The organism is Massilibacterium senegalense (assembly GCF_001375675.1).
GTDB classification, from domain to species: domain Bacteria; phylum Bacillota; class Bacilli; order Bacillales; family Massilibacteriaceae; genus Massilibacterium; species Massilibacterium senegalense.
Genome location: NZ_LN831785.1, coordinates 57,672 through 173,014 on the forward strand (window position 1 = coordinate 57,672; position 115,343 = coordinate 173,014).

Consider the following 115,343-nt stretch of genomic DNA (forward strand, 5'->3'; position numbering starts at 1 on the left):
TAGGCAACTGTACGTGTTAGCGGTCGATTTCAATCCACGCACTCATGAAGAGTGCGACAGGGAAATGTAGACGGTAACATAACCCCCGGATTAAATTTCAATCCACGCACTCATGAAGAGTGCGACATCAAAGTAGGCTTGTTCGATTTGATCTAAAGTATTTCAATCCACGCACTCATGAAGAGTGCGACTAAAACCTTTTTCACTTAATCATCTCCATTCTTTCATTTCAATCCACGCACTCATGAAGAGTGCGACATTACACTAGTTACGTATAAATCGTGCAAATGCACATTTCAATCCACGCACTCATGAAGAGTGCGACGACGTCCTCGCCTTCGTGCCATCATGCCGCTTAGCAATTTCAATCCACGCACTCATGAAGAGTGCGACAAAAAGTAGCTATGTTTATTATGGTTATTATTGCATTTCAATCCACGCACTCATGAAGAGTGCGACTCTGGTCTAAAAATTAAAGTGTTGTCACTCCTATAATTTCAATCCACGCACTCATGAAGAGTGCGACCTAAAAACAGTAGCGGATTTTAAAGAGTACTTACTTATTTCAATCCACGCACTCATGAAGAGTGCGACCGCGAGATATAGTTAAAATAATGTTATCTCGACTAGATATTGTAGTGTAATATAATCTGTAGATTTATTTAAAATCTAATCTATCAAAAAAATTTAAATACAGTGCTTTTTTTGCGCGAACCTCCCAAATATTTTATGACCACTTGGGGTTCGCACATTAAAAAATAAGGGGTTTATCAACCTCTAATGAGTGCTTAGCACCAATATGTTTTACTTTATTATCATGATTGTTTCCAAGACGATAAAAACGAAGACTATCTACTTTTGGATCAATAAGCTTCTCTAGTTCTAGTTCAAGTTGTCTCATTTGCGCACTGTCTACAATACATTCAAAAACAGAATTTTGGACACGTACCCCATATTGTTCACATTTTTTAGCAACTTTGCGTAAACGTTTAGTGCCACTTAATGTTGTCGTTTGTACATCATATGTGACAAGCATTAACATATATATTTTACACCTACCTTATGAGTAGTGGTGGATAGCCATCTAAATCACCACGTAAAAAACGTGCGAGTAATAAAGCTTGTACATGTGGTATAAGTCCCCACTGTATTTTTTCTTTTAAATACGGATGAGTAATATTTTCTACTTTTGCTTCTTGCCATAATTTCAAAAAGTTACGCCGTGCATCTTCTTTTAATAAAACAGCATTATTCTCTTTTACAATAAAGTCATTAGCTTGAACTTGCTTACGATTAATGAGCTTTAATACAAAACGCTCGGCAATTACAGGACGTAGTTCTTCCATTATATCTAATGCTAGAGATATTCTTCCTGGACGATCACGATGTAAAAATCCGACATAAGCATCTAAACCAACACCTTCTAAAGCTGCGGCTACTTCTGAGGCTAATAGAGAATAAGAAAATGATAACAACGCATTAACATAATCTTTTGGTGGCCTACGGCTACGTGTTTGAAATGAAAACACTTCTTTTTGTTGTAAAATACATTCATTAAATACGCTAAAATACGCACTTGCCGCATTACCTTCTATTCCTCTTAATTCCTCCAAACCTGTGCTATCTAATGCAGATTGGCGTGCTACTTTTAATTGTCCAATAACATTCTCTAATTTATTAACATCTACACGAAGTGCATGATCACGTATAGTACGTTTAAGTAATTGTTCACTATTATAAATTTTTCCAATAATCATATGTTTAGCTACATCTGTACTTTGTTGTTCGCAATCCGACATACGATATTGAGTTCTTCTTAATATTACATTACCGTTTGTCATACCAATAACTCGTCCACGTAAACGTCCGCTACTTGTAAAAAATGTCATACTAATATTTTGATTCATGCACGCAGCCATTAATGCAGGACTTGCTCCTTGATAACCAAACGTACAAATACCTTCTAAATTATGCAGTGGTACGCGCGCAATTGATTCACCATCTTTTAATAAATTTAAGTTTTGTCCTTTAAGAGACAAATACATATCTGGTTGTGATATATAGACAACATTTAATAAACGTTTCATTCTACTAACATCCTATTCATATAAATCGACACTTTTTCCCGTTGCATTAACTCAGGTAAACAAATATGCTGTAAAGAACAACTTTTACAATGCTTTCCTGTTTTTACACGTGGAGTATATCTCCTAGCATAATAATGATGCATTTCTTTTAATATAGATTTTACTTTTTCTTTCAAGTTTTCTGTAATAGGTACAATATGTCTTCGCTTTATCTCGTGATAAAAAATCGCTGCTTCCTCAATTATTGTACCTAACATTTCTTCCAAACACATAACTTGTGCTATCAGTTGCAATATATCAGCTTCATGTGTTTTAGGTTTACCCCTCTTATATTCAATTGGTCTTACTTTATAAAGTCCATTTTCACCATGTAATGAAATTCCATCTTCATCTTGCATAAACTCCACCATATCACAAATACCACTAATCCCTAGTACAGTAGAATGAACTGGCAATGCTCGTACATAAAGCAACTTGCCACGTTTTTCCCGAATAAAAGTATTGTCTACTTTTTCATGTAATGCATTACCCTCAACTGTTAAAATATTTTCTTCCCATTCTTTTTCAATATGGATAAGCGACCATTGTCTACGACAAAAAACAAAATGCTGGATACCAGCTAACTGCAGAAAGTCTTCTTCCTTATAATCCGTCATATTCCTCGACCTCTAAATTTTCTAAAGGTTCTACCGTGATGCTATAATTAACAATAGAATTTGGAAAATCTTCTTTTATTCTCTTTACTTTTACCGTACGATGAACTTTTGCTGAAGAATATTGTCCTAACTTCGAATTATGTTCCCACCAAAAAAGCTTATTCACTTCCATACTACCATCAGGTCGAGCAGATGAAGCATCATTTGCAAATAATGTTTTTAATGCGTCTTTTAATTTTTCGGCATCTTCATATGTAAAACCTGTACGTTCTGCAAGTTGCGGGTTAATACTCCCAAAAAAAACGTACACACCAAAATCTACACGGTGCTTCATACCCATAGTATCAGATGTTTTTTGACTTGGATCTTTAGTATTTGTTACTGAGTTAACACTTTTTGTTATTTGCATACTCGTAATATCAATCGGCTCCACACTTGTTGCTGTATGAATGGATACAGGACCACGTACACCAAGCGATAACTTATCATTTTTAAAGGCAAATACTTGACCAAAGGCACGAACATCATACCAAGTATCACAAGCAATTTTTTCAGCAACTTGTGCATCACCCTTATTATCTTTCAATATTTTTGCCAAATCCTTAACAGAATCCACACGATCTTTAATACTCCGATACTCATCTACACGAAGTTCATCAGACTGTACTAAAATTTCTTCACCTAGGTCTTGTAATCGATTACGAATCTTTCGTTTGATTGCAACATCAGACATTTCACCATGTCCATTAAAATCTTGACGCGGACGGTTCCCGTTTAATGGATCACCATTGGGATTTGCTTTATTTACTGTAAATACCACTGCAAAATCAATTTTATGTTGTAGCGTTGTCATTTTATTTTTCCTCCTTCTTTTTATACATATCTTGTACTTGACTACTATATCCGAGTAAAAATACTGGTCCTAACGGCTTATTTGTCATATTTTCTATTGTTAAATGATCTTCAATAGATTGAATAAGCTTATTGTAAGATGTTGCATCAGCACCTAGACGCTCAAAATATGGCGTTAATTGTCGACGAATGACCATCCAAGTTCGTGCTGGATGCTGAGAGAAAGCATTAAAATAACGAGTTGCATTCGTTGCACGTTTTTCATCACGATTTTTTAAAATTCTACGTTCCATCACCTCTGCTACTCCTAGGAGGCGACCAAATAAATAATCACGTGATAAATTGTCTTCTTGTAGTGCCAATGAATATCCCTCACCTTCATATTGTTTATTAATAAGTGCACAAGCAATATTTAAAGTTGCTTCCCATGACTCCTTCAAACCTTTAAAACTCGCTGGATTTTTAACACGACTATAAATTAAACGCACAATATCTTTTGGTATCTCTTTTCTTTCCACAATACATGGAAGTAAACGTGTATACAGTTCTTTTTTAATTCGAGAATCTGCTTTACTTCCATAAACTGCTTCCACAATGTGATAGGTTGAAGGCGTTCCAACAAAACGTCTAATTTTTTTTGTGTCTTTTTCTTTAACCACTTGTAACCATCGACAAGTCTGATGCCAATGCTTAATTCCTTGTAAAAACGAATCAGTATGTAAATGTTGATAATATACAATAGCTAAACGCCCTGATGTAGCAGCATCTACCGCCATCACAATAATATTTTCAACATCTTCTTTTGCAATTTCAATTTTATATCCTTGTATTGCTCGATTTAATGCTTCAGCAATAAACTCTTCTGTAAAAATTTCTGTCTCCTTATCTGGAGCACTTTCTTTTAAAAAGTCAAAAGAACTTCCAAATGGATCTACTACTTTAGGTTTTTCAACTCCAAATGTCACAAAATAACGAGAATCAACATTCATGCCTTGACGCTGAAATAACCATCGTAACGCATGGTGAGATTTCTGAGAAATTCCATACCCTATTTGCACCGCTTCAGTTGATTTAGAAAAGCGCCCTCGATAAGTGTATCCACTATTATCGTTTGAAGAAATAAGTTTAGACATATCACCTGCATTCCGAACTCTTGAACCATGTTTAGTTGTTAAAATTGTTTTTTCACCTGTTACATAACAATATCCTTCTTTACCATCGTACGTCTTTTGAAGGTATTGAATAAATGCATCAAATAATTGCTTATCTTCCCATACAACAGGTTCTTTAGTAGTTTTATGGACTACATCAAAACGTACAAAAGCATCAAGCACTTCTCCGGTAATTACATTATAAATATCAGGTTTTGTTTTACCGTGGGAAGTTGTCCATTTTTGAACAACCATACCAGTCCCATCCGTAGGTAAAATTTGGTATTTTATTAAATCTTCTATAATAGTACCCTTTTTAATATACTTATAAATAGATATAATACGATCTGGTATTTCTTCATCTTGTACCCAACTTCTCATTTGTTGGAGATAATCGTTAAAGTACCCTTGTCTGTTCGTAGCTCCTCCATATTTTACATAGTCACCTGCAACATAACATAATTTATCATGGACATAATGAGGAACACTTGTACTTGTGCGATTAGCAGAAGCTAAAGTTACAGGAACAATCGTACGGGCATTTTCTTTATCTACTACCTTTGCACTCACAAAATCTCCATTTCTACTTACTAAGATTTCAATTTGGGCACTTTGCATAACATGTGATACAGGCAATAGAGTAATACGCTGATTATGTCTTTGCTCAAACTCACCGACTTGCATGATGTTATTATCATAAACTTTACCTAATTGTTGCATCCAACTCACCGTTTTACCTCCTTAAATATCACCTCGTATTCTTTATCAACATCTGTGAAATTAACATCTTGTTTAAAAGACTTTAATTTTCCTTTTTTAATTGTACGGATAACATCGCAAAGTTCAGGGCGAATAAATTTAATCACTCCATCCTTCATCGTTGGCACCCAGATTCTTGCTTGTAATTCACCATTTTCATTTTCATCAGGATACGAAAACCCGTGAAACATCGGACCAAAACTAACTTCACCATAATCGTCATAAAAACCCTTACCTTCACCAAATGTACACGCTTCTACATAACCTTGACATTCTCGCGTACCTAAATAAATATCCCGGCGTCCACCACGCTCAACAGAACGTTTGGCAATATTATGGTGTTTATTCTCGTTTCGATCAAATGCTAAATCTGGACGATGTTCATTAAATTCAAAATGAGCACGTACTTGATAAACTGGCTCACGTAAATATGTGTAGTACGCTAAGTCATTTGAGCTATTTTGATATTTTATAGGGCGTATACCTTTGACTTCAGTTTGAATTGACTTCATGACACGCACTTCATCGATATACCATAAAATAGTAGGTTTCCAATAAATGGACTCAGCAATTCCTTTTAATGCTTGATAAGTAGGAATTTGATATGTGAATTTTTCACCACCAATACGCGTTACAGGATCTGTAAATAAAGCATATTTTCCATATACCATGAATTCAATCTGATTTCTCATACTCTCACTCTCACCTCCTTAATATGAGTAAAAACTCTGAGTTTGATTACCATCAAATGAGACACCAAAACTATCACTATAGGCAGATTCTTGTATGTAATATAGTGTGTTATTATAAAGTGGTGCTAATAGTCCAGCGTTATTTAATTCACGCAACTCATTCTCGTACAAATTTACGCTATATTGTTGAGCATGTTTTAATAAAGTATTAAATTCTTTTAGATCATGTAATTCCTCATTTAAAGATGCAATAATCTCCTTTCCTTTTCCATACGGAACAAGAACAGCTGTTGTTTTATTATCGATAGCTTCAAAATGTTGTTCCAGTGTTTTAAACATTGAATTAGACTGGTTTTGCTTTTTTATTTTTTGATCAAAAAAGCCATCAATAAAATGGATTAATTCATATGTTAATCCTTTTGGGACACGATTAATTTCACGTTTTGCTTGCTGATCAAAATGCTGAAAATATGTATTAATAGCTTCGGGACAAAGCATCGCATTTTTATATAATTCTTCTCGTAAAATATAATTTGAAGTCACCTCAGCACCAATACGAATTTCAGGAATTTTTGTTAATTTTTCATCAACAGCACGAATCACATAAACATCACCCTTTTCTCTCTCGCTATTACGATTACAACGTCCTGCTGCTTGTGCAATTGAATCAAGTCCTGCTAACGAACGAATCACGACTTCGAAACTAATATCTACCCCTGCTTCAATAAGTTGAGTACTAATACAAACGACTGGCACCTTACCTAATTTCTCTTTAATGTCATCTAACTTTTTTGTACGGTGAGCTGGACACATAGCAGTACTCAAATGATAAATATTTGAGTGATTATATCTTTCTAAAGCTTCATATACTTTTTTTACAGCTTTTTTTGTATTTAATATAATTAATACAGACTGACGCGTTATCATTAATTCATTAACAAATTTTGCAATTTCTTCAGAATCATATCCTTGAGGAATCACATGATTATGAATTTGAACTCTTTCAAAAGCCTTCACTACATGTTCTAGTTCAGGTACTATTTCCGAACACTCTGTTAATTCAATTGGATAGTCCATCTCAGCTACGGCAGGTTGGGTTGCGGTACAAAGTAAAATACTACTATTTCCAATCGTATTTAAAAAATTCACAGCAGTATTGAATAATGCAAAATGTTTATAAGGAACGGATTGAACTTCGTCAAACACAATAACAGAATTTGCTAAATTATGAAGTCGACGACTTTTACGAGTACCTTTCTGAAAAAAGGTATCTAAAAACTGTACCATTGTTGTGAAAATAATGGGATAATCCCAATTATCACGTCCTAATTGTAATTGTTTATGGTGCTTTATACGGTAATAATCTTGCTCGGCATCTAGTGACGTATCATCAATTATATTTGCATGATGCTCTAACACACCATCTGGTTGCTGAATAATTTTGCGTACCGCTTGTGCATTTTGTTCTAAAATTGTCGTGTAGGGCACAACATAAAATATACGCGACTTGTTATATAATTTTGCATGTTTCAACGCATACCGTAAACTAGCGTACGTCTTACCACCACCTGTCGGGATAGATAATGTGTAAATTGACGATTGCTTTTCTGCTATAGTATCGCAATTTTCAGACATTCTTGTTCGTAGTTGATTGATTTTTTTTTCATTTCCTTTCCATCTATTTATTTGCTCCATTAAATAGATATAACCTTGTTCAAACACAGATGAATAATCATCAAAAGGAAGAGACTCTTTTTCTTCAAAACATCGTGTATTTGTACGATCTGCATCAATTAAACAGCTAAAAACTAGCTTTTGCATATAACTAAAATATGTAATAGGATGCTTTTTTCTCTTTATTTTTTTAAAAAAAGCATTCATTTCTTGATTGGCCTCTTGTATTAACTCTGCAACACGCTGTGCATTCCCTTCAATTCTTTCAAAATTTTTTACCACCTCATCATAATAAGGAAGTTCTTCATTACTTACACGACGAAAATAGTCAGAGGGGGTTAGATCAAGTTGGATAAAATCTTGCATGCCAGCATGATGTGATAAAATTGCCATACCAATTGTTTCCACAACGAAATTTTGCAATTGATTTTTACCATAGTACCTTTCATATAAATATTTAGCCCCAGCAGTCGAATGGTCAATTTTTTTCGTATCAATTTGATTATGTAAAACTGCATTTTCTATATATCTTGTAAACTCTTTGGTAAATTTACCCATATCATGTAAAAATCCAGCTAACTCTGCATGTGCTCCGAAACCAACAAAAGTCCCATACTTCCTAGCCAATACTGCAACTTCATCTAAGTGATCTTGTACATACTGCCTTTCAAAATCACCTTGACGAATATGAGCAATTAACATAATCCCCCTCCTCAAAAATTGAATTCTTTATTAATACAAATTTCATATGTTTCTTTATCTCTTTAAATACAGTAGATTACTAAAATAATTATTGATATTCTTTAGTTCTTACACGTCATACATGTGAATAAACAAAAATCACGAAACCCTCTTTATATCCATTAAATAAATTATAATTGTGAAAAAAGAATGTAAATTATTTCAACAACTTCTTCAACAATTTAAAAATATCAAACGTTGTTTTCTGGTACACTTTGTTGTACACATACTTCTTCGGATTTCGGACCCAACCATATCCCCGCGGCATCTTCCATCCAGCTCGATGAATGATTTGCCGTTTAAGACTTGTGCTAGCACTTATTCTTTTCTTTAAGCTTGGTTTTCTCATACCGAATTTCACAACATCATCTCCATTTATTTTTACAATTATGGAAAAGTATCTTTATTTCTATCATACAAACTTAGATGGACATATAATGTACACTTACCATTTTTCTAAGTATTATCTTTAATTTTTATTAAAATATAAATATTAACAATAGTTATCTTCCCTATTTTTATATTTTTATTTACGTAAAGTGATGATTCTATCCACCTATTCAAAACAAAAACACTCTTTTCTCCGATAGAAGCCATACCATACATCTGTTCTCGTCATATTCCTTTATTTCCCGCATTTACTATGTATAAGAACCACTCACCATGAAAAGAAAGGATGTTGGTCAACATGTCAGATCAAGATCAACCAAAAAAAACGCTTACCGATAAAGAAACGAATGTTGAAATTATTCAAGATGCTACTACAAACATTTCTTTTGTCCATCAAAACGTTAGGATTGAAGCTATTATCACCATTAAACTTCATGTTTCTCTAGGAAAAGAAGTGATCATTCAATCGAAAAATATAAATTTTGAAACCATGAAAAGAAATCCTCAATTCATGAAATCTATTCCAATTATTCATAACTTTATAAAAAATAGTTTCTTCAACATGATGAAGATTCATTTAGTTTTGTCGTGACACTAGATTTTTACTTAAAATACCATTTTTTAGTGCAGATGCATCTATCACATCCAAGAAAGTGATTTTATCTAATTCTGACTCAAATTCTTAAAAGAAGAAGAACCTCCTGAACCACATGCTCCCCGGAGGAAATAGCAGAAACATCCATCGCAAATTCAAGTGGATAGTAGCACAAAGAACTTAAGCAACAACGAACAAGCTCCATTATTCGGAAGTGGAGTAAAACCAGATAACGTATCACATTCCGTATTAATAGCGGGGCCATTTACGCAAGAAACAATAGGAGTGCGGTTGGTTACATACGGAGTGATTGTTACATTTGCTTGCGAACATACTTCTGCCGTTATGTTTTGTGTACAAGCAACTAGATCCACTGGTAATGTTGGATCACAACAAGAAGCTGCGTTCCCCCAAATCAATCCATTTTGTTTTTGCATACAAAATCCTCCTTATAATTTTGTGTAATACATAATATGAAACAACGTTTTGATAGGAATAGACAGATTCATCTGTTTAGCATGAATTGTGCTTTTATTAAGAAATTAAAAAGCATCTTTTCTCTTATCTTTATATTGATAGCGAAAAGATACTCTTTTTTGCATTCCTTATTTACCATTAAAGATATAATAATCAATATTCCATCTTTATAATCCATTCATTTACAATTGATATTATTATTACAATATATATTTATAATAGAGGATAGCATGGATGACTCATTAACAGGTAGTAACCCCCACACTATTGAGTTGTCAAACCTTATATTCACACACATATATAGCCTCCTAACTCTTTTTTCATTACTTATTTAACACTATAGTTAATCGTTCCTTTCGCATCTTTTCCTACGATTTTGATTTTATTTTCTCCGTTTTTTAATTTGATTGTTTCACTACCTTTTTCTGAACCTTCGACTAACGTTACAACTTTTTTCTCAGGTGTAACTAATACGATTTTAAAGTCACCCTTCTGAATCGTTACATCATACTCAAAAATAACACTTTTTGCGTCCTTTTCTCGATAAATAGTTTCCATACCTGCAAACGACTGAAAACGCATCTTCGTTTCATTGTTTCTTGTAGTTGAAATTCTTTTCGTGTAAGTATAAGAATCTGCTTGTTGTATTATTTTTTCATCGTTATTATAGATGCTTTTTTGCTTTTCTGTTATGTCACTACAACCAATTACCCCCATCATCATAGCCATGATTAATAAAAAAATAAATAGTTTCCTTCTCATAAAAATGCGTTCCTCCTTCTTTTCCATTCTCAAATAATGAATTTCACCAATAAATAGAACTATTTTACCCAAGTCTTTATATGTACATATTTCTGTTGCTGCCCTAATCTACACGATTAATTGTAGACAATCTATGCACAATGACAAGAGTCATTTGACCTTTCATTAAATGATTTGGGGATGTTTGTACCAATAATTTTGGAGTCATACTTAGTTTTGAATTTATTTTAGTAATCAAACTAGTAACCAACAATTTCTTCATGAGCGTAGTAAAAATACAAAAAATCTGAACAACATGGATTTGGATATTAAATAAAATCCATGCTACTCAGATAAAAATAAATAGTGAGTATCTGAAATAACTGTATCAGTCCTGAATGTAAAGGCTGTGAGTTACCAAAAATAAAATGGCCACCAAACCAAGGATTAAGGAGAAATGAGTAAGGACTGTTCGCTCTTTCCTAACTGCCAAAATACTTAAAACAAAGGCTACCAACTCTACAGAAACAGCGATTCCTATCGTTATGTCCCACCAATGCCCTGTATCAAAATCTACTAAACTCAAAGCCATAAACAGAAAAAAAGTCATCAGTAACAATAAACATACTAATGTCATTCCTACTGCCCATTTCCCCAGAGGGACTTCTGGAAATACCTTCATCATGCTCTCCCTCCTTCTTTAAAGTCAAGCATGTCTTCCCATTAATACATCCCCACTCGTCCTGTATATCTATCACCATTCTGAAATTTTTATTTTCCTTTAAAATGGTTGAAGCAAAAGGATCAGACAATACCATGATAGCACTTATACTATCCAAATAATGGTGCGATTGTTCTTCAAAGTTTTCAATATATTGCAGTATTAAGTCCTTGTCTTGATCCATACCATTTTGTATCAATAAATATCTAAATATAATGTCAGTAGCTAAATTTTTTCCAACAACGTGAACAACCTCACCTTTCAAGTTGAAAAAGCTAGTAATCGTTTCATCATTAGCAACTATATAAAGGTATGCTTCTGTATTGACTGCCACAAGCTGATAAACAGCGCCATCGTTATAAAGTCTTGCTGCCATTCTGTCGGAACAACAGCCACATCCAACAAACGAACATAAAGAGCATCTTCGTCTTCTTTAAACTTGTATTAAACTGAATCCCTCAATCTTACTGGCTCCAACGCTTTCATGAACCCCAAAGCACTTGACCCATCGATAGAAGCGACTTTATAAGAAGTTGAATTCACCTTACTCATAAGCATAATCCTACGCATTACATGCGCTTAATACTAGGATGACCAATATTAATCAGACCGTCGCTTTCTTTTTCATCCTCTTCACACCGTTTTATCAATTGAGAATTTAAGATCTCACTTACCAGATTTTAATAAAAGAAGCAGATAATCTGCGATATTCTTTATTTTAAACACGCCTAACCATTGGAATGATAATCACAATTACCTAAATTTTCACAATAGATTTTGCTCTAGCAAACACACTGCCTCCACCTGGCTCGAGAGGACAGAACGAATGTGATTCGAATCGATGGTTGTAGGAAACATATCCGCAGCATTTTGGCAGTAAGTAAGACATACCGATAGGAGCCTTCATGAGTATAGCCTATAAAATCATATGAAAGGTAAGGAATGGAACGGCAATGCCGCACCATTTCTTTATCATAGTCCTTTTCCGAAATAAATATCTGGTTTTCCTATTCCGTTTGCATTAGGCATGACCCCGATAATCTTATATCCGAGCTTTAAATAAAAACTAGATTGATGAGTACCAGCAGTAAAATTGTCTATTTTTCTTGGTAAATCATCAAATAAATCAACATTTGCAAAGGATGTTTCGCCGTCGTCTATTTCATCATCAGCACCCAAATATATTGTCAAGCCGCCTTGCTTTCTTGCTTCATCCTCAAGCGCTGTTACGATTGCTCTACCAATACCTTGATTTCGCTTATTGCTTTGAACAACCAAGGGATGTAATTCGAAGACATTTCCATTATACACTGGAGCAAGTATGCCCCCCCAACCGATCACAATATCATTTTCAACAGCAACGAGCAAGGTGTTTTCTGGAATCAAGCGCTCCTTTATTTCATCCATAGCGTCTTGTATTGTTGGCCAACCAATCGGAAGACTATCAGTTAATATTTGTGCTGCTTGTATTATCTGTGTTTTATTTACTTGAGTCATATTTATAATTTGCATTTAATCTCCTCCAAATTTTTGATTTTATTATTAAATCAAATAAAACTGGAGGACTTCGTGCCTTCGCATTAATCGCAAATTAACAAGGATATCTGATATGAATCATCATTTTTCACCTCGAATAATTAGTTCTCTACCGCTTTGGGTACTCCAAAGCACTGTTTAAAAACATCCTTCCTATCTTCACAACTCTGTTAATACTATCTATGCTGTCTACCTAACCCTATGTGCATTTTTTACCACTCAATATGTTTCTTCAAACGCAAAACACACTTACACTTTAGGCTGAGTAGCCAATTTAGATGTAATTCGTCAAACCCAGCAAATTTAAGACCTACATCCTCGACATCAACACAACGGTCTCAACGTGCCTTGAGTAGACAAAAATGATGTCGTCGTTAACTGGCGGTTCCTTGGTGGAAAAGCAATGTTCAGGAGCAAATGGCAGCGAAAATCTGTTAAATATTTAACTGTGTTATATATTAATAAACCAATTGGTACACTCTTTTAACACTTTCATCAGATTATATTTAGCAAGTATTCTTTCATTTTTTCTTTATGTACATAGTTTAAGTCACATCCGCATAAATGACATTCTTTACTTAAAAAATCTATGTATTCATTAATAGATATATTTCTTGCTATATATGCTTTTCTAATCAATTCTTTTAAAATAATATTTTCCTGTTTTGTTTCTGGTAATTTAATTAACGCATACTCGCCAATACTATTATAGTAAGCGTATCGAGGCTCTACTGATAAAAATTCCAGTGTTATACTTATATTTGTAAGCAATAAATTTTTAAGAGAAATATTTAATTTCTGAGGAATCTGTTCTAATTTTGTAAAATATCTATACTGCATATTCAGAACCATTTCTTTCACCTTATCATACTTTATTAATTCATTATGATTTGAAAGTTCATTGATAAAGTAAATTTGTTTATAATCATTAGCCTTATTCTCATAATCATTGTAGCTTTGTTCAAGAACACATAGTTTTATGATTGTAACATAAAACATATTAACAATATCTTCTTCATATATAGAATTCAACAATGAACCAGTCAATGGTTTTTGAATATATTCGATAAGTTTATAATACATGATCTCTGAAAATCGATGTCCTATATTAGATTCCTTAAATTCTTTTATTACTTTCTCTGAATTTTCATTCATATTTCCATGGTTATCCCATAATGCTTTCATTACGGCTATATTGATATACTCCCAATCAAACCTGAATTTATATATTGAATAGCAAATTATTATATACAAAAATACATATGTACAATTTTCTTTATTAAGTAATTTAACCATTTCTACTGCATCTCTGTCATTATATGAAATTAGCTCATCGCGTATTATGTTTGCATAATAATCATTGAATTCCTTTGTTCTTATCAATTCACCAAATATCTGGGCAAATTCATTCTGCGACTTATTTTTAGAAAATATCTCATCTATGTTCATACGAATTAGATCAAAAATACACTGATTGCAATACTCTTGGAACATAATTTCAGCACTACAATATCCCTTATGTAAACTATTTATTAGCCGTTTTTTGATCTCTACATCTGAATTTTTAAAAATGTTGATAGTAAGTTCTTTCCAATCTTTACAATCTAATAAACTATTTTTTTCACCAAACACAAATAGTTCCTGAGGATAAAGTTCTTGGTTAATATATTCACGTCCTTCTACACTGGCTCTTATCATAAGTAATTTTATTAAGTTTAGATGTAATACGCATATATATTTTTTAAATTCTTCATCAATAATAAAATAGTTCCCATTAAAAATTTCTTTTAATAAAGCACATTCCATTTGGGTATTGTAAACCCATCCTACTTGATTTTTTACAATTTTCTTCTTTTCAATTATTATATTTATCTCTTTCTTTTTGTTACTAATATACGAATCAAAGATCTCAATTATTAAATCATTATATTTACTTTGCAATCTTGGATTATTATCATCTATAATCGCTTGTCTTAAGCATTTTATGTCAAAAATCAACAAATCTATACTTCTAATCATCATGCGTTCTCTTATTGATTTTTTCATAAAATTTTTATTAATATCACGAATTACTGTTCCATTTCTTTTTGGGTCAGACATTCTTTTCAATATTAGAATGTTTTGTGTACATTGCCAAAATAAAATTATAAATATTACAAAATAAAAAATCACAAATGAATACCATAAAAAATTCAAAATACGTATAAGATTCTCTGGAAAGTAATTGCCATATATATTGAGTATTGGTTTGTATAAAGCTTCCAATATAAATAAAATATAAAAATAAGGTTTGGAAACAATTAAATTAAACGTTGACACTTTCTTTTTCATAAAATATTCTGTTAAATTGACTCCCAAATACTTTGTTACGGAATCCGAGTTGCCTTGAAACGAGGCTACAAACTGATAAAAAGTCAATAAAATACCGTATATTGCTATTTGTCCTACTACTGTCGTTATATAGGTTTCCTTATCAATATTCAACTGATTATTAATTATATAATCTATTATCAAAAAGTGCCTCCTCCTACTAATGTTCACAGTTAACCGTACTGGTTGTACTGGAGACTTTCGTCTCTTTTAAATTTCCGTATAAATTTTGGGCTTGTGTCAAATTTTCAATAGTTATTGCTAATGAGTATTGTATTCAATTCTAATCTCTCAAAGCCCTGATATATCAGTCTTGTAGCCTCTGCAACAGACATACAACCTCGCAATGCGCTGTTTGTGGAAACATATCCACAGGTTGTACGGATTTCAATTCAAATCCGCGTTCCACCAAATAATCGACGTCTTTTGCCAATGTAGATGGGTTACACGAAACATACACAAATCGTTTTGGGTTCATGTCGATAACAGTTTGTAAAAAAGTTTTATCACATCCTGTTCGTGGTGGGTCAACAACGATAACGTCTGGATCAAAGCCTTCTTTTTTCCACTTTGGTAACCATGTTTCTGCTTTTCCAACAACATATGTAGCGTGCGCAACGCCGTGTTTTTTCATATTTTCCTGTGCGTCCATGACGCTTTCTTTGATCACATCCATGCCGCGAACTTCTTTTGCACCATCTGCTAACCATAATCCGATTGTTCCAACGCCGCAATAGGCATCGACGACTTTTTCGTTTCCTGTGAGTTGCGCTGCTTTTTTTGCTTCATTATATAATGTCACCGTTTGGACTGGATTTAATTGAAAGAAGGCGCGTGCAGATAAATCAAATGAAAAAGATCCTAATTTTTCAGTAATGGTTTCATTTCCCGCCAAGACAATCGTTTCATTCCCAAAAATCACACTTGTTTTTTCCGTATTTATATTTTGAACAATCGATGTCACGTTCGGTAATTGTCGTGTTATTTCTGTGATGATTTGTTCTTTTTTCGGTAATATTTTAGTTGCTGTTACGATGACGACTTGTACTTCTTTTGTATAAAAGCTTGTTCGAACAACTACCGTGCGAACGATACCTGAATGAGTGCGTTCTTTGTATACTGGAATTCGTAACTGTTGTAAAATCCGTTTTACTTTTTCCGTTACTTTATTCGTATCAGGGTGTTGCACTGGACAATTCGTTAATTCAATTAATTGATGCGATTTTGCTGCATATAATCCTGCCATATAGTTGCCCTTTTTTTCCCCGATTTGCAATTGGCTTTTATTTCGATAATTCCATGGTTCGTCCATGCCGATTGTATCGTGAATAGGAAGATTTTTAATCGATGTATATCGCTCAAACGCTTGCTTTACAATATCTTTTTTTGCTTTTAATTGCGCAGCGTACGTCATATGTTGCAATTGACAGCCACCACATTTTTCATAAATAGCACACGCTGGTTTTATTCGTTCGTTTGATTTCGTTTTAACTCGAACTAATTCTCCTTCTAAAAACTTTGGGTGCTCTTTTGTAATCCGAACAAATACTTCTTCATTTGGTAAAGCTCCCGGAATAAAAATAATTTTCTTTTTATAAAATCCGACGCCTTCCCCGTTGATTCCTAATCGTTTAATTGTTACTAATACGGTTTTTTTACTTTGTTGTTGTTTCATCATATCCACCTTTTACTCGTAGTTTCTATGTTCAGTATACAAAACTTTTCACAAAAAAAGCTACCATCATTATGGTAGCTTTTTCCTTTTTGTTAATTGATCTAAATCACCAAATGTATATCCTTGTTTTTTTAATGATTGAATAACACTTTGCAATGCTTCAGCATTATCTTTTGAAACACTGTGTAAAAGCAATACTGCGCCTGGATGAATTTGTTTCATTATTTTATCATACGCATAATCTGGTCCCCGTTGGACATGTGTTTCCCAATCTTTATAAGCAAGCGACCAAAATACATTCGTATATCCTGCTTCATTCGTAATGGCTAACGTTCGTTCTGAAAACACACCCCTAGGTGCTCGTAAATAAGTGAATTTTTCTTTTCCCGTTAACGCTGTAAATGCTTGTTCTAATTGTTCTAAATCTTCTTTGATTGCTGCATCCGATAATGTTGGATAGTCTGGGTGCTTGTACGAATGACTGCCGACAATGTGTCCTTCTTTTAGCATTTGTTTCACTAATTCAGGCTCTTCTTTTAAATAATGACCGGTAATAAAAAAGGCAGCTGGTACTTTTTCTTTTTTTAATACATGTAAAATGTCTTTCGTATAACCATTTTCATATCCATTATCAAAAGTTAAATAGACGACTTTCTTTTTCCGGTCCCCGATGTAATATCCATTATATTTTTTTAATAATGCTTCGTACTCTGGTTCTGTCGTGACTTTTCCTTCTTCTCGTTTAAAATACCAGTTGTACGATTGATTACTTGCTGCTTTTGCTTCTAATGTAATCCCAATTAAACATAACATGCAAAACATAAGAAACATAATAAGTGCACGTTTCATTACCACACCTCCATTTATAGCGTGGCATAAAACGTGTTTTTTATACGTTATAATGTAGCAATTAATGGTGTTTGTTTTTGTTTGCTAGCTTTTTTCTTGGTACGTAAACGCCACATAATGACACCTGTCACACCTAAAATAGTTGGAATAAATCCACCAATAAAGAATAATACTTGTGTAGATAGTCCACCGAATCTTCCAGTATGAAGCGGGAATAACTATGTTTGATAAACGGATGCAAAGCTTTTATCCTTCGTAGAATCGACTACTTTTATCACCGTTCCTTCATATGGATTCACCCAAACACGTACATTTCCGGTACTTTGTTGCGAAAGATCATATTTGTAAGATAATCGAAATTCTATCGGTTGTTTATCTTCTCGTGGCATACGAATTTGTGTAATGGTTGCTTCTGGATAGTCTTTTGTTAATTGTGTAAATGGTAAAAATGTTTCTTTTTTCGTCTCTATCATTAGTTGTTCTAGCGTTGGACCTTTTCTCGTTTCTAATCCAAGTGGCGTAAATACTTTTTCACCAAATGGGAATAGCGCCCCTGTGATAGCAATCAAAAGTAAAAATGGAATAGAGTAAATCCCTATTAAACGATGCCATTCGTAATTCTTTTTATACGGATGGCTTGCTTGTTGTTTTTGAAAGGAAAATCGTTTCATTTTTCCTTTTGTCCACCATAGCATGATACCTGAAATACTAATAATAAGCAGTGCAACACCGGTATATCCGACAAAGTCCGTTCCTCTTATTGTTTCCGATTGAATAAAAAAAGTATGATGAAAATCTGTAATAAACTGTTAAAATATTCCGGAATCTTTTGTTCCTAAAGTAGAACCTGTACTCGGATCAACATACACATTCATGCGCTCATCTTGATTTAATACGATAAAATTGTATATCCCATTTACACTTCGTTCATCTGGTGTATAAATGCGATGAATCTTCCCTTTTGGATAAGCTGTTTTTACCAATTGTTCTAATTCTTCCACTGCTAGTGCTTCCCTTTACTTGGCGCAAACATCTTACTGTGGAGCGTACGATTGATTTCATTTTCAAACACTAACACACTTCCTGAAATCCTTAATAAACAAATAAAAGCCCCTACTACTAACGATAACCATAAATGAATACTGCGAATAATTGTACGATTTTTTCATAGCGACTCCTTTTTATGAATAATATTGATAATCATCTAAATATGACAAAGTTTTATCAACACTTTTTTAGGATCATAAAAAAAAACTTCGTATCTTTTCGATACGAAGTTTCTCCTCATTGAATCGCCATAGATCCTTCTTCAAAATGACCATTCATCATTGCTTCATCGTCGTAAATATGTTTTTTATACGATAACGTGTTACCAGACACACTTAATTCCGTCATTTCTTGACCAACTGGAAGTTTTTCATGCATCATTTTTAACGTATTGTCGCCAACTTCTATGCTAAAAATATTTCCACCTTTTGTAACGGTTCCGTATGCTTGGCCAACTACGACATAAAGTGTATCATTATTACCCCACTCTACTTCTTTTAACGTAATATTATGAGAATCGGTATTATATAAATCACTTGGAATCGAGTCTTTGTTTAATTCATATTTCGTTAATTTTCCTGTTGCTTTTTCTTTCACAACGAGCGTTCCTTGACCTTCTTCGATTCCATTTTCTCCTTTTCCATCTATTGTCGCTTCATATTTTCCATCCTTTGATGCTTCCCAAGGCATATGGAACGTTACATCATTTTCTGCTACTGAACTAGAAGTAACCGATAACATTACCGCTGACTTTTGTGCTTCTTCCTTCCGCTCTGCTTCTTTTTCTACTGGTGCTTCCGGTTCTTCCGTTTTTTCTTCTTTTTCAACGTCTTCATTTTTTACGTTTTCCGTTTTTTGTTCTGTATTTTTCTTTTCTTCTTCGTTATCTTTCGAACACCCACTTACAATTGCTGTAAATGACAAGAGCAATAAAATGGAAACGAACAGCATCCATCTTTTTTTCATCTGCATACCCTCTCCTTTTTTCTATGATATAAAAGGTTTACCCTATTTTTTAAAAAGAGAACCGTGCCTAAAGAAAGAAAGCGAAGGACCTAGTCCTCCGCCGTTTTATTAAAATACTTTATCTGCAAATTGAGCTAGTTTTTCTAATGACGATTTTTCTACATCTTCATGTAAGCTATTTCCGTGAGAATCCATTGTTACAACTGCTGTAAAGCCTTCTACACGTAAATGCCACATTGCTTCAGGAATACCGAATTCCATTAAGTCTACGCCTTCTACTTCTTTAATACAATCTGCATAATATTGTGCTGCACCACCGATTGCATTTAAGTATACACCGCCATGCTCTTGTAATGCTTTTAAAGTTTTTGGTCCCATACCACCTTTACCGATAACAGCGCGGATACCAAATTTTTTCATGATATCGCCTTGATAAGGTTCTTCACGAATAGATGTTGTTGGTCCTGCAGCTTTTACGTGCCATTTGCCATTTTCGTCTTTTAACATTACGGGACCACAGTGGTAAATGATTTGGCCATTTAAATCGATTGGTGCATCGTTATCCATTAAGTATTTATGGATTGCGTCACGCCCTGTATGCATAGCACCTGAAATTTTTACAACATCCCCCATTTTTAAAGAACGAATTTGTTCTTCTGTAACAGGAGCGCGTAATTCTACTACTTTTTTACCTTCTGTAGCTTGTTGTTGTGCTTCTTCTAATAATTTATTGAAGTCAACGTCTTCCCCTTCTTGGTAGTACCATTCTTTGATTTCACCTGTTTCAGGATCAATCACTACACCTTGACGACGGTATGCCCAACAGTTGTACGCAACAGATACGTAGAAACTTGCTGGAATACGGTGGCCGACGCCGATTTTACAGCCTAATAATGTTGTTTCTCCACCAAATCCCATTGTTCCTATACCTAATTTGTTGGCATTTTCCATTACGTACTCTTCTAATTTATGAAGGTCTTCGTTTGGATTGACATCGTCTAATGGACGGAATAATTGTGCTTTTGCTAAATCATAGCCAGATGTACGATCTCCACCAATTCCAACACCGATGAAACCTGCAGAACAACCTTGGCCTTGTGCTTGGTAAACTGAGTGCATAATACATTTACGAATTCCGTCTAAGTCACGACCAGCACGACCTAATCCTTCAATTTCACATGGTAAGCTGTATTGAATGTTTTTGTTTTCACAGCCACCACCTTTTAGGATTAAACGAACTTCTATGTAATCGTTTTCCCATTGTTCAAACTTAATAACTGGTACACCTTCACCTAGGTTATCTCCGCTATTTTCACCTGTTAAAGAATCTACAGCGTTCGGACGAAGTTTTCCATCTTTTGTCGCTTGAACGATCGCTTCACGAATTACTTTTTTCATTTCGATTTGGTTTGTGCCAACCGGTGTTTTAATCTTAAATGTTGGTAAACCTGTATCCTGACAAATTGGTGATACATTTTCATCTGCCATAATAATATTTTCTGTAATAGTGTCTAAACTCATTGCTGCACGAGTACCGATATTTTCGCGAATTTTTGCTTCACGAATAGCACGGCGAACATCTTTTGGTAGTTTTGTAGATGTTTCAACGATCAGTTGATACATGCTATCACGTAATTGATTTAGATTCATGTTTCATAACCCCTTTTTTCAAAATAGTCAAAAATCCCACTATACTATTATAACGCTTTCTTCTAGGAAGATTAAAGTAAAATTCCATAAAAAAAGAGAATCCTCGTTTATTTCGAAGATTCCCAGTCTTTTTGAAACCGTCTTAATTTTATTTCTACATCTTCTACTACCGCAATCAAACGTTCAATTTCATCAAGGCCCGCTAAATCTGGGTTCATTCCTTCAAGCATCGTATCAATCATTGCTAGTCTTTCTTGTAAATAGTGAATTTGTTTTTCTTTTTCTGATGTCGCTTTTCCCAAGAAGAGCGCTCCCTTCTATAACTAATGTATTTGTATCTTACACGAAAGCTTTTATAAAACGCAATCATTTCGTCACTTTTTCTTTCCGAACGAATGCGGTATCATTATTTTTAGACTACAATTGTTTAAAGGAGTTTTTCATTATGTTAAAACAAACAGAACATCCACAAATGACGCCTTCTTTTGATCCATGGGAGGCGTATGAAGATGTTCGTTCATTTGGAAACATGACACTATCTAATATTGAAGTAACGACGACTTCGCTTTGTAACATGCGCTGCGAACATTGCGCTGTCGGGTACACGTTACAGTCAAAAGACCCAGATCCGCTCCCGCTAGAATTATTAATCAAACGTTTAGATGAAGTAGAACACCTTCGTGCTTTCAGTATTACGGGTGGCGAGCCGATGCTTTCGAAAAAAATGGTGCAAAACTACGTTGTACCGTTATTACAATATGCAAAAAAACGTGGTGCTTCCACACAAATTAATTCTAACTTAACATTAGATTTAGAACGATATGAAGCGATTATCCCGTACTTAGATGTTCTTCATATTTCCTATAATTATGAAAGTGTCGATGATTTTTCGGAAATTGGCTTTGCAATGATGGAAACAAAACCAAGTTTTGCACAACAAGAAGCGTTATATACACGGATGATTGAAAATGCCCAAGCATTATCCAAACGAGGAGTTTTCGTTAGTGCCGAAACGATGTTAAATAAACGAACATTTCCTCATTTAGAAAAGATTCATCAAGCAGTAAAAGACATGGGATGTCGTCGTCATGAAGTGCATCCGATGTATCCAAGTGATTTTGCAAGTGCATTGGAAGTTCTTTCTTTAGAAGAAATACGTCAAGCGATTCATCATTTACTAGACATTCGCGACAAACATACTTGGATGCTCTTCGGTACATTGCCTTTTTATGCATGTAGCACGAAAGAAGAAGACCTTGCGTTATTAAAACGTTTATATACAGCAAAAAATGTAACCGTACGAAATGATCCAGACGGACGTTCGCGGTTAAACTGTAATATCTTTGATGGAAATATTATCGTCACTGACTTTGGCGATATCGAACCGCTCGGAAACATTCACACCACTTCATTCGAAGAAGCATATCGCACTTGGATGCAATCTGATGTGGCCAAACAATTAAGTTGTCATTGCGAAAGCGTCCAATGTCTTGGTCCAAACGTGCTAGTCAAAAACACGTATTATGAAAACGAAAACTTTTTAGCGAAAAAAGCAAAATTTTAATAATCAACCTTTATTAAAAAAAACAGTAGGAGAAATGCGCCTACTGTTTTTTTCATTTTGCTTGATATTGAAAAGATAAGTGATCTTGAACCGGGAATTGTGCGCTAATTCCTTTTTTCGTGACATTTTTTACTTCAATCATTTTTTTGCTTCCTTTTAACACTAAAAAGACTTCCCCGTAAATGACCGTTCCTTTTTCACTAACAGCTGGAATATAGCTAATTAACTGTCCGTATTTTCCTGGAGCTACGTGATAAATTTGTTCTTTCTTCGTTCCTAATCCAATGACAGTTTCACTTGCTAACGGTAACTTCGTTTTCTCAATCCCTTTTTGCAACATCATTTGTTTCACTGCTTCACTATCTGCTACTTTCGACGTTAATCCCCCTTCGACCCGCTGTTGCTTCATTTGTTTGTACGTTAAAATTTGTTCTAATTCCTGTCCACGATTATCAAGCACATTTTCATTCACCACATAATAATTCCAGTTCACCGTTGTATCTTGCGATTGATACGAAAGTGGCCATTCTCCTAAAAAAATTTGTGCTCGGTATCCTACTGCTAATGGCGTTGTTTTTAACACGGATTCATTTAACATTTTAATTAAGCGCGGATTCTCAATCGGAATAGTAGCCGATTCCATCAACTCTTTCGACAAGGCACTAGGCTCAAGCCGTTGTGCTTCCTCAGAAGGATTTGGGTACGTATTTTCTTTTGCAATAGAAACAACCGAATTAGGAATCTCCACACCCTTACCCTTCGCCGCAACCTCCGCCAACGGAAATACAAAAAGAAAAAAAATCAATCCTATTAGTACAGACTTATTAATCATCAACACATCCTTTCCTTCATCATCCATACCAATAGCTTTTCCTTTCACAAAAAAAGTATGTAGGAAAAATAAAAAGTGGAGATGGGCTCGTTTAACGACGGAGCTATAAGGCGAAGACTGGAAGAGACGTCTCTTTGCCTCTGGAGGGCTTTGTCTCATAGCGAAAGGCGTTAGCCCATCGGAACTAGATTATCCAAAAAGTGGAGATGGGCTCGTTTAACGACGGAGCTATAAGGCGAAGACTGGAAGAGGCGTCTCTTTGCCTCTGGAGGGCTTTGTCTTATAGCGGAAGGCGTTAGCCCATCGGAACTAGATTATTCAAAAAGTGGAGATGGGCTCGATTTGGGGCGACAAGTATAAAATGGACGGCGTAATGAGGCGCCTCTGAAATCGAGTGACTTATTACGGCAGACGCTTGCCTATCACAGCTGGATTAAACAAAAAATGCTACTTCAAAAGTAGCATACATATTTCTTATTTTTCTCTTTCTATCAGCTGACATCGTTCATTAAAAAATGTTCGATATCCTAGAATTGTAAATAACAATACCGTTAGAGCGACACTTCCAGAAATGCCAAGCATGATGGCGATTTGGTATTCAATCGAAACGAGCGGATCGACACCAGCTAAAATTTGTCCCGTCATCATCCCTGGTAAAAAAATGATCCCCATGCCGACCATTGAGTTAATAGTTGGTAAAATCGCTGCATCAAATGCTTGATTTACTAATGGTTTTGTTGCTTGCTTCGGTGTTGCACCAAGCATTAATGCTCCTTCTATCATGTGGCGTTTACTTTGCATGCCTTCCACTAACGTATTAACTCCTAATGCGATACCGGTCATAGAATTCCCGATAATCATTCCTCCAATTGGAATAAAATAACGTGGGTCATACCACGGGCTAAAGTGCACGACAATCGTATTAAAATAAACAATACTTAAAATTGTGCCTGCTAACATGGAAATAGCAATCATCTTTTTCGTACTAGAAAGCAGTGGATACTTCGAACGTTTATATATATTACGAATCGCAAATCCTTCCATCATAAAAATAATGAGTAACGTCCATAACGGATGGGGGTGCTTAAAAAGGTACATTAATACATAACCGACCAATAACAATTGAATCGACATTCGAATGGTGCCAATTAAAATTTCTTTTTCCCGATTAATTCCCTTTATTTTTACAATAATATATAACAAGACGATAAATAAATATGCGGTTAGGAGGCGCCAAATAGGAATTTCAACAAGTTCATTCATATGCGTGATCTCCTTTCCGTTTTTCTACTACAAACGTGTAATCCGCAAATGTTTGAGCAATCTGTTTAGAATGGGTCACCATAACGATTGTTTTCTCGTTGTTTTTTGCCCATTTAATAAACGCACCCATAATTTCCAGTGCATTTTCTTCATCTAAGGCAGAAGTCGGTTCATCTAATACATAACAACCGACCCCGTCCATTGCCATTACCCGCGCCCATGCTAATCGTTGCTTTTCACCGCCAGATAATTCTTCTGCTTGCTTATCTAAAGAATATGTGAGCTTCATCATCGCTAACATCACTTTTATTTCTTCTATTGGTGCTTTCGTTTGTCCAGCAAATAATCGTCCCATTTGTACGTTTTCTTCGATTGTCCCTGGAAAAATAACTGGTTGTTGTGGCAACATGACGACTTCGCGACGTAACGCAATAGGGTTCCATTGCTCCAACGGTATTCCTTTATATAAAATCGTTCCCTTGTCACAACAAATTAAATGATTCAACAGACGAAGTAATGTTGATTTCCCACTTCCACTCTCTCCTACAATAACCGTTACTTTCCCTTCTTCTATGTCAAGCGCATCAATATGTAAAATCTGTTTATACACAACATGACGAAGTTCAAACAAAGCAGCCACTTATTTAACCTCAAACGATTCCGTTATTTGAATGGCTTCTTCGACGCTACGTACCATCGGGCAATTTTTAAATGCTAATGCAACAGATTTTTGCGCAATCGTTTCAGATACATTCGCTTCAATCATGAAATGAAGGTGGATGGATACAATCCGATTTTCTTCTTCCTTAAAAACAGGGTTCGCTTGAACCGTAATATCTTCAACCGATATGCGACGTTTTTCTAAAATCTTTTTCAACACACTACCACTACAAACAGAAATACTGGAAACCATCAGTTCAAAAGGAGAATATCCTAATGTAGGTTGTCCAGAAACAGGCAACGCTCCAAAAGAAAACTCTCCAACAAAATGATCCTCTTTCCATTTAAATTCCATTTCACATGCAACTCCTATTCTTCTTTTCTTTAATAACACCTTCACTAATGACCATTTTTTTTATTATAACATTCCCCTTTTCAAAGCAGATGTTTTCATGGCATACTAGGATTTTGAAAGGAGAAATTATTGTGGAAAAATATCGGTTTGCTATCTTAACATTCATTGTGTCTATTTCTGGTTTTTCTCAAGGAATGCTTTTAACCCTTTCATCCATTATGCTTGAGAAAAATGGGGTTTCTCCTTCTTTAAATGGATTGAACGCTTCTAGTTTATATTTAGGGCTATTACTCGCTTCTCCTTTTATGGAAAAACCGTTGCGAAAATTCGGATATAAGCCATTAATTATCGTTGGATTAGCTAGTGTTCTACTCGCTGTTACGATTATGCCATTCTGGCAAGCCTTTTGGGTTTGGTTTGTTCTTCGCTTTATCGTTGGTGTCGGGGATCATATGTTACATTTTTCTACCCAAACATGGATTACATCTACCGCTCCGCGTGGAAAAATGGGAAGAACGTTATCGTTATATGGATTGTCGTTTGGTGCTGGGTTTGCACTCGGACCACTTACGTTAAATTTAACGCCTATTCATGAAGCACTTCCGTTTTTCCTTTCCGGTCTGTTAACCATTTTGGCAGGAATTTTTATGATTCGAATTAAAAATGAATTCCCGGAAGAAACGACCATTCCTGAAGTAGAAAACAATTCCTTACAACGTTTTAAACGAACGATCCAAATTGGTGGAATTGCTCTTTTACCTGGATTTACATATGGATTTTTAGAATCTAGTTTAAATGGTAGTTTTCCTATCTATGCGTTGCGTAATGGATTAAATATTCAACATGTTTCTTTCCTTTTACCAACGTTTGTGGCAGGAAGTTTAATTTCACAAGTTCCACTTGGTATGTTAAGCGATAGATTCGGACGAAAACAAATTTTATCCATTCTTTTATTCGGTGGTACTGCTTCCTTTTTTGCATCCATTTTTGTCACGTCCCCTATTTTATTAGGACTTTGTTTTCTAGTTACTGGTATGCTGGTTGGTTCTTTATTTTCTCTCGGAATTTCGTATATGGTCGATTTATTACCGAAATATTTACTTCCTGCTGGAAATATTTTAGCAGGAATGGCTTTTGGAATCGGAAGTATGTCTGGACCACTTATTAGTGGGACATCCATTGATTTTCTCGGGAAAGGTAGTTTATTTATCGTATTAAGTACGATGCTTTTCATCGTCGCACTTCTGATTACATGTACGAAATCAACAAAACACCACCACTCTTCTACTTCGTAAAAAGAGTGGTGGTGTTTTAACGACGAAACCAGTTCCATAATCGAACGATTCCATAAAAAAACAAAAATACAAAATAGCCAACCATTGTGCCAAGACTGTTTAGTAAAATGTCATCAATATCAAAAATCCGATTAGCGTACATATATTGAAGAAATTCGATGCTAGCGCTAATCAACATACCCGTCCCTACCATTTTAAAAAAAGAACGAAAGGTCGGCACAAAGCAAGGAACCAAAAAACCGAGAGGAAAAAATAACAAAATATTTCCTAAAATATTTTTTATCATTAACCAACTATTTCCGCTATTTAACATTAAATGAATGCTATCAAATAATACAAGATTAAACGACCGACCATACTCATAATAATTGTGAGTAAATAACGTGACATAAAACAAAAACACAAGATACATTGCAAACATTAAAAAAAGAAATCGTTTTATTTTCAAACGAGAAACCGTCGTTACTTTCATGTTTGCCATTTTAATCGTTCACTCTTTCTTTCTCAAAATTAACAACAATGATTCCAAACACGACCAATGCCAACCCTAAAAAGACGTAAAAAGATAAGGCTTCTTTTAATAATACTGCAGATAAAAAAACACCGAAAATAGGAATTAAAAATAAAAACATAGAAACTTTTCCTACTTTGTTATACTTCATGACAAAATTCCATAACACAAAACCAGTAGCCGATAAAAACGCTAAATAAAGAAACATACACATTCCTTTTACCGTTATTACAAACGGCATCCATCCTGCAAACGTCGCACCGACAAGCAATAAACCAATACCACCAAATAACATCTGCACGGTTGTTAGCGTAATAACATTGATTCTACTACTTCCTTCTTTCGCAAGAACATTTCCAATTCCTGCAAATAGCATCGCTAAAAGAAGAAAACTTTCTCCAATCCCAAATGATAATTCAAAGGAGCCTTTCGTTAAATTCACCATCACCACACCTGAAAAACCAATCGTTAGTCCAATGATTTTTCGCTTATCTAATGGATCGTCCCGATATACAAAATGTGCAATAATCATTTGAAAAAAAGTCGTCGTTCCTGCGATAATCGATCCTTGTACACCTGTAGAATAAGCTAGTCCAATATAAAAAAATACATATTGTAAAAAAGTTTGAAATAATCCTATCATCGATAACTCTTTTACATCGGTACGTTTCAGTGACATTTTTCGTTTCATGAATAAAGAAAAGATAAAGATTAAAACAGCGGCTAACACAAATCGATAACCAGCAAACAAAATTTGTTTTCCAGTTTCGTCGGCCGTAATGTGTAATTCTTCATAACTTAATTTTATAAACGGAAAAGCACTACCCCATAAAAAAGTTGCGAGTATTGCTGAAAATATTAGTCCAAACCGACTCGTAAAAAAACGTTCGGCAGTCATCGTAGCTCCCCTTCTTTCTAAAAAACAAACCATCGTTTATTTTATCATGAATTCATGGATGAGAATAGCTTCCTCTTATCTGTTCGCTCTATCTTCACACTTTATATTTTCTCCCTTCCATTCTCAATTAGGATATGTTAAAATGAAATCAATCTAATTTTTAAATTAAAATAATTCTAAATAATAATCACTATCAATTCAATAAAGTATTGAAAAATCAATAGTTTTACATTGATTATAATTATCAATTAAGAGCCCAAAAAAAGAAAGGATGAATCAAATGAGTTGTCCAATTGAGAATACAAATCAACAATTAAAGGAGAAAGAACAGACAAAATCTTCGTTTTGGGAGAAATACGGAGAACTTGTCGCTGCATTAACGAGTGGATTTCTCATATTAATCGCTTGGATTTTATCGCAATTTTCTATTTCGGAAATGGTGACGATTGCGCTTTATATTAGCGCCTTTGTCATTGGTGGGTTTGCTAAAGCAAAAGAAGGAATCGAAGAAACGATTAAAAATAAAGAACCAAACGTCGAATTATTAATGATTTTTGCAGCTATCGGTTCTGGATTAATTGGTTATTGGGCAGAAGGTGCAATTTTAATTTTTATCTTCTCTCTCAGCGGCGCTTTAGAAACATACACGATGAATAAAAGCCATAAAGAAATTGCATCGTTAATGAATTTACAACCGCAAGAGGCATTAAAAATAACCGCTGACGGAGAAAGCGTAGTACCGGTCGAATCACTGCAAGTAGGAGATCTCGTACTGGTTAAACCAGGGGAACGTATCCCAACAGACGGAAAAATTAACAAAGGAACATCCAACTTAGACGAAGCTGCGATTACCGGAGAATCCATTCCTGTATCGAAGCAAGTTGGCGATGAAGTATTTACTGGAACGGTAAACTTACGAAGTTCTATCGTGGTCGAAGTAACGAAAGAAAGTAGCGACTCATTATTCCAAAAAATTATCGATCTCGTTCAAAATGCGCAAAGTGAAAAATCTCCATCGCAACAATTTATTGAACGTTTTGAAGGAAAATACGTAAAAGTAGTACTAGTTGCTGTCTTACTCATGATGTTCTTGCCACACTATTTACTCGGCTGGAGTTGGAATGACACTATTTATCGTGCAATGGTACTTTTAGTTGTTGCCTCTCCTTGTGCACTCGTTGCTTCTATTATGCCTGCAACGTTATCTGCTATCTCGAATGGGGCAAAACGTGGCGTTTTATTTAAAGGTGGCGTACACATCGAGTCCCTCGGACATTTAAATTGCATTGCCTTTGATAAAACAGGAACATTAACAAAAGGAAAACCGGAAGTAACCGACATCGTAGTACGTCCTGATTTAGATAAGAAAACATTTTTAACTATCGTGGCATCTGTTGAAAAACATTCTACTCACCCGCTTGCGCAAGCAATCGTAACCTATGCAAAACAACAACCTAATACGTCTTTTATCGAAATTGATCATATGGAAGACGTTTCGGGTTGGGGAGTAAAAGCAACAGTGGAAAAGAAAGAATGGAAGATCGGGAAAAAGGCATTTGTAGGAGACGAAGCTACAGAAACGTTTGAAAATGGTATCGCTATTCAACTAGCGGAAGAAGGAAAAACGACCGTCTTCGTACAAGATGAAAAAGGAATTGCTGGCGTTTTGGCACTACAAGATACGATTCGTCAAGAAGCCATCGATGCACTAGCACTTCTTCGCCATTACGGCATTCGTACGGTCATGATTACGGGAGATAGCGAAAAAACAGCGCAAGCAATTGCAAAAGAAGCAGGTGTAGATGAATATTTTGCAGAATGTTTACCACAAGATAAAGTAACCATCATTAAACAGCTAAAAGAAAAATACGAAACAGTTGCAATGGTTGGGGACGGAATTAACGATGCTCCTGCACTTGCTACCGCTACGACTGGTGTCGCAATGGGAGAAGGGACAGACGTTGCGCTTGAAACAGCAGACATTGTCTTAATGAAAAATGACTTATCTAAAATTGCATACGCGATTAAATTATCACGAAAAATGAATAAAATTGTAAAACAAAATATTATTTTTTCCTTAACCGTTATTATGTTATTAATCTCTGCAAACTTTTTACAAGCTGTCAACTTACCGCTTGGCGTTATCGGTCATGAAGGAAGTACGATTTTAGTTATTTTAAATGGATTACGTTTATTACGGGAACAAAACTAAAAGCTGCGAGTGCAGCTTTTAGTTTTGTTGTTCAAATGATGCTTTTTTTATACAATAGAAAAAGAAAGACGTCTAAAGGAGGAAATAGTTTGAATAAACAAACGAATTGGACAGCTATTACAATTGTTATTATTGTAGTACTTGCTATCGGTAGCATCTTTTTTATGAAATTATTAAAAAACGATGAAACGAACAAGGAACAAACAACACAAGAACAAACACCGAAACAAAATACGAATAAGCCACTCGATCCAACTATTTTTCAATACGAAGCACAGCCGATGCTTGGAAGTGACACTGCAACGGTGAAAGTAGCAGAGTTTGCAGATTACAAATGCCCTGCTTGTAAATATTTTTCAGAAGAAATTTTCCCCCAGCTAAAAAAAGACTACATTGATACGGGAAAAATTCAATTTTATAGTTATAACCTTGCATTTCTTGCACCCGATTCTTTAACTGCTGCGATGGTTGGAGAAGCTGTTTATAAACAAAACAAAGAAGCGTATTGGACGTACAATGAACTTGTCCTTAAAAATCAACAAAACGAAGCAAAAAACTGGGCAACAACTGACTTTTTATATGACTTAATTGAAAAAAATATGCCAGAAGTTAATATGGAACAATTAAAAAAATCCGTTGAAAATGAAGAAGCAAAAGAAAATGTCATAAAAGATTCCAATATTGCGCAAACACTTGAAATCTCTGGGACTCCTGCTGTTTTTGTAAACGGCATGGAAGTGGAAGAATCCATGAATTACGAAGCAGTAAAACAAACAATTGAAGAAGAGTTGAAGAAATAATGAAGTGGCTTTATTCTGCTTGGATTACTGCAATTGTCGCCATGATTAGCAGTTTATACTTTAGCGAAGTACAAGGTTTCATTCCTTGTGAACTCTGTTGGTACCAACGAATCTTTATGTATCCACTCGTCCTATTATTTATGATAGCAGTATTTAAAAGAGATTTTCATATATATCGCTATGCGTTACCTTTAAGTATCATTGGCGCTCTTTTTTCCATTGTTCATTATTTACAACAAAAAACATCGCTTTTCGAAACATCTATTTTAAAATGCACAAAAGGGGTTCCTTGTTCTGGACAATACATTAATTGGTTTGGATTTATCACGATTCCTTTTTTAGCACTCATGGCATTTAGTTTTATTATTATTTTCATGATTTTATTAAGACAACAAACGAAAAACGAAGCCTTGTCGTAATCGCTAGACAAGGCTTCGTTTTTTCTTACTACTAAGCATAAAGAGAGTGATCATTTTCTTCTACCATTCGTTTTTGACGAATTTCTTTTAATGTTAATGCTCGACCAAATAAATCTTTAAACACGATATGTTGTTTAGAAAATTTCGCTGGGCTATCAATTCCCGCTGCTGCTGCAATATTGTACAATCCTTTTCTCATCGCAATAACATAGTTCGCAACCCGATACTTTTTCTCATCCACCACAAGTGCACGTTGTAATTCTGGATCCGTCGTTGCTACACCAACAGGACATTTATTCGTATGACAATGTTGTGCATTAATACATCCTACTGTAAACATAAATCCACGAGCGATATTAACTAAGTCTGCTCCCATTCCTAATGCCACGGCAACGCGGTCAGGAGTAAATAATTTACCAGAAGCAATAATTTTCACTCGGTCACGTACCCCATATTGACGAAGTGCTTCATCTAACATAAACAAGGCACTTTTAATCGGTAACCCGACGCTATCCGCTAACTCTTGATAGGTTGCTCCTGTTCCACCTTCCCCACCATCTACCGTAATGAAGTCTGGTCCTTTTCCTGTTTCTTTCATGTATTGCGCTAATTCTGCAACAGAATCATAGCTGCCGACAACAATTTTAATACCGACTGGTTTTTCTGCTACTTGTTGCATTTTTGCAATGAACGTAAACATAGAGGCTAAATCATTAAATTCATTAAAACGGTTCGGACTATCGACGGTTTTATACGGTTCTACTCCGCGAATTTCAGCAATATGTTCCGACACTTTTACCCCTTCAATATGACCACCACGAATTTTAGCCCCTTGCCCTAGTTTTAACTCAAATGCTTTAATTTGTTCCATTTCACTTTTTTCTTTTAATTTTTCCCATGAAAAATTCCCCGCTGTATCGCGTACTCCAAAAAGCCCGGGACCGATTTGCATAATGACATCCGTGTTTCCTTTTAAATGATACAGAGATACACCACCTTCCCCTGTATTCATCCATGTACCAGTGGCAATTCCTAATCCTTCTGACAAAGCAGAAATTGCATTTTCACCAAGTGCCCCGTAACTCATTCCACTCATGCCAATTTGTCCGTGCACAACAAAAGGATGTTTTCGATTCGGTCCAATAATGATTGCATCATCTTCTTTTAATAACCATGGTTCTGTTTCCGCATCTACTAAATGTTCTTTTCGCGTTACAATACTTTCCTTATCAATAACATATTTTCTTGTTTTCACTAATTGACTATTATCTACTGCGAGTTCTGTTTTTTGTTTCGGGAACATTGCATTTCGAATGTAGTAGCCTTCTTTATCAAAATCTCGTTTCGAACCGAACGGAATGACATAATTTAAATATTTGGATGGTAACACTACGTTTAAATAATCGACACGTGAATACGGTTTACTTTCTGTATCTGTGTCAAATAAATATTGGCGAAACTCTGGGCCAACAATTTCAAATAAATAACGCACTTTCCCTAGCACAGGGAAATTACGCAAAATGGCATGTTGTTGTTGATTATGGTCTACAAACCATAAGTAAGCAAAAACAATCACAGGCATAATAATTGCTAATAAAATAATAGATAAAATAATTAACATAATCGTTTCTATCGTCACCTTCATCCATCCCCCTTACGATATTCTATCGATGTTGTCTTTTCTCAGGACATCTATTACTTACCTAAAACTTACCTTCACGAAATTGTCACAATTTAACGACACTTTTTTCTTTGTAAGCACTTTCAAAAAAGATAAAACAGGTCTTAATAACTATATTATAACAAACTATCTACCTAAATGTCTTGCATGACAGGATGGAAAAATATTCGATAAATGGGGAGTGAACCTCCACCACTTATCGTTTTTTACTTTTGGTCCCTTATCCGATACGCAATCGGTTTTATTTCTTCCGTTTTAGATATCCATGCCGCAATTTCTGTTAAAGCTTCTTGCACTTGATTCATCGTCCAACCATCGTTTGCTGCCCGTTCCCAGACACCTTGTAAAAAAAGTACTAAATCATTCGGATACGAAATGGCTTCACGCTCTAAGCATTCCATTAAAAATGGGTATGCACCTTTATCTGCTTGTTTTGCAATCCCGCTTACAGAACGAACATTCCATCCTTGTTCATTTCTTGTCAAAATATAATTATCACGATGTTGCCAACGATGGCTAAATACACGAAATTCAAATTGCTTCCCTAACGTTTGGTCTTTTTTTTCGTTCCAACCATCACTTGTTTCTATTTGCTCTATTAATACTTCTAATGATTCTAGATGATCAAAAAAGTCCATCGTATCTGGTGAGTATCCTCTTTTTTGAATGAGTTCATCAGGAAAAGAAAGGTGCGATGGAAACGTATTGTATAAATCATATGCCCATTTTTTTGCTTTTTGAAATGCTGCTTTTTTCTCTTCTTCTGTCGTTGCTTCTTGCTTGATGATATGTAGTTGTTTTTTTAGGTCTTGAATGACTTCTTTCATTTTGCTTCCTCCAACGCTTCTTTTTCTTTTCTTTTTTTCATTAGAAATGCATTTAAAATCCCACCAACAATTAAAATCATACCCGAAATATAAAACCATAACATTAAAACGATGACACCTGCTAAAGAACCGTACGTAGCAGAATAATTGCCAAAATGATTCACAAAATAGGAAAATAAATACGACACTAATAACCAACCAGATGCTGCAAAGAGAGCACCAGTTCCAACATCTTGAAAGTGTAATTTCATATTAGGACTCCATACGTAAATCAGTAAAAAAGCAAAATATAATACACAAAAACTTGCTAACCAACGAATGAGCGTCCAAATTGGTACAAGCGTACTGGAAACGTTTAACGTAACGAAAATAAAATGAGCAATCCAGTCACCGAATACAGGTAACACTAACGCAAGTACGATAATAAAAATCATAATAATCGTTAAAATGATTGCATTTCCTCGCGTTTTAATAAACGTCCGATTTTCTGTTACATCGTACGCTTTATTTAAAGAACGAATAATCGCATTAATCCCGTTCGAAGCAGACCAAATTGTTGCAATAATCGTAATGGATAAGAGCCCACTACGCTTTGTTTCAAAGACAGAGTGTAAATTAGGTTCAATAATTTTCAGTGATTCTTCCGGAGCTACCCCTTCTAACAATGACAACACATCATCGGTTCGAATCGGCAAAAAACCTAACAATGTAACGGTAAACATTAAAAATGGAAATAACGATAAAATTAAATAATAAGAAATCTGTGCAGACAAACTAAAAATATCTTCTTCCATTACTTTTTGAATAAATTCTTTCCCATTTTGATACACTTTCTTGAAAATATCCATCACCTACCCTAGGTGTAATTGCTATACTTCTCTCGTTTCTTTGATTTTATCCATGGTTGATTGCGTCTTCATTTTCACATTTTCAACCAATCCAATGACTTCTGTTACGTCTTCTACGACATTTTCCGCTGTCTCTTTCCATTCCATTGCTTTTTCTTTTATGATAGATGGATTTTCCACAAATACTTTCGCTTTATCCCACGTTTCCTTTACTTCATTCCTTGTTTGGCGATTACATAAACTTATCAATCCACCAATGATACTTCCGACCATCATTCCTTTAACTAAACGTCTCATGTTGCTTCATCCTTCCTTTATAGCTTTTCCCGCATACGAATATCTTCTAAAAGTCCTTGACAACCTTTTTGCACCATCTCATATACCTCTTGAAAATTGCCGGTATAATACGGGTCTGGAACATCCTTTTCATCATATTCATTCGTATAATCAAGTAGTCGCTTAATCATCACATTGTCTTGCTCGTTCCATTGTTTGACATTATGAAAATTGCTTCCATCCATTACTACAATATATTGAAATTTCCTAAAGTCATGTGACTTGATTTGTCGTGCTTTTATTCCAGTAAAATCAATATTATGTTTCTTTAAAATAGATTGTGTTCCGCGGTGTGGCGTCTCTCCGACATGCCAATGTCCCGTTCCTGCAGAATCCACTTGAATTTTTTCTTCTAACCCGTTTTCTTTCACCATTTGACGAAAAACTGCTTCCGCCATTGGAGAACGACAAATATTTCCTAAACAAACAAATAGTACAGAAACCATCGTACCCAATCACTCCTTCAACAAACTATACATCAAATGTAGCATACCTTACTATTTTTGACACCATTAATATTAATCAAACAACGACCCTGTTGTATTTTTTGTTTCACTATTTTTTTGTTATAGAACAACTGCACATAGTTGTGTATAATAGTACTATTGCTATTTTATAAAACTACACCTTTTCTTTTTCATTAACAATGAAACAACCAATCTACTGAACCAAAAAAGAAAGGAGTGGGTATTTTGGACAGTAACAACGTATTGAAAGTTATTAACCATATTAGTGGATGGATTTGGGGTACCCCATTATTGGTGTTACTCGTTGGGACAGGGATCTATTTAACGATTCGATTAGGGCTCTTACAATTTCGCATGCTTCCATATGCGTTAAAATTAGCTTTTACACCAAATAAAAACGAGAAAGGAAAAGGGGATATTTCCCATTTTCAAGCTCTAATGACCGCTCTTGCAGCTACAATCGGTACGGGTAACATCGTTGGCGTTGCAACAGCTGTCATTTTAGGAGGTCCAGGTGCTATCTTTTGGATGTGGATGACTGCTCTCGTTGGAATGGCGACAAAATATGCAGAAGCGGTATTAGCAGTAAAATACCGCGTCCAAGATCCGAAAAACGGTGAAATGAGCGGTGGACCGATGTATTATATCGAAAAAGGGCTAGGTATGAAATGGCTAGGTATGCTTTTTGCTTTCTTTGGAGCAATTGCTGCATTTGGTATCGGAAATACCGTACAAACAAATGCGGTAGCGAATAATGTAAAACAAACATTCGGCATTTCACCTGTCATTACTGGACTCGTGTTAACGATTTTTACTGCTCTCGTTATTTTAGGTGGGATTCGTAATATCGGAAAAGTATCTGCTATTTTCGTTCCTATCATGGCTATCTTTTATGTATTAGGTGGCTGTATTATTATCGCAATGAACCTTGAATTAGTACCTTCTGCATTTGCCCTTATTTTTCAAGATGCCTTTACTGGAAATGCAGTAGCTGGTGGAGCAATCGGAGCTGTAATTAAATACGGGGTTGCTCGTGGATTGTTTTCCAATGAAGCAGGGCTCGGTTCGGCACCGATTGCCGCAGCAGCAGCAAAAACGGATTATCCAAGTAGACAAGGTCTCGTATCGATGACTTCTGTTTTTTTAGATACGATTGTTGTTTGTACCATTACAGGATTAACCTTAATTATTGGGGATATGTATACAGAAAAGGGTGCTAATGCCGGGGCGTTAACGAGTCAAACTTTTGAAATGTTTTTAGGAAAAACCGGCTCCCTAATCGTCACGCTAGGATTAATCTTCTTTGCTTACTCTACTGTTATCGGTTGGAGTTATTACGGAGAAAAATGTGTGACGTATTTATTTAAACGTTGGGCTGTTATTCCGTATCGTATCGCCTTTGTAGCAGCCGTTTTTATCGGAGCTATCGTAAAAGATTTAAATGTTGTCTGGGGCGTTGCAGATATTATGAATGGTTTAATGGCTATCCCGAACTTAATTGCATTACTCGGACTTTCAGGTGTAGTCGTATATGAAACGAAAATATTTTTAAAACAATATGAAAAAGAAAAAGCAATGAAAAAAGCAACTAAAGTTGCATCCTAAAGAAGTATTCTATCAAGAGAACTTTGCTAACTGTTGATGAGAAGAAAATGGGCATGACATGTTAAAGCACAAAAGATGTCATGTCCTTTTTTCTGCTTTCCGCCATAATGTGAAGTATCCCCTTCTTTAACTGCAAACCATTTATGTGCTAGTACACCATAAACAACATGATCTACATAATGATTGTACAGCCATTCTACCTGTCTAATAAAGCCTTCCTTTACAAAATGCAATCTTTCCAGAATACTTCTACTTTTTGTATTCTCTACTGCAACTTGAATCTCTACTTTATGTACGTTTAATACTGTGAAAGTGTAATCCGTCAATGCTTTAGCAACCTTCGTCATAATCCCGTTCCTCTGGTATTCTTCTCCTAACCAATAACCAACATAAGCCGTTTTATTCGACTATTTTATTTCATTATATCCAGCTACTCCAACAATTTCTCCTTTATATAGAATAGCGGTATTCATGCTTTTCTTTTCAATATAACCTGTTAAGGCGAACGCAATAAATTCCTTCGTGTCTTCCACTTTTGTCGTCGTATCCAACCAAGGAAGCCATTCTCGGGAACTACTCCCACCACTTATCACCCTTACGGGTCACTTAAAGTGGGGGCTTCTCGACTTATCGTTGCTTTTTAGTAGCCAACGAAAACTGACCGAGCTATCCCTCTCGTTCCAAGAGTTCTTTTTTCTATGATAACGCTAATAAACATAATCCTTCATGTTTGATGTTGATAGAAGCATTCCAGTCTCTGTCTGCTACAAAACCACAATCACAGTGGAATGTACGCTCAAAAAGAGATAGAGACTTCTTTATCTGCCTACAACATTTTGATGATGGAAACCACTTATCTATTTTGATCAGTTTTTTCCCTTGCTCTTCTAACTTGTATTGGAGAAATGTCGTGAACATGTCCCATGCATGATTCGTAACACTTTTACCGAAATGGAGTGCTTGTGACATTCCTTTCATGTTGAGGTCTTCGATAACCACACAGTCATACAGTTTCACTAATTTGTACGATTCCTTATGTAGAAAGTCCTTTCGTTGGTTCGCAATTTTTTCATGTAGCTTCGCTACTTTTAGACGTTGTTTGTGCCAACGATTAGAGCCTTTCTTTCTGAGTGATAGAATACGCTGTTCCTTCGCTAACTTTTCCAAAGCTTGATGATAGAAACGTGGGTAATTGGCTGTCTTCCCTTTTTCACTATCAACAAATAAGCCATTCATGGAAAAATCTAAGCCCACAACAGCTTTTACTTCTTTTTGTACAGGTTGATGTTCGTATTCGATGAGAATAGAAACATAGTATTTTCCTGTTTTTGTTCGAGAAATCGTACAAGACTTGATGATATGATGCGATGGAATTTCCCGATGTTGCTTCATTTTCACAAGTTTCCATTTTGGTAATTTAATATAGCCATCCAAAAGCATAATGTTTCCATTTACCACGTTGATTGTGTAGAATTGTCTTGCCTTACGGTTTTTGAACTTCAGAAATTCAGTGCGACCAGAGAAGAAGTTTTTGTACGCCTTCTGCAAATTTAGTTGGGCGTTCGCCAATGCAAGACTATCTACTTCTTTGAGCCATGAAAACTCCTCCTTGTACTTAGCAGGAGTAGGGAACTTTCGCTTCTTTGTCGTCCTTGAATTGTTCATACGCTTCCTTTCGTTCAGCTAACATTTTGTTGTAGACGAAACTTATATGCTTTGTTTGCCATATCGAATCACCTCACTTTACACCTTGACTTTCTATATATTTCTTTATCACTTCAATGGATGCATCACCAGTTGTAAGTAAGCAAAAACTCCTTGACCAAAAATACTCTTTCCACAGTTTCTTTTTCACCTGTGGAAAATGCTTTTTGATAAGTCGTGAACTTGCGCTTTTATAAGCGTTGATGAACTTTGACATTTCAGTATTCGGATGTGCTTTGAACAAAATATGCACATAATCCATATCGTGATTCCATTCGACTAAGGAAATATTGTAATTTTCGCCCAATCGAACAAACATATCTTTCGCATAGTCAGATATGGCAACGTCTATCACTTTTCTACGATATTTTACGACCAGAACAAGATGATAATACAATAGGAATACTGAGTGATTATTATTGTCTAATTTCATTAATAAAACATCCTTTCTATTATCTAAGACTGATTATATCATAGTACAAAAAAAGGAAACAACTTTAGGCTGCGCCTAACCGAAGTTCATCTCCCACTTTCACTGGTGTTGCCGCACCTTCACGTTTAGAAGTGGGAGACTTCTTTCGCAGGGAAGTTAAATAAGCTCTTGATTGATTCGTTAATTCAAATATCCTTTCTGCATCTCTTAATTCTATTAGTTTTAGGGACAAATCATCATCTACTTTAGACAGAAACATGTCAAACACTCCAATCTTTCATTTTTTCATATTCGCAGTTTGAATAAAAAAAGAATCTTGTTAAAAAACAAGATTCTTTTTAGCCTAAATAAGCAATTGCTTCTATTTCTACTTTTGCATCTTTCGGTAAGCGTGCTACTTGAACACAACTACGCGTTGGTGCAATTTCCCCGAAATAAGTCGCATATACTTCGTTCATTTTATCAAAATCCGCTAAATCTTGTAAAAAAACAACAGTCTTTACGACTTGGTCCATCGTTGCACCTGCTTGTTCTAAAATAGCTTTTACGTTGTTTAACGATTGTTTTGTTTGTTCTTCAATTGTACTTGCCATTTCTCCCGTTTCTGGGTGTAATGGAATTTGACCAGACGTATACACAAAAGGTCCTACTACTAATCCTTGTGAATATGGACCAATCGCACCTGGTGCATTTGTTGTTTTGACTACTTGTTTTGACATTATGTATCACCCCTTTTATGATTTTATCACAAATCTAGTCATTATTCAGACTATTTTGGAAATAATCTTTCCTTTATTCATAGACTACGAGTGATTGCTTTGAGTTTATTGCATCCACCATTTCTACTGGTATCTCTTCTACCTCTTCATCTAATACAACTTCCCCATTTTTTAAAGCAATGATTCGCTGCACATATTTCTTGGCTATCTCAAACGTATCGATATCTACGATAATCGTCACATTATATTGTTTATTTACTTTTGACAGATAATCCATGCAACTTTTCCATCCGTTTGTATCAAAAAAACAGGTAGGATTATCCATTAATACCACGTTTGTTCCTGCGGTTAAAGCAATAGAAAGCTCCATTCGTTTTTGTTTTCGTACCAATTCATCAACTTTCATATAAACAGGTGAAACAAATTTTGACGGTTGTTGCTCTATGTATTCTTTTACAAATGGTGGACCTTCAAATATTTTTTTTATTTTTATATACCATTTATTTTTTTATTGCAAACGATGGACTTTCCATCCATCATAATATCTCCTTCTCATAAAGAAGCAAGGCCTGCTAAAACTTGAAGAAACAATGATTTTCCACTTATCGGAGTTCCGTACATATTTTCAAAAAGACAGACGCCATTCTTTTCTTGTTGCGTCACATTTTTTAGAACAATCATTTTTTTACCTCTGCTCTTTGCGACTCTTCCTTTACGCTATGCATGCATCTCCGAAAATACACGTTACGTCTCTTCATCTTTTTGTTTGCTACGCAAGATTGAAATTCTATTACATATGTCTTACTTTTTACTATAATAAGGTATTTTGTCGCATTTGTTAAGATAATATAAAGGTACAGTAAATTTTTTGAATTTTACCTTATTGCGAAAAACGGATAAAATTGCTATATTGCAAACAAAGACTTCTGGAAAGCGAGTGGCTCCCATTGACAAAAAAAGAAATTGTTATTTTACAAACAAGTGATATTCATGGTGTTATTTTTCCATATCATTATGCTGATTTAACAGAACGGGATTGGGGTTTAGGAAAAATTGCAACGCTTATCGAACAACAACGGCGTAATCATGAGCATGTGTTATTAATTGATAACGGGGATGTTTCGCAAGGAACTCCGTTAATGTACCATCATGTCAAACAAAAAACATGCTCACAACATCCCATTGTGAAAACAATGAATGCATTAAACTATGATGCTTGTATTTTAGGGAATCATGAATTTAATTATGGGATGAACGTTCTTCATGAAATGGAGCATGAAGCTCATTTTCCTTTTCTTTCTTGTAATATTTTAAACAAAGAAACAAGTGAACCTTATTTCGGAAAACCTTATATAATCAAACAAATAGCAGACATAAAAGTGTGTATTTTAGGAGCAACTACCCATTTTATTCCGAACTGGGAAAACCCAAAGCATATTGAAGCATTATCTTTTAAAAATGCAAAAAAAGCATTAGAAGAATGGGTGGACTTCATTCACCATCATGAACAGCCAGACGTGATGATTGTTTCTTATCATGGCGGATTTGAAGCTTCCTTAGATGATTATGAACCAGAAGAAGAATGTAACGGAGAAAATCAAGGAATAGAAATTTGCCGTTCTATTTTCGGAATTGACGTATTGTTAACGGGACATCAACATCGAAAAATTGCCGGGAAAATAGTGAATGGGGTCATCGTTGTGCAACCTGGAAGTAAAGGAGAGCAATTAGGAAAAGTAACGATTGAACTCACAAAACAACAAAATCAATGGATTATTACGAATAAACAAAGTGAACTTCTTAGTGTCGAAAATGTCCAAGCTTCTGCATCCCTTTTATCGCTTGTACAAAAAGAAGAAAATGATACACAAAAATGGCTTGATACGCCAATTGGCAACGTACAAGGTTCGATGCGGATTGACCACCCATTTCAAACTCGTTTAAAAGAACACCCATTCATTGAATTTATTAACCGTGTGCAAATGGAAGTAGCAGAGGTCGACATTTCCTGTACCGCCCTATTTGATAATGAAGCAAAAGGACTCTCTAATCACGTGACAATGCGTGAAATTGTATCCAATTATATTTATCCAAACTCATTAAAAGTAGTATCAATCAGTGGTTCCATTATGAGAGCAGCCTTAGAACGGAGCGCTTCTTATTTTACGGATAAAAATGGGCAAATAAAAGTAAGCAATGAATTTTTATATCCTAAACCGCAACACTACAACTATGACATGTGGGAAGGGGTTGATTATGTCATTGACGTGACGAAACCAGTAGGGCAACGAATTACGTCTCTTATGTATAAAGGAAAACCAGTGGAAATGAATCAACACTATAAAGTCGTTATGAATAATTACCGAGCAGTCGGTGGTGGAAGTTATTTTATGTTCCATTATGCAACACCTATTCGAGATATCCCAATCGACATGACGGAATTAATTGCAAATTATTTTGAAAAACACCCAGATGTCCAAGCAACAACGAATCAAAACTGGAAAGTAATCACTGGCTTACGGACTAAAGAAAATAGTCAAAAATAAGACATTATTCTTCCATTCCTATGAATCATTGACACCTTTTTTTGTTATCATCCGTATATTCGGGTATAGGTTAGTAGGAGGGATTTTTTATGAAAAAATTATATCGTTCAGAAGAAAATCGAATGTTAGCAGGGATTTGTGGTGGATTAGGTGATTATTTAAATATCGACCCTACGATTCTTCGAATTGCCTTAGTTGCTTTGATGTTTGCTACTGGCTTTCTCCCTATTTTACTAGCATATGTGCTTGGTGTAGCGATTGTGCCAACAAAAAGTGAAATAAAATAAGCAAGGGGAATACCCCCCTTGCTTATTTTTTATCGATTGTCGGTAAGTCATTTGTATCGACTTTTTCCGCTTCTTTTTTAATATTTTTTTGTTTATCTGATTCACTAATAATCGCAGATTTGTACATTTTATTTAACCGTTCAGCCACGCGTCCATAAATCGTATCTTTTTCAAAAATACCTTCTTGGACTTTTTCCGCACCTGCTTTTAAACCTGTTAAAATTTCAATACCTTCCGATACATTTTTCACAGAATAAATGTGAAAAAGTCCTTGTTTTACTGCTTCTATGACGTCATCATTTAACATTAAATTACGGATATTTTGATGCGGAATAATAACACCTTGTTCTCCCGTTAATCCTTTTTGTTTACAAACATAAAAATAGCCTTCGATTTTTTCATTTACTCCGCCAATTGGTTGAATTTCACCCCATTGGTTAACACTCCCGGTAACTGCAATTCCTTGACGAATTGGCGCTTTTGCAAGGGAAGATAATAAGACATACAATTCCGTACTTGAAGCACTGTCACCATCTACCATGTTATATGTTTGTTCAAATGTAATACTTGCAGATAAAGGCAATGGTTTGTTTTGTGCAAATGTTCCCGATAAATAACCACTTAAAATCATTAGCCCTTTGGAATGAATTTCTCCACTCAATGCTGTTTCCCGCTCAATATTAATAATCCCGCGTGGACCAACATATGTTTGAGCCGTAATTCTACTTGGGACACCAAAGGCATAATCAAATCCACCAACGACTGCTAAGCCGTTAATTTGCCCCACTCTTTCACCAATTGTATCCACCATAATACTACCGTCCGCAATCATTTCACGAATTTTTTCGTCTATCCGATTCGAGCGATGGCGTTGTTCTTGCAATGCTTTTGAAATATGCTCTTTATCCACATAAGGAGCATTTTCCTTTTGCGCCCAATAACTGGATTCCACTAATACTTTCGTAATCTCTTGAAATCTTGTAGAAAGTTTCCGTTGATCCGATACAAGACGGGTACTATAATCTACAATTTGGGCTAACGCACGGCGATGGAATGGTAAAAGATTTTGTTGTTCGGAATAATTTTTTACGAAAGAAGCCATTTTCTGATAGTGTTCTTTATTCCGTTCCATTTCGATATCAAATTCTACTTTTACTTTAAATAATTTATGGAAATCTTCATCCCACATCGATAACGCATTGTATAAATGCGGAGGACCGATTAAAATAACTTTTGTATTAAATGGAATTGGTTCTGGTTTTAATCCTGTCGTTGCAATCGCACTGCGATCTTCTATCATGCTCTCTATTTGAATTACTCCTGTTTTTAATGCACGTTTTAACACATCCCATGCATATGGATTTCGTAAAAGTTCCATTGCTTGAATAATTAAATAACCGCCATTCGATTGATGAAAAGCACCTGGCTTAATGTGCGTAAAATCAGTTACCCAGTTACCTAGCGTTCCTTTATACTCAATTTTTCCTAGTAAGTTATTATAAATAGGATTCGCTTCATACATGACGGGTGCTCCTTCTTGTTTTCGATGATCGACTAATACGTTTACTTCATACCGTTTTAAATCATCGGTCGATTTTGTCGCAAGAAGTGCTAATAAATTCGGCGCATCCTCTTCTTTTTTAAGAAACAAATCATAATGTAAAATGACGTCTTTTTTGTAATCTTGTAAGTATTGAATCACTTTTTGTTCGGATTCATATTTTAAAAGAAGTGGTTCAAATAAGTGATTAACCGAATACTCTGCCGTCTCTTTTTGGAATTGGTCAAACGTTTTTTTCGCTTCGCGTTCAATTTTTTGTATTTCGCGAATCGTTTTTTCCACTTCTTTTTCGATATCTTTGCCACGTTGCTTTAATGTTTCCTTTATTTTTTCTGGTAGTGCTTGGTATTCTTGTTGACTTAAAGGACGTCCTCCTAATTGTAATGGATACGAGTTAATCCCAGCAGGTGTTCTTTCAATCATAAAATTTTTATCACGGGCAAAGTTTTCTAGATTGGTCCATAATTCTTCTGATTCTTCTTCATATTGTTTTAAAATTTCCCGACGTTTATGTTCATACTCATCCCCAGTGAACACACGACGAACTTCCCGCTCAATATCTTTCAATAAATTTGTTACTTCTTCTTGAAAAATATGACCTTCCCCCGCTTTTAACGGAATCGCTAAAGGACGGTCTGGATTGTCAAAATTATATACATAACACCAATCACTTGGAATCGATTCTGTTTTTGCTAAATGATTGATTTTATTCATTGTAAATGTTGTTCTACCTGTTCCAGATGGCCCTACGACAAATAAATTATAGCCTTCTTGACGAACAGCAAGCCCAAAGTCCATCGCTGCTACCGCTCGTTGTTGGCCGATAATTTCCTCATGTGTTTCTGTAAAGTCTTTTGTTGTTTCAAATGGAAATTCATTTTCTTCACAAATAGTTCGTAACATTTCTACTGATAATGCTCGTTTCATTAAGATATCATCCGTCATCGTACATATCCCCCTTGAATACCTTCCAATTCCATCGTAAACAACCTTACTTGAGATAGAAGATTCAAATTGTAGTATTTCTCTCATTTCCCTTTTCTCTTCTCCTTCAAACAAATCTATTTGTGTTTTGGGAGATATTTAAAGCAATCGTGCCCTGAACTCTGTTTTACTACTACGCTCGGGATTTGTCGTGATTTAAATCCAAAAGCCCGACAACCTTTCGGATTAAATCGATCCCACGTAACGAAATAATATTGACATTTTATGCAATTAATTCGTTGTTGCATGGATCTCTTCCTTTATTTTTTCTTCATTGTACATCTCTTATTGTAACAAATATAGTAGATAGGTTGATAACTTAATACAATTTGTTACAGTATCTAAATGGAATATGAAATAATGAATGCACTTTTTACTATTTACAATATTTCGATAGGTATAATGAAAGAAATAAGAACTTTGTATGAATTTGTCGAATTCTTCATACAAACATATCGACTTTTTAGGGAAATATAGTATAGTATTATGTATTAAGCTCATACTACTAAAAAGAATATAGAGAAAACAAGGAGTGAAATTCATTTTGTCTAGCGTTTTAATTGTTGATGAAGGCAAGTTTTCACGCTTATCCCTTTCTCACATCTTAACGAGAGCGGGATATCATATTGTCGGAGAAGCAAACACTGGCACAGATGCACTCGATGTTTACAAAAAAACACATCCAAACATAGTCATGATTCATTCTAATCTTGAAAGCATTCGATTAATCAAAGAGTACGATCCAGATGCAAACGTCATTATGTATCAAAAAGAAGGACAAGAACATTTAATGATGAAAGGTTTTTCACTTGGTGTGAAAGATTTTGTAATGAAACCTTTTTCTAATGAAGAAGTGATTGAAACCGTACAAAAATTTGTCCAATAAAAAATTCCCTTATTCTTCGCAGTTGCCCCGCGAGGAATGAGGGAATTTTCTTTACTCAAAAATAGAATGTAGTTCCGCATGCAAATCATGAAAAATAGAAGGAGCACTTGCTAACACAGAAAATCCTGTTGCTAACGCTTTTTCTTGATACTGTCCCCCTGCTTCTTTTACGATTAATGCACCTGCTGCAATATCCCATATTTTTAATTTCATTTCCCAATAGCCATCTAACGTTCCTTTTGCCACATAACATAAATCTAATGCAGCACTTCCGGCTCTACGAATCCCTTGTACTCGCTTCATCATGTGAGTGAAATGATCCACGTTATTATCCACTGCGGTTGCCCGGTCATAAGGAAAACCTGTTGCTAATAATGATTTTTTTACATCTTTTGGAGCGGATACTTGAAGTTTTTGTTCGTTAACGTAAGCTCCTTCTCCTTTTATCGAATGAAAACATTCATTCAACTTTGGTGCATACACGACACCAAGCACCGTTTCTCCTTTATATTGCAAGGCAATAGAAATTGCAAAAAACGGAAAACCGTGTGCATAGTTCGTCGTTCCATCAATCGGATCGATAATCCAAACATAATCAGACACTTGTTGATTTTTACCTGTTTCTTCTGTTATACATGTGTGCGTTGGGTACGTCGATTGAATTTTTTCTAACAAAAAAGATTCCGTCCAAAGATCCATATCTGTCACTAAATCAATATCCGATGATTTTTCTTCTATCTTTAATGGTCCATTTACCTTCTCTAACAAAACAACACCAGCTTCTCGCACCCATGCCAACACATTTTCTCGTATCGCGAATAGATTCTCCATTTTATCGCTCACCTTTCTATTATTTGGTATATTTTTCTCCCTTTTTGTTCATACTAACAATAAGAAAGTAGAATAACAATGGAGGAGAGTAAAAAATGAATAAAACAGAATTAATTCATCAAGTAACCGAACAAGTTCACTTATCTAAAAAAGATGTGACAGAAGTAGTCGATGCAGTTCTTCAAACGATTACAGAAGCGTTACGTAACGGAGAAACGATTCAACTTGTCGGGTTTGGTAGTTTTGAAGTTCGTTCTCGAGCGGCACGAAAAGGACGTAATCCAAAAACTGGTGAAGTTATTCAAATCGAAGCAAGTAAAGTCCCAGCTTTTAAGCCTGGGAAACTATTAAAAGAAGTCGTAAAAGCATAACGAATGCCCCCTTTTGAAACAGGGGGCATATTTTATCTTTTTACAGGTTCGTTTGAATTTTCCGTTAAAATAGACGTACAGTTCGGACAACGCGTTGCTTTTATGGAGATTTCAGAATAACAATGCGGACATTCTTTCGTTGTCGGTGCTGCTTTTGGTTCTTCTTTTTTTAAATGGTTCACTTGTTTAATTACAATAAAAATACAAAGCGCGATAATTAGAAAGTTCACAATCGTATTAATAAATTGCCCATAATTAATCGTTGCTGCTCCTGCTTTTTTCGCTTCTGCAAGCGTATTGTAATGTTCTCCCGATAACGTAATAAATAAGTTTGTAAAATCTACTTTTCCTAGTAATAATCCTATTGGCGGCATGATAATGTCTTCTACTAAGGAATTGACGATTTTTCCAAATGCCGCTCCAATAATGACCCCGACCGCCAAATCAATGACATTTCCGCGGGTTATAAACTCTTTGAACTCTTTCCACATCTTTATGTTCATCCTTTCGTTTCTATCTCTATTATTTCGTTTCCACTTTTTCTCTCGTAAAAAACATGTTGATATTTTCCTCTTGTCCATCCTAGTTACTAAACTTTCCAAGTGTTACGATTACTCGTATAATAAAGGGAAGTACATATCGATTTGTTTTAAATAGGAGGAAACGAATGATTAAAGCGATGATTTTAGACTTTGACGGTTTAATTATTGATACAGAATCGACTTGGTATCGTGCTTTTTATGATGTACTATCGTCTTACGATATTCCTTTTACCGAGTCGGAGTTTTCACAATTTATCGGAGCACATGAACATCACTTTTTTCAATATTTACACAAAAAAGTTGGCCATCTCGTTGATGATGAACGAATCAAAATGGAAGCATATGAAAAGCACCGAGAATTAATGAAAACACAGCCACTGCGCGATGGTGTACTAGATTATTTGCAAGAAGCAAAAGAAGATGGCTTAAAAATTGGACTAGCTACAAGCTCTTCGATTGATTGGGTTTCGAACTTTTTACAACCGTTTCAAATTGATCATTACTTTGAAGTCATGATGACGAGAGAAAATGTGACCAACATTAAACCACATCCAGATTTGTATGTAAAAGCTGTCAAACGTCTTGGGGTACATCCAACGGAAGCAATCGCTTTTGAAGATTCCGTAAACGGAGCAAAAGCAGCTAAAAATGCTGGTGTTAAATGCGTCATCGTTCCAAACGAAACAACGAAACATTTAACATTCCCGCCTGTTGATCTACGGATAAATAGCATGAAAGACTTATCACTGAAAGAAGTAATCGCCAAGGTAAACTAACCTTGGCGATTCCCCCTCATTAACGAGCTGTAAGCCCCCTAATAATAAAAGACTTTTGATTAAAATTGCTTAATAAACTCTTTTACAGTTGGCATTAGTTCTGCATCTGTCATCAAATAGTTTAATCCATTTTCATTATTTAAGAGAGGTACTAATTTTTCTTCATATCCTTTATGCATCGGTATGACATGTATTGGAATATGATGTTTCTTCGCTAATCGCTTCACTTCTTCTATTTTGTCATCTGAAGCAAGGCTAGACGAATATAAATAGATGATTTGCGCTACCCCTTTGGATACGGCAAACGAATTATATTCTTCCGCTGTTAACATCGGACCAATCACCAAATTTCGTTCTTCTCGAATGAAAGGCCCTTGTGTAAGAGTGATATTTTCAAATTCCGTTCCACGTGTCATTGAACCGTAAAAAACCCCAGTAGTCATTTGTGCCAAACGGTTCATTGTTTCTGGATTGTTGACAATAAAATACGTTAATTGTTTGGCTTCTTTTACTGCTTGTACTTGCTTATATAAAGAAAGGTTGGACTCATCTTCCATCGTTACATACGATTCTATTCCCACATTGGCAAGCGTCGCTTTATCTCGTTCCGTTGGTGCATACCCAATAATCACCTTTTCGCCTATTTTTCGATAATCTCCACTTTCAAGCGTTAAATAGTTTGCACGTTGCAATGTTTTTCCCCAACTTAAGTACGCTTCTATTGATTCGTTTTCCTTCGGATTAAAAAATCCATGAATAAACACTTTATGATCGAGTGATTGGACATAATCTGCTACTTGTTTGATTTCCTCTAATGTTGGTTCCTTACTAAGAGGTATTGGAGTAAACGTCATATTCATTTCAGCAGTCACTTGTTTTTCTTTTTCAATCCAATCAGCATGGTCTTCTCGTAATAACGACACCACTTCTTTTACTTCCGCCCGTTTAATACGAGTAAACCATTCTTCATCGGTTGGATATGGGCCGACTAAAACTGTTTGGTTATTAAAGTGATATAAATTACCACGTTCAAACGTCGTTGGTTGTAAGAAAAGGATTTTATATGATTGATCTAATTCTTGGTTAATGACTTGTTTGATTACATCTACTCGGTGACGACCTAAATAACAATGAACATAATATTTTTTATCATCTTGTTTAATCATTTTTTTCACTTCGTCAATCGACTTACTGTTATCACCTACCCAAGGTAACATCGGTAAGGAATGAAGGGTGATACCTGCTTCACTAGCATTCTTTTTTTCTTTTTCTAAAAGGGGTTGTTCAATTGGCAACGTCGGATTTAATAATGTAATCACCCCGTCGTATCCTTCTTCTTTTAATCGTGCCAACTCTTCTTTTTCTGGATATGGTCCAAATGTGAACCGTTCTCCTTCTTCCACTGTTCCTTGCGATTGTTGAATTAATCCAGAACCAGTATGTAAAAAGTAATAAAGACCGGCACCACAAAGAAGAATAGAACTAAGTAAAAAAACAGTTCCGAGCTTCCAGCGTCTCTTTTGGAGCACAAATTTGTAATATAAAAAAGAAACGAAAAATCCGAAAATAACCCAGCCAAATACGTAATACTTCATCGTTTGATCGATTCGATATTGAGACCAATGACGATCTGTATACCATTGTTCAATCGGGACAACAGCAAGTAAAAGAAAAAAGATTCCTCCCCCAACACCAAATGTACTTAAAAGGAAAAACCACATGAAGAATGTTAGCCAGCGACGCTCTTTTTTTTGTTCTTTCAACCGAGTCACCCCTCTTTCTGTTCCTTTATATCATCTAAAATTTCCTTCATAAGCGGTACGTAAGACCGCCAATAAAAGGCGGAATCGTCATTAGCAAATACCCAAAACAATAACGGGGACCCTTGCCATTTAGCAAATGCTTGTTTTGGAAAGTCAGCGTAATCTCCCGCAAAGTAATATGTGTTATTTTCGTTATGATGAATGACAGCCGGGAATGTTGTTGGAATATTTGCGTCCTTTAACTCTTTTTTTCCTTCTTTCGTTAATAGTAATTTATACTCCGCTTCTACAACACTTCCGTTGATTGGTTTTACAACATCAAACCAATACATATACTTAGAAGCGCTCACGTTTTTATATTGTTTTTCCCCATCGTTTGTTAATTCAAATGAGACAAATCCGTCACTTTCACTTTCATCTAACACAACGACTTTATCGGAAATATGGACAAATGCAATACCTGAACCGTCAAACTTCCATTTTTTCTTGTACTGCGATTCGTAATTGCGTATTAACCATGGAGGGATTTCGTCACTATTTAAATTTGCAAAATAGCGCCCCGTCCAACCGCTCCATTCAATATTTAAATTTTGTTGCATCACGTCTCGTGCAATTCTATCTGTTGGCGTTGCAAAGGAATTAAACTCAGCAATCAAAGTCGTTTGTTTTTCCTTACTATCCATGACCGCATTCCATTCTAATAAGTCCATTCCACCATAAATATGCTTCGACCGTTCCCCGTCCGGTTTTTCTTGCAAATCATTGCTATAAACGCCATATGTATCGGCAATGTAAATAAGATCTAGCGGCTGTTTTGCTTGATAGGGAGGAAGTGGCTTTTGATCGTACGGATCATATCCAAAATAGTCACGACCAATATCATATAATTCCCCGTCTGATTTCACGATTTTTTCATTTTTCAAAATCCAAAACAACCCGCTATGTTCCCGGTAATCTTTTTTCGGAACCGTTTTATCGACAACTGCAATCTCTATCGGTATTACTGGTTTCAACAGCCAATAAAGATGCGGGGAAAATAACAAAAGTATTAATAAAAATGGCCAAATAAGACGCTTCATCCACCATGCCTCCTTTCATTCATTTATTCTTTTATCTCAGCATCTTGAAATATTTCTTTCATTTTGTCATACGAAGGTTTTAACCGTTCCGTATAGCTCACTTTATTCCACGTTTTCCATGTGAAAGGTGTGCTTTCTGCTAGATTAATTTGATTCCTTTTCATTTCTGGATATGTTTCTATCATGCGATTTTTCTTTGTAATAGCATACGCTACCTGGATGCCATCGATTTTTTCTCGACTCTCTAAACCTTCTTTATACAAATTTCCTAACACTACTTTTTGACTTGGGTCCGCCACGTTTAATAACGACCAAGGCAAACGAATTTCAACCGTTTTACGGTTTTTCGAAATCATCACATCCAGTAAAATATCCAGAGGACCGTTTATCTTTTTTTCTTGTTCTGCTTGTAATCGACCAGTTTCCGCATACTCAAAGTCCAAATTCAAAGCCCGATTTGGTTCGGTTAACGCTTCCCGTAACGGAACAAAAGTGCCACTATTTTTTTTTGGAAGAGAAGAAAGGGGGAAATATTGTTTTTCCACTCCATATCGATACGTAAAAGGATCATAATATTCATCCACGAAAAGCCGCATCGATTGTTCATTTTTAATCGTTAACACAAAATCAATACCAGTTGAAAACGTTAGTTGCTCCCATTCTGTATTACCACTTTTTTTCGTCGTATTCATAAATAACGTTGTTTCTTTAACATCGAAATCATCAGCATAAACTAACTGAACATACAAGTAACGAGCATCTGATGTCATGTTAACCGTTTGTAAAAATGCATCGGGTGTATCCGCAATTGTTACAACAGACGAATCTTTCCAATCCGGGCGAAATTGTTTTCCATTCTTTTGTAGCTCAAACGTTAATAATCCATAATGTTCTTCACTCGATTGCACATTCGACCAAAATGGTCTTCTATCTGGATCGTCTACTTTTCTCGTATTCCACGTATGTTTAAACCATTCATCTTGCCAAGCAAACAATACACCACCCGCGAAATGTTCCGATACAATATCCTGGTACATTTGCGCATTTATTTTTCCTTGCCTTTCTTCTGATAGTTTTCCTTGATGCATGCCATGCACATTTTCATGAGCCCTTCCCCTGGATGAGGGCACACCAAATTCCCCAATCACAATCGGGCGGTTTATTTCTTTTTTTAATTCATGTAAATACCCCGCAAAATTATCTTTTTTCCCTGCTTCATTTCTATAATTCACATATTTTTTTTCTACATTTAAAAAGTCTGGATAATACGGATACACGTGAAAGGTCGTAAAAATACCAGCAGAAAACTTTTCTGTTGCCACAATCGCCATATCCTCTATCGAAGCAGCATCTTTTTTTTCTTTATGCGAAAAAGGATCCGTCGGTACCCAATTAATAAAGCTCACCGGATGCATCATTTTATATTGTTCTGCTTCGTAGCGAACTATGTTATCTAATTGTCGGGCGATAGACACTTCAAATGGTCGTGCCTTTTTTGTTTCTACATACATCCCTTTATACTCTTTTACCTGTCTATTTTGTTCATTTGTTTCTCTTACTACTTCTTCTGGCCACTCAATGCCAACGACATATCCTAATACATACTTAGAAACATCTGCTTCATAGGCTTCTCCGCGAAATAAATAGTTATTTTGATAGTTTCCATGTACAATATCTACCGCTTCTTTAACAGAAGACTGAAAAGAATCTACTATCTCTTCATGAAGCATATTCTTTTTTTCTTCTAGCAAACTATCATCAATCCAAACGCCTTGAAAAATATATAATGGTTGTTTGGCCGTTTCATTATATGCTTGTAACGCTTCATAAAACGCTGGGGGATGCGGCGTATAAATTCGGATCACATTTGCGTTCATCTCTCCTATTTGTTCTAGCCAACGTTTATATTGTTGTTTCGTAATATTTCCATCACGAGGAAATCCCCCTGGCGCCGTCACGCCTAGATTCACACCTTTTACAAGTATATTTTCAAAACGTTCGTCTCTATATATTTGTAAATACTCTTCCCCTACTTGTGCATATCGTAAAACGTCTGTTCCATTGGATTCCTTATCTTTGTGTTGTCCCAAAAATAAAATCCCTCCAACACATAAACAAACAATGAGTAACGTACTTAACACTAACCTTTTATTCTGTTTTTGCTTCATCCACTGGAAACTCCTTTATGCTTCATTTCACCCCACGTACGTTTTTTCAACACTAATTGAAAGAAACTTTCTACCCGAAAAAACGTCGTTAACGGACGGTACCAAAAGGACTCAAACATACTCGCAAAAAATAATCGATACAAATCCCCGATATTTTCATAGCGACGAAAGCTCCACTCTTCTAGTAAAATCGCTAACATCGATAATAGAGAACCTAATAATAAAATAAAGATAAAGAGGATCAGTGAATATTGAATATACACCCCCCCTAAAAATGGTCCTAAAATAATAATGATATATCCGATCATTTCAACAATTGGTCCAAGTAACTCAATAAAAAAATAATAAGGAAAACTAATTAATCCTATTTTCCCATACTTCGGATTTAAAAACATTTTTTTATTGTACCAAAGGCTTTCCATTAATCCACGATGCCAACGATTTCTTTGTTTCCGTAAAATAAACACCGATTCTGGTGCTTCTGTCCAACAAACAGGTTCAGGGATATAGACAATTTTTTTCTTTAATTTTTCATCTCGCACATATCGATGCAGCCGAACGACTAAGTCCATATCTTCCCCAATTGTATTGGTTCGGTACCCACCAATTCTCATACAATATTCTTTGGAAAACACACCAAATGCACCAGAAACAATTAATAATAAGTTTTTCGAACCGAACCCGATTCGACCAAATAAAAAGTCTCGCAAATATTCGATGACCTGATGAACGACAAGTAACTTCGAACTTAATCCTACTTTTTTTAATTCCCCACGTTCAATCTCACAATTGTTTGCAATTCGGATACTACCACCACTACCAATTATTTCATCCCCACTATCAATAATCGGTTTCATTACTTTAATAAACGCATTTCGTTCAATAATAGAATCGGCATCTAACGAGCAAATATATGGATACTGACTAGCATTCATGCCAGCATTTAACGCATCGGCTTTTCCCCCATTTTGTTTATCAAGCAAGTATAAATGCGTATAAATAGTAGACTGGTAGACTTTTTCTACTTGTTTTGTTTCAAGTCGTTTTCGGTAATGATAGGTAACCTCTTTCATGTCAAATGCATCAATTAAGCTTTGTAATGTTTGATCCGTTGACCCATCATTAATAACAATCACTTCGAACGTTGGATAATCAACTGTTAATACCGAACGAATTGTACTGACAATCCCCGTTTCTTCATTAAAAGCGGGAACAAGAATAGAGATAGGTTTCGTAGAATCAGACCGTAAGTATTCATCATAAGGTTCTATTTGATCCATCATATATTTGGTACGTACTTGTCGGATAGAAAGAAAAAACAATATAAGTACAGTAGCAATGATGATTAATGTATATAAAAAAATAATATTAGCAAATATTTCTACCAATATCTGAAGCCAATGTAATACTTGCTGCACATTAACCACCTCTTCTTTCTAGACACTCCATTGCAACATCACGTGCAAAGGCATCTTCACTATATTGCGCAATATTTTCTAATTCTTGTTTTCCGTTTGGATAAGAATATAATGCACTTGCTGCTGCCCTCCGTACATACCAAGACGCATCTGCTACCCACTTTCGTAAATAAGAAACGCAATAATCGTGGTGATGAATCATACTAATTTTGGAAAGCCACATTTTTTCTTGCCATATATCTGTTTCAAAATAAGGAAACAACGGTGTAATCTCCTGAATATAATGGAAAGAATATAATGATTTATAAGCACGAATTCGTAATTCCGTTTCCTCGGATTGTGCTAGACGGAATAAAAAGGATTCATACTCACTCCACCCTTTATTGCCGATATACTCTACCACAGCATATTGAAAATCTAGTTTCATTTCTTCAAAAAGTGTTTGAATCCAATATTGAATAATCGAATCTTCTATTCGTTCGAACAAATCAAAATAATGAAAAGAAGAAAGATAAAAATCTTTTTCATTGATGACATCAAAAATTCGATGATCTTGAAAAGTAGCTAAAATTTGTAGCATTAATATTTTTTCTTCCTCTACCACATCTGCTTGTACACATCGTTCATATAAGTTCTCTTGAAAACTGGTACAATGAAATTTTTCTATTCGATATAACGTATTCATTCTTTTGGTGAACGAACGACTAGCTAATTTTTTTTTATACGTAGCAGCAAAATTTTCTTCTACGAAACCTGTTATTCTCTGTAAATAAATTGGTTCATTTACTGTGGCAAGAGAATTTAAAAAAAAGCTTTCAATTGCTTCTTGCTCCCACTGTTTCTGTACATTTTCCTTAATCAACCAGTTCCCCGTATCTAAAAAGTCTATGAATGCATCTTCCTGTTCCGCCTGCCATCTTTCTTGTCTCCGTTCTTTTCGCATTCTTTTCCGTTTTATTTGGGCAAGTACGATAAAAAAAAGAAGCAAAAATGAAAATAAAAACAAGACTCCTTCTAATAAAATATCTATTGGTATTTGTAGCTTCATGTAATGTCTCCAATGATAATTTGTTTTAATTTTGTCAGTAATTCTTCTACAGAAAATGGTTTTACAATATAGTCATCAATTCCTTGCTGCAATAAATGAACTAATTCCGCATCGTTCACACGATTGGTTAGAACGAACACTGCGTATTGCGATTTTGGATATGATTTTCGTAAACGCGTAACAAATTCTACCGCACTCATTTGCGTTGCATTCGTATCAATTAACACTAAATATGGATGCTCACTTCTGCTCCATTCATCATTTAAAAATTGGGCACCATTTTCAAAAGCACGCATTTCGATGTCAGAGTGTTCCGGATTGATTCGTTTTAAATAATTCACTAATAACTTTTCTGTAAATGCATCCCGTTGAATAATCGCAATGCGAAACGTTTCTTTCACTGTTTCTTCTATTTTAGGAATCAACAATTGAACTTGAAAACGACGTTTGTTATTCTTTTTAAAAGCTTGCAATGCTATATTCATCTTGTTTACGTATTGTTCTACATCTTGTACTGCGCTCATAAGAGGAGATGCCATCATAAAAACACGAAATTCATCCTCCGATTGTTCGTAATATTTTTTAGCAATACGCGTTAGCACTGCTTTTAAATGTTTCTTTTTTAAATCAAATAAAAATAGAAGAAATTGTCCATCTCCCCAACGAATAACTAAATCACGCGTGCGTAATTGTTTTTTTATAAACATAACAAAACTCTGTTCATAATCTATTCCCTGTTGTTGCAAAGGACTGACTTCACATAATACGAAAGAAAATGGCTGTGAAACATGTCGTTCATCTAAAAAGCAATGTTTTAAAATGAATGGTAATAGAGATCGAGAATAAGCAGTTGTAACGGAATCGTAAATAGAATTTTTTAACTTTAAATCCGATTGTGTAATCATCTGTTTCATCTTTTGTTGCATAATATCATCCTCATCGTCTATGTAGATAACAGTTGAAACACCGAAAGAAAGAGCTTCTTTTTCCATCTCTTTGGAACGAACAAAGGAAACAATTGGGATAGACCATTTTTGCGCTTGTTTGATAAGTAACTGAAGTGAATCATTTTCATGTAAAGAAAAAATTTGTTCATAACAAATAAACGTAGAAGTTTTTAACGCATGAAACACTCTTATATCTTCTACGTTCATTTGTAAAACGCTCCATTCCATTTTCATAAAAGTCGGAATTGAAGCAACTACTTTTCTATTCGTTACCCATAACACATGTTGCTTTTTTGATAATGATGTTTCCAATTCATAAGTCATCCCCAAACACCCCCTTTCCATTTCCCACACGCATTTCATTTACGACTTTCATATTTATTTTCATCTTAAATTTACTTTAATATTGAAACCAAAAATAAAGCCATTAAAAAATTAGTTTTTTAGTTAATATTAGGTAATTACTCCTTTAAAATAATAATTTTCTACACATCTTTTGGATTGTTTAGTAATTTATGAAAATAAATATTAGTATTTTCGAACTATCATATTTCATGAGATTATACACTATCTTTTACCGACAATCTAGTTTGTTTTAATGGAAATACAGTAAAAAATTATGAATTTATACCTACAAGAAGGTGTATGCTTATTTTAAATTTGAAAGCTATACAAAATCTCTACATAAATGACGTACATGCTGAAATCAAAAGAAGGGAAGCTAAGTATAAAGAAAAAATAATTGTAGGTCATTTGTAGAAATGGTTACTAGTAAGTAATATCTAACTATTATTTTTATTCTGTTCAAAAGTAGAAATAAAATATTTTTTCTTATATGTGCTACAATGAAGATATATTGATTGACAGAAAGGAAGATATTTTTATGAAAGAAGTCAACGTTGTTGGCGCTGTTATTGTCAATGAACAGCATGAAATTTTATGTGCACTGCGCTCTGAAAATATGACACTACCTCTTTATTGGGAGTTTCCTGGCGGAAAAATAGAAAAAAACGAACGAGCAGAAGACGCACTCGTTCGTGAAATAAAAGAAGAATTAGATTGTGAGATTCAAGTATTAAAAAAAGTAACAACGACAAGACATGAATACGAAAAAGTGATTGTTCACTTAACTACATACTTATCTAAAATTATGAATGGCACTCCAATTGCAAAAGAACATAAAATGTTAAAATGGGTATCTCAAAAAGATTTAACTGAACTAGACTGGGCACCCGCTGATATTCCAGCTGTTCAATTATTAACGAATAAAATCGATATATAATCCTTCAGGAATGGAATGATGTAGTTTCCAAACAATGCTCATTGGTTGGCTTCCTTCATGGTTCACATACTCTCCTTCACCAAGATACATAAAAGGAAGCGTCATTCCGTTCATACTTTCATATTTCCGGACAAACAAATGAATGTGAATATCTTTTTCACGATGCTTAATATAATCTACTCCACGTGATGAAGCAGGAGAAGTTTGGTTTTGACTTTGCCAATGAAAAAATTGTTGATCCATAAAGTAGTCCTTATATTGCAAATGATCAGAAACCGTTTCATCTTTATGTAAATTCACAAATAGGAAATAATGATTCTCAAATCTAGCGACACCTTCCCGCCAACTTCCAGGCTTATTTCCCGTTTGAAATAAATAGATAATGTCGTTTCTAGTATAGTTTTGATATAGCACTAATTTGTGTGTATTTTCGAAAAACACATGTGGTTTGTACGTACGTTGAAATTCTATCAAACCATATTCAATCCGTTCTTCCAAATAATGAACAAATACTTCTTCCTTTAATGCTTCACAAAATGAATGACTAAACGCAAATGTTTCTTTCAAAACTGTCCCTAGCCCCTTTTCCTCCAGTTGCTTCATCGAATGATCAATATACGATTCATCTTGAAGTCCATCGATTGAAAACCAATTTTCCACAAAAGATAGTACTTCCTTGGCATCTACCTCATTTTTTGTTACACCACAAGCAATAATTGCTACATCATACGGCCATTTTATTGGAAATAATCCTTCTATCGTTTTGATAATATGATATTTTTCTTCATTTTCTATCCATATTTGTTCTGTTTCATTTAAATCCTTCATTGTTTTTTTCATATTCAACCATGTTTTCTTTTTATTTAAAAATAAATACAGAGACGGTGCATTATCCATATATAAAAAGTCACGTAATTCCGGTGACCGACCTAAATCTATTTTCATTTGTTCATACATTTGTTTCAACATATGCATCGAATCAAATCGGATATTTTCTATTTTATCTAGTAACTGTTTTTGCGTAATTATATCTAAATCAACATACGATCCGGCTGGTAAATCAGCAAATTCATTCAAAATTGCCGTACTGAGTGCCTTTTTATCAAATCGATTAATATGCAGCTGTCCGGATAAGGCCATCGGAATCATAAAAGATCGATCATAATTTCCGATAAAATCTAAAATCGTGACAAATTCTTTCTTTTTTTCCTTTCTTAAACCACGACCTAATTGTTGAATAAATATCGTGGATGATTCGGTTGGACGTAAAAATAGCAACAAATTAACACTCGGGATGTCAATCCCTTCATTAAAAATATCAACCACAAAAATAATAGATAGCGGGTCCTCATCTCTTTCTAATCGTTTGATGATTTCCTCCCGATGCGTAATCGTATCTTCCCCGGTTAAGTACTCTGCTGCATATCCTTTTTCATTAAAAGCATGGCACATAAATTTTGCATGATCAATAGAAGCACAAAAACCTAATCCTTTCATTAGGGGTCCATCAAATTTATATTTCTCCATTTGACAAATCACATAATCTACCCGCTCGTTTGTTTTTAAAGCCCGAACAAGTGATTTCTCTACGAATTTACCATTTTTTTGTTCAATTTCATCATAAGATACTGTATCATCACTTACACCAAAATAATGAAATGGAACGAGTAGTTCATGTTCTAAAGCATCGCGAAGTCTAATTTCATACACAATGTTATGTTCGCAATATTTTAAAATGTCGTTTCCATCTGTTCTTTCTGGCGTAGCAGTTAAACCTAGTAACCATTTTGGTTCAAAATATTCCAATACTTTTTTATACGTACCCGCTGCAGCATGATGAAATTCATCTACAATAATGTAGTCAAAACTAGTATTAATAAATTTCTTTAATGTTTCTTCTTTTGAAATAGTTTGAATGGTCGAAAATAAAAAAGGTGCATCATAGTCTTTATCTTTACCAGTCAGTTTCCCCATTTCAACTTCTGTTCCAAAAACATTACGAAATGTTTCTAATGCTTTATTCAAAATTTCTTCTCGATGCACGATAAAGAGTAAACGTTTCGGTTTACACGTAAGAGCATCTAGTGCTGCTAAATATGTTTTCCCTGTTCCAGTGGCAGCAATGATTAGTCCTCTCTTCTTTCCTAATTCTCTTGATTCCATTAATGCTTCTAGTGCACTTTTTTGCATTTCATTTGGTGTAATAACGGATTCATCTGGAATATTTTCTGCTACTTTCATATATTGAAAACTAATAGTATGTTGTTTCTTCGATTGATAATATTGTTTAAATTCTTCATAAGAATCAATGTACAGTTTATCTACTAATACCGCGCGTTTACTTTGCCATTTTTCAAAAAATATTTTTTTAGCTTGTTTATATATTGGTAAATGAACTTCATCTGGCACCTTAATATTCCATTCATATCCTTCTTTTAAAGCAGTATGCGATAAATTTGAAGAACCGATAATAGCAGTATTGAAGCCACTAAAACGATGAAATAAATAGGCTTTTGTATGAAATGATTCATTATTTGTTTCATACACTTTTACCTGTACATTTTGAAAAGATAATAATATTTCTAATGCTACAGGATCTGTGACATTTAAATAAGTGGATGTCAAAATATAAATAGGCACATTTCTTTTCTCTAATTCTTCGAATGTTCTAATTAACAATTGGATACCAGAATGTTTAATAAAACTAACCATAAAATATACTTCGTCCGACGTTAACATTTCAAACTTTAAATATTTAAAGAAATTTTTTCGGTGCTCTTTATCATTCGTAATTAATTCGATTTTTGATAATCGTTGCTGGTCAAATAATGGAATAGCATATTGATCGTACCGATAAAATATCGATGAAAGCGGTAAGGAATACTGATTTTGTTCTTGCCCTAACGTTTGAATGAACTCATTTGTGTATGAATATAGTTCTTCAAAATCATCTTCCTTGTACATCATTTCATATTTTTTATTTAATCCTTTAATGGCTTCTTGTAACAGAACTTGAAAATATTCTTGAGGATTCAAATAGTTTTCTATATGATTTTCTGGATATATATGATTATCTTTTTTTAATTCTTCAAATAAACCTCTTTTCTCTATCATATCTTTTACCCCATTTTCTATATTATTCATTTTTTTCCTATATCTATTGTAGCAGCAGGAATCTACCGATCAACCTATATTTTTTTCAAAAATTATATTTACTAAATATTTATTCTCAATAATTTTTTTTATTTTATGTAATGAAACATCTTCATGATAGGCCCTCTATTTAACGAACGAACAAATGAATCAAGTCATACATTTATTTATGAGATAATTTTCACTAACTAAATAAAGGAGCGAGCAATTCGTAACCCTTTCTTTCACTTATTCCCTCTAAACACTAACAGCCGGCTCAATGTCACTTGAGCCGGCTGTTTTCTTTAAATATACCCTTTTTCTTTCGCAATTTTTACTGCCTCTGTTCGGTTGTGTGCATACAGTTTTTCTAAGATTCTTGATGTGTAGTTCCTAACGGTTCCTTCTGATAAAAATAAGGCCTCAGCAATTTCCTTTGATGTTTTTCCTTGTTCAATTAAAAGGAGAAGGTCTTTTTCTCGATTTGTTAATGGGCTTTTTTGATAAAATAAATCAATCGCTAACTCTGGGGAAATAGCTTGTTTTCCTTTCATGACGTCACGAATCATGCCTGTTAATGTTTCAATGGGACTATCCTTTAGTACATAACCAGATACACCAGCTTTCATGGCTCGTTCGAAATAGCCTGGCCGAGCAAACGTGGTGACAATCATTACTTTGGTTTTTACATTTTTTTGTTTTACTTGTTCTGCCACATCAAGCCCACTTTTTAATGGCATTTCAATGTCTAACAACACGACATCTGGTTGTAGTTTTTCAATAAGAGCTAAGGCAACTTCCCCATTCGTCGCTTTTCCAACAACTGAAATATCTTCCTCTAAATCTAGTAACATTCCAAGCGCTCCTAGAAGCATGCCTTGATCTTCCGCTATTACTATTCGTATCATTTATTTTCCTTTCATCCTGTAATAATATTAGGAATAGAGATTGTAATACAAGCTCCTTGTTCATTTCTCCACCCCACCGTTCCATTTACAAAAGAAGTTCGTTCGACCATTCCTTTTAGCCCATATCCATTTTCAATTACTGGTGGGATTCCACTTCCATTATCTTTTATTTGTAACAACCAATTTACTTTTTCTTCTGTTAACGTAATGATACAATGGTTTGCTCCGCTATGTTTCACGATATTTGTCACAGCTTCTTTTAAACACATACTCAAAATATTTTGAATAAATTGCGGTATATTTTCCATCGATACTTTTGTCTGTACAGCATAGGTAATGTTTGCAGTGTCTAGCATAATTTGTACGTGATTTATTTCTTCTTCTAGCAAAATAGGGCGCATTGTCGTAATTAATTCCCTCACTTGATTTAAAGCAGTTCTTGCTGTTTGCGTAATTTCTTTTGCTTCTTTTTCCACCCGTTCCGGATCTTTAAAAATAAGTCGCTCTACCACTTGGCCTTTTAAAGTAATGAGCGATAATGTATGCCCTAACGTATCGTGTAAATCGCGAGAAATACGCGCCCTTTCTTCTTGTTTAATTAATTCATGAATTTGTTCATTCGCATTATTTAATTGTTTTTTTAAATCTTGTTGTTTTCGCATCGTTCGTAATCCAAATGGAGTAATAAACATGACTAAAAATAAAACGGGAAAAACAATTATTAATTCAGCTGGATATACTTGTATTAGCCATTGAAATTTTAAAATAAAGGGGATTAATTCACTAACCATTAATACTACTAATAAACTGTAAAACATCAAACTCGTAGGATATAATCCAATAAAATTTGCTGGAAAAAAACCGAGAAATAAATAAAAGGGATGATATTGTATACTAAGAAAAAAAGTAATGGCTATTTGAACGAGTAACCAAAACGTAAAATGGCGATTCCCAAAATATAATTCTCGATAAGAAATAAGGAAAATACCAAATAAAAAAATACCAATAATTTGATAAGGTATAGAATAAAATTTCAAACAATAAATCGGGATGGCTAAGTAAAGCAAATAGATATACGCCCATATTCCTGCTTCATTAGGAAAAAGTTGAAATTTAAACTTTCGGTTCATTTACAAGACCCCTTGTTTCCTCCCTATAAAAAGAGAAAGAATAAAAAAAATAATAAAGTAACCAAATAATATCATATATACCCGTATATCTGGGTATTCATTCACTGTTAATAACCAAGCACCTTCTCCGTACCAATAAGATGGCAACCATTCCCCTATTTTTTGCATCTTCTCTGGTAAAGCTTCTATTGGAACCCATAGACCACCAACAATTGCTAATCCAAAGTATAAAATATTCGAAACAGCAGTGGCGGAATCAGTTCGTTTCATTCTACCAATTAACGTACCAAGCATTAAGAAAGGAATAGCTGCAAATAGTACCCACAAGCCACATAAAACCCATATTTCAGCTGATAATTCCACTTCATTTATCCCATATCCTGCTAAGAAAATAACAATAATGGATAAAAGATGGACGAAAGATTGTGCTATCATTTTAGCTACTACATACACACCTTTCGGTAATGGTGTTGTACTCATTAATTTCGGCCATCCTTGTGCTCGTTCATGCACTAAACGAATGCCTAAAAAGTTTAACGATGAGCCCATAATACTAAAAACAGTCATCGACATTAAATATTGCGCATGCCATGTTTTATCATTCATTACAGGTGTAGATACTACATTTGTAAAAATATAATAAAACATAATCGGGAAGAATAAAGCAGCAAACAAAAATGTTTTACTACGAATAATTCGAATCGTTTCCATATAAGTTTGCATCCATAAGGCTTTCATTCTGCTATACATCCTCCTTCGACATAACGGTCTCAAATACTTCTTCTAACGAACAATCGGAAATAAGCAAATGATAAAATGGTACATTTCGTTCAAACATATATTTTATAAGCATATCAGCATTCATCGTTTGGATATGAAATCGCTCATTTTGTACTGTCACACTCTTTACAAACGGTAATCGGTTCCATTCCCTTATTTTCTCTCGTTGTTCAGAAAAAAAGGATACCGTTTGATAAGACATAATCTCTTTTAACTTTTTAGGATGAGCATCTGCAACGACTTTTCCTTTATTCATTAAAAGAATCCGTTCTGCAAATTGATCAGCTTCTTCTAAATAATGAGTGGTAAATACTATCGTTGTTCCTTTTGCCGCAATCTTTTGCATCGCTTGCCAAAAATATTTTCGTGACATGGAGTCCATTCCTACAGTCGGTTCATCTAAAAAGACGAATGATGGATTCCCAGCAAGCGCCAAGGCAAAGTTTAACCGTCGCATCTGTCCTCCAGATAACGTCGTTGCTATTTTTTTACGTTCGCTTTCAAGGTTACTAATAACGAGCAATTCTTCTACTGAATAAGGGTATTCATAGTAGGAACAAAACATGCGAATGATTTCCTCTACTTGTAATTCATCTACCACTGTTACTTCTTGTAACATCACTCCAGTTTTTTGGCGCACTTTTCTATGACCAGGTCGTTCTCCGAAAATGGTAATCGTCCCGCTTGTCGGAGAAAGCAATCCTAGTATCATTAAAATCATCGTTGTTTTTCCCGCACCATTTGGCCCTAATAATGCCACAATCTCTCCTTCTCCAATCGAAAAAGAAACATCGTTCACCACTGTTTTTTGGGCGAACGTCTTTGTTATATTAGTTAACTCTAAAATCGCCATGTTTTTCTCTCCTTTATTGTTGTTATTACAACTATATAAGGAAAGGAAAAGAATGGATAGAAACGTATGTCATCAATAAAAGTGACAAACGTCATATTAAAAAACAAAAAACCATATTATCCATAGATAATATGGTTCCTATTAGATTAATCCTGATAATACAGACACCCGAACGACTAATCCAACTAGTTGTTCGTTTTCATCTATAATTGCAATCGGATATTTCGTTTCCGTTGCTTGCGGAATTAACTCTTGAATAAACGTATCTGGCGTTGCTGTTTCAAAATCTTGCTGTAAAATATCCTGTATCTTCTTCCCGCTCTTTACCGCTTGGATTGCCGCATCAATCGTTAAAATTCCATGCAACTTTCGTTCGGAATCGACGACATAAATACTAGAAATACCTTGGTCTCTCATTTTATTGATGACTAAGCGTAACCCGTCTTTCATATATGCGACAGGGTCTGGTTTCATCATAATATGTTTTGCTTGCAATACTTTAGAACGGTCAATATCCTTTACAAAGTCTTCGATATATTCATTCACTGGATTTTCTAAAATCTCTTCTGGTGTGCCAATTTGAACAATTTTCCCGTCTTTCATCACAGCAACACGATCCCCCAGTTTAAACGCTTCATTGACGTCATGGGTAATAAAAATAATCGTTTTCTTTAATTTCAATTGAATCTCCAATAATTCTACGTGCATTTCACGACGAATAAGTGGGTCCAGTGCGCTAAACGGTTCGTCCATCAATAAAATGTCAGGGTCATTTGCAAGTGCGCGAGCAATACCTACACGTTGCTTCATTCCACCCGATAATTGATCAGGCATTTGCTGTTCAAATCCTTCTAGTCCAACTGTTTCAATATATTCCATCGCAATTTTTTCTCGTTCTTCTTTCGGTACTCCTTTAATCTCAAGCCCGTACGCCACATTTTCCAGTACCGTTCGGTGAGAAAAAATACCGAAATGTTGGAACACCATCGCAATTTTATTTTTGCGAAATGCTTGTAATTCTTTTTTACTGTATTTCGTAATGTCTTCTCCATCCATAATAATTTCACCAGCAGTCGGTTTATTTAATAAATTTAAACAGCGAATTAACGTTGATTTTCCGCTTCCTGATAACCCCATAACAACGAAAATCTCACCATCTTTTACATCAAAATTCGCATCGTAAATCCCAACCGTATGTCCAGTTTTCTCCAAAATTTCTTTTTTTGAAACACCCTGTTCTACTTTTTTTATGATGGACTTAGGATGCTTCCCAAATATTTTAGTTAAATGGTTTACCTTTACTTTCACTGTCATAATGTGTGATGTGTCTCCTTTCCATTATCGTTACGCATTTTTCCGTTTTGATTGTGATTTATCTACAATACCTTGAGAGATGCGGTCCATTATAATGGCTAAAAAGACAATCGCAATACCCGCTTCAAAACCTGTTGCGATATCAATCCGGTTAATCGATTGCAACACTTCGTATCCAAGCCCTTTCGCCCCAACCATCGAAGCCACTACTACCATCGATAACGCCATCATCGTCGTTTGGTTAATTCCTGTCATGATTGTTGGCACAGCTTGTGGTAACTGTACATTTTTTAACACTTGCCATGTCGATGAACCAAAAGATTGCGCTGCTTCTACCATGTCTTTTGATACTTCTTGAATAGCTAAGTTCGTTAAACGAGTAACAGGTGGAATCGCATAAATAATGGTTGCAAACACAGCTGGCACTTTCCCTAATCCAAAAAACATCATTGCAGGAATTAAGTAAACGAAACTCGGTAATGTTTGCATCGCATCTAAAATAGGACGCATAATCGCTTCAAATCGTTTACTGTAGGCCATTAAAATACCCGTTGGCACACCAATAATAATGGAAATGACGACCGAAACAATGACAATCGTTAAGGTGTACATCATTAAGTCCCAATAGCCAAACGTACCAATAATAAACAATAAAAATGCATATAAAATGCCTGACGTTACACTTTTATAACGTGCTCCTAAGAAAAAAATAAGTAGCAAAAAAGCCCACCAAGGAATCCACATTAATACATTCTCAATAATTGTCATAATCCACAAAATATTATCTGAAAAAGAATCAAGTCCACTTTGAAAGTTTGTCGTAAACCAACGTGTAATTTGATCGACATACTTTCCTAAATCCCACCGTATATCCGGAAAATTCATCATAAGCATCTCGTTGCATCGCTTACACCTGCAACTGTTCATTCACTCCTATCATTCTAGTTTAGAAGGGGTAATAGTTGGACATATGTCCAGCTATTACTTTGCTAATTTTTCTTTCACTTTCGCTGCAACCTCTTCTGAAACCCATTTTGTCCATACATCTTCCTGTTCTCTTAAGAAAAATTGGGCTGCTTCATCTGGAGAAGCGTCATTTTTTTGCATATATGCTAACGCTTCATTCGCAATATCTGTTGTTGTATGATATTTTCCCAAAAATGCCGTCACTTCTGGATTGTTTTCTTTCGTTTCTTTATTCATCGCAATCGTTACTTTTACCGGTGGAAATGCTGTTTTGTATCCGTCTTCCCACTCTTTTTTATTGTAAGCAGGTTCTTCTAGTAACGTCATATCATATTTTCCCATGATCCAAGTTGGCTCCCAGTAGTACCCAACCCAAGGCTCTCCTTTTTCATACGCACTAACGAGTGAGCTAGACAAAGCAGAATCAGAACCAGGACGGAAAATATTATATGTTTTATCTAAGCCGTACGTTTCAATTTTTTCTGTTAAAATGCTTTCTACTGCCCATCCAGGAATCGCACCAACAATACGGCCTTTCTTGTCATCTTCTGGGTCTTGAAATAGTTCAGGATATTTTTCTAAATCTTGTACTGTTTTTAAATCAGGGGCCATTGCTTCAATTCCACGTTCTTTATCCCCTTCAATGACATAAGTAGGTACGTATAATCCTTGTTTATTATCTTCAAAGTTAGTTCCTACTTCGACCACTTTCCCGCTATCTAATGCAGGTTGATAAGAATCAACCACATTGTCTGTCCATACTTCCATTAGGACGTCCATATCACCTGTTTGTAATCCTTGCATAGATGCAGGTGTAGAACCAGTCATTATATCTGTTTTATATCCATAGCCGTTTTCTAAAATAAATTGTGCAACACTATTATGAAACTTTAAGCTGTCCCATCCTGCATCCGCAAAAACAATTGTTTTCTTTCCTTTTTTCGCATCGTTTGAACCACATGCTGCTAGACTAAATGTTAAGACTAGAGCAAACAAAACGATGACACTTTTTCTCCACTTGTTCATCGAAAAAGCTCCTCCTTTAAATTGGTTGTATACCTTTTTTGCATAACAAATAAGCGGGACGTTTATCCGCCATTTTTTACAGGTGTGGAAATATCTCATAAACAAACGTATTTTTAAATGGAAAAGTTGTACCTGTTAGCAGAAAATAGATAGGTGATCATGATCGATCAATGAGAGTAAAATAGAAGTTCATTTGAAAGGTTAACACGGTTGGTTGTAACAGTAGCGGAATGGAGGTATAGTTTGTTCACATCATTCATCTTCAAAAATGGGATTAACCTTTACATGTTTGGTACCTTCCCAATTTTCTCGATACGTTTATTTATCTTACCTTTAAAGAGTAATTTCCAACCATTATTTTATTACGATAACTATACACATGAAGTCCCTACTCTATTACTCTATCGTGACTAAATCAAAAAAACAAGTAATGCACTTTAAAATACTAGGATTTAACATGAATAAATAGGTTTTTATTGGATATTATCTATTTCTTTTGTATCACTTTTGTGTATTTTATTAGGAAAATAAGGAACTAAAAGTATTTTAACTATTTCTTTATACTTATTTTTATTCCTCTATTTCTTCTTGCTTTTACTTTTTAAAAAATCAACCTTCTGTGTACATAAAAAAGTTCCTATATCATCAAATAATATAGGAACTTTTTTATTATTATAATGTTAAATCTAACAGTTCAAGCATTTCTTTTTCTGTTAATGATGTGACCATTTCTTCCCCTGGTGCAATCACTTTTTCAATCAATGCTTTTTTACTTTGCTGTAATTCATAAATTTTTTCTTCAATCGTACCAGAAGCAATTAATCGAATGACTTGAACGACATTTTTTTGTCCCATTCGATGCGCACGTCCGGCTGCTTGCTCTTCGGATGCTGGATTCCACCATAAATCATATAAAATAACCGTATCAGCACCGGTTAAATTCAGTCCCGTTCCACCTGCTTTTAACGAAATTAAAAAGATTTCTTTTTCTCCCGCATTAAAACGAGTCGCCATTTCCACTCTCTCTCTTGATTTCGTTTGACCATCTAAATAAAAATACGAGATATTTTCTTTCTCTAACGTTTCTCGAATAACTTGAAGCATGCTCGTAAACTGAGAAAAAACAAGCAATCTTTTTCCATTTTCTATCGCTTGTTTACTAAGTTCCATTAATTGTTCAAGCTTACCAGACTCGCCCTCAAAATTTTCAACGAACAACGATGGATGACAACATAATTGACGTAGTCTCGTTAACCCAGCTAAAATTTGCATTCGACTTTTTTGAAATCCTTGTGCTTGTAAAGAGGCTTTTGTTTCACCTTGAATTTTTTCTAAATATGCCATATAGATTTTCTTTTGTTCTTTCGTTAATTCCGAATAATAAATCGTTTCAATTTTTTCTGGAAGCTCTTTTAATACGTCTTGTTTTAATCTTCTTAATAAAAATGGTCGAATCATCCGCGCTATTTTTTCATGATCTAATTGACGAAATGTCGATAAATCAGGGAAAAATCCAGGTAATATTGCCCGGAAAATAGACCATAATTCGTCAAGTGTATTTTCAATCGGTGTACCACTTAAAGCGAAACGTCGCGCTGCTTTCACCGTATAAATGGTTTTTGCTGTTTTAGAACGACTGTTTTTGATTGCTTGCGCTTCATCTAATATAAGATTAGAAAATTCGTAGGACTGATACATTTCCTCATCTTGTCGTAACGTTGGATAAGAAGTAATCCATACATCTACTTCTTTTGCATCCTCCATCATCTGTTTTCGTTCAGTCGGTGTACCAAAAATGACATACACACGTAATGATGGGGCAAATTTTTTCAATTCTTCGTACCAGTTATAAATAAGAGAAGCTGGACAAACAACGAGAGCAGGATTGGTTAAATGGCCTTCTTCTTTTTCAGACAATAAATAAGAAATACTTTGTAACGTTTTCCCAAGACCCATGTCATCTGCTAGAATCCCGCCTAGCCGGTAATACCCAAGCATTTTTAACCATTGAAAGCCTTCTTTTTGATAATCGCGCAAATCCGCTTGCAATGTTTTTGGATACAGAAAATCAAGCTGTTCGCTATTTTTTAATGCATATAGAAATTCACGAAAATCTCGACTGTATCGAAGATTTTCGACTTCTCCGAGTGCTTGTTCTACTTGATGCGCCCGGTACATTGGAATGTGCCATCTTTCATCAAAGTCACTAGGCTTCACACCTACTTCTTCCATCAGACGACCCACTTGTTGCATCGATTCATTTTCTAATGATACAAAAACACCGCTTGGTAAACGATAATATTTTTTCTTTTCTTGAATCGAGGCTAAAATCTCTTGAATTTGCGTTTCTTCAATTCCTTCTAGCTCAAACGACACTTCTAACCAGTCATGTTCACTAGAAAGTGCTACTTCCGTTTTCATACTAACTAATTCATCATCCATCCATTGATTAATATGTTCCGTTGTATAAATATCAACGACTTTTTCTAATTGTGGAATGACATGATAAAAAAATTCATACATCGCATCTTCTGAATCTAAAAATAACGAATGCCCATTAAACTTTAATGGCGATTGTTCGATTATATTCATAATTTCTCGTTCTTTTTCCCCGTCTCGAAGTAAAATAGGTCCATCCTTTTTTTCTTGTTCTGCAAAAGGCTGGATAATCGTATCACCATAATGAAATTCCACATGGACGGACACTTGTTCATCTGTTTGATCAATCCACATTTTTGGTTTTAATGGATGTTGGACGATATTTTCTTTAATATCTTTATCAATGTGTACATCTCCAAGCTTTTCAAGAACAGGAAACACATCTGTTAAAAACCCTTCTACTTGTTGTTTTGGAATAATCACTTGCGCTTGTCTCATCCGTTCCATAAAGTCCGTTAACTCACGAATTAACAATTGCTGTTCTTTTGATAGTACAATTAATTTATCTTCATAAAACAACCATCCGTACCATTCAAAATAATAAGATTTTTGAAATTCCCGAAAATCTAGGGAAAAGTCTTGATCCTGTTTGCTTAATAAAAAGGAAATCGGTAATTCATACCGTACAATTTGTAATGGACGGAACGTTATTTGATTCACCGTTACAGGGTACCCATTTTTCTCTATTAATTCGAGAATTTTTTCTGCATAAAATGGTGGAATGACTAATGCACGACTTTCTGGTGTTCTCGTATAAGATTGATAGTACATCATTTTATACAAATCATTATTTTTTACAATTTCCTGCAAAATGTGAACCATTTCTTGATCTTCCGGAGAAAAAACGTGCTCTTGTGGAGAATAAATAAAGTTTTTACCGAACTTATAAGACAGCCCTTCTTCTACGTGATTTAAAAATTCATTCATCTTTTTGACGACGTATGTTCGTTTTGGGCCTACTTTCATTTCTACTTCTAATTGATCATTATATGAATTAAACGAAAAAAGAAACTCTGTCTGTAGAACTAATTGTTGTTCACTCTTTTTTTGTTCCTCGGAAGATAAAATGCTAGAAAAAGTTTGCAATAATTGATTGGCAGATTCATATCGCCCCATCCCCCGACCACCAATAGACAACCGTCGATCGGATAATTCTAGTAACACCGCTACCACATGCTTGCATTCCCCATTTTCTGCAAATGCTTGGCAACTACATTCGTTATGAGTATACGGGTGGTTTACATCAATCACCACTTCATATGTGTACGTTCCTTCTACATATGCATTAATGGCTCGTTGCCGCTCGTTATACCAAAAAGAACTCACTCGTTGTTGGACATAATATTGATATCCTCGCATAAACGTTACTGTCTTAAAATTGTTTTGGATGATTTCTTTTACAATCTGCATACTTTTTCCTTTCCTCGTTCGATAATAATATTCTTCCATCCATTAATCCGCTGCTAATGGAACTATTCTATCTTTCATCTTTCACACTTTTCTTCTATTTTAGACAACCATACATTGTCTTTTCCGATTAATCATTGTAATACACGTACAGCAGCATCGTGACTTTCCACACCGCCATAGAAGAACAATAGACCTAACTCCTGTCTCTCAAATAAATCCCCCGTTGTTTTTAACACAGGACAATCCATATTCATACGTAGCAAATATACTTCATGTATGTTATTTTCTTCTAAATAAGTAAGTGAAGAGGTAGTGTCAACAAAGAAAATGGTAATAAAGACTATTGTCGAGATTAATAAATTTTATTGCTAAAATACACGAAAAAATCTTTTTCTAATCATTGACGCACCTGCTTTACCACGTGGTTGGTTCGTTCACTAATAAATCTTTTTGCATATCGATAATCAACAAACATTTTTCTATTAAACCATCTTTCCTTTTTTCAAAAGATGCGTATCCTTCATTATACCAAAAAAAATTCTTTATAGAAATTTCTCTTTTTAGTAATATGTATCAAATTGTTCTCGATTTTGTTATTACAACAATATTCCCATTACTCTATCTTTATATTTTTTCTGTATTCTAGGATTTAATTTGCATTCCTAGCCTTTTTACCCTAATACAAAGGGCTTGATTATAGATGAATTAGTTTTGACAATTCTCCTATTACTGATGAGTAACCGTATAAACTGAGAAATCTCCCTATTTCCCCACAATAGATGGACGGATTTTTTGACAAAATATTCTGACATACAAATAGACTTTTTGAATATGTGCTACCCCATTACTTCTATTTCGATCCATATAAAAGGTTATATTACTTCTCCCATTGTCCCATCAATCATACCTTGCTTCACTCTCTCACTATTACTTCGGTGCCTTCTCACGCCAATGATTCTCTCTTTTTTCATTTAAAAAGAAATATGTCTTTAGTTTGATTTTATCTCTTCTAATCCACTCGTAGATTTTAGCACAACATTTATTCTTTTGAATAAACTACTAGTTGTTAAAATATGAGTACGAAATCCTCTCGTTTTTCTAGTTCCTTTTCATCTTTCAACGTACTTTCATATGTGTTCAACCACACCTAATTCCCCTGCGTAATAAATCTCTATCTCTCGTTTCCCCCTTATACTTATACGTACTCTTTATCCATACAAAAAAATGTTAATATTCGATAAAATGGATTTTGTGATTGGATGAGAAAGTAATGAAGTTTAAATACATCTAATGTTAATGTTCAACCATCATAAACCCCTATGATGGAACCATCCGCATACTCGTTTAAATACATCTAAAATTCCCCTTGTCCAAAGATAATCCCTTTATAAATTTGATACTACGTCAAGAAAATAGACACAGATTTTTCTACCGCGCTTACGCTTGGTGGCCTTGATAAAATCAAGCTGTGAAATTTCTATACATTCGCTCAAATTCATTCGGCGTACAATACCCCAACGTTGAATGAATACGCTTTGAGTTGTAGAAGAACTCGATGTATTCGAACAACGATTTCTTCGCTTCTTCTCTTGTTTTAAATTTCGTTTGATAAACCAGTTCACGTTTAAGAATACCGTGAAAGGATTCCATACAAGCGTTGTCGTAACAGTTTCCTTTTCGGCTCATGCTACCGATCATCTGGTACTTATTTAATAGATTCTGATATTCCTTAGAGGCATATTGAACACCTCTATCGGAGTGGTGCATAACACCTTTCCCTGGATTCTGACGCTTGTAAGCCATCGTTAAAGCAGAGATCACCAATTCTTTTGTCATCGTCTTATCCATGGCCCAGCCAACGATCTTACGTGAGTATAAATCCATCACGCTCGCCAAATACAACCAGCCCTCATTGGTCGGAATATACGTGATATCCGTTACCCAAAGCTGATTTGGTTTGCTAGCTTTAAATTGTCGATCTAAGATATTTTCACTTACTGGATGTTTATGTTTTGAGTTAGTCGTAGCCTTATATTTTTTGACTGTACAAGACTTCCAATCATTCTTTGTCATAATACGTGAAACGGTTCGCTCGCTTCCTTTGACACCACGTTTATTCAGCATTTTAGCGATTTTTACACTCCCATAACGCTGGTTGAATTCTAGGTGGGTCTTTAAAATCTCTTGTGATAATTTCTCATGTTGTTTCTGTCGGTCACTTTTTGGTCGATTTAACCATTTGAAGTAACCACTTTTGGAAACTCCCAGGACTTTGCACATCTTCTCCACTCGGAATTGGGAGCTATTTGTATGAATGAATTCATACTTTACCGAGGGCTTTTCGCGAAGTAGTGCATCGCCTTTTTTAGGATTTCATTCTCCTCCTTAAGATCACGAATTTCCTTCTGTAGAGCCTTTAACTCAGCCTCTGCCGAAGAGAAAGTTTGAACTGCTTTAATCTCTGGTTGTTGACCATACTTTTTGATCCAGTTGTGTACAGTATTTTCATTTACCCCCATTTCTCTAGCCACTTGAGCTACAGACTTATGATTTTCACTGATGTACTTTACTGTTTCAATTTTAAATGTCTCATCGTATCGTTTACCTCTTGCTATACAGACACACCTCGTTATAGTTGATATATTTATTATAACAATCTGTGTCTACTTTTTAGTCTAGCATCATAAATGATACAATTAGATCAAAAGATGAAGTGCAAGTGAAATATTTATGAGTCATTCGATATTAAGAGTAGAGCGTATAAAAACAAATTCAGATGTCACAGGTATACAAAAACATGTTCAGCGTGAAACGAAAAATTACGCTAATAAAGACATAGATAAATCAAAGAGAGATTAAAAAATGGTTACACTGGTAAAAGAAAAATCAGAAGTGATGCAATAAAATTAGTTGATGGAATTATTACAAGTGACAATAAATTCTTTGATGAGCTAAACGAATTAGAACAAAAAGATTTATTTGAACATGGACTTGAATTTGTTAAACAAGAATTTGGTAAAGAAAATATCGTGTATGCGACTGTTCATCTTGATGAAAAAACTCCTCATATACACTTTGGTTTTGTTCCACTGACAGAAGATGGTCGTCTATCTGCAAAAGAAGTGATTGGAAACAAAAAGCGCTTATCATCTTTACAAGACAAATTTAACGACTACTTGAATGAGCGTGATTATAATTTGCAGCGTGGAGAGTCGTCTCTTGTGTCAAAACGTAAGCATTTAGAGACAAACGAGTTTAAAAATCAAACTAAATATCATGAAAAAGAGCTTGAATCTGTTAAAAGCGATTTAAAGCGTGAACTTGAACGTTTAAATAAAATTGAAAAGCGTCGTGAAATAAATAGAAGTATGGAAAGATAAAAAGTACTTAAAAAAGTGTTTTTTATCTTTTTTTGGAAGAAATTAGGTTGGATAAGAAGGATGCTACGACACGTTAAGATGAAGCGAAGTACATTGATTTGTATTATTACTATAAAAAATATATAAACAATAGTGAAATAATAATTGATTGAATTAAGGTAATTAAAAAAAATTTTTTCATATTAATTTTATTGGAATTAACAATGATTTTTTGTCCAATAAAATTAAAAATTAGCATTATAAGAAGTGTAAAAATAAATGTTTGTAGTTCTTCTATCATTTGAATTATCCACCCTTTTTAGAAAAAATAGTTTTAATATTTAAAATATTGTGTTACTGTTGATAATACATATTAACATAATATCCTATAAAATGGAGAAATTGAAAATGAAAAAGTTTTCTTTAAGTATTGTATTAGCTATTGTTGAAATTTTTTTCATTATTATCATTTGAGCCATTTAATTTAATCGCATCTACAGCTGAAAAAGAAGAAGTACAAGTATTAACATCTGAACAAATAAAAGAAATAAACGCAGTATTAGAAAAATTAAGAAATCAAGTAAATGATAGATTAGAACAAGTTGAAACGGATATAACTATATATGGTAATTTAAGTTTTCGGGATGAGCCTTTAACTATGTAAAGGAGTGAATAATAATGAAAATGTTAACTAATATCTTATTAATACTTTTAGTATTGATTGGTACTGGTTTACTTACAATGGGAAATAAGGTTGGAGTTATAATTAATCTTATTGCTTTGCTTTGTATGATTTTCTTTTTAAAGAAACGGAATTTAATAAAAAAAGAATCTTGATTGACACTCCCACAACACAAGCAATAATCCTATAACTATAAAAGCTAAAGTACTAACAAAAACTTATGCTTCAACTAAAATATCCGGTAGAAAAAGCGCAACTATACAAAATAATAGTTGATAAATACTGTATAACTAAAAAGAGATAACAATCTTATAAGAAATTAGATTATTAAACACAAAGCCTAAAGGCTAGGGGGGCTGCCATTAAGGCAGCCTTTTACCGTTCAAAGCCACTACCACGATTTCTATTTATTTTTTTCGTTAAATTTTGAAATTTATCATAAATATTAAGTTTTTTCATGAAATCAACTGCTTTATCTTTCCAAACATGTAAAAAGGTATTTTCTTTCTTTAATTTTTCGTTTTCATCAAAAAGCGACAAAATTCGTTCACTCTGTTTCTCATTCTTTTGATTCAAATTAATTATTATTTGTTCTTTTTCACTCAATTCTTTATGGAATTTTTGATTTACACGCATATCAACTTCTTGATTTTGTATTTTTACGAGATTATGCAGCCTTTTTATTTCTTCGTCCTTTCGTTTCATACTCCCATGTTGTTTTTTTAATAATTTGACAGCGTTTTTTTCCATTTCTATAATTTTTCCACTTGTTCCGGTTCAACTGTATGTAAAGGAGTAAGTGGTAGTTCTTTTAATTCTATTTTTGGAATGGGTGATTCCTCTTTTGCTATCACAATTGGCTGAATCGATTGTTTTTCTTCCTGGATAAATAAACGTTGTATTTTATCCCATTTTTCAAGCTCCACGTTGAATTTCATTTGGATTTCTTCTAATTCCTTTTTATGATATTCTGTTTCTTGTTTATAAACGTTCATTTCTTTGTGTTTTCGTTCTGTATCAATGGTAGTTTCCCCACGATCCATGTCATATCCTTTTTCATTTACAAAAGCATTGTATTTGTCTTGCAAGGCACTTAATTTCCTTTTGTTACCAAGGACCTCTTTTGCACTCAAACGTCCATCTTTCGTAAGAGGAACAAGACCAAAATGCATATGTGGTGTTTTCTCATCCAAATGAATCGTTGCATATAACAAATTTTCCTCTCCATACTCTTTTTTTATAAATTCAAGCGAATGTTCAAAAAATACTTTTATTTCGCTATCGCTCATATTTTCAAAGAATTTATCATTACTGGTAATGATCCCGTCCACATGGCGAATGGCATCTTGTCGTATTTTTCGTTTTCCTTTGTAGTCTTTTTCTAATCGATCTTTTATTTTTTCGTTAAAATCTATTTTTCCCTTTGTTAATGTTCAACACAACTTGTGTAGTGCCACCATCTACACTGTAAGCAAGTTTAAATACATCTAATGTTAATGTTCAACGTAAGGATAACTGGGTTTATTTGCACTTCTTTATCGAGTTTAAATACATCTAATGTTAATGTTCAACAAAGGAATCGAAATATCATTCCGAGTAAACTTCACTGTTTAAATACATCTAATGTTAATGTTCAACCTCGTTCAAACAAGACAAAGAAGGCAAGTGGCTAAAGTTTAAATACATCTAATGTTAATGTTCAACTTGGTTCACACACGTTTATCCACTTGCAGACTTTAGTTTAAATACATCTAATGTTAATGTTCAACAGCGGGATTTCCACCTGAACAACTCGATACAATCGCGTTTAAATACATCTAATGTTAATGTTCAACTTCGCACGTCACAGAAGAAGATGATCGCAAGGCAAGGTTTAAATACATCTAATGTTAATGTTCAACAAGAGATTAACAAAGAGACGAATCTCTCAAACACTGTTTAAATACATCTAATGTTAATGTTCAACGAAATTTCAGATTCCCAACCCTTTTGAATTGCGATGTTTAAATACATCTAATGTTAATGTTCAACGGAGGTGGATGCAATGGGAAGAAGGGCTGTTCCAATGTTTAAATACATCTAATGTTAATGTTCAACAATTCCACCAGCATTCGATGGCAGTCAGTCTTCAAGGTTTAAATACATCTAATGTTAATGTTCAACCGTGCCGTTTTTCAAACGTTCGCGCGACACATATTGTTTAAATACATCTAATGTTAATGTTCAACCCAAACTGTTATGCATATCCATGATGAGGTGGTGCTGTTTAAATACATCTAATGTTAATGTTCAACGAGCCGATTCCAGTCATAACTTCTGCTTTGACTGGGTTTAAATACATCTAATGTTAATGTTCAACACTTAAACAACGCTAATCCACGCCCGAATTTGATAAGTTTAAATACATCTAATGTTAATGTTCAACTGGATGGAGACTTGCTGGAAGGTGGTAAACTAGTAATGTTTAAATACATCTAATGTTAATGTTCAACTTAGAAACATCCACCGATTATTTACTAGGTTTAACGGAGTTTAAATACATCTAATGTTAATGTTCAACTTTGGTTGTTCCGATACTTCTTTTGCTTCTTCTTTTGTTTAAATACATCTAATGTTAATGTTCAACAATTCAGAGCCGAATCCAGAGCCGTTTAAATACATCTAATGTTAATGTTCAACTCCCGCACTTTTTCGGATTGCTTGTCCCACCAGTGAGTTTAAATACATCTAATGTTAATGTTCAACAAAAAACATTTAATACAAACAATTGCAGTTGACTACGGTTTAAATACATCTAATGTTAATGTTCAACCTCCGATAAATAAAGACTTCATATTTTTAGAATATCTCAAAAATATTATTATTTCAAGGTTTTTACTAATTTTCTCCAACCTAATCATTAAAAGTACATTTTTCGTATTTTTTTATAATAAACATTGATATAACAAGGTTTCAGCTTATGTTCTAATCATGTCCACTTGGAGAAAAGTAAATTGACTAAACTAATTGGAGGCAATGGGACATAATATTTTCTTTCTTATTTAAATAATAAAACCCCTATTTAAAAGTAGATAAAATATTTAATATCGTGTTAAACTTTTTCATAGATACCATCCTGTCTGCTTGCTATTGGAATTTTTATATCATGAAGATGTTTTTTTATCGTTTCATAAAAAATACGCAGAAATTTAAAATTAAATCATTTTTAAAAAAGGGGAACAACCATGAGTATTTTAACTGTCAGTCATTTAAGTCATGGCTTTGGCGATCGAACAATTTTTACAGATGTTTCTTTTCGTTTATTAAAAGGGGAACATATCGGTTTAATCGGCGCAAACGGCGAAGGTAAATCTACCTTTATGAATATTATTACGAGAAAATTACAACCTGATGAAGGAAAAATTGAATGGTCTAAAAAAGTTCGTGTTGGATATTTAGATCAACATTCCGTTTTAGAAAAAGGCATGATGATTCGGGATGTTTTAAAAGGTGCATTTCAATATTTATTTGATTTAGAACAAGAAATGAATGAAATGTATGAAAAAATGGGGGAAGCAACACCGGAACAATTAGAAGAAATGTTAGCCGATGTCGGAACGATTCAAGATTTATTAACGAATAATGATTTTTATACGATTGATGCAAAAGTGGAAGAAACTGCTCGTGGTTTGGGACTTGATGATATCGGTTTAGAACGGGACGTCCATGATTTAAGCGGTGGACAACGTACGAAAGTATTGCTAGCAAAATTGCTCCTTGAAAAACCAGATATTTTATTACTAGATGAACCGACCAACTATTTAGACGAGCAACATATCGAATGGTTAAAACGTTATTTACAAGAATACGAAAATGCCTTTATTTTAATCTCTCACGATATTCCGTTTTTAAACAGTGTCATTAATTTAATTTATCATATGGAAAATGGCGAATTAAATCGTTATGTAGGGGATTACGATGACTTTTTACGCGTGTATGAAATGAAAAAACAACAATTAGAGTCCGCCTACAAACGCCAACAACAAGAAATTGCCGAATTAAAAGATTTTGTTGCTCGTAACAAAGCGCGTGTCTCGACACGAAACATGGCAATGAGTAGACAAAAGAAACTTGATAAAATGGACGTAATTGAGCTAGCAAAAGAAAAGCCAAAACCAGTGTTTAACTTTAAAGGAGCTCGTACATCTGGAAAACTCATTTTTGAAACAAAAGATCTTGTCATTGGATATGATGAACCGTTATCCAAACCATTACAATTACGAATGGAACGTGGACAAAAAGTAGCGCTTGTTGGCGCTAACGGAATTGGAAAAACAACATTGCTACGAAGTATTTTAGGGGAAATTAAACCACTTAGCGGATTCGTCGAACGCGGCGAACATTTACACATCGGTTATTTTGAACAAGAAATAAAAACGGAAAATAACAACACGTGTATCGAAGAAATTTGGAATGAGTTCCCTAGTTTATCCCAATATGAAGTTCGCGCTGCCCTTGCAAAATGTGGATTAACAACGAAACATATCGAAAGCAAAGTATCTGTTTTGAGCGGTGGCGAAAAAGCAAAAGTCCGTTTTTGTAAACTAATCAACAACGAAACAAACGTACTCGTACTGGACGAACCAACCAACCACTTAGACGTAGATGCGAAAGATGAGTTAAAACGTGCGTTAAAGGAATATAAAGGAAGTATTTTATTTATTAGCCACGAACCAGATTTTTATCAAGACATTGCAACAGATATTTGGAATGTGGAGTCATGGACAACAAAAATATTTTAATGGAAGGCTCTGTTACATTTTAATATTGATGTCGCATAAGAACAAAGGGAAAACCATAATTGATAGGTTTTCCCTTTGTTCATACAGTATCGTTTTAGTTCAAGAAAGTTTGTTCTTTTCTATCTTTGTTATATAAATCCATTTTTTCTTTCAAACTGTCACTTTTACCTATGCCCCGCCATTCAACAATCATATAAATAGTACTTACTTCATTTAATGTAATAGGGTTTTTATTTTTATCCAAATATGGTCCACCTTCGATTGCTCCAGTTGTTTCCTCTGCAATATCAATTCTGTCACCAGATGCTGAACCAGCATGCACCACTATATCTTCACCATTAATAACGGCGTGGGTTTCGAAATGAAAAGCGTCTACAATATATTCATTTTCATTTTTCATATATAATGTTCCATTACCAGCTAGAAAGTTTTCTAGTGTTATCACAACTTCATAATCGGTTAATTTCCAAGTTTCACCTTCTCCCATCAACGATAAATAGTAATGATTTATAACTAACTTCTCATTACCGTTACATCCTGATAATAAAAGAATAAATAAGACTAAACTGAATAATGGACGGAATTTTCTTTTAGTTAGAAGCACAATGTCCTCCTTACTTTCAGACTTTCCTTATAAATATACCATATTATTCTTCTATTGAACTGTCCTGGTAGATAGTTACAAATTATTTCACAAACTGCCTTACCTATCCGTCACTTCAAATACTATTGAACATATCCATCTATGTCGCCTTTTTTCTTACTTTCTAAACTTTAGGCTCTTCTCCCTCCACAGATAAATGATTAAAAGAGAACCAATGATGACACACAAAGACTTGAATTCCGAAAGTAGATTGCCACCATCATAAATTAAACAAAAATAACTATTCACGTCATATATTGCTGGCAATATCCTACCGATCTCTTGATAAAATATTAATATTTACCTTTAACTTAATTTAAAAAGATAGCAAACAAATTTCTGTTTGCTATCTTTTTTGCTCATCTCTTTTATGTAATAACAGTAGCAACAACAATCCTACGATTCCAAACAAACCACCAATCCACGGTTCAGTCGTAACCGGTAATTGTAATAAAACCGCTCCACCAACAAGTGAACCAAGTGCAATCCCAATATTTAAAGCTGACATGTTTAAACTTAGGGCTAAATCTGCAGATTGTGGTGCAGCTTTAATTAAGTAATATTGAATCGGAGAAGATGTTCCCCAAATAGTTAAACTCCAAATGAACGAAACAAAGATAATCCATGTAAAAGAATGAAGGACAAACGGTAAACTAAATAAAGATACGATAAACAAGATTACCATCATGGCTAACGTTTTTTGAACGCCAATTCGATCCGTTAAAATACCTCCTACACTCGTTCCAATCGTTCCTGCAATTCCAAAAATAAATAAAAATAAACTTACTGTACTTGCTGTATATCCTGATGTCGTTAATAAAGGGCTAATGTACGCATATACGACATAATGACCAGATAACAATAACATTCCAAGTAACAAAATCTTCACAACGAATGGATTTTTTAATACGCTAATTCGTTCTTTCATCGGTACTTGTTCTTGAGGAGAAAGTTTCGGTAAGGTAAGTAAAATACTAATAAAACAAACGATACTTAACAGGACAATCGCGATAAACGTCGCTCGCCATCCAAAACGAATTCCAAGCATTGTCCCAATTGGCACCCCAAACACATTCGCTGCACTAAATCCAGAATACACAAAACCTAACATTTTCCCGCGCGATTTCTCCGGTACTAAACGAGCAGTAATCGTTAACGCGACAATTTCGAATACTGCAGCACTTAATGCCACGATGATTCGCGAAAGCATTAATACTGCGTAGGAAGAACTAAACGCTGCAATGAAGTTACCAAAAATAAAAATAGTGAGAGAAACAAGTAACAATCGTTTTTGCTCTATTTTTGCAGTAAACGTTAATAAAATAGGACCACCGATTGCGGCGACAAGCGCATAAACAGTAATTAATTGCCCAACGGACGATAACGATACATCCAAGTCGCGGCCGATAAGTTCTAATATTCCCGCAATAATTAACTCTACTGTTCCTACGACAAATGTACTTAACATAAGCGTAAATAAAATACTTTTTTTCATCGTTTTCTCACCCACTTTCTTTCTGACATAAAAACATCACCAAACAAAAAGGAAGTGGTGAAATGGCCATTCATATTTTACCATATTCCTACTCTTCGTTCGTCTTTTTTACAAAACGTTACTATATTATCTTTCATTTTTGTTCACCCTACGTAATGGAGGTGATATAAATGACGAAAAAAGAGAAACAAGCTAAAAAAGGAATCATTACTACAGAATTTGTCGATTTCCATTCTCCTAATTCAAATCCTGCTAACTCAGGTAATTCTGTTAATGTCCATCGCATGATAGAAGATGCAAATATTTATTTGGCAGAAAAAGAACTCGGGCAACAAAATGAAAATAACGGATAATTTTAGTCCTCCTAACATTTTAAAAATGTTAGGGGGTTTTTCTTTACTTTATTTACTTACTTTTATATAGTGAATATAAATAATATATTAGGTGGTGATAAGATGAACATTACCGTTTATCCACGTTCCATGCAAGGTGTTGGGAATTTTAACGACGGACAAATTATCGAATATAAACCAATTGCTTTTCCACGAGAAACAACAGCTATCCCACGACTTGGGCCTTTATTTTACTGGGCTTGGGCCGAAACGAAAATAACGTCTAAAATACCGCTCCATCCACACCGTGCATTTGAAATTTTATCGTATGGGTTGAAAGGGAAAGTAGAACATTATGACACCGCAGGGCATCAAACATTTATGCAAGAAGGCGATGCCCAACTAATCAAAGCGGGTTCTGGTATTTCACATAGTGAAACACTCTTTGCACCACATACAGAAATGTTTCAAATTTGGTTTGAACCGAATCTTTCTGAAACCATTACTCATCACCCATTTTATGCACAGTATAATAACGAAGACTTTCCTGTTAAACAAGAGGACGAATCAACGATTAAAACAATTATCGGGGAACATAGTTCGATTGAATTAGAAACAGATGTTCAAATGTATGATATTACGACAACTAATAGTTTTGACTATGTGTATAAAGAAAACCGTCAATTAGCGATAATGGTCATTGAAGGTAACGGGGTCATTAATGGAAATGACGTACGTGCTACTGATTTTGTCGTGATTACAGAACTAAATGAAAAAATACACTTTACAACAAATGATGCATTACGCGTTGTTGTGATTGACGTGCCAATCGAAACAGATTATCCTTTGTATCATAAAGTATATGAAGCCAATCCGTAAAATTAGATAGAATAACGTAGCCAACATTATCGTTAGGCTACGTTTTTTTCGTTTTAATATATACAATTGGTCCCAAAAATGTACATGTAAATAAAATGTATAGACCAAGACTTTGGAAAATAAGCAAGAGATTGTAATTCCCGATACCAATAACAAAATAATAAATCAGTAAAACAGTTGTCCAAATGATACTTTTTCGGAGCGCATCAGATAGATCCTTTACTTTACGAAATTTAGCAAGAAAAAATGTAACAATAAATGCAGGAAAGACGGTCAGTAGGAACTCCCTATTTAACACAAATGCATACCTTTCTGGCGTTAATTCCTGTCTTTCACCAAATGGTAATGTTACGATAAATTCACAAATAGTAACTGTCATTACCACCAAAATCCCAAATAAACTTTCTTTTATAATAGACTTCATGTACGCTGTCCACCTTATTACCATTCAATATACTCAGGGTACTCGTCATCTTTTAACCTTACTTCACTAACTAGACATTGATTGTAACGAGCAAACGTTATAATATCTTCTTTCATTTTGCCATATTCCGAAGATGGTTCTACAATATGTTTTAAGTAGGCAGACAAATGTTTCAATCTTTTTTCGGGTGAAAAAGATAAATATTTTATCGTTTTTCGATCTAAGTTTTGTGTAACATATCTTGTACACTTTAAATGTCGACTAGTCAATAAATTCATTATTGTCGCATAAGAATGAGGAGAAATAACTTCTGCAAGAGTCTCCATAATGACTGTTTGAAATTGCCGAGTTTGAGCAATCGTCTTATCGTATACCACTTTTGACGACAACATAAAGTTATCATCATTTTTAGACAATTCCTTCGCGCGAAGTAAAACAAAATCATTTAATGCCATCACCACAAACACCGCTTCCGTCCAAACTGTCGGAAAACCGTAATACACATTTTTCTCTGATATAATCATACTATGCCACTTCATCTTATCCTCATCCATATGATTATCGACTAACTCTACTTCCCGCGAAGCCATAAACGCATGTCGAATATCATACAAACACCTAACACCCGCAGCGCAACAGGATAATAGATAAAATCTTCTTCTCTTCCCTCGCCAACAACATCATGTAACGCCTCATACAATGTATATAGATCTTCATAATCACCCATCACATAAACACCTGCATGATTTGGTGTACTTTTCGCTTTTAACAAGTGACTTAAATAAAAAGCTTCTTTTTTAGTAATTAATTTTACTATCTCAAAAAGGAGTGAATGGTAAAGGTATTTTTATACTCACTATATTTCATATCAAATCAGTATACCAACGAAAAATAGGAACTTTTTTACTTAATTGTAACTTCCCTATTATGGACTCATGATAGCGTAATCCTGTGCATTTTATCTTTCTGTTTATCAATTTATTTTTGCTAATCGAGCGTGTTGATTATCTAATTTATTCCAATATAGTAGTATAAAAAAAGAGATTCCCATGTAAAGCGTAAGTACCAAACAAACATTTACGCTTAGGAGGAATCTCTCTTGAACAAGAATAACACGATACTTTGGCTGATTCGAAACTTTCTTTCTGAAGATGAACTACCAACGATTTTAGCAAAGTTCCATTTTGTTGATACAGAACGCAAATGTACAGTGTCCACATTTATCTCATACTTATTGAGTGTTTCAACAAATGAATGGAAAAGTTTATGACATGCGGCTGATGCTGGACATGCTGAAGATTAATGTCATGTTGGTAAGCAAAAGTAATCTGTTCTTCTCCTTTTAATTAGATATATCAGTAAAAATTGTAATGTTAAGCATCACTAAATTCCTATTTCTTGCATTTTTTCAGTTACTTTTTTTATCCTTTCATCAAGGCCTGCGCCACTAAATTTATTTAATTGTAGCTGACTAACAATTTTTCCATCGAACATAAACATAATACGATCAGTCCTAGCAGCAACCTTCGCATCGTGAGTTACAAGAATAACTGCTGTACCTTCTGTGTTAATTTCGGAAATGATGTCCATAATTTCCTGTGCGGTTTTTGAGTTAAGTGCGCCAGTCGGTTCGTCACCGAAGATAATTTTAGGATTGTTAATAAGTGATCGGCATATCCCTGCACGCTGAAGCTGTCCTCCCGACACCTGGGTAATATCACGATTTTCCAGTTCCGCAATACCAAACTTTTTCATAAGCGTTCTTGCTTTTTCGGTAACCTTTGTAACGTTTTTTCTGTTATCCCTCATTGAAGGAAGAATAATGTTATCGAGAATATTCAAGTTTTTGAGCAAAGTCGGCTGCTGAAAAACAAATCCCATTTTTGTTCTGCGTATGTCGGCAAGCTCCTTTTCACTAAGTGCTGATAGATCTTTGTCATCGAAAGAAACCTTTCCGCCGTCAATGCCGTCCATTCCACTCATCGCATACAACAGTGTCGATTTTCCTGATCCTGAAGGTCCCATAACTGAAACGAACTCTCCCTCATATATGTAGGCGGACACACTGTCGAGAACATTGTGCTTTTCATTGCCTACTCCGAAAGATTTCACAATATTTTCACCGATAATTATCTTCTTCATAATCTACTCCTTCATATTTTCGGATATTTTTATTTGTCCCGCACTCGATGAGCCGATAATTGTTGCGATAAGTACCGAGCATACCATCAGCAATGGACATAATAGGTACGCAGAAAGTGGGTTAACAACAAACTCAAACGACGACGCTCCAAACGATAAGATAACCATGCTCGCAAGTACCTCTCCGAGAGTGTTTGCTAGAATCGTCCCAATAACAATTCCTATAATGAGAACAAATACCGAACGCGCAACATACTGTATTGTAATATCCAAGTTTGTAAAACCCAACGATTTTATTACGGCAATGGAATATCTGTCCTTTGCGACAAGCATTTTCATAAACAATAGTGTAACCAATACCGTTATCATCAGCGCAACAACAATTGCAACAAAGGAGGCCATTCCGAGGGAGCTGATTGTCGAACCGTATGTTTGTTCAATATATTCATCAATATCCGAAACCTTTGCATAATAAAATTTATCCGCATATTCCGAAATTTTACTATTGATAAGAGATTGATCTGAAAGCTCAGCACAGATTACGTACCACATAATGTCCGCCGAATTGTCGGAAAAAACAGCCTTTGCAGTTTTACCTCCGTTGGTAATGTCGGAATAAATACCGCTTACCGTAAGTTTCTTTTCTTTTCCCTCAATCACCAGTGTCATGATATCTCCGACCTTTTTGCTCAGTTCTTCAGCGTTCATGGCCGAAAGCGCAATTTCATCTTCTGCGCTTGGTGCTCTGCCCTCGGAATATTCTACTGGGAATATAGAATGGTCGCCGAGTTCTATTTTCAACCTTTCTTCCGAGCCATCCTCTGTCTTTGCTTTGAATGTTTTTGTTGTAAGCAAGGTGTACTTTGAAATCGCACGATCGTTACTCATCGTTTTTATAATTTCCGAAGCTTTTTCAGAAATATTGTCCGTCTGCTGTATGTCAATACGCAAATCACTATTGCCTATCCCCATATATGTGATGAAGCTTTTTGAAGAAATCGTGTTGTACAAGTTCTGTGGAACGATAATGATAAATGCCGAGATTATCAGAACCGCAAACATTGTAGCGTACAGCTTTTTCCTTGCAAGTACATCTTTGATACCGAGAAAAATATTCGTGTTAAACAACCGGTTTCCACTCAGGTTAAAACGCTTTGCTCCTACGTTTTTTTCCTGCGATGTACCAAAACGGATTGCTTCGGCAGCAGATATTTTTCGAAAGCGTCTCAATACTCCGTTTACATAGGCAATGATTGCAAAGAAGACAAGCAGTATGCCGATTATTCCGAACAGCAAGGCAAACGAGGAGTTTTCACTTTCCCCCATATAAAGCCGTATATTTTCAAGAAGGATGCCTCTGAACACAAAGGAAAGTGCAAATCCGAGAATACAACCAATTGCCGCAATCACTGCGTATTTCACAAGATAAATCTTTTTTATGTCGGAAACACGTAGCCCTATTGCTTTCATCACACCTATTTCGCGGTAGTCGTCTTCAATTTTCGCAAGAAGCGTAAAGCGTATACACATTAATGCGATTGCAACGACAAGTACACTTACAAGAAGGATGACTGCAATCATCAGACCATCAGAAATGGCATTAAGCATTTTAAAAAGCGGATATGTTATTGTCGGTCCGTTTGCTTCAAGTCCTGCGGAGGTGTAAGCAGTTTCGAATGCACCAATTTCAGACAGGTCCTTTAATCTGAACTCAATCAGATATTCTGTCCGTCCAACATCCTTTATTTCCGCATAATCATTTTCGCTTACAAGAAACCTCTTTGACGAGGCAAGCAATGAATTCATCTGTGAATCGCGTAAAAATCCTGCAACGGTAAATTTCTTTCTGTCTATCACAACTTTGTCACCGACTTTTGCAGTGCCGTCCTTCATATAACCTACCGGAACATAAATCTCCCCGTCCGATACATTTATAACATTCCCGTCAAGATCAAGGAGATAATCAAATTTTTTGCTTTGTGTGCTGAATCCGTTGTCCTGAATATTTTCCGCAAGCGATTTTCCGTCAATTACAATTTTCGCACCGTCAACATTGAGAAATTCAATCACCTGAAATTCATCGACATGGCTGTTCTGCTTCGCGAAATCAGCAAGCCGTACCGTATCAATATCACCTGAATGCATCTGCATAAAATGCGGAGTTTTCGCCTGCTTCATAAGTGTATCTATCGCACCTGAAAGATTGACGACAAGTATTGCCGAGAGAGAAACAAGCATAGCCGCGGCAGCGACAAATATCATCGTTGTTAGTGTTATTAGTTTGCTTCTTAAAATGTCATTACGAATTATTCTATGATACATAGTTCACCTCTTTTTTCAAGCTTTTTAACTGAGTTCAAGTTATATAGAATGACTGAAGTAACACATAACAAAAGCCCAGCGATAATAATGAGGAATCCAGTTCCTCTGCCACTACCTGTACCAATGATTTTCCCCACACTATCAGCTAACACTCCGCCGTCAACTAACAAAGGAGTGAACACAAAATCTGCAAGGATACCCGAAAGCGAATAAGCTGCAACAAATCCAAGCTGAGAAATTATCCCGATAAGTGACCATGCTCTTCCCTGAACAGAATGATCGATGTTCGTGCGAACAAGAAAATCGAGAGTTGTGTTTGCAAAAGGCATCATTGCAAAAAAGAAGAATCCGGAGACACAGATCAACATAATATGTTCGCGAAATCCAAATGCCGCCATAAACATTCCTTCACAAAACAACGCAATCGAAAGAATTTTCAAAAAGTTTTTCTTTATAGGAAGAAAACCGAGAATCACACTTGATACAAGCATCCCCGAAGCGACAATCGTTTCAATTGTCCCAATTACAGAACTATCTGTAAAAGCTAGCAGCATAGGTATAGAGAGTGTTTCAATAAATCCGAGAAAAAAAGTCAACACGGATGTGATGATGACAAGAACTAACACACCTCTGTTTTTGGAAATTGCGTACCAACCTTCTTTGAACTCGCGTATAAACGATTTAGTTTGTTCATATGTCTTGGAAGGAAGACCTCTTCGAACAGCAAACGTAGTTAAAACGGTAACAAAAAAAGTGCAAATGTCGATGATAAGCAACAGCTTTATATCTGCAACAGTGAGTAAAAATCCCGCAATAACAGGAGATATCAGAAATTTTGCCGAACCCGCCAATTGGACAAGTCCACTTGCCTTCGTATACTGTTCTTCAGTAAGTAAATCAGTAACCGTTGCTTTATATGCGGGTTCGAGTAGCGAAGAAAAAACGGAGCTAATGGTAACCCCCACACAAATCTGCCATAACTGTGCTTCTCCGCGAAACATACAAATTAAAATAAAGACGATTCCTAGTGCGGAAAGACTATCACCCAACACCATCAATAACCTACGGTCATAGCGATCTGCAAGCACTCCCGAATAAGCGCTTAAGAGAAGCGATGGCATAAACGCAAGCAAGGTGACAAGCGCCATTGCCGACGCCTTCCCCGTTTGCTGGAAAACATAAATTGCAAGCCCAAATGACGTAAGGCCTCCTCCTATAGCGGAAACAAATTGACCCGACCAAAGTAGAAGAAATTTATTAAAGGATTTGACTGAGTTATTCATTGTTGCTACCGTCTTTCATACCAAACATTTTTAAAGTGTCCATTAGACTTCCACTTTCTGCACCAAGCAACCTTTCTACATTGCAGATAAAGGCAACCATTCGTGAAAAGAGCTCCTCGTTCGTCATTGTAACCATATCATTATCAAAAATGGTAGTCGCATAGATTACAACCATTTCCATGCACTCATACGGAAATGGTGTATTGAACATTCCCTGATCAATACCCTCGCGAATGATTTCCGCTAATATCGGTGGAACACCATTGATGATAACTTTTTGTATTTTTTGATGCATAAGTGCGTTCTGCGGCTTATGAATGTGCTCCATAATTTCCTTGCTATTTCCGCCACTTATGTTCAGTGCCATCACAACACCGATAATGCGCTCGACTACAGGTATGCTCTTGTCTGCAGCGATTTCCTGAGCCGCTCCCAAAAGACGGGCACTGTACCGCTCAATCAGCGCGTCCATAATATTCTCCTTCGATTTAAAGTGATGATACAATGTTCCACGCGCAATACCGACCTTTTCGAGAATATCGTTTGTACTTGTCCCGTCAAATCCCTTCTGACCGAACAGTTCATCTGCCGCGTCAAGAATTTCGTTCTTACGTACTTTAGCTTCTTTTCTCATCCAATCCCCCCTTACAGACCGACTGTCTGTCTATTTGATTGTATCGTTTTTTCTTCAATTGTCAAGAAAATATTATAATTTTGTTGCATTTAATTTTATAACAGACCGTTTTTTGATAACTATTTATGTCTATTAATATTTCATAGGCCTACTATTTCAATTGTTGCCCAAAACTTGGATTGGCTACGCTTTACGAAACAACTTTTATAGGTGGTATAAATAAAAACACGATTATATCACAAAGAAGCGTACCCCTATGGCAAGAAAACGAAATACGTATACATCTGAATTCTAACTACAAATGGTGAAGCTATATGAAAACGGAAAGAAACGTTCTGACATCATAAGAGAATACAACCTAACACCTTCTGCACTAGATTGCTGGATTAGATACTACTAGGAAACTGGCTCATTTAAAGCAGAAGAAAACCATTCAGAAGAAAAAAACGAATGAAGCAAACAGCGCTGATCATAGGACGAAAATAGAGATCATTCGTAAAAACGCAAATCGCTATTCGGTATCAGTAATGTGTAGAGTCCTGCAAATCTCAGGAAATACTTATTATTATCAACTTCGCAAAATAGAAGGCCATGAAAAACAAGCTGCACAGGCTGATTTAGAAGAACGTGTCTGCCACATTTTCAAGCAAAGCCGCGCAATAACTATGGTTACACGTAAAATCAAACGAGAGCTGGCCAAACAAGGCTTAATCGTTTCCAGATGTCGCAGTGGTCGTGTGATAAAGGAGCTTGATTTAACATCAAAATACACAGTGGCGTATTATAAACTGCAAAAGAAACCGAGTAATGAAGCAGTGATCACTAAAGCACTCAACCGTGAATTCAAGCAAGATCAGAGATTGCGTGTGCTCGTGAGTGATTTAACGTATACACGCGTCAATGGAAGATGGTATTATGTATATTTATTTGTCGACCTTTTTAACCGAGAAATTGTTTAGGCGAGCGCTGGTCCAAGAAAAGACGCAGACATTATCTAACGAGCATTAAGTACAATTAAAGATAATCTAAAAAAACTGATATATTTTCCATACATATCGTAGTTTTGAATTTGATAATCAACTCATGATTGAGGCGACAGAGGCATTTGAAATCAAGCGTTCACTGAGTGCAAAGGGCTGTCCGTATGACAATGCAATCGCAGAAGCCACGCACAAAAGTTTCAAGGTGGAATTTATTTATCAATATACATTTGAAACGCTGGAGCAATTAGAAATCAAGCTGTTTGATTATGTACACTTGTTTCACAACATTCGCATTCATCAAACATCGGGATATTTGACGCCCGTTAAATTTTAAGCACAACAGATGAAGATGAACATGAGCTACACTAAACCCAAAGAAACATCAAAGGATAGGCTTTATATGGAGCAGTGGGCATGGTAGCCTCGTTTAGCCGAGCCAGCACAGCTGGGGACCCATGCCCACAGAGGCTCCATGTCAGATCCTAACTGTTAAGTACAACCTTAACAAGGAAGAACAACCCTTACAAAAAATGTATTAATAGGTGTTAACATTACAATATTATCCTCTTAACGTTTTAAATGAGATAATATTCTGCGTTATTTTTAAGATATATATCTATTCAGCACTTCGCTTTCTAAACATAAAATAAAGTATTCCAATCATAACAGGGATGCCTAGAATGATAGCCAAAGTAATATAAAATGGATCCTCATTAATCTCTGTTGAGAGAAATCGTTCAGCTAATGGCCCCAAAGACATGAAAAAAGGAACAATTACTGTTAGCCAAGACTTGGCATATAAGACCCAAATAACAAAAACAGTAATACATCCAAGTAATATCAAAGTGTTTTGCAATGGAGTTGCCACAAAAAATGGATCTTTATCAAATAAAAATACAAGAACAAAAAAGCCTGTTAATATTATATAAGACATTCCAATAATGAAGGAAAACCATTTGGAATAGAAGACCTTGGGCAAAACACGCGCCAATAAAAATCCATAGAGAGCCAGGGAGAAAATCGTTCCAATAATTACTCCCCATACTCCAATTTTAGAAAGGGAGAAATCCCCTCGAATAGATAGGGTAAAACATATAAATGCCATTATTAATAAAGCAGACATTGGAGCCAAACTAAGAATTTGTCTAGCATCAACCCCCATCTCCTGACTAATACTTTTCATGTATATTTGTGGTGAACCTCCTGTAATGTCCTTAATGCTCTTTCCCTCTAATTCAGCTTCAAGTAAATGGTCTTTTAGCTCAACTATAATCTCGTTAATTTCTTTTTCCCTCTTACCTTTTGACAACAAGTACATTTTTAATTCTAAAATAAATTGTTTTGCCTGTTTAGATAACAACTTTATCATTTTCCCTCTTCTAATAGTGAAGATATTCCAGACGATAGTTTAAACCACTGTTGTTTAAATCTTTCTAGTTCTATTTCTCCTTCTTTTGTAATCGAGTAATACTTCCTTTTTGGTCCATTTGGTGATTTCCTTAATACGGATGTTACATAATTATTTTTTTGTAATCGCATTAATACTGGATAAATACTTCCTTCACTTACTAAAACAAAATGATGCTCTTTTAATTTTTCAGTAATTTCGTAGCCGTATGTTTCTCCTTTTGCGATTAGTGCAAGTAAACTTCCATCCAATAAGCCTTTTAACATTTGGGTAGTAGTAGACAAGGTACTTCACCTCAATTATTTATTAATTCTATCTTACATCATAGTATAGTGTTATACAAGATAGTAGCCAAACCTTTTTGTTTTTAATATAAAGAAATGTAACTAACTTATTTAGGTATCCCTGTTTAACTCTGTTTCATGTATTGGAATGTCAACACTAAACTGGACAAAAATTATAAGGTCAGTTGTTTGAATTCCACAGGCGTTAAATAGCCTAGTGTTCCGTGAATTCGAATGTTATTGAACCAATGTACATAATCATCAAGTTCAAGAGCGAGCTGTTCAAGAGAAGAGAAATGAGCTCCGTTAGAGAATTCTGTTTTAAATACCTTAAACATCGCTTCAGCCACGGCATTATCATAAGGGCATCCTTTCATGCTCAGTGATCGCTGGATACCGAATGTTTCAAGAGCCTCTGAAATTAGTTTATTATCAAACTCTCTTCCTCGGTCCGTATGAAACATTTTGACATCATTTAAATTCGCCTGGATCCGCGCAATTGCTTGATACACCAGCTCTGCCTTTTTGTTTGCTCCCGAGCTATGACCAATGATTTCACGATTAAATAGGTCGACAAATAGGCATACATAGTGCCACTTATTTCCGACACGGACGTATGTTAAATCACTGACAATAACCGCTAATTGTTCGTCCTGTTTGAATGGACGCTGTAGTTCATTTTTTACGGGTGCTTCGTTACAACTTGATTTATGTGGCTTAAATTGCGCCACCGTATAGTTGGATACTAACCCTTGTTCCTTCATTAGACGCCCAATTCGGCGACGTGAAACGTATTTCGGTTCAGGTAATTTCTCTAATTCTTTTTTGATTTTACGAGTGCCATAATTATTACGGCTTTCTTTAAAAATACGAGTAATTTCCTTTGAAATCTCTGTATCTTCAGCCTTTTTTGCACGTTTACTAGATAAATCGGCATGATAATAATACGTGCTTTTAGGAAGATTGAGGACGTCACACATTGCTGATACCGAATATTTGTGAGCATTATTTCGAATCACATCTATTTTCGTCCCATGATCAGCGCTGCTTGCTTTTTAGAGTATCTAGCATTTTAATGCGTAGATACTTTTATACCTTTAGGTGCAAATATCATTCTCCATTAATAAACGTTGGTTTTCTTTACGTAATCTAGCCAGCTCATTTTCTTCTTCTGTTCGATTATCTTTGGCAGCGAAAGAGCCTGTCTCTTTGTGATTTTTAATCCAACGATCTAACGCAGAAGGCGTAATATCATATTCTCTAGCAATATCTGCACGAGATTTACCATTTTCATAAAGCTTCACTAATTGTAGTTTAAATTCGGGTGTAAATGTTCGACGTTGACGTGTCATAATAGCACGCTCCCTTAAGTTAATAGTCTAAGTTTACAAGCCCTTATTTTATCTGTCCAACTTAGTGTAGCCTATCCAGTGAAATATTAAAAATTCTAGAGAACGATAATACAGTTTCCGAACACAAATATAATGAATTAAAAGCTTTTTATCTAAACGGAAAAACAAGCTTATTTTTAGCTCATTGTTTACTTTATGCAATTAATAAAACTAATAAAGTTTTATCACATATACCGACTGCTGATGACTATCCTCTTTTAAAAGAAGTGAATAATCATTGTCCTTCGTGTACTAAAAGCTTAGTAAAAACTGAAAAAGGAAAGTCGATTAGTCAATACGAAATAACTAGGATTTTTCCGGAAGGGTTAGATAAATCAGAGGAACAGCTATTTAAAGACACTATCGCTCCTCCAAGCAAATTGGAGTCCAACGATAATAAAATAGCGTTATGTCATGATTGCTCTCACTCTTATACCTTTATACCTGATGTTGATGAATACAAACTGTTGATGGATTTAAAGTCCGATGCTATTCGCTCAACTCAAACATCCGAATACATAAGTTCCATGGATATCGAACAAAAAATAACTGAAGTAGTTGATGCTTTGGGAAAAATTGATAATCTTAATAATTTACAGCCATTATCTTTGGATGCGGTTTCAATCAATAAAAAAATATTACCAGCTAACGTTATATTAATTTCAACGCTCACTAATCATGTACTGACCTATTACAATTTTATTAAGGATTCATTTTCAAGAATAAGTAGCTTTAACCGAATTGCTACAGAAATAAAATTAATGTACATAAAATTAGAGACTATTGAAAGTGATCAAAATGCAATTGTCGAACAACTTGCCGACTGGATTTTACTACACACTAAAAAAACTGCAAATCATAAAGAAGCCTGCAAAATTATAGTTGCATTCTTTGTGCAGAATTGTGAGGTTTTCGATGAAATTATCTAATAAAGTTGTCTCATATAAAACTAGTATATTACCAAAATTAGTAATTATATTGAATGAGTTACAAAATCAAGATATGAATATTAGCGAATTATATAAAAGAGTTCATAAAAAAATAACTGATATAAACGAATTCATACAAGCTTTAAATATTCTATACGCATTACATAAGATTGACTTAACTGAAGATGAGGTGATTTCTTTTGTTGGTAGAAATTAAGTCTGATAAATTTATAGAGAATGAAAAAATTAGACCGCCAATTACTTTTAATCCGGGATTAAATACAGTGCTTGGCAACAATAAAGGTTCAAACTCAATTGGTAAGTCTACATTCTTGATGATTTTGGATTTCGTATTTGGCGGAGAGGATTATATCAATAAATCTGTTGACGTACAAAAAAACATTGGGGTACATACAATAGATTTTAAGTTTAAATTTAACGAAGAAGATTTTTATTTTTCACGGTCTACCGGTGATTATACAGTTATTAATATATGTAATGAAAATTACGAAACAATTGATACTATTTCTGTAGACGAATATACTGAATTTCTTTCAGAACAATACAAACTTAATTTGCCAAACTTAACACTACGCGGAGCAATAGCACGCTTCTTTCGAGTTTACCAAAGGGAAACAACAGATGAACAGTTTCCGCTTCGGAGTGCTATTAGGGAGCCTGAAAAAGATGGGATTACAGCATTAACAAAAATTTTCAATAAATACAAATTAATTATGGAGCAGCAAAATATAGCTAAAATTGCTAAAGCTGAAGAAAAGACCTTCAAAGATGCACAAAAATTTAAACATATCAAATCAGTTAAGAATAAGACAGAGTTTAAAAATAATGAAAAACAAATCAGCATTCTAAATGAAAAGCTAGATGATCTAATGTCAGAGAACTCAAAAGGACTTTCTGATGTTGATTCTTTACAAGCAAGAGAAATATCTGAATTAAGGTCCGAACTATCTATATTAAAGCGAGAACGTATTCAATTAGAATCCCAGAAAAAATCATATGAGATAGATAATAACTTTTTAAAATTCACACAGCAACGAGATTTCGAAGCATTATTAGAATTTTTCCCAAATGCTAATATTAAAAGAATCGAAGAAATTGAAGGATTTCATAAACAAGTTAGGACTGTTCTAACAAAAGAGTTCAAGCAAAGTAGAAAAAATATCCTAGATATGATTAATTCTATATCTTCCAATATTGCGATATTAGAAGAAAAGATAACTAGCGTTTCTAATATACCAAATGTTTCCCAAGCCGTATTGACTCAGTATGCCGACTTGCAAAACGATATAGAACAACTAAAAGACGCTAACAACAACTTTCTTAAATTAAATAAACTAAAAGACCGCTCTACAAAGTTATCCAATAGCTTTAACATATTGTTGAAAGATGTGTTATCTGAAGTTGAAAAACAAATAAATAAAAAAATGAAAGAATTAAATGATATTATCTATGACGGGACAAAAACAGCACCCGAATTGATAATAGAAAAACATAATAGTTATTCATTTTACACTCCTAATGACAGTGGAACTGGAGCACAATACAAAGGATTAGTCATCTTCGATATAGCTATGCTTGCTCTTACAGATATACCTTTAGTAGTGCACGATTCCTTATTATTAAAACAAATCGAAGATGAAGCAATCGAGAAAATCATCGAAATTTATACATCTTTAGATAAACAAGTATTTATTTCGTTAGACAAGATTAGTTCATATCCAGAGGGTACACAGGAAATTCTTAACAAGACAAAGGTATTGGAATTATATCCAGGTGGTGGAGAACTTTTCGGATATTCTTGGAACAAAACAAACTAATTTAAGGAGGCTATATTTTGCTAAAAATTAGTTATAATAGATTGTGGAAGTTGTTAATTGATAGAAATATGAATAAGCAGGATTTAAAAAACGTTGCTAAAGTCAGTTCCGCTTCTATCGCAAAATTAGGTAAAGGGGAAAACATCACCACTGATGTTTTACTTAAAATATGTACAGCATTAGAGTGTGATATTTCGGATATTATGGAGATTATTAAGGAAGATAGATAGTCCCATCATAAAACATTCAACGCCTTCCAATAGGTTAAGTATGCTACGATAATTTAGTGTATACTTAGAATCATATGTAAAGAAATAAAATGCAGTCTTATCAATCTAGAATAATTAAAGAAAGCATAAATTTATAGGGGGATCAATATGGAAGTTAAAAATTTAGATGAATTATATTTAATAACTAAAAACAGACTCGAGGAACAACATGGAACAATAACTATTAATTTCGCAAACAAAACCCATGTATATTCAGGAAACGATGTTATAGGAAATTGCTTGCAAGAGTGGCTGCCTGATTGGTTTCAACATTTAGGTATTGATATAAGACCAGGTGATAACACTCAAGCCTTTCCAGATTTTGTAGCTGTTTTTGATGGTGTTAATTACGATGTTGAAGTCAAAGCATGGAACTATAGTAACTCACCTGCTTTCGATTTGGCAAACTTCTCAAGTTTTTTAGCTACAACATATGAAAGTCCTGGAAAATTAGATGCGCATTACTTCATTTTAGGATATCAACCAATGGATGACGGTTTTTCACAAGGATTTATTGTAAAAAAGGTTTATTTAAAGTACATTTGGGAAATCACCGCTCCATCAAGAAAATATCCTATAGGTTTACAGGTTAAACGTGGCCAACCATATGCAATGCGTCCTTTTAACTTCTCACGTAATGAAGACGGAAGTTTTGAAAATAAAAATGAGTTCATACTTGCTGTCAAAGAAGCTTTCGAATTGTTCCCTAACACAGCATTACCTTTTTCACCTGATGAATGGATTGAAAGAGTACTTTCTTATTAAAAAAAATGGTGCTTTTTAATTTATAGCACCATTTTTTCCTTAATTTCATTATTTTTATATTCCTCAGATGTTATATATGATTCTAACAACTTTTCAGAGACAGCCTTTATAACTGGGACACAAACTGTATTACCTAGTAAATCAAATGCCTCATTTACTTTTAAGAAGTCAAGCCGGTAATTATCTGGAAAGCCAAATAGTTTAAGTCCCTCTTTTATAGTTAATGTCCGAATCCCGCCATTAACAGGAACTGCTAATTTATGAACGTCTGTTGCAACTATTGTAGGTGTCACACTATTGGGGCAAAGAATCTTAGTAAACTCGAATGAAAGTTTACCTGAAACAATATTATACCCTTTCTCTAACGTAGTATCTGCGACTCTTCTGTTGTTCACTAATTGTTTTGGATGTTCAAAAGTAAGATACCCTTTAGCAACTAAGTCATCTAGCAAAGATTGTAATTCAGGATGTGGGTAAAATGTTGATATCATTTCTGCTGTTAAAGGCATTCCATCCATCCATTTTATTCCAATTATATCTGCCCATTTTTTATTTCTTCTTTGTCTCAACAATTTTTCCAGCAGGTCCTTTTGCTCCTCACTGACCTCTCCCTTTAGTCCAATATTCCAACTATGGATGTTATTATTCCCCCCCCGCTTATCTTTTATTGCTTTTCCGTATATTTCATCTATCTTATAATGTGATAATAACTTTTCAGTAAATTCCGTTTGTACAGGTGGTACTGACTCATCTATAATGTCTCCTAATACAGATGTTGATGTTTTAAATCCTTCTAGTTCCTGTACTTCTATATTCTTTAGTCCAATAATATAAATTCTATTCCTAGATTGTGCTAATCCAAAATCCTTACCGTTCAGGACTTTTGTCTGTATAAAATACCCCATATCTTCTAGGGTTTTACGTATTATTTTAAATGTTTTGCCTCGATCATGATTTACTAAACCCTCTACGTTCTCCAAGACAAATCCAACAGGATTCTTTTCTGTCAAAATCTTAGCGATATCGAAAAACAATGTTCCACGAGTATCTTCGAAACCTAATCCTAGGCCCGCTTGCGAGAACGCTTGGCATGGAAATCCCGCTAATAAAAAGTCAAAATCCGGTAAATTTCCTGGATTAATTTTGGTTACATCGCACTCTGGGTTTTCACCAAAATTAGTCTCATAGGCTTTAATTGCAGCGGGCTTAATATCAGAAGAAAATACACATTTACCTTTTAGCCCCATTTCATTAAGAGCTTGTTCAAACCCTATTCTTATTCCTCCCAATCCACTAAATAAATCAATATAAGTTATTTCGTTTTTGTCTTGTTTTAGTTCTGACTCTAACTGTTCTACGCCCATTTCAAGTAGCCTCCTACATTTCTCAGAAAAACTGGTACTATAAGGCAATGGTGCTTCTTCAATAAATTTTTTTTCATCACTATTTAAATAAATTGTTACAGGTTGCTTCTTATTTAGATTACTTTTTCGACCTGCACCTTTTCTATTTCCACCATGCATTTTCATACCTCCCCTATTCGGTGATATGAGTATATCACAAGGGCATTGTTTTTTCAAGAAGTTTGGAACCCAAATCCAAGAAGTATTTTTACCTATTATTTTATTAGACTAACACAATTATAATTCTATATAAAATGAAAAATATATTATTCATTTTATAATGCGAAAGCCATCCATTCTGTCAACTCCCCCACCCAAAAGGCATTCTATCAACTCAACCCCACTTCATTTCCACCCAAATAAAAATAAGATTTCCCAGCCTGGACACTCTCCAAAACCACTGGAAAACCTTATTCTATCAACACTTCATTACATTAGTTCCTATTCATCCACCCTAGACATCAATGCTACCAACTCGACGTGTGTCGTCACTACTATGTGAACACAATTTGTTATCCTCGTTAGCTGTATGTGAACACAATTCATTAGATGTTTTTATGTTATCTTTTTTCGCATTTCTTCGCGCAGGTTTAAATATCTCGCCATCAAGACTGTTACTTAATCCCGTTTTATATACAAACGTAATCATGGCAGGATCTTTGTTTCCATCTTCATCTACTCCGCCGACAATTATCTTATCAACAACACTTTCGAATACATATCGATCAAATGTATCAATCACTTCATTTTGTTCTAAAACTTTTTTGAAAGTTAATAAGCGTTTTTTAATATCTTTTTCCTCTTCCAAATTCGATAAAGACTTTTCCCTTGTTTGCACTTTCTCATTAATTTCTTGCATCAGTGCATTGTACTTTTCTTCATACGTTTCATTGTCGATGATATCCTCTAATCTCATATCCACTAATTTATTCTTTTTGTTCTCCAATCCTTGAATCTCTTTTTCTATTTTAGCTATTTCTTTATGAATCGTATTGGAGCTCAATGCTTCTTCCATTCGTTGCAAAAATTCTTCCAATACATCTTTGTTATTATTACACATAATTCGGTAACTTTCTAGAAAGGCTTTTTCAATAGCTTCTTCGGGTATTCCTTTACTATCTGGACAGAATCTTTTCCCCTTCTTTGTGCTTGTAACACACTGCCAAATCGTTTTACCGTATTTCGTTCCACTATGCCATCTACGTCTCGTTAATGTACTGTCACAATATGCACATTCAATCATGCAACTAAAAGCATATTTACGACTAAACTTCTCTCGCTTCCCACCATTATTAGCTACTGTATTTCGTCCGCGATTTCTTCTCATTCTGATTTCCTGTGCTTTATCAAATATTTCAGCACTGACAATTGGTTCATGGTGATTTCGTAAATAATACTGATCTTCCTCACCAAAGTTTTCTAATCGGCGTTTTGAAATGGGATCTAATGTAAAAGTTTTCCCCATTAAAATATCGCCTTTATATTTTTCATTCTTTATAATTCCAAGTACAGTTGTTTCAGCCCATGTGGGAGTATCTTTCTTTGTTTTGTAGCCTAAATTCTCTAACTCTCTTGAAATGATACTTCCCCCTGCTCCTTCAACATATCTTTGAAATATATAACGAACAATTTCCGCTTCCTTTTCGTTTATTGAAATACTTTTATCTTCTGGATGATAGTCATAACCAAGACATCCTTGAAAACCAACTAACTCTCCACGTTGCATTTTCATCTTTAATCCCTTTTTAACATTGGCAGATATATTTTCAACTTCCTGTTGTGCGACTGAACTTAAAACGACAAGTAACAATTCACCATCCATTGTCAGTGTATTAATTTTTTCATCCTCAAAATAAACGGCTATATCTCTTTCTTTTAACATACGAACATATTTCAACGTATCTAATGTATTCCTTGCAAATCTAGATATTGACTTCGTAATCACCATATCAATATCTCCATTCATACAATCATTAATCATTCGTTGAAAATCTTCACGTTTAGTAACTTGTGTGCCTGTGATGGCTTCATCCGCATAAATATCGGCTAACACCCATTCTACATTTTTCTGAATTAAATCCGAGTAATAAGAGACTTGTGATTTATAGCTATTTAACTGATCTTCCGAGCCTGTACTTACCCTACAATAGGCTGCTACTCTAAGCTGTTTTATTTCTTTTCCACGTTTCTGGTTGGCTAAGTTACTATTGGCCCGAATCACTTCTACTTCCGACATAATAGCTCCTCCCTTTTGTGTTCCTTATATACTTTCTATTATAGCACCAAAAGGAACACAATTCAGCTTGTAATATCGGAGATAATACAATATTCTTTCATTAACTTATTTTTAACCATGTAATATTCTTTTTCAGTAATCAATTTACGGGTTAGCAGTTGTTTTAACATAGCAATTTGCATACTATAAAGAATCAAATTCTGTTTCAAAAACACGCCCCCTTATAATTAATCAATTAAAAATCAGACGGCTGTTGGTACAGCTCCACGGGAATTTCACCCCTGCAAGTATTCCTTCCAGCTCTATTCATAGCTTGCGACGCTTTGAACGCTCGAACCATGACGATAGAGGAGTATCATTATCCTATCTGATGAGTTATCGCCAACAATCTACCACGATTGTATTAGACTCATAGATAATCGCTCGTTTCTATCGAAAGTCATGGCGTATGAGTCAAGTAGCTCTGCATCAGTAGAACGTATCTGATTTTCAGTTTATAATGCACGACGTTATCTTCCGTGCTTTCTTTGTCAAAGAACAATATATATGTGAAAGGGAAAATTTAACCATGTAATCAAATCTTGAAAGCTAAAATGCCTTGCATCAGCTTCGAACGTAAACGATCACGTGTATCTTCATCAATGCCCCAATACGTATTTCCTTGTTCGTCATAAAGTTTACGCATCGACAAACTAGTCATGTAGCTTCCATAATGTAGAATGACATATTTCATTGCTTCTGGCTCACCCTTATTTGCAGCTAAAATAATTGAATACGGTAATAAACCACGTTCGTTGTCTTTTGTGTTAGCATCAATCATCCCAGTCATCTGCATGTTCCTCCAAAAATCGCTTTAACCTTTTAAAAGAGCTTGTCCGCCTATACTGAACCGTACTACGAGGAATCTCTAGTAGTTCAGCTATTTCTACATCTGATTTATCAAAAAAGTAGTATAGTAGGACTGTCTTACGCTTTTCTATTGGCAAAGTACGCATCGCTTCAGCAAGTAATATTGGAGTGACTCTCTTACCAGCCACTTGTAGACATTCTCCTTCTTCTCCTTCATATTGCTTATCCAAGGTATAAAGTTGATTTTCTTCTTGTGGCGTAAGATCAGAAAATGTCATCTCCTTTGCTTGTCTTTGTTTCCTTTCGTTATAAATATTTATCGCTTCATTCTTCAACACACGTTTACAAAAAGCATTAAAGGCACAGCGAACTTGCCACTCGGTACGATCTGGTTCTATCATGCATTTCCTCTCCCTTCGCAACTGCAAAGGTGGGTGATGATTTCCCCTTTCATAACCTTCAACAAGATTTTTTATAAAATGCCAAAGATCGGAGCAATATTTTTAAAAAACTTTATTATACACAAAAAGCCCGACTGAACATAAACCAGTTGGGCATAAAAATTGATCGTTTATTAAATCTTGTTTGTTGGCACAGTGCAACTATAATCATCCTATAATTATTAAGGACGTTTCTTGAAATATCGAATGGAATCAAATCAAGATAAGCATAAATAAACACGGCGATAACCTCCTTCATACCGCCGAGTCATTAAAAAAGATCAAACTTAATACATCTTCCGTCATTCTATTTTTTAGAAAAACGGCGGTTTTGAAATTTTTCGTTTTCAAAACCGCCATTTAATACTTTAACTATCTATTTTTTGCACTCCTTATAAACAACGGTTTTTAGGTTGTATTACTGGTTGAAGTTATATATCACAGGTTCAAAAAATCGGATACCTTACAGATTTGATACTGTTTTAAAAAAAGATACAGAAATAATATTCTTCCACTAAAACTTATTAAAATAAGCCAGATCCATTAATGATTTCATCACTAGAAAGCAACGTAGTTTCATATATCGTTTTATTATGCTTTTTCATAAAAGTTTGAACAACTTTAAAACCTACTGCATAACCAGCACAAAAAGAAAGACCTACAGGTTGGTATCCCTCTTGTTTAGCAATCTCATCACCAAACATATAGCTACTTACTTCGGCAAATCCTTTTATATTTAAAGCTTCTCCAATAACATGGGTTGAATACTCTAAATCGTCTTTGTCCATACTAGTCACCCATGGACCTAACTGTTCTGTTCCACACAGTTCTTTCGCAAACGAATCAGCCAAACCTTCGATGACAAGATAATCTCCCACTGTTACATTTCCATGATCCCAATTAAAATAAGAAAAACGAATATTGTGATGGAACTCATGAGCAATAACAGCAGGAATTTTAGGTATATTGTAATCGTTCGGGAAAATATTCACAGTAATAAACCCAGGTATACCCCCAAATCCTGTATATCCCTTCTGAAGTTTCAATTTATATGGATCTGCAACATATAATCCAAACTTAATTTCATCAGCATTTACTTTCAAACCTGCCTTTTTAGCATTTTCTATACAGGTTTTGATAGTAATCTCCGCCACTTCATAGGCATTGTTATCTTTTAAGATAGATAGTCCTTGTTGAATTTGTTTATCGTTAGAAATATCTGCATAACCTAACATTTTTGTAGCCATTAAAACGTCATAACCATTTTCTTGTTTTGCTTTTATAGGGACATTTATTAAATTCCACATTTCCTTAAATGGAGCCATCATTTTGTAACGAAAATATTCTTCTCTTTCTTCTAATTCAGTAATAGCAAGTAATTCTTCGTATTGTTCTATTGTATTAATCAATTTATAGGTCAAACTCATTCCAATCACCTCTTTCGCAAATATCTAGTGTTGTAATTTTGAAGCAACTTTATATTTTTTATAAGATTTTCTTCAGTGGCACCTAAGTCCAAATGAAATAATATATTTTCTAGACTTGCAATCATTTGGTTCATGTCGTTTTTTATCATAACTAATGAAGGTTTCCGTTCTAAATCTTTAAGTTTATAACCTGTTATTTTTGCAGCAAGGATTTCAGTAATTTTTTCTAAGTCTGACTTTAATAAAACCAATTGACCTTTGTTATTCTTTTTTGCTTTTAATAAATCTAAATTAGAATAGTATCGTATAGAGCGCTCAGTTAACCCGGTCATTTTATAAACTTCTCCTGTAGTAAACAGCATAATTCACCTCCCTATTCTAAGGGTAAAGTATGACGCTACGTTAATGTCAATTTTTAATAAGGTTCAGTCTTCAGTATCCAATAAAAACGAAATATTTTTCATGGAAAAACTTGCCATATTACCAAAACTGACAAATCCCAACCAATAGTTGGTACCATACAGCAGAAGATGCGCATACCAAACGTTGTAACAATATAGCTACTAAAAATTTCAATTAACAGGAACATGCGGATGCAAAAGAACAAAACATACCTTATATTCTGTGTTTTTGTCAAAGGATAAATTATGCTTACTGGAAGAAAAAAAACAACGGTTTTGAATTTTGTTATTTTCAAAACCGCCGTTTTATGCTAGTTGTGTATAGTTTGAAGATCGATAGATCTTCTCTTTCATAAAAAAACCATTCAAATGTTAATCAAATTTTGAATTCCACAATTCAATAATGTTAGTGAAGTTGTTCAAATTATATAAACTTTGAACTTTCTCAACGTAGTTTTGTAAGATTTTCTTAGTTTCTTCGTTATCACAAGATATCGATTGTAAGGTGTGAAGATATCTTTCTATTCTTTTCATCGTATTAAAATACTCTATGTGATCAAATATTTCTTCTTTAAGGATATTTCTATTTTCATCAATCTGTGCTTTTAATTTTTCTTGTTCTTTAGCAAGTTTCTCTGTTTCATGGCGAGCTCTTATTAATTTTTGTTCCGCTTCATTTTTTATTCTTTCTTCATGCTTTTTATCTCGAATCAGCAAGTATTCTTTCCTTAAATCTAAAAAAATTGCTTCAAGCTGATTAAGCAGACTTTCCAATTCATCAGTATAGATTAACTTATTTTTATTTTCTGAATTGATTAACTCGAGCTGTATGGTTCCGGAATACTTTTTTCTATATACTGGTTGCATAGCTCCTATTGTATCATTCCTTACTTTTGTTTCTAAAAGTGTCACCTTCCAACTTACATAAGGTAATCGTAATTCTGTATAATAATCCCCTTCATGTCCGGTGCAAACTTGTCCACCTAACAATTCAATACCTCTTAGTAACCTATTAACAAACGTGTATGCTAGCTTTCTTTTTAAAGGAGAAACATGAAGGTCTAAAATTGTTTTATCTGGACTATCTTCATAATTAACTTTTTGCTTCTCTTCGAATTGTAAACTAAACGGGAGTTCTTCAATATAGCTATACTTATTGTTTTCTTCTCTCTTTTTTTCAATCCGGTCATATTCAAGAATTAAAGAATGTAAATTTGAAGACTTAATTGATTTTAGCGACCTTACCCACGTAGTAAACTTCTTTTCATCATCGAGATTATCGAGATGATATTTCAGGGGATTATCAGACATAGTTGACACCACTTTCAAATTCACATCCACATTTATATAAAGCATCTACAAGCTTTTCCAAATCTTCTTCCGATTTTACTTTTTCAGGAATTAAAAGTTTAGGTGTAGCACCTTGCAATATTGTAGACAGACCTAGCATAAAATCCGAAAATGATGGATAGGAATTTCGATCAATCTTATAGCCACGTTCAGTAAAGCCATATATTTTTCCCCATTCATCAATCTTATTTATATGAAATCCTATAAAACTATTAGGTTTTGAAGCGAGAGAATTAATTAAGTCTTCCATTCGCTTTTTAAGTACATTACGATTATTTGTGTCTACAAGGTCAATGATTATTTTTAACTTTAATTTCATTTCATCAATAGCATGATGTAATTCCATGATATCATCCATATTATGAACCACCGGCTCTTTACTTGTTCTAATTGAATTGGTTTTGATAGCAACAGAAATTTTTCCTAGCGATTTTAAATCCTTTTCAACCTCTGAATACCTATCTATTAATTCTTTCATACCAAAGATAGGAGATTTAAATGGAGTCCTAAATTCAATTAGTTTTGGCTTCCCATATTTTTCAACTGTTTCTTTTATATTATTTACTACTTGATTTTTTATAGAATTATTTGTCCATATATTATTTGTAGTTTTTTCATTTAAAATAGAAATTATATATTGATCTTTTCTTTTGTTTTTTATTAATCCATTTTTTGATTCTATATACTCTATTCCACTTTGTATTTCTTCAGGATATTTTTGGTTTCCATTACTTATTGGTATCAAAACTCGATGGTGTGTTTTTAAATTCACTTTTCTAGTCTTTACACATAATTTTTCGTACTCAGGCCAATAAGACGTATCTTCCAAAATATCAAAAAGCCAACTATACATTACCAACATCTCAAAATAATCTCTCTTACCATGCATAAAAGGTTTATCCCGATGTTTTTCATATTCCTCGTCTATATCAAATGGGTTGTCTTGATAGCGATAATCATAACTATTAATATAATAATGTTCTTCATACTGCCTAGAATATTTATGCTCTACATACTTATCCGACCATTTCCATGCAATATTAAAAGCATAACTTGCTATGTTAACCCCATATTCTCTATAAGAATCCATTACCCATTTTACAATATTATTGTCTAACCCCTTCATTTCCGAACGATTCGGTTTTGACATATAGTAATTCCAATACTCTTTAACAGCTAATACTATTTTGTCAAGATCATCATCAGAAAGTTCATTGTCCGATAATCTATCTGCTACTTCTTTTGAAATTCCTAAAAATTCAGTTTCATTGTAGTAAATATCAATATCTTTTTGAGCATCACAAACTTTCTTTATAAAGGTATCTACCCTTTTTTTCTTATTCAAATAATATTCTTCAATAAAATTATGTGTTTTTGGGAATTGATTTATTAATGTTTTCTTTGACTTTTCAATTGTCTGTTGAAGCTTAATTAATTCATAATTATAATCTTCTGGATTCAAGTAATCATTGAAATATTCGGAGACGAACTGAATAATCTTGCCCATGTTATCCGAGTGTTTTGTAAAATCGAATTCATTTACTTTCTCTTTTCTTTTTCGCATGGAAATATATTCTTCAATTTTAAGCATATTTATCTATCCTCCTTAGTAACCGTTCACATCACAATATCACAAAACTGATTGCATCTATTATGGTCAACTAGTATTAAAATATTTTTAATATAATTTTTGATTTACGACTTCACTGTGCTATCTTGCGTAAATCCTTTCTGAAAAACTAATATAATACCTTACTTTTATTTTTCGTAAATTAAGATATCTTAACAAGCTAAGAATATAAAAAATAAAGTATATTTCCATAAATACCCCAATAAGTATTTCTTTGCTCATCTCAGAGATTATGCATAGAAATACTTATCATGGAGTACTCAACTTAAAGATTATCAATCTCATTAGCTCCCACTAATAAAATTCCTAATTCTTTTTGCAGTTCTTCTACATCATCTTTCTTCATGATCCACCTTTGCATCGTTGGCTGCCTAAATGTCGCCATATCCATATAAAGTTCTTCACCTTTTCCATATGATAATTCAAAACGAATTTCATACTTTTTTCCTAACCATTCTTGAATCGAAACAAACAGATTAGATGGCGCCATTTTGTAATACTCATTAACAAAATAACAATAACCATATGTTAAGTTGAATAATGTACAATTTTCGTTTGAATCTGATTCAGTAACAGCTAAATTTTTTAGAAATTGTCTTCCACCAAACATTTTCCCAATTTCTTCGTCAGAATTATAATATGGACTAACTATTTTCTTTGAAAAGGCCATAATTTTACTTTCTTTTGGCGGATAGAAAGAAATTGTACCTGCCACTAATACTTCATTCTCTGGAATATTTGCATTTAATATTTTATTTCCGCTTTGATTAATTAATTGCTCCTCCAACTGGTTATTACAGAAATTATCAAGTTCCTTATAGTAAGTTGGATTAAATAAAATAATATTTGGTTCATCAATAGGTAGACATAGCTGACACAGTGTACTAATGGAAATATTTAAATGCTCAAATTTATTATTTAAAAATCTTTGAACGATAAAATCTTCTTTGTCAGAACCCGTAAACTTTAATATTCGGTCTTCCCTTAAATCGATTTTCTTTATCTTTAAATACTCCCTCTCAAGTGATGGATAAGATTCCAAATATGCACTTGCCAATTTTATACCTAATAACTTTTCATTTCTCTTAATTAAAAATGGAGTTTCAATTGATTCTGATTTAGGTTGTGTTAAAATTTCCCCGATGGATTTTCTCTTTAAAGTATTTTCAAGTTTATTCATATCTTGATTTTTATAAGCTAAAACCAAAGAACCTTGAAGACGCAAATTCAATAAATTGCTATCGTTTATACAATAATTTAAAAAGGGTTCTGCCATAGTAATATCCTGTTTTTCCTTAGCCAATTTCTCTAATAAAAGCAGTATAAAGTACTTTTGTTTAACTGAACCTTGGGAAGTTAGTCTTGCAAAATCAAATCGATGAATTAAATTTCTCATAAAATAATACATTCCATTAAGAGAATCCATAGTTCTTTCTATATTCTCGGTTGAAAATAATAGCCATAACAACTGGTTGAATATGTCTAACCAACATATTTTCTCCCTTTTTATAGATGGCAAAGTTACTTCCTTAAAATTACCATTATACCATGAGGACAACATAGATATTTGTTGCTCAAAAAAAGGAATCAATTTATCTGGATAGTGGGCTTTTATCATATAAAGTACATAGTTATTCACATCATCGGTAAAGCTACTTAACCAATATGAAGGTTCCCTAGACACAAATGTGTTATCAATTAAATCAGCATACATTTCCTTTATTTGACGGGGAGACAGTAAAGGGATTAAACTCTCTGCTGCAACATTTGCATTATCTGATTCCCAACTGTAATGATTTTCTCTATTAATAAAGAATGAAAAAAGGGCATCTCTATAACTAGTAAATTTTTTTGTTCTATGATTACCTATTCTATCTGCAATAATTTCAAATATTTCCCACCCCTGAGATTTATACTCCAACTGTTCTATATCATTTAAAAATTCGCCCATCAGTTTATCAATTGGTAATTCATGATATTTAAAAACACCTTTTGGAGAATCATCTTTAGTATATAAATTTTCAATATATACCTTTTTCAATACATCCGTTCTTTCCCTTAAAAATCTCTCATTATTATTCGATAACTTCTCTATAATTTGATTACTAAATTCAATTTTCCGTGCATTATCATTATTAGATATTTTGCTGGATGTTGCTTCTATCAAACACCACAAACCCAGTAAATCTTCTTCCTCGAAGTCTAAAGTTTTCCAGTTCTCTTTGAAAAAATAAATAATGTGTTTTATTTTTGTAATGAGTTTCTTCTCAAAAAAATCATTGTTTAATAATCTATAAAACTCTTTAGATCCCGCCAGTATTGATGATTCAAAAAACAAGTCCTCGATAGAGGACGCAAGTAAATTATCTCCCTTCTCACTAGCTAACAAAGACAAATTATATAAATCCAAACCCTTACTGCTCCAATATGACAAATCATCTTCAATAACACGTTTAAACACTTCATATGGATAATGAAGTACGCCATCTTTATGTTCGATAAAACCGAGTAAATTTTCATATAATCTTTTTCTTGCTTTGTCAACCATCCCTTTATTAATCTCATATTTCAACATAAGTTCAGAAAAAAGGTTATATGTTGAAATACTATCTTGAAGTGATGAGTTCCAAGCCCTTCCTTTCACTCCCAACCAATACTCGAACCAGTTTTCTAATTCACTATAATACCCTCGTGTGGCTAAATATTCCCATGTTAATGTCACCGAATAGTTAGAACGATAACTATAGTCCTTTGTTCTATTTAAAAGATAACTTGTAAGTTTTGACTCCAACACCCCATCATTTGAACTCTCAATTAGATAAAATATAAACTTACTTAGTTGATTAGCTACTCCATAAATTCCATTTAAAAAGGGGGTCATACATTCATCAAACAAATAATCTAGAAATATTTTAAAGTCAGAGAAAGCAATATATTTTTTTGTCGCGAAAATGTTTCCGAGTTCAAAAGATATTCTGATTAATCTTTTTAAATAAGGTCGTCCCCGATCATCATTATATTTTAAATAGTATTCATGTATTCCCTCATCAATTTGTAACTCTTTAGATCCAAAATCCCCAAGATACCCCAAAATAAAAGAGTAGGCGGAATACATATTAAGTTTATTATTATAATGATAGTCTTGATTACTAAGAGCTTTAAAACCTTTCAATTTAACATCATTATAAATTGAATCTGTACTTTTTTTCCTCATTATAAGTGTAATAAAAAAAAGAATTTTTATATCTAACGAATTATATGACCAATCATTATTCTTTTTAATTTTTGAAAGCACATATGACAGTTTAAGCCATTCCTGATTCTGAAACAATTTATCCAAAAGATCTTCAAATTGATCAAGGCTTAGTTTACGTATGTTTTTATTAAAAAATCTAGCAAATTGAAGTATTGTGGTGTCAGTATTATTCGCTAACCCTTCCAATTGTCCATATGTAATTAGGCTTTCAATGTGGGTTTCTATTTCAATAGAGTCAATTTGGATGTTGCTGTTCAGAACTTGTGATAAATAGCCAATTTGAGTTAAAGTATCAGAAGTACCCCGTGATAGCCCTTGATCTTGATGCCATAATTCATTAACGCTAAGATGAGTAATTACTGATTGAAAATCTCCGAACCACCTATCAAAAAGTGCCTTTGCTCTGTAAGATTGGTTATCATTCACAAGAGTATTAATATCATCCACAACAATTTTTATATCCTTGATTTTAACTGAATTTAGGTTGATTCTTTCATATTCGGAATACAGTAAATTCGGTATTTTTATCGTTGGCTTTAGATCTTCATAATAATCCATAATCCTTATATATTGGTTTAGATATATAGCAGTTAAAGAAATGTTCTGTATCTTTTCAAAATCATAATCTATCTTACTTTGTTGAACTACTTCTTTAAATTGATATAGTAAACTATCTATTTCTTGCCCGAGTGTTATAGCTTCATTAACATAATCCATTGAAAATACATCAGTTTTTTCGGAAGACCTATTCGCCAAATCTAGTAACCGGAAAATATCTCGATGTTTTACTTCTATTTTCTCAGAGAAATTGAGGTAATAAGTTGCCATCTTTCCCGCAACATATGTAATAATATTTGAGTTTTTCCGAAGTTTATTCTTTAAATATACCCTAATATCATTATGATAAAGTGCGTATTTACCTTCATTTTCTATCACTAGTGGTGAATAAAAGTTTAATATTTGTTGCCATTCCACTTTACTTATTTCATTACTTTTAAAAATCTCTAAAATATCATCAATTGAAACTTTTTCAATTGTAATAGAAAAAAGAGTTGCTAATAAATCTTTAATTTGGTATCCATTTTTAAATACTTTATCATCAAGAGAATTCCAAATAGAATCGTAGTATTCGATTATGTTAGAGCTTAAATTCTTTTCATTCAAATAAGTAAATAGTGCTGTACTTTCTTTAATATTCTTTGATTCGTATGCGGCAAATGTTGCTGAAAGTGTGTTACCTTTCGAAATCTCGTATATAATTTTCGCTGCAGAATTAAAATCATCTATATTAGGATTTATTTTTCTCAAAAGAACTTTTATATCGTCTAAAGTTATTCCTGTTAGCTCGACTTTGTCTAAACTTTCAGAAGCTGAATTCAGCCAAATTGGATAATCTTCATAATCCTCTGCTGGTTGACCACAAAGAATAAAATATATATTATCAGGTACTATTTCAGGACTAATTAATGATCTTAAAAAAGTTTCTTTTGAACCAGATCTTGCTGCATGGTCAATACCATCAATTACAATTACTGTATTTTTGTTATGAATTTTCCCAAACTCTGATGCCAAACGCAGAACTGTCTCTCTAAGTTCCTCTTTTGACAGAAACTGATTTCTAATAGGTACTTTATACTTGTACAATTTACCCCGAAAAAGTTCGCGCAGTTGATTTAATAACGAACCCCACATCATTTCTTCTGTAATAGACTTATCAAAATCCAAATTAACATATTTGGATTCTGGAGTTACTGGGATATAAGCATGGTACCGCAAATCTACTATTGTATCAGGTTTATTAGCCAAAAAATTAACTAAGCTTGTTTTTCCAATTCCCGGTTTACCGTATAGAAATAGCATCTTTTGTGACTTATTTTTAGAGCTTTTTTCAATATATGAAATCAAATTTTTTCTACTCTCAAAAAAAGGACTTGGTGGTAATAAAAGATGCTGTGGATACCGTTCTTCTTTTATAGCTAAACTAGAGTATACTTCTTCTACAG

Annotated in this window: 101 protein-coding genes, 7 pseudogenes and 2 CRISPR repeat arrays (2 of these 110 cut by a window edge); of the genes and pseudogenes, 26 read left to right on the forward strand and 82 right to left on the reverse strand. The window is 34.4% G+C overall.

Annotated features, from left to right (window positions below; all coding sequences use genetic code 11):
• Positions 1 to 594: direct repeats of the CRISPR family, unit length 32 nt; unit sequence ATTTCAATCCACGCACTCATGAAGAGTGCGAC; it begins 446 nt to the left of the window's first position.
• A gap of 157 nt (positions 595 to 751) precedes the next feature.
• The 8 genes from cas2 to BN1372_RS15430 all read right to left on the reverse strand — a co-directional run bounded on the left by cas2 (position 752) and on the right by BN1372_RS15430 (position 8,973).
• Entirely contained in the window at positions 752 to 1,042 is a 291-nt protein-coding gene (gene cas2 / locus BN1372_RS01055; RefSeq protein ID WP_062197054.1) for a CRISPR-associated endonuclease Cas2, read from the reverse strand.
• A gap of 13 nt (positions 1,043 to 1,055) precedes the next feature.
• Entirely contained in the window at positions 1,056 to 2,087 is a 1,032-nt protein-coding gene (gene cas1c, locus BN1372_RS01060) for a type I-C CRISPR-associated endonuclease Cas1c (protein WP_062197055.1), read from the reverse strand.
• Positions 2,084 to 2,743, reverse strand: coding sequence for a CRISPR-associated protein Cas4 (gene cas4 / locus BN1372_RS01065; protein ID WP_062197056.1), 660 nt, complete (start codon positions 2,741 to 2,743; stop codon positions 2,084 to 2,086). The genes cas1c and cas4 overlap by 4 nt, the downstream gene beginning before the upstream one ends.
• Positions 2,730 to 3,596, reverse strand: coding sequence for a type I-C CRISPR-associated protein Cas7/Csd2 (gene cas7c, locus BN1372_RS01070; protein WP_062197057.1), 867 nt, complete (start codon positions 3,594 to 3,596; stop codon positions 2,730 to 2,732). Before cas7c ends, cas4 begins: the two co-directional genes overlap by 14 nt.
• Before the next feature lies 1 nt (position 3,597).
• Positions 3,598 to 5,466 (reverse strand): type I-C CRISPR-associated protein Cas8c/Csd1, encoded by a 1,869-nt coding sequence (gene cas8c, locus BN1372_RS01075; RefSeq protein WP_230198791.1) that lies wholly within the window; start codon positions 5,464 to 5,466, stop codon positions 3,598 to 3,600.
• A 5-nt stretch (positions 5,467 to 5,471) separates the two neighbouring features.
• Complete coding sequence (gene cas5c, locus BN1372_RS01080; protein ID WP_062197059.1) at positions 5,472 to 6,197, reverse strand: type I-C CRISPR-associated protein Cas5c; 726 nt, start codon at positions 6,195 to 6,197, stop codon at positions 5,472 to 5,474.
• Positions 6,198 to 6,215: 18 nt separating this feature from the next.
• Positions 6,216 to 8,573: a CRISPR-associated helicase/endonuclease Cas3 gene (locus BN1372_RS01085; protein WP_062197060.1), complete on the reverse strand. Its 2,358-nt coding sequence runs from the start codon at positions 8,571 to 8,573 to the stop codon at positions 6,216 to 6,218.
• A 196-nt stretch (positions 8,574 to 8,769) separates the two neighbouring features.
• A complete protein-coding gene (locus BN1372_RS15430) occupies positions 8,770 to 8,973 on the reverse strand; it encodes a hypothetical protein (protein ID WP_062197061.1) in 204 nt (67 codons plus the stop codon).
• A 327-nt stretch (positions 8,974 to 9,300) separates the two neighbouring features.
• Here BN1372_RS15430 and BN1372_RS01095 point away from each other — a divergent pair, with 327 nt between their 5' ends.
• Entirely contained in the window at positions 9,301 to 9,594 is a 294-nt protein-coding gene (locus tag BN1372_RS01095; RefSeq protein WP_062197062.1) for a hypothetical protein, read from the forward strand.
• A 158-nt stretch (positions 9,595 to 9,752) separates the two neighbouring features.
• Here the strand turns inward: BN1372_RS01095 and BN1372_RS01100 are convergent, their stop codons facing one another.
• The 14 genes and pseudogenes from BN1372_RS01100 to BN1372_RS01155 all read right to left on the reverse strand — a co-directional run bounded on the left by BN1372_RS01100 (position 9,753) and on the right by BN1372_RS01155 (position 21,931).
• Positions 9,753 to 10,034 (reverse strand): hypothetical protein, encoded by a 282-nt coding sequence (locus BN1372_RS01100; protein WP_062197063.1) that lies wholly within the window; start codon positions 10,032 to 10,034, stop codon positions 9,753 to 9,755.
• A 367-nt stretch (positions 10,035 to 10,401) separates the two neighbouring features.
• Positions 10,402 to 10,836 (reverse strand): hypothetical protein, encoded by a 435-nt coding sequence (locus BN1372_RS01105; protein WP_062197064.1) that lies wholly within the window; start codon positions 10,834 to 10,836, stop codon positions 10,402 to 10,404.
• Between the two features lie 545 nt (positions 10,837 to 11,381).
• On the reverse strand, positions 11,382 to 11,912 hold the full coding sequence (locus tag BN1372_RS01110) for a type 2 periplasmic-binding domain-containing protein (protein ID WP_062197065.1): 531 nt from the start codon (positions 11,910 to 11,912) through the stop codon (positions 11,382 to 11,384).
• Positions 11,913 to 12,508: 596 nt separating this feature from the next.
• The gene (locus BN1372_RS01115; protein WP_062197066.1) at positions 12,509 to 13,048 is read right to left on the reverse strand and encodes a GNAT family N-acetyltransferase; all 540 of its coding nucleotides are present in this window, start codon (positions 13,046 to 13,048) and stop codon (positions 12,509 to 12,511) included.
• Between the two features lie 519 nt (positions 13,049 to 13,567).
• Positions 13,568 to 15,586: a hypothetical protein gene (locus BN1372_RS01120; RefSeq protein WP_062197067.1), complete on the reverse strand. Its 2,019-nt coding sequence runs from the start codon at positions 15,584 to 15,586 to the stop codon at positions 13,568 to 13,570.
• A gap of 163 nt (positions 15,587 to 15,749) precedes the next feature.
• Positions 15,750 to 17,120, reverse strand: coding sequence for a 23S rRNA (uracil(1939)-C(5))-methyltransferase RlmD (rlmD, locus tag BN1372_RS01125; RefSeq protein WP_407656424.1), 1,371 nt, complete (start codon positions 17,118 to 17,120; stop codon positions 15,750 to 15,752).
• A gap of 66 nt (positions 17,121 to 17,186) precedes the next feature.
• The gene (gene pdaA / locus BN1372_RS01130) at positions 17,187 to 17,966 is read right to left on the reverse strand and encodes a delta-lactam-biosynthetic de-N-acetylase (RefSeq protein WP_062197069.1); all 780 of its coding nucleotides are present in this window, start codon (positions 17,964 to 17,966) and stop codon (positions 17,187 to 17,189) included.
• A gap of 47 nt (positions 17,967 to 18,013) precedes the next feature.
• Positions 18,014 to 18,172: pseudogene (locus BN1372_RS15780) on the reverse strand (PepSY domain-containing protein); the annotation flags it as partial.
• A 12-nt stretch (positions 18,173 to 18,184) separates the two neighbouring features.
• Positions 18,185 to 18,769 (reverse strand): PepSY-associated TM helix domain-containing protein, encoded by a 585-nt coding sequence (locus BN1372_RS14845; protein ID WP_082418898.1) that lies wholly within the window; start codon positions 18,767 to 18,769, stop codon positions 18,185 to 18,187.
• 6 nt (positions 18,770 to 18,775) lie between these two features.
• Positions 18,776 to 18,967: a hypothetical protein gene (locus BN1372_RS01140; RefSeq protein WP_062197071.1), complete on the reverse strand. Its 192-nt coding sequence runs from the start codon at positions 18,965 to 18,967 to the stop codon at positions 18,776 to 18,778.
• Between the two features lie 2 nt (positions 18,968 to 18,969).
• Positions 18,970 to 19,119 carry a PepSY domain-containing protein gene (locus BN1372_RS15785; protein WP_082418927.1) on the reverse strand — a complete coding sequence of 50 codons (150 nt, stop codon included), beginning with the start codon at positions 19,117 to 19,119 and terminating at the stop codon, positions 18,970 to 18,972.
• A 131-nt stretch (positions 19,120 to 19,250) separates the two neighbouring features.
• Entirely contained in the window at positions 19,251 to 19,979 is a 729-nt protein-coding gene (locus BN1372_RS01145; protein WP_062197072.1) for a DUF4652 domain-containing protein, read from the reverse strand.
• 108 nt (positions 19,980 to 20,087) lie between these two features.
• Positions 20,088 to 21,629, reverse strand: a complete 1,542-nt coding sequence (locus tag BN1372_RS01150) for a fumarate hydratase (RefSeq protein ID WP_062197073.1) — start codon at positions 21,627 to 21,629, stop codon at positions 20,088 to 20,090.
• A 107-nt stretch (positions 21,630 to 21,736) separates the two neighbouring features.
• Complete coding sequence (locus BN1372_RS01155) at positions 21,737 to 21,931, reverse strand: SE1561 family protein (protein WP_062197074.1); 195 nt, start codon at positions 21,929 to 21,931, stop codon at positions 21,737 to 21,739.
• Positions 21,932 to 22,074: 143 nt separating this feature from the next.
• On the opposite strand from BN1372_RS01155, the gene yfkAB reads away from it, so the two are divergent.
• Positions 22,075 to 23,193: a radical SAM/CxCxxxxC motif protein YfkAB gene (gene yfkAB, locus BN1372_RS01160; RefSeq protein ID WP_062197075.1), complete on the forward strand. Its 1,119-nt coding sequence runs from the start codon at positions 22,075 to 22,077 to the stop codon at positions 23,191 to 23,193.
• 52 nt (positions 23,194 to 23,245) lie between these two features.
• Here the strand turns inward: yfkAB and BN1372_RS01165 are convergent, their stop codons facing one another.
• The 4 genes from BN1372_RS01165 to BN1372_RS01180 all read right to left on the reverse strand — a co-directional run bounded on the left by BN1372_RS01165 (position 23,246) and on the right by BN1372_RS01180 (position 26,303).
• The gene (locus tag BN1372_RS01165) at positions 23,246 to 24,025 is read right to left on the reverse strand and encodes a YfkD family protein (RefSeq protein WP_062197428.1); all 780 of its coding nucleotides are present in this window, start codon (positions 24,023 to 24,025) and stop codon (positions 23,246 to 23,248) included.
• A gap of 474 nt (positions 24,026 to 24,499) precedes the next feature.
• Positions 24,500 to 25,288 (reverse strand): ABC transporter permease, encoded by a 789-nt coding sequence (locus BN1372_RS01170; RefSeq protein WP_062197076.1) that lies wholly within the window; start codon positions 25,286 to 25,288, stop codon positions 24,500 to 24,502.
• Positions 25,281 to 25,928: an ABC transporter ATP-binding protein gene (locus tag BN1372_RS01175; RefSeq protein WP_222704662.1), complete on the reverse strand. Its 648-nt coding sequence runs from the start codon at positions 25,926 to 25,928 to the stop codon at positions 25,281 to 25,283. Before BN1372_RS01175 ends, BN1372_RS01170 begins: the two co-directional genes overlap by 8 nt.
• Positions 25,929 to 26,303, reverse strand: a complete 375-nt coding sequence (locus BN1372_RS01180; protein ID WP_062197077.1) for an OsmC family protein — start codon at positions 26,301 to 26,303, stop codon at positions 25,929 to 25,931.
• Between the two features lie 131 nt (positions 26,304 to 26,434).
• Between BN1372_RS01180 and BN1372_RS01185 the strand changes: the two genes are divergently transcribed.
• Positions 26,435 to 27,598, forward strand: a complete 1,164-nt coding sequence (locus tag BN1372_RS01185) for an MFS transporter (protein ID WP_230198776.1) — start codon at positions 26,435 to 26,437, stop codon at positions 27,596 to 27,598.
• 16 nt (positions 27,599 to 27,614) lie between these two features.
• Here BN1372_RS01185 and BN1372_RS01190 read toward each other — a convergent pair whose 3' ends face one another.
• On the reverse strand, positions 27,615 to 28,079 hold the full coding sequence (locus tag BN1372_RS01190) for a VanZ family protein (protein ID WP_230198777.1): 465 nt from the start codon (positions 28,077 to 28,079) through the stop codon (positions 27,615 to 27,617).
• 1 nt (position 28,080) lies between these two features.
• The gene (locus tag BN1372_RS01195; protein WP_062197079.1) at positions 28,081 to 29,007 is read right to left on the reverse strand and encodes a DMT family transporter; all 927 of its coding nucleotides are present in this window, start codon (positions 29,005 to 29,007) and stop codon (positions 28,081 to 28,083) included.
• A gap of 280 nt (positions 29,008 to 29,287) precedes the next feature.
• On the opposite strand from BN1372_RS01195, the gene BN1372_RS01200 reads away from it, so the two are divergent.
• From BN1372_RS01200 to BN1372_RS01210, 3 genes are all read left to right on the forward strand, one after another.
• The gene (locus BN1372_RS01200; RefSeq protein WP_062197080.1) at positions 29,288 to 31,219 is read left to right on the forward strand and encodes a heavy metal translocating P-type ATPase; all 1,932 of its coding nucleotides are present in this window, start codon (positions 29,288 to 29,290) and stop codon (positions 31,217 to 31,219) included.
• A gap of 89 nt (positions 31,220 to 31,308) precedes the next feature.
• Positions 31,309 to 32,019 carry a DsbA family protein gene (locus tag BN1372_RS01205; protein WP_062197081.1) on the forward strand — a complete coding sequence of 237 codons (711 nt, stop codon included), beginning with the start codon at positions 31,309 to 31,311 and terminating at the stop codon, positions 32,017 to 32,019.
• A complete protein-coding gene (locus tag BN1372_RS01210) occupies positions 32,019 to 32,438 on the forward strand; it encodes a disulfide oxidoreductase (RefSeq protein WP_062197082.1) in 420 nt (139 codons plus the stop codon). The genes BN1372_RS01205 and BN1372_RS01210 overlap by 1 nt, the downstream gene beginning before the upstream one ends.
• Positions 32,439 to 32,469: 31 nt before the next feature.
• Here the strand turns inward: BN1372_RS01210 and BN1372_RS01215 are convergent, their stop codons facing one another.
• The 5 genes from BN1372_RS01215 to BN1372_RS01235 form a co-directional block, all read right to left on the reverse strand.
• The gene (locus tag BN1372_RS01215) at positions 32,470 to 34,083 is read right to left on the reverse strand and encodes an FMN-binding glutamate synthase family protein (protein WP_062197083.1); all 1,614 of its coding nucleotides are present in this window, start codon (positions 34,081 to 34,083) and stop codon (positions 32,470 to 32,472) included.
• A gap of 242 nt (positions 34,084 to 34,325) precedes the next feature.
• Positions 34,326 to 34,946: a hypothetical protein gene (locus tag BN1372_RS01220; protein WP_062197084.1), complete on the reverse strand. Its 621-nt coding sequence runs from the start codon at positions 34,944 to 34,946 to the stop codon at positions 34,326 to 34,328.
• Positions 34,943 to 35,794, reverse strand: a complete 852-nt coding sequence (locus tag BN1372_RS01225; protein WP_062197085.1) for a YihY/virulence factor BrkB family protein — start codon at positions 35,792 to 35,794, stop codon at positions 34,943 to 34,945. Before BN1372_RS01225 ends, BN1372_RS01220 begins: the two co-directional genes overlap by 4 nt.
• Positions 35,795 to 35,815: 21 nt before the next feature.
• On the reverse strand, positions 35,816 to 36,091 hold the full coding sequence (locus tag BN1372_RS01230) for a YtxH domain-containing protein (RefSeq protein WP_062197086.1): 276 nt from the start codon (positions 36,089 to 36,091) through the stop codon (positions 35,816 to 35,818).
• 17 nt (positions 36,092 to 36,108) lie between these two features.
• The gene (locus BN1372_RS01235; RefSeq protein ID WP_062197087.1) at positions 36,109 to 36,576 is read right to left on the reverse strand and encodes a low molecular weight protein-tyrosine-phosphatase; all 468 of its coding nucleotides are present in this window, start codon (positions 36,574 to 36,576) and stop codon (positions 36,109 to 36,111) included.
• Positions 36,577 to 36,822: 246 nt separating this feature from the next.
• Here BN1372_RS01235 and BN1372_RS01240 point away from each other — a divergent pair, with 246 nt between their 5' ends.
• Positions 36,823 to 38,202, forward strand: coding sequence for an alanine/glycine:cation symporter family protein (locus tag BN1372_RS01240; RefSeq protein WP_062197088.1), 1,380 nt, complete (start codon positions 36,823 to 36,825; stop codon positions 38,200 to 38,202).
• Between the two features lie 26 nt (positions 38,203 to 38,228).
• Here BN1372_RS01240 and BN1372_RS15710 read toward each other — a convergent pair.
• The 8 genes and pseudogenes from BN1372_RS15710 to BN1372_RS15645 form a co-directional block, all read right to left on the reverse strand.
• Positions 38,229 to 38,588: pseudogene (locus BN1372_RS15710) on the reverse strand (GNAT family N-acetyltransferase); the annotation flags it as partial.
• Positions 38,589 to 38,609: 21 nt separating this feature from the next.
• Positions 38,610 to 38,795, reverse strand: a complete 186-nt coding sequence (locus BN1372_RS15715; protein ID WP_062197090.1) for a GNAT family N-acetyltransferase — start codon at positions 38,793 to 38,795, stop codon at positions 38,610 to 38,612.
• Between the two features lie 103 nt (positions 38,796 to 38,898).
• Positions 38,899 to 39,913: pseudogene (locus tag BN1372_RS01255) on the reverse strand (RNA-guided endonuclease InsQ/TnpB family protein); the annotation flags it as partial.
• A gap of 27 nt (positions 39,914 to 39,940) precedes the next feature.
• Positions 39,941 to 40,339 carry an IS200/IS605 family transposase gene (tnpA, locus tag BN1372_RS01260; RefSeq protein WP_062197091.1) on the reverse strand — a complete coding sequence of 133 codons (399 nt, stop codon included), beginning with the start codon at positions 40,337 to 40,339 and terminating at the stop codon, positions 39,941 to 39,943.
• 64 nt (positions 40,340 to 40,403) lie between these two features.
• Positions 40,404 to 40,598 carry a hypothetical protein gene (locus tag BN1372_RS15790; RefSeq protein ID WP_062197092.1) on the reverse strand — a complete coding sequence of 65 codons (195 nt, stop codon included), beginning with the start codon at positions 40,596 to 40,598 and terminating at the stop codon, positions 40,404 to 40,406.
• A 79-nt stretch (positions 40,599 to 40,677) separates the two neighbouring features.
• Positions 40,678 to 41,058 carry a RidA family protein gene (locus BN1372_RS01270; protein WP_062197093.1) on the reverse strand — a complete coding sequence of 127 codons (381 nt, stop codon included), beginning with the start codon at positions 41,056 to 41,058 and terminating at the stop codon, positions 40,678 to 40,680.
• Positions 41,059 to 41,131: 73 nt separating this feature from the next.
• On the reverse strand, positions 41,132 to 41,449 hold the full coding sequence (locus tag BN1372_RS01275; RefSeq protein WP_147515310.1) for an ATP-binding cassette domain-containing protein: 318 nt from the start codon (positions 41,447 to 41,449) through the stop codon (positions 41,132 to 41,134).
• 161 nt (positions 41,450 to 41,610) lie between these two features.
• The gene (locus BN1372_RS15645) at positions 41,611 to 41,739 is read right to left on the reverse strand and encodes a hypothetical protein (protein WP_267902235.1); all 129 of its coding nucleotides are present in this window, start codon (positions 41,737 to 41,739) and stop codon (positions 41,611 to 41,613) included.
• 266 nt (positions 41,740 to 42,005) lie between these two features.
• Here BN1372_RS15645 and BN1372_RS01280 point away from each other — a divergent pair, with 266 nt between their 5' ends.
• Together BN1372_RS01280 and BN1372_RS01285 are read left to right on the forward strand one after the other, a co-directional pair.
• Positions 42,006 to 43,604: a bifunctional metallophosphatase/5'-nucleotidase gene (locus tag BN1372_RS01280; protein ID WP_074018090.1), complete on the forward strand. Its 1,599-nt coding sequence runs from the start codon at positions 42,006 to 42,008 to the stop codon at positions 43,602 to 43,604.
• An 89-nt stretch (positions 43,605 to 43,693) separates the two neighbouring features.
• Positions 43,694 to 43,891 carry a PspC domain-containing protein gene (locus tag BN1372_RS01285; RefSeq protein WP_062197096.1) on the forward strand — a complete coding sequence of 66 codons (198 nt, stop codon included), beginning with the start codon at positions 43,694 to 43,696 and terminating at the stop codon, positions 43,889 to 43,891.
• 22 nt (positions 43,892 to 43,913) lie between these two features.
• On the opposite strand, the gene BN1372_RS01290 is transcribed toward BN1372_RS01285, so the two are convergent.
• Positions 43,914 to 46,397 (reverse strand): ATP-binding protein, encoded by a 2,484-nt coding sequence (locus tag BN1372_RS01290; RefSeq protein ID WP_082418901.1) that lies wholly within the window; start codon positions 46,395 to 46,397, stop codon positions 43,914 to 43,916.
• A gap of 583 nt (positions 46,398 to 46,980) precedes the next feature.
• Here BN1372_RS01290 and BN1372_RS01295 point away from each other — a divergent pair.
• Positions 46,981 to 47,322: a response regulator gene (locus tag BN1372_RS01295; protein ID WP_062197097.1), complete on the forward strand. Its 342-nt coding sequence runs from the start codon at positions 46,981 to 46,983 to the stop codon at positions 47,320 to 47,322.
• Positions 47,323 to 47,373: 51 nt separating this feature from the next.
• Here the strand turns inward: BN1372_RS01295 and BN1372_RS01300 are convergent, their stop codons facing one another.
• A complete protein-coding gene (locus BN1372_RS01300; RefSeq protein ID WP_062197098.1) occupies positions 47,374 to 48,153 on the reverse strand; it encodes an inositol monophosphatase family protein in 780 nt (259 codons plus the stop codon).
• 95 nt (positions 48,154 to 48,248) lie between these two features.
• On the opposite strand from BN1372_RS01300, the gene BN1372_RS01305 reads away from it, so the two are divergent.
• Entirely contained in the window at positions 48,249 to 48,524 is a 276-nt protein-coding gene (locus BN1372_RS01305) for an HU family DNA-binding protein (RefSeq protein ID WP_062197099.1), read from the forward strand.
• Positions 48,525 to 48,556: 32 nt separating this feature from the next.
• On the opposite strand, the gene mscL is transcribed toward BN1372_RS01305, so the two are convergent.
• Positions 48,557 to 49,015, reverse strand: coding sequence for a large conductance mechanosensitive channel protein MscL (gene mscL, locus BN1372_RS01310; RefSeq protein ID WP_062197100.1), 459 nt, complete (start codon positions 49,013 to 49,015; stop codon positions 48,557 to 48,559).
• Between the two features lie 176 nt (positions 49,016 to 49,191).
• On the opposite strand from mscL, the gene BN1372_RS01315 reads away from it, so the two are divergent.
• Entirely contained in the window at positions 49,192 to 49,842 is a 651-nt protein-coding gene (locus BN1372_RS01315; RefSeq protein ID WP_062197101.1) for an HAD family hydrolase, read from the forward strand.
• A gap of 59 nt (positions 49,843 to 49,901) precedes the next feature.
• Here BN1372_RS01315 and BN1372_RS01320 read toward each other — a convergent pair whose 3' ends face one another.
• Genes BN1372_RS01320 through BN1372_RS01345 form a run of 6 tightly spaced genes read right to left on the reverse strand, consistent with a single transcriptional unit; the run spans position 49,902 to position 58,589 of the window.
• Positions 49,902 to 51,605: an MFS transporter gene (locus BN1372_RS01320; RefSeq protein ID WP_062197102.1), complete on the reverse strand. Its 1,704-nt coding sequence runs from the start codon at positions 51,603 to 51,605 to the stop codon at positions 49,902 to 49,904.
• Positions 51,606 to 51,610: 5 nt separating this feature from the next.
• Positions 51,611 to 52,684 carry a hypothetical protein gene (locus BN1372_RS01325; RefSeq protein WP_062197103.1) on the reverse strand — a complete coding sequence of 358 codons (1,074 nt, stop codon included), beginning with the start codon at positions 52,682 to 52,684 and terminating at the stop codon, positions 51,611 to 51,613.
• A gap of 23 nt (positions 52,685 to 52,707) precedes the next feature.
• Positions 52,708 to 54,852, reverse strand: a complete 2,145-nt coding sequence (locus BN1372_RS01330) for a hypothetical protein (RefSeq protein WP_062197104.1) — start codon at positions 54,850 to 54,852, stop codon at positions 52,708 to 52,710.
• On the reverse strand, positions 54,849 to 56,240 hold the full coding sequence (locus BN1372_RS01335; protein WP_062197431.1) for a glycosyltransferase family 2 protein: 1,392 nt from the start codon (positions 56,238 to 56,240) through the stop codon (positions 54,849 to 54,851). The genes BN1372_RS01330 and BN1372_RS01335 overlap by 4 nt, the downstream gene beginning before the upstream one ends.
• A 31-nt stretch (positions 56,241 to 56,271) precedes the next feature.
• Entirely contained in the window at positions 56,272 to 57,318 is a 1,047-nt protein-coding gene (locus tag BN1372_RS01340; protein ID WP_062197105.1) for a HEAT repeat domain-containing protein, read from the reverse strand.
• On the reverse strand, positions 57,315 to 58,589 hold the full coding sequence (locus BN1372_RS01345) for a response regulator (protein ID WP_062197106.1): 1,275 nt from the start codon (positions 58,587 to 58,589) through the stop codon (positions 57,315 to 57,317). Before BN1372_RS01345 ends, BN1372_RS01340 begins: the two co-directional genes overlap by 4 nt.
• A 559-nt stretch (positions 58,590 to 59,148) precedes the next feature.
• On the opposite strand from BN1372_RS01345, the gene BN1372_RS01350 reads away from it, so the two are divergent.
• Positions 59,149 to 59,547 carry a (deoxy)nucleoside triphosphate pyrophosphohydrolase gene (locus BN1372_RS01350; RefSeq protein ID WP_062197107.1) on the forward strand — a complete coding sequence of 133 codons (399 nt, stop codon included), beginning with the start codon at positions 59,149 to 59,151 and terminating at the stop codon, positions 59,545 to 59,547.
• Here BN1372_RS01350 and BN1372_RS01355 read toward each other — a convergent pair.
• The 10 genes from BN1372_RS01355 to BN1372_RS01400 all read right to left on the reverse strand — a co-directional run bounded on the left by BN1372_RS01355 (position 59,524) and on the right by BN1372_RS01400 (position 76,120).
• Positions 59,524 to 62,661, reverse strand: coding sequence for a DUF3427 domain-containing protein (locus BN1372_RS01355; protein WP_062197432.1), 3,138 nt, complete (start codon positions 62,659 to 62,661; stop codon positions 59,524 to 59,526). The two genes, BN1372_RS01350 and BN1372_RS01355, sit on opposite strands and share 24 nt — an antisense overlap.
• Positions 62,662 to 62,984: 323 nt before the next feature.
• Positions 62,985 to 63,587, reverse strand: a complete 603-nt coding sequence (locus BN1372_RS01360; protein ID WP_062197108.1) for a response regulator transcription factor — start codon at positions 63,585 to 63,587, stop codon at positions 62,985 to 62,987.
• A gap of 11 nt (positions 63,588 to 63,598) precedes the next feature.
• Positions 63,599 to 64,717: a sensor histidine kinase gene (locus BN1372_RS01365; RefSeq protein WP_062197109.1), complete on the reverse strand. Its 1,119-nt coding sequence runs from the start codon at positions 64,715 to 64,717 to the stop codon at positions 63,599 to 63,601.
• Positions 64,718 to 65,455 carry an ABC transporter permease gene (locus BN1372_RS01370; protein WP_062197110.1) on the reverse strand — a complete coding sequence of 246 codons (738 nt, stop codon included), beginning with the start codon at positions 65,453 to 65,455 and terminating at the stop codon, positions 64,718 to 64,720. It abuts the gene before it with no gap.
• A gap of 4 nt (positions 65,456 to 65,459) precedes the next feature.
• Positions 65,460 to 66,350, reverse strand: coding sequence for an ABC transporter ATP-binding protein (locus BN1372_RS01375; RefSeq protein WP_062197111.1), 891 nt, complete (start codon positions 66,348 to 66,350; stop codon positions 65,460 to 65,462).
• 141 nt (positions 66,351 to 66,491) lie between these two features.
• A complete protein-coding gene (locus tag BN1372_RS01380; RefSeq protein ID WP_062197112.1) occupies positions 66,492 to 67,664 on the reverse strand; it encodes a quaternary amine ABC transporter ATP-binding protein in 1,173 nt (390 codons plus the stop codon).
• 30 nt (positions 67,665 to 67,694) lie between these two features.
• On the reverse strand, positions 67,695 to 68,549 hold the full coding sequence (locus tag BN1372_RS01385) for an ABC transporter permease (protein WP_325062674.1): 855 nt from the start codon (positions 68,547 to 68,549) through the stop codon (positions 67,695 to 67,697).
• 96 nt (positions 68,550 to 68,645) lie between these two features.
• A complete protein-coding gene (locus BN1372_RS01390) occupies positions 68,646 to 69,656 on the reverse strand; it encodes an ABC transporter substrate-binding protein (RefSeq protein WP_062197113.1) in 1,011 nt (336 codons plus the stop codon).
• 672 nt (positions 69,657 to 70,328) lie between these two features.
• On the reverse strand, positions 70,329 to 73,544 hold the full coding sequence (locus tag BN1372_RS01395) for a DEAD/DEAH box helicase (protein ID WP_147515312.1): 3,216 nt from the start codon (positions 73,542 to 73,544) through the stop codon (positions 70,329 to 70,331).
• Positions 73,545 to 74,966: 1,422 nt separating this feature from the next.
• Positions 74,967 to 76,120 (reverse strand): IS3 family transposase gene (locus BN1372_RS01400; RefSeq protein ID WP_147515313.1). Its coding sequence is split into 2 segments (ribosomal slippage): positions 74,967 to 75,865 and positions 75,865 to 76,120, totalling 1,155 coding nucleotides; the frame shifts between segments, so codons are not numbered across the junction.
• 115 nt (positions 76,121 to 76,235) lie between these two features.
• On the opposite strand from BN1372_RS01400, the pseudogene mobV (BN1372_RS01410) reads away from it, so the two are divergent.
• From mobV (BN1372_RS01410) to BN1372_RS15090, 3 genes and pseudogenes are all read left to right on the forward strand, one after another.
• Positions 76,236 to 76,885, forward strand: a pseudogene (gene mobV, locus BN1372_RS01410) (MobV family relaxase).
• Positions 76,886 to 77,306: 421 nt separating this feature from the next.
• Positions 77,307 to 77,528 (forward strand): hypothetical protein, encoded by a 222-nt coding sequence (locus BN1372_RS01415; RefSeq protein ID WP_147515314.1) that lies wholly within the window; start codon positions 77,307 to 77,309, stop codon positions 77,526 to 77,528.
• Between the two features lie 14 nt (positions 77,529 to 77,542).
• On the forward strand, positions 77,543 to 77,701 hold the full coding sequence (locus BN1372_RS15090) for a hypothetical protein (protein WP_154662967.1): 159 nt from the start codon (positions 77,543 to 77,545) through the stop codon (positions 77,699 to 77,701).
• A gap of 220 nt (positions 77,702 to 77,921) precedes the next feature.
• Here BN1372_RS15090 and BN1372_RS01420 read toward each other — a convergent pair whose 3' ends face one another.
• On the reverse strand, positions 77,922 to 78,251 hold the full coding sequence (locus BN1372_RS01420; RefSeq protein WP_147515315.1) for a hypothetical protein: 330 nt from the start codon (positions 78,249 to 78,251) through the stop codon (positions 77,922 to 77,924).
• Between the two features lie 47 nt (positions 78,252 to 78,298).
• Positions 78,299 to 78,961 (reverse strand): MobV family relaxase, encoded by a 663-nt coding sequence (gene mobV / locus BN1372_RS14450; RefSeq protein ID WP_082418906.1) that lies wholly within the window; start codon positions 78,959 to 78,961, stop codon positions 78,299 to 78,301.
• 60 nt (positions 78,962 to 79,021) lie between these two features.
• A CRISPR array of direct repeats spans positions 79,022 to 80,358; the repeat unit is 30 nt; unit sequence GTTTAAATACATCTAATGTTAATGTTCAAC.
• Between the two features lie 412 nt (positions 80,359 to 80,770).
• Here mobV (BN1372_RS14450) and BN1372_RS01430 point away from each other — a divergent pair.
• On the forward strand, positions 80,771 to 82,327 hold the full coding sequence (locus BN1372_RS01430) for an ABC-F family ATP-binding cassette domain-containing protein (RefSeq protein ID WP_062197118.1): 1,557 nt from the start codon (positions 80,771 to 80,773) through the stop codon (positions 82,325 to 82,327).
• A 94-nt stretch (positions 82,328 to 82,421) separates the two neighbouring features.
• On the opposite strand, the gene BN1372_RS01435 is transcribed toward BN1372_RS01430, so the two are convergent.
• Positions 82,422 to 82,931, reverse strand: coding sequence for a hypothetical protein (locus BN1372_RS01435; protein ID WP_062197119.1), 510 nt, complete (start codon positions 82,929 to 82,931; stop codon positions 82,422 to 82,424).
• Between the two features lie 385 nt (positions 82,932 to 83,316).
• Complete coding sequence (locus BN1372_RS01440; RefSeq protein WP_062197120.1) at positions 83,317 to 84,465, reverse strand: MFS transporter; 1,149 nt, start codon at positions 84,463 to 84,465, stop codon at positions 83,317 to 83,319.
• A 170-nt stretch (positions 84,466 to 84,635) separates the two neighbouring features.
• Between BN1372_RS01440 and BN1372_RS01445 the strand changes: the two genes are divergently transcribed.
• Together BN1372_RS01445 and BN1372_RS01450 are read left to right on the forward strand one after the other, a co-directional pair.
• On the forward strand, positions 84,636 to 84,818 hold the full coding sequence (locus BN1372_RS01445) for a hypothetical protein (protein ID WP_062197121.1): 183 nt from the start codon (positions 84,636 to 84,638) through the stop codon (positions 84,816 to 84,818).
• A gap of 102 nt (positions 84,819 to 84,920) precedes the next feature.
• Positions 84,921 to 85,676, forward strand: coding sequence for a pirin family protein (locus tag BN1372_RS01450; RefSeq protein ID WP_062197122.1), 756 nt, complete (start codon positions 84,921 to 84,923; stop codon positions 85,674 to 85,676).
• Between the two features lie 37 nt (positions 85,677 to 85,713).
• Here the strand turns inward: BN1372_RS01450 and BN1372_RS01455 are convergent, their stop codons facing one another.
• Both BN1372_RS01455 and BN1372_RS01460 read right to left on the reverse strand, forming a co-directional pair.
• Positions 85,714 to 86,100 carry a hypothetical protein gene (locus BN1372_RS01455; protein WP_062197123.1) on the reverse strand — a complete coding sequence of 129 codons (387 nt, stop codon included), beginning with the start codon at positions 86,098 to 86,100 and terminating at the stop codon, positions 85,714 to 85,716.
• 17 nt (positions 86,101 to 86,117) lie between these two features.
• Positions 86,118 to 86,827, reverse strand: a pseudogene (locus tag BN1372_RS01460) (DUF6904 family protein).
• A gap of 372 nt (positions 86,828 to 87,199) precedes the next feature.
• Here BN1372_RS01460 and BN1372_RS15095 point away from each other — a divergent pair.
• The gene (locus BN1372_RS15095; protein ID WP_154662968.1) at positions 87,200 to 87,370 is read left to right on the forward strand and encodes a hypothetical protein; all 171 of its coding nucleotides are present in this window, start codon (positions 87,200 to 87,202) and stop codon (positions 87,368 to 87,370) included.
• A 113-nt stretch (positions 87,371 to 87,483) separates the two neighbouring features.
• Here the strand turns inward: BN1372_RS15095 and BN1372_RS01465 are convergent, their stop codons facing one another.
• Genes BN1372_RS01465 through BN1372_RS01480 form a run of 4 tightly spaced genes read right to left on the reverse strand, consistent with a single transcriptional unit; the run spans position 87,484 to position 92,481 of the window.
• Positions 87,484 to 88,242 (reverse strand): ABC transporter ATP-binding protein, encoded by a 759-nt coding sequence (locus BN1372_RS01465; RefSeq protein WP_062197125.1) that lies wholly within the window; start codon positions 88,240 to 88,242, stop codon positions 87,484 to 87,486.
• A 3-nt stretch (positions 88,243 to 88,245) separates the two neighbouring features.
• Positions 88,246 to 90,564: an ABC transporter permease gene (locus BN1372_RS01470; protein WP_062197126.1), complete on the reverse strand. Its 2,319-nt coding sequence runs from the start codon at positions 90,562 to 90,564 to the stop codon at positions 88,246 to 88,248.
• On the reverse strand, positions 90,549 to 91,847 hold the full coding sequence (locus BN1372_RS01475; RefSeq protein WP_062197127.1) for an MFS transporter: 1,299 nt from the start codon (positions 91,845 to 91,847) through the stop codon (positions 90,549 to 90,551). The genes BN1372_RS01470 and BN1372_RS01475 overlap by 16 nt, the downstream gene beginning before the upstream one ends.
• Positions 91,840 to 92,481: a TetR/AcrR family transcriptional regulator gene (locus BN1372_RS01480; protein ID WP_062197128.1), complete on the reverse strand. Its 642-nt coding sequence runs from the start codon at positions 92,479 to 92,481 to the stop codon at positions 91,840 to 91,842. The genes BN1372_RS01475 and BN1372_RS01480 overlap by 8 nt, the downstream gene beginning before the upstream one ends.
• A gap of 301 nt (positions 92,482 to 92,782) precedes the next feature.
• Here BN1372_RS01480 and BN1372_RS15100 point away from each other — a divergent pair.
• Positions 92,783 to 93,798: pseudogene (locus BN1372_RS15100) on the forward strand (IS3 family transposase).
• Positions 93,799 to 94,080: 282 nt separating this feature from the next.
• Here BN1372_RS15100 and BN1372_RS01490 read toward each other — a convergent pair.
• From BN1372_RS01490 to BN1372_RS01500, 3 genes and pseudogenes are all read right to left on the reverse strand, one after another.
• Complete coding sequence (locus BN1372_RS01490; protein ID WP_062197129.1) at positions 94,081 to 94,833, reverse strand: hypothetical protein; 753 nt, start codon at positions 94,831 to 94,833, stop codon at positions 94,081 to 94,083.
• Positions 94,830 to 95,156, reverse strand: coding sequence for a PadR family transcriptional regulator (locus BN1372_RS01495; RefSeq protein ID WP_062197130.1), 327 nt, complete (start codon positions 95,154 to 95,156; stop codon positions 94,830 to 94,832). Before BN1372_RS01495 ends, BN1372_RS01490 begins: the two co-directional genes overlap by 4 nt.
• Before the next feature lie 173 nt (positions 95,157 to 95,329).
• A pseudogene (locus tag BN1372_RS01500) lies at positions 95,330 to 96,508 on the reverse strand (IS3 family transposase).
• A 266-nt stretch (positions 96,509 to 96,774) separates the two neighbouring features.
• On the opposite strand from BN1372_RS01500, the gene BN1372_RS01510 reads away from it, so the two are divergent.
• From BN1372_RS01510 to BN1372_RS01530, 5 genes are all read left to right on the forward strand, one after another.
• Positions 96,775 to 97,476: an ABC-three component system protein gene (locus tag BN1372_RS01510; RefSeq protein WP_062197133.1), complete on the forward strand. Its 702-nt coding sequence runs from the start codon at positions 96,775 to 96,777 to the stop codon at positions 97,474 to 97,476.
• Positions 97,463 to 97,693 (forward strand): ABC-three component system middle component 7, encoded by a 231-nt coding sequence (locus BN1372_RS01515; RefSeq protein WP_062197134.1) that lies wholly within the window; start codon positions 97,463 to 97,465, stop codon positions 97,691 to 97,693. Before BN1372_RS01510 ends, BN1372_RS01515 begins: the two co-directional genes overlap by 14 nt.
• The gene (locus BN1372_RS01520; protein ID WP_062197135.1) at positions 97,680 to 99,314 is read left to right on the forward strand and encodes a DUF2326 domain-containing protein; all 1,635 of its coding nucleotides are present in this window, start codon (positions 97,680 to 97,682) and stop codon (positions 99,312 to 99,314) included. Before BN1372_RS01515 ends, BN1372_RS01520 begins: the two co-directional genes overlap by 14 nt.
• Before the next feature lie 17 nt (positions 99,315 to 99,331).
• Positions 99,332 to 99,544 (forward strand): helix-turn-helix domain-containing protein, encoded by a 213-nt coding sequence (locus BN1372_RS01525; protein ID WP_074018096.1) that lies wholly within the window; start codon positions 99,332 to 99,334, stop codon positions 99,542 to 99,544.
• A 147-nt stretch (positions 99,545 to 99,691) separates the two neighbouring features.
• Positions 99,692 to 100,348: an NgoBV family restriction endonuclease gene (locus tag BN1372_RS01530; RefSeq protein ID WP_062197136.1), complete on the forward strand. Its 657-nt coding sequence runs from the start codon at positions 99,692 to 99,694 to the stop codon at positions 100,346 to 100,348.
• 20 nt (positions 100,349 to 100,368) lie between these two features.
• On the opposite strand, the gene dcm is transcribed toward BN1372_RS01530, so the two are convergent.
• From dcm to BN1372_RS01580, 9 genes are all read right to left on the reverse strand, one after another.
• Positions 100,369 to 101,871: a DNA (cytosine-5-)-methyltransferase gene (dcm, locus tag BN1372_RS01535; RefSeq protein WP_082418909.1), complete on the reverse strand. Its 1,503-nt coding sequence runs from the start codon at positions 101,869 to 101,871 to the stop codon at positions 100,369 to 100,371.
• Positions 101,872 to 102,205: 334 nt separating this feature from the next.
• Positions 102,206 to 103,987 carry a recombinase family protein gene (locus BN1372_RS01540; RefSeq protein ID WP_062197137.1) on the reverse strand — a complete coding sequence of 594 codons (1,782 nt, stop codon included), beginning with the start codon at positions 103,985 to 103,987 and terminating at the stop codon, positions 102,206 to 102,208.
• A gap of 574 nt (positions 103,988 to 104,561) precedes the next feature.
• Entirely contained in the window at positions 104,562 to 104,816 is a 255-nt protein-coding gene (locus BN1372_RS01550; RefSeq protein ID WP_062197139.1) for a helix-turn-helix domain-containing protein, read from the reverse strand.
• On the reverse strand, positions 104,800 to 105,237 hold the full coding sequence (locus tag BN1372_RS01555) for an RNA polymerase sigma factor (protein ID WP_062197140.1): 438 nt from the start codon (positions 105,235 to 105,237) through the stop codon (positions 104,800 to 104,802). The genes BN1372_RS01550 and BN1372_RS01555 overlap by 17 nt, the downstream gene beginning before the upstream one ends.
• Positions 105,238 to 105,800: 563 nt before the next feature.
• On the reverse strand, positions 105,801 to 106,703 hold the full coding sequence (locus tag BN1372_RS01560; protein ID WP_062197141.1) for a DUF2268 domain-containing putative Zn-dependent protease: 903 nt from the start codon (positions 106,701 to 106,703) through the stop codon (positions 105,801 to 105,803).
• A 5-nt stretch (positions 106,704 to 106,708) separates the two neighbouring features.
• Complete coding sequence (locus BN1372_RS01565; RefSeq protein WP_062197142.1) at positions 106,709 to 107,065, reverse strand: MerR family transcriptional regulator; 357 nt, start codon at positions 107,063 to 107,065, stop codon at positions 106,709 to 106,711.
• Positions 107,066 to 107,476: 411 nt separating this feature from the next.
• Positions 107,477 to 108,415: a hypothetical protein gene (locus tag BN1372_RS01570; protein ID WP_062197143.1), complete on the reverse strand. Its 939-nt coding sequence runs from the start codon at positions 108,413 to 108,415 to the stop codon at positions 107,477 to 107,479.
• On the reverse strand, positions 108,408 to 110,045 hold the full coding sequence (locus BN1372_RS01575; protein ID WP_062197144.1) for a hypothetical protein: 1,638 nt from the start codon (positions 110,043 to 110,045) through the stop codon (positions 108,408 to 108,410). The genes BN1372_RS01570 and BN1372_RS01575 overlap by 8 nt, the downstream gene beginning before the upstream one ends.
• Positions 110,046 to 110,349: 304 nt before the next feature.
• Positions 110,350 to 115,343, reverse strand: partial view of an AAA family ATPase gene (locus tag BN1372_RS01580; RefSeq protein WP_062197145.1) — the 3' portion only. Its footprint extends 730 nt past the window's final position; only the last 4,994 of its 5,724 coding nucleotides appear in the window; the start codon falls outside the window, past its right edge; its stop codon occupies positions 110,350 to 110,352.

Excerpts from the sequence above, each read along its gene's own strand:
- cas2 (WP_062197054.1), bottom strand. The coding sequence starts at position 1,042 with ATGTTAATGCTTGTCACATATGATGTACAAACGACAACATTAAGTGGC.
- cas1c (WP_062197055.1), bottom strand. The coding sequence starts at position 2,087 with ATGAAACGTTTATTAAATGTTGTCTATATATCACAACCAGATATGTAT.
- cas4 (WP_062197056.1), bottom strand. The coding sequence starts at position 2,743 with ATGACGGATTATAAGGAAGAAGACTTTCTGCAGTTAGCTGGTATCCAG.
- cas7c (WP_062197057.1), bottom strand. The coding sequence starts at position 3,596 with ATGACAACGCTACAACATAAAATTGATTTTGCAGTGGTATTTACAGTA.
- cas8c (WP_230198791.1), bottom strand. The coding sequence starts at position 5,466 with ATGCAACAATTAGGTAAAGTTTATGATAATAACATCATGCAAGTCGGT.
- cas5c (WP_062197059.1), bottom strand. The coding sequence starts at position 6,197 with ATGAGAAATCAGATTGAATTCATGGTATATGGAAAATATGCTTTATTT.
- BN1372_RS01085 (WP_062197060.1), bottom strand. The coding sequence starts at position 8,573 with ATGTTAATTGCTCATATTCGTCAAGGTGATTTTGAAAGGCAGTATGTA.
- BN1372_RS01095 (WP_062197062.1), top strand. The coding sequence starts at position 9,301 with ATGTCAGATCAAGATCAACCAAAAAAAACGCTTACCGATAAAGAAACG.
- BN1372_RS01100 (WP_062197063.1), bottom strand. The coding sequence starts at position 10,034 with ATGCAAAAACAAAATGGATTGATTTGGGGGAACGCAGCTTCTTGTTGT.
- BN1372_RS01105 (WP_062197064.1), bottom strand. The coding sequence starts at position 10,836 with ATGAGAAGGAAACTATTTATTTTTTTATTAATCATGGCTATGATGATG.
- BN1372_RS01110 (WP_062197065.1), bottom strand. The coding sequence starts at position 11,912 with ATGGCAGCAAGACTTTATAACGATGGCGCTGTTTATCAGCTTGTGGCA.
- BN1372_RS01115 (WP_062197066.1), bottom strand. The coding sequence starts at position 13,048 with ATGCAAATTATAAATATGACTCAAGTAAATAAAACACAGATAATACAA.
- rlmD (WP_407656424.1), bottom strand. The coding sequence starts at position 17,120 with ATGATGAAACAACAACAAAGTAAAAAAACCGTATTAGTAACAATTAAA.
- pdaA (WP_062197069.1), bottom strand. The coding sequence starts at position 17,966 with ATGAAACGTGCACTTATTATGTTTCTTATGTTTTGCATGTTATGTTTA.
- BN1372_RS01145 (WP_062197072.1), bottom strand. The coding sequence starts at position 19,979 with ATGAAAAAAAGATGGATGCTGTTCGTTTCCATTTTATTGCTCTTGTCA.
- BN1372_RS01150 (WP_062197073.1), bottom strand. The coding sequence starts at position 21,629 with ATGAATCTAAATCAATTACGTGATAGCATGTATCAACTGATCGTTGAA.
- yfkAB (WP_062197075.1), top strand. The coding sequence starts at position 22,075 with ATGTTAAAACAAACAGAACATCCACAAATGACGCCTTCTTTTGATCCA.
- BN1372_RS01165 (WP_062197428.1), bottom strand. The coding sequence starts at position 24,025 with ATGATTAATAAGTCTGTACTAATAGGATTGATTTTTTTTCTTTTTGTA.
- BN1372_RS01170 (WP_062197076.1), bottom strand. The coding sequence starts at position 25,288 with ATGAATGAACTTGTTGAAATTCCTATTTGGCGCCTCCTAACCGCATAT.
- BN1372_RS01180 (WP_062197077.1), bottom strand. The coding sequence starts at position 26,303 with ATGGAATTTAAATGGAAAGAGGATCATTTTGTTGGAGAGTTTTCTTTT.
- BN1372_RS01190 (WP_230198777.1), bottom strand. The coding sequence starts at position 28,079 with ATGGCAAACATGAAAGTAACGACGGTTTCTCGTTTGAAAATAAAACGA.
- BN1372_RS01195 (WP_062197079.1), bottom strand. The coding sequence starts at position 29,007 with ATGACTGCCGAACGTTTTTTTACGAGTCGGTTTGGACTAATATTTTCA.
- BN1372_RS01200 (WP_062197080.1), top strand. The coding sequence starts at position 29,288 with ATGAGTTGTCCAATTGAGAATACAAATCAACAATTAAAGGAGAAAGAA.
- BN1372_RS01210 (WP_062197082.1), top strand. The coding sequence starts at position 32,019 with ATGAAGTGGCTTTATTCTGCTTGGATTACTGCAATTGTCGCCATGATT.
- BN1372_RS01215 (WP_062197083.1), bottom strand. The coding sequence starts at position 34,083 with ATGAAGGTGACGATAGAAACGATTATGTTAATTATTTTATCTATTATT.
- BN1372_RS01220 (WP_062197084.1), bottom strand. The coding sequence starts at position 34,946 with ATGAAAGAAGTCATTCAAGACCTAAAAAAACAACTACATATCATCAAG.
- BN1372_RS01225 (WP_062197085.1), bottom strand. The coding sequence starts at position 35,794 with ATGGATATTTTCAAGAAAGTGTATCAAAATGGGAAAGAATTTATTCAA.
- BN1372_RS01230 (WP_062197086.1), bottom strand. The coding sequence starts at position 36,091 with ATGAGACGTTTAGTTAAAGGAATGATGGTCGGAAGTATCATTGGTGGA.
- BN1372_RS01235 (WP_062197087.1), bottom strand. The coding sequence starts at position 36,576 with ATGGTTTCTGTACTATTTGTTTGTTTAGGAAATATTTGTCGTTCTCCA.
- tnpA (WP_062197091.1), bottom strand. The coding sequence starts at position 40,339 with ATGAAATTAGACAATAATAATCACTCAGTATTCCTATTGTATTATCAT.
- BN1372_RS15790 (WP_062197092.1), bottom strand. The coding sequence starts at position 40,598 with ATGTTTCTGTCTAAAGTAGATGATGATTTGTCCCTAAAACTAATAGAA.
- BN1372_RS01270 (WP_062197093.1), bottom strand. The coding sequence starts at position 41,058 with ATGTCAAAACAAGTAGTCAAAACAACAAATGCACCAGGTGCGATTGGT.
- BN1372_RS15645 (WP_267902235.1), bottom strand. The coding sequence starts at position 41,739 with ATGATTGTTCTAAAAAATGTGACGCAACAAGAAAAGAATGGCGTCTGT.
- BN1372_RS01285 (WP_062197096.1), top strand. The coding sequence starts at position 43,694 with ATGAAAAAATTATATCGTTCAGAAGAAAATCGAATGTTAGCAGGGATT.
- BN1372_RS01290 (WP_082418901.1), bottom strand. The coding sequence starts at position 46,397 with ATGACGGATGATATCTTAATGAAACGAGCATTATCAGTAGAAATGTTA.
- BN1372_RS01300 (WP_062197098.1), bottom strand. The coding sequence starts at position 48,153 with ATGGAGAATCTATTCGCGATACGAGAAAATGTGTTGGCATGGGTGCGA.
- BN1372_RS01305 (WP_062197099.1), top strand. The coding sequence starts at position 48,249 with ATGAATAAAACAGAATTAATTCATCAAGTAACCGAACAAGTTCACTTA.
- mscL (WP_062197100.1), bottom strand. The coding sequence starts at position 49,015 with ATGTGGAAAGAGTTCAAAGAGTTTATAACCCGCGGAAATGTCATTGAT.
- BN1372_RS01315 (WP_062197101.1), top strand. The coding sequence starts at position 49,192 with ATGATTAAAGCGATGATTTTAGACTTTGACGGTTTAATTATTGATACA.
- BN1372_RS01325 (WP_062197103.1), bottom strand. The coding sequence starts at position 52,684 with ATGAAGCGTCTTATTTGGCCATTTTTATTAATACTTTTGTTATTTTCC.
- BN1372_RS01330 (WP_062197104.1), bottom strand. The coding sequence starts at position 54,852 with ATGAAGCAAAAACAGAATAAAAGGTTAGTGTTAAGTACGTTACTCATT.
- BN1372_RS01340 (WP_062197105.1), bottom strand. The coding sequence starts at position 57,318 with ATGAAGCTACAAATACCAATAGATATTTTATTAGAAGGAGTCTTGTTT.
- BN1372_RS01345 (WP_062197106.1), bottom strand. The coding sequence starts at position 58,589 with ATGACTTATGAATTGGAAACATCATTATCAAAAAAGCAACATGTGTTA.
- BN1372_RS01350 (WP_062197107.1), top strand. The coding sequence starts at position 59,149 with ATGAAAGAAGTCAACGTTGTTGGCGCTGTTATTGTCAATGAACAGCAT.
- BN1372_RS01355 (WP_062197432.1), bottom strand. The coding sequence starts at position 62,661 with ATGATAGAGAAAAGAGGTTTATTTGAAGAATTAAAAAAAGATAATCAT.
- BN1372_RS01360 (WP_062197108.1), bottom strand. The coding sequence starts at position 63,587 with ATGATACGAATAGTAATAGCGGAAGATCAAGGCATGCTTCTAGGAGCG.
- BN1372_RS01365 (WP_062197109.1), bottom strand. The coding sequence starts at position 64,717 with ATGAACCGAAAGTTTAAATTTCAACTTTTTCCTAATGAAGCAGGAATA.
- BN1372_RS01370 (WP_062197110.1), bottom strand. The coding sequence starts at position 65,455 with ATGAAAGCCTTATGGATGCAAACTTATATGGAAACGATTCGAATTATT.
- BN1372_RS01375 (WP_062197111.1), bottom strand. The coding sequence starts at position 66,350 with ATGGCGATTTTAGAGTTAACTAATATAACAAAGACGTTCGCCCAAAAA.
- BN1372_RS01380 (WP_062197112.1), bottom strand. The coding sequence starts at position 67,664 with ATGACAGTGAAAGTAAAGGTAAACCATTTAACTAAAATATTTGGGAAG.
- BN1372_RS01385 (WP_325062674.1), bottom strand. The coding sequence starts at position 68,549 with ATGAATTTTCCGGATATACGGTGGGATTTAGGAAAGTATGTCGATCAA.
- BN1372_RS01390 (WP_062197113.1), bottom strand. The coding sequence starts at position 69,656 with ATGAACAAGTGGAGAAAAAGTGTCATCGTTTTGTTTGCTCTAGTCTTA.
- BN1372_RS01395 (WP_147515312.1), bottom strand. The coding sequence starts at position 73,544 with ATGGAAGAATATTATTATCGAACGAGGAAAGGAAAAAGTATGCAGATT.
- BN1372_RS15090 (WP_154662967.1), top strand. The coding sequence starts at position 77,543 with ATGAAAATGTTAACTAATATCTTATTAATACTTTTAGTATTGATTGGT.
- BN1372_RS01420 (WP_147515315.1), bottom strand. The coding sequence starts at position 78,251 with ATGAAACGAAAGGACGAAGAAATAAAAAGGCTGCATAATCTCGTAAAA.
- BN1372_RS01430 (WP_062197118.1), top strand. The coding sequence starts at position 80,771 with ATGAGTATTTTAACTGTCAGTCATTTAAGTCATGGCTTTGGCGATCGA.
- BN1372_RS01440 (WP_062197120.1), bottom strand. The coding sequence starts at position 84,465 with ATGAAAAAAAGTATTTTATTTACGCTTATGTTAAGTACATTTGTCGTA.
- BN1372_RS01445 (WP_062197121.1), top strand. The coding sequence starts at position 84,636 with ATGACGAAAAAAGAGAAACAAGCTAAAAAAGGAATCATTACTACAGAA.
- BN1372_RS01450 (WP_062197122.1), top strand. The coding sequence starts at position 84,921 with ATGAACATTACCGTTTATCCACGTTCCATGCAAGGTGTTGGGAATTTT.
- BN1372_RS01455 (WP_062197123.1), bottom strand. The coding sequence starts at position 86,100 with ATGAAGTCTATTATAAAAGAAAGTTTATTTGGGATTTTGGTGGTAATG.
- BN1372_RS01465 (WP_062197125.1), bottom strand. The coding sequence starts at position 88,242 with ATGAAGAAGATAATTATCGGTGAAAATATTGTGAAATCTTTCGGAGTA.
- BN1372_RS01470 (WP_062197126.1), bottom strand. The coding sequence starts at position 90,564 with ATGTATCATAGAATAATTCGTAATGACATTTTAAGAAGCAAACTAATA.
- BN1372_RS01475 (WP_062197127.1), bottom strand. The coding sequence starts at position 91,847 with ATGAATAACTCAGTCAAATCCTTTAATAAATTTCTTCTACTTTGGTCG.
- BN1372_RS01480 (WP_062197128.1), bottom strand. The coding sequence starts at position 92,481 with ATGAGAAAAGAAGCTAAAGTACGTAAGAACGAAATTCTTGACGCGGCA.
- BN1372_RS01490 (WP_062197129.1), bottom strand. The coding sequence starts at position 94,833 with ATGATAAAGTTGTTATCTAAACAGGCAAAACAATTTATTTTAGAATTA.
- BN1372_RS01515 (WP_062197134.1), top strand. The coding sequence starts at position 97,463 with ATGAAATTATCTAATAAAGTTGTCTCATATAAAACTAGTATATTACCA.
- BN1372_RS01530 (WP_062197136.1), top strand. The coding sequence starts at position 99,692 with ATGGAAGTTAAAAATTTAGATGAATTATATTTAATAACTAAAAACAGA.
- dcm (WP_082418909.1), bottom strand. The coding sequence starts at position 101,871 with ATGCATGGTGGAAATAGAAAAGGTGCAGGTCGAAAAAGTAATCTAAAT.
- BN1372_RS01540 (WP_062197137.1), bottom strand. The coding sequence starts at position 103,987 with ATGTCGGAAGTAGAAGTGATTCGGGCCAATAGTAACTTAGCCAACCAG.
- BN1372_RS01550 (WP_062197139.1), bottom strand. The coding sequence starts at position 104,816 with ATGACTGGGATGATTGATGCTAACACAAAAGACAACGAACGTGGTTTA.
- BN1372_RS01555 (WP_062197140.1), bottom strand. The coding sequence starts at position 105,237 with ATGATAGAACCAGATCGTACCGAGTGGCAAGTTCGCTGTGCCTTTAAT.
- BN1372_RS01560 (WP_062197141.1), bottom strand. The coding sequence starts at position 106,703 with ATGAGTTTGACCTATAAATTGATTAATACAATAGAACAATACGAAGAA.
- BN1372_RS01565 (WP_062197142.1), bottom strand. The coding sequence starts at position 107,065 with ATGCTGTTTACTACAGGAGAAGTTTATAAAATGACCGGGTTAACTGAG.
- BN1372_RS01570 (WP_062197143.1), bottom strand. The coding sequence starts at position 108,415 with ATGTCTGATAATCCCCTGAAATATCATCTCGATAATCTCGATGATGAA.
- BN1372_RS01575 (WP_062197144.1), bottom strand. The coding sequence starts at position 110,045 with ATGCTTAAAATTGAAGAATATATTTCCATGCGAAAAAGAAAAGAGAAA.